This window comes from Mameliella sp. LZ-28 (assembly GCF_012274245.1).
GTDB classification, from domain to species: Bacteria; Pseudomonadota; Alphaproteobacteria; order Rhodobacterales; family Rhodobacteraceae; genus Antarctobacter; species Antarctobacter albus.
Window position 1 is genome coordinate 1 of the sequence record NZ_JAANYX010000006.1, and the last position, 112437, is coordinate 112437.

Below are 112437 nucleotides of genomic sequence, written 5' to 3' on the forward strand. Positions count from 1 at the left end.
TTGAGAAAGAAAAACGGCGGATCGCGGTCCGGGTCCTTGCCCATCTCGCGCGCGTGGGCGGCATAGTTGCGCCCGATGCAGAAGATGCGCCGCACCGGAATACGGTCCCCGCTGCCTGCAACGGCGATCGAAGCCTGCTGCGCGGGAGGGAAAACATAAGTCATTGAGTTTCCTTTCCTAATTTGATCATTTGAGATGTAGAGCCTTTCCGCTCCCGTCCGTGATTGTTTTCGGAGTTGATGATTGACCGCACAAGACCGCGGGTCTGGCCACCGACAACATACAGAGTTCATACCGCATCCCTGCCTGCATCCCTTGCGCCCGAACCGATCTCTGCGGATCTGGATCGTGATGCACAGTCGTCCAACCCACCGGGAGGATGGCCGGGCATCGAGGCGCATTCCCGGAAGATGCGTGCTCTGCAGCCCGCGCACACCGAAGGGTCGAGTGCAGGCACCACTTTGGCGATGGCATCGTGCTTGCTGAGATGGATACGGTCCCGCCCCAGAACTGAAAGAACCTTCATGCGGGCAAGTTTCGCAATCGTGCGAGGTGCCTTGATCTGCAAGTGGAACGTGCCATCTCGACATGTCCGCCGAGCCGCCTCTTCGAGGATCAGATCGGCACCTGGAAGGTCCACCTCCCCTACTCCTTTCAGAATGAAGATCATGTGCTTCTGCTGCGGCCTGTCGACCTCGAACCGGCGAAACTGCCGACGGAGGTACTCGACCGACCCGAAATAGAGCGATCCTTCGAGGCGTGTCACCATGAGTTGCGGGCACTTGGCCAAGTGGTGGCTGGCGGCCAGCCGGAAAGTGCGGCCCGGTGTGCTCGGATCAGGGGCGCCGACACCGAGGAAAGGCCTGGATGTCCCGCGCAGGAACAGCGCGAGCGACAAGAGGACACCGGCAAAGATCGCCATATCGAGATCCACCAGCATCGCCACCACGAAGGTCACCAGCGCGATGGCGGTTTCCGACGAGGAACCCGCCACGATGTGGCGAATCTCGCGCATGTCGATCAGCCGCCATGCAACGAGCAGGATAACCCCGGCCATGCCGGGGACCGGCACATAGGCGAACAGGGGCGCGACGAGCAAAAGTATCAGGAACAGGAAGCACGCCGAGAAGATGGCAGACATCGGTGTGACCGCGCCGCTGTCGAGGTTGACCCCGGACCGGGTGAAAGAGACGGTGGACGGGTAGCACTGGAAGAGCCCGCCAACGACGTTCGACGCCCCCTGCCCCAGGAACTCCCGGTTTGCATCGACCAACTGACCGGAACGGAGCGCCATGGCCCGCGCGACAGAGATGGCCTCAAGCAGACCGACGATGGCAATGGCGGCGGCCGAACCACCGAAATCACGGATAAACCCGAAAGAAAGGGCCGGGGCGGCCAACTGGGGTATCACGCTGTCGATCGCGCCGACCGTGGCGATGCCGGCATCTGCACCGCCCAACAAGATGCTGGCAACGGTCGAGGCGCAAAGCGCGATAAGGTAATTGGGCCAGGAGGCGCGGAAATAGCGAATGACAACGGCCGTCATGATCGCAACAGCGGCGATCACCGCGGACCGGGGGTCCGCCTGTGGGATCGCGCGAAAAAGTTCGGTTGCGAGATCGGCCACGCTGGCAGTCTTGGGGAGATCGACTCCCAGGACATGTTTGGCTTGGCTGAAGGCGATCAGGATGGCAGCCCCTGTCACGAAACCGGTCATGACCGAATGCGAGACGAACTCGACGGCCTCACCGAGGCGCGCCAACCCCATTATCAATTGCAGAATACCGACCATGAAGGCCAGCGCAATGGCCGCCGACACGAACTCCGGGCTGCCGGGCTCGAAGCTGCCCGAGAGCGCGCCAAAGACCAAGACCGAGATCGCCGTCGCAGGCCCGGAAACGGCTTGCCAGCTGGAGCCGACCAGCGCTGCGATCACCGTGGGCACCATCGCGGTGTAAAAGCCCGTTTCCGGCGGCAGACCGGCGATGGCCGCGAAGGCCACGCCTTGCGGCAAGACCAGGGTGGCCCCAGTCAGGCCTGCGATGACGTCCGAGCGAACCGAGCTGGGCGACACTTTGTACCGCCAGTCCGGCGCCAGTGCGGCGATCCATTTTCGGGTGGTCGTCATTCCAAATGCCCCAATCTCCTGTTGCCTTCAGTGGGACATGAAGACAGGGACGGTGGCGGTACCGATCACTTCGGTCGTCACTCCACCAAAGAGATCGTGGCGGAACTTCGAATGCTCGAAGGCCCCCATGACGATCAGCCGGGCGCCGAGTTCCTTCGCCGACATCTCGATCGTCTGGGCAATCGAGGCATGGCCTTTAGCCCGGTGTTCGGAAACCGCTTCGATGCCGTGGCGTTTCAGGTGACGGAGCAAAGCATCGACATGGTCCGGCGCGGTTGGTTTTCGACCGACTGTGAGGATCGTCACCCGGGCCTTCTCGGCAAGAATGTCCACGGCATCGCCAATGGCCCGCGCCGCAGCACGACCGCCATCCCAGGCGACCACGGCATGGTCGGCAAGCGCGGCGGCTTCGTAATCGTCAGGCACGACAAGAACGGGCCGGCCGCTTTGCAGCGCCAAGGTGTCCGGGTGGACGGACAGATGGTCTTCGTCCGGTCGGGCGGAATGCGCGCCGGTCACGACCATATCGAAACAGCGCGCGAACGCGCTCAGAGGCCCGGCACCGTCAGGATCGAGATCGACGAACTCGGCGCGGTCCGGTTTGTATCCTTCGGCGACTGCGGCTTGGAACCGGGCCTGCGCCTCGGCGATGCGCGCATTGTCTGCCTCGCGAAGTATACTGCGGACCGCTTCAGGGATTCTTGCACTCGAACTGCGCTCCAGTGCATGCCTGCCGTGACAAAGAACGCCGGTGAGCCATGCATCGTGATGACGGGCCATGCGGATGGCATGGTCCAGGCCGCTGGCCTGGCCGTCTTCGCCGCTATAGGCGCAGAGAATGTTTCGGATCGTCATCGTGTACTCCTCATGCCAGACCGGTGGGAAATGGCGCCCGGTCCACAGCGTCCATCTCGGCGCGCGCAAGCCGCTCGGTCAGGTGCGCGCGGACACCGGCATGATCGGGGCAGTCCCACAGGTTCACGAACTCACCGGGATCGGCTTCGAGATCGTAGAGTTCGCCCCATTCGACACCGCAAATCAGGCTGAGCCGCCAGCGCTCCGTTCGCAGCGTATGCACGCGGGGGCCAATGCCGATGTTGGGGTTTTCCTTCTGGTGGTCATATTGGACCAACGCGGCGTCGCGCCCACCTTCCAAGAGGGGGCGCCCCTGCATCCCGATGGCACTTTCGATCCTTGCGCGTTCCAGAATGGTCGGACCAATGTCATGTGTCTGCCCGATCTGGTTTGCCCGCGTTCCGGCCTTTCCATCCCCCGGCTCGGACCAGATGAAGGGAACCCGGATCAACTGTTCATAGTGTTCAGCGCCCTTCAGCAGCATGCGATGGTCGCCCAAATGGTCGCCGTGATCCGAGGTGAATATCCCGATCGCCTCCTGCGCCGCCGGAAGAGACCGCACGCGGCCCACCGCCTCGTCGATCATCGAGATCATCCCACAGGTCAGCGCCTGGGCTTCCTGCGCCTCGCGCGGACTGCAGCCAATGGTGCCCATACCTTTCAGCGCGGCTCGCCCGGTCTCACGTTCTTTCATGATGCCGGCCACATGCGGCGGTGGTGTCCAGTCGTTTCTCTGGAATGCCTCGGGGACAGGAAAATTCTCTGGGGCATACATGTCCCAGAACCGGCCAGGCGGGTTGAAGGGATGATGCGGATCGGGGAAGGAGACCATGAGGAAAAAAGGCTGTTCTTGGTCTCCATTTTCCTCAAGCCAGGCCATTGCCCGTTCGGCGATGTAGCTTGTCGAATAGAGTTCCTCGGGGACCGCCGTACGCACGGCTTGCGGACAAACGTAGTCGTGGTCCAACTGGTTGGTAGGGCCAACCAGTGAGGCGGCCTCCGGACAGCGTTCCAGAAGCCAGGCGGTATAGTCGCCGCCGACCTCGTCACCGTGACCGGTCACCAGCTCGACATGATCGAAACCGTAGAATGGCGTTTCCACCCGCGGCTGCGGCCCGGCCCAGAAATCGGGTTCTTCCTGGGAATAGACCGGACTCAAAAGATCGTGGCGCACGGCCTCGGCTAGCGCGCCTGACGCACGGTAAAAACCGGGTCTCGTCTCGCTCCGCGGCAGGATTGCGGGCTTTCCGGTAAAGTTCTGCAGGTGGCTTTTGCCGATCAGGGCTGTCTTATAACCCGCGTCTTTCAGAAGTTCGACGAAGGTTACGTTCTCCTTGGACAGGGGAATGCCGTTTGACCTTACACCGTGGCTCGACGGCATGCGTGCGGTCATGAGGCTGGCACGGTTCGGCATGCAGACCGGGCTCGATACATAGAAGCGGTCAAAGCTGACCCCCTGAGCCGCCATGGCGTCGATGTTCGGCGTCTTCACCAGCGGATGTCCATAACACCCGAGGAAGTCCGCGCGATGCTGGTCGGTGATGAAGAGGATAAAGCTGGGGCGGTCAGACAAGGTCCAACTCCTTCCGTCGTGCGATGAGGAATTCATAGGAGAGCACCGCAAGCCCGGCCGCGAGGGTCAGCCCGCCGCCGGCCCACAGACCGCCCGGGAGGACAAGTCCCGGCACCAGCAGCAAGATGCCGAGAGCCAGGTAGCTGAGACGAAGCGGCGCCGAGAGCGGGTGGTTGAGATACCCGATGATGCAGGCAGAGACGAGCCAGACACCGATGGTCGCGCGGGCGACGGCAAAGACGATCTCGATCACCGAGCCGTCCATGATAAGAGCAGGGTTCACGACAAAGACGAAGGGAATGACATAGGCCGCCCATCCTAACTGAACCGCGGACCAGCCCGTCCGCATCGCGCCGGTCCGCGAAATGGCCGCCGCAGCAAAAGACGCGACCGCGACAGGCGGCGTGATCATCGACATCATGCCGAAGTAGAGAACGAAGAGATGCGCCGAGATCAGGTTGACCCCGAGTTCGACCAGTGGCGCCGCGACCAATGTCGAAAGCAGGGCGTACACTCCCACGGTCGGCATGCCCATTCCCAGAATGATGCAGAGGATCGCAGCGAGGATGAGCAGTAGCGGCAAGCTAGAGTCACCGATGGCGAGGATTGCTCCGGTGATCGCGAAGAGGACGCCGGAGTCGTTCAAGGCCCCGATCACGATCCCTGCCGCTGCGGCGATGAAGATGATGCCAACTGAGGCTTCGGCAGTATCGCGGAACGCCTGCACGATCTGCGCCAGACCGGGCCGCGCGCCCCTGTATCCAAAAACCACGAGGGCGAGGAACATTGCAGCGGTGGACGCCAGTGCCGCGTATTCCGGTCGCCATGCCAGGAAGAAGAGGCCGATGATCAGCACCACGAAGGGCAAGATGAAGACCCAGCCCTGGCGCAGAGCCTCGCTCGCGGATGGCAGGTCCTTCCCTTCAACGCCCTTGATACCATCCCGTCCGGCCATCAGGTCGATCTGGAGGAAGAGTGCGAGATAGTAGAGGAACGCGGGGATCAGCGAGGCAACGACGATGACGGAGTAGTCAGTTTGCGTCGTCACCGCCATAAGAAAGGCGGCGGCGCCCATGACTGGTGGAACCAATTGGCCGCCAGTGGATGCAACGGCCTCGATGGCCCCGGCAACCTGGGCCTTGTAGCCCGCCTTCTTCATCAGCGGGATGGTGACCATTCCCGTGGACACCACGTTGGAGACGGCCGATCCGGAGATTGCTCCGAAGAACCCGGAGGCGGTCACCGCGATCTTTGCAGAGCCACCACGGGATCTGCCCATCAGGGCAGCAGCAAGATCGGAGAAAAACTCACCGCCTCCCGTGGCCTGCAGCATCGACCCCATGAAGATGAAGGCGATCACCACGGCTCCGACGATGGACAGGGGTGCGCCAAGGATGTTGCCGTCCATGTAGGCCATCTTGTAGAGGAAGCTTTCCGGTCGGAACGGGCGGCCGGTCAACGGCGACGGCAGGTATTGCGCAAAGATGGCAATCAACAGCGCGCCGATCACGATGATGGTCAACGCAGGTCCCGCGGTGCGCCGCATCCCTTCGATCAGAACCAGGATGGTGATGGCAGCCAGCGACAGCCCCAGCGTCCCGTAGTCGCGAAAATTGGCCTGGTCGATGAGCTCGGGAAACATGACGATTGTCGTGATCATCGCTCCAGCACCGATCAGAGCCAGCGGAACGTCGATGAAACGAGACAATTTCGGGCGAGACCGGAGGAACGGATGGGTGAAAAAGATCACAACCGTGGCCAGTGCCATCAGAAAATACAGGTACTGGCCGCCAAAGAAGTTGAAGCCAAGCATCCTTTGGACGCTGAGCGCCCAAAGGATCGCTGCCGCAACCATCAAGAAACCCAGGACGTTCACGAGACGAGCCGTCGTCATGTTCGATCCTCCTATTCTCATTTGAGTGCTGCCTGCGCCCCCGCGGGCGGTGACCCGCAGGGTTCCGCCGGGCTTTATTCCCAGACGCCTTGTTCTTCGAAAAAGCGGATGGCGCCGGGGTGGTAGGGGATCGGAAGCTTGGGGTCCGCCATCATGTCGAGAGACATCTTGCCAAACTGCGGATCCGCCTTGGCCAGGTGTTCGGCATTCCTAGCGATACCGGCGACCACCTGATACACGGTCTCGTCATCGACTTCGTCAGTGACGAGAATAACGAAGGGGGCGGTGATCACAGTCGCGTCCTGCCCGGTGCGGGCAGTTGTTCTGCCGATCGAAGCGCCCGGCGCGAGATCGGCCAGGGCAGCCTGTTCAGCTTCGCCGTCGGGGAGGTTTACAAACGTGACACCGACTGAGGCATCCGCCTTGGCGACCGCGCCGGCCGAAATCGAGAAGATTGATGCATCCAGCGATCCGTCGATCAGTTCGTCGATGGCCTGAACGCCGTTCTGGACGGGAATGGGCTGCACGTCGTCGAAGCTCATGCCGGAAACCATGAAGGCTGCGTTCATGAACACGTCCAAATTGCGCTGCGAGGTGTACTCGGAGGCAACGCGTTTGCCTGCGAGGTCTTCGATTTTCTCAATCCCATCGCCTTGCCGGGAAATGATGCCGAGTTCGAGCGGGTAGACGACCGTCGCAATCCGCAGTCCGGGATAGGGCCGCCCCTCGAAGGACCCTACTCCTGCGTAGGCCTGGGCAGCGGCCGTGATATTGGCAAACGAGAAGTCGAACTCCCGGTCGGCCATCGCAGGGATGATGGCGCTGGGTCCGCCCAAAGGAACGACGATGAACGATCGGCCGATGCTCTTGCCAACGATGTTGGCGATTGCCGACCCCGACACATAGGCCAAGGAGCCCTGTGGATTGGTCCCGATAGCGACTGGAGCCTGTGCCGAAACCTGCCCGGCCCAAAGGGCGCCGGACAACGCCGCAATAGCTGCGAAGATACGCATGATGATTCCTCCCTGTTAACGCTGCGGCAATATCGCTTGCGCAGAAAATTGACTCAAAGTTGATTTCGGCCACTTACTTGAGATTTTTGCACGGTATCTGATGCGACATCCTGGAGTTCTGCTGCAAGGGACCGCGCCAACGGCGTCAACCCCGATTCACTACGTGTCGAGATGCCCACGTTTCCCTGCGTGGCTGCCGTGTCCACAGCCAACGCACTGAGTACGCCGGAGCGTAGATCCCCTTCGACGGCTCCCCATGGCGCAATCCACACCGCGTCCGTCTGCAGGCAATAGGCGCGTGCAAACGGCGATGAGACGGTCTCGACCACGTCAGCCACCTTTTTTACACCCGCCGCGATCAGCAGTTGCTCGGCATCCCGGCGGATGATCGTGTCGGCAAGAGGGATGACAAAGGTTTGCTCTGCCAGTGACGCCAGGAACTCTTCGTGCAGTTCGAGAACGAGCAGCGGGTGGCCCGGACGAACCACTGCGGCCAGTTGTTCCTGGTAGAGGATCTGGAAGTCGATGCCGGCCATGTCGTCCGGCGCAGCAAGCCGACCAATCACGAAATCCAGTTCACCGACCCTCAGCGCCTGCATCAGAACAGGATTGGTCCCAGTCACGACGGAGACCGGACAGCCGGGATTTCGCGCCTTGAACCGTGCCACCGCGGTTGGAAGAACGCGTTCAGCGGCATTGGGCAGAACGCCGACGATCACCGATTGGCGCGCATCCTTGCGGGTTCGCGCAATTTGTTCGAGCCCCTGTTTCAGGGCCGTCACGCTGGCAGAAACGTGGCGATAGAACGTCTCACCCGCCGAGGTCAGCACGATGCCCGCCCGGTTTCTCTCCATCAACCGTGCATTGATGATTTCCTCTAGTTCACCCAGCGTTCTGGAGGCGGCCGACTGTGTGATGTTGAGCTGATGGGCCGCTGCGATGATGGACCCACTTCGAACGATCTCCAGGAAGCAGGTGAGATGCCGCTGTTTGATCCGGTTGTCCATCCTTCATCCTTTGCAAAAAGACGCAATCGAAGCGAATACAGGTTTCCGCCACGAGGCCGGACCGCCCCCTGCTTCTCCCCGCGATAGAACGTGAAACCAGTACGATCGGCGACGGATCAGGTGCTCGGCCTTTCCGGTCAAAAGGCGACGTCGCTTTGTCTCGAGGGTCCACGATCAAGGTCGAGGTTTGGCCAAGACGATGATCCCGCCCCCGCTGCGCCGACGACCATTGTTTGGTCCACTACCAACCTCAAGCACGGCGATGGCGAGAGCGAGATCCTTGGGCGATTACTGGGTCTTCAGTTGCATCCTGCGGTGCTTGTGCGCCTGGTAGATACTCAAGGCCACCGTTCCCAGCGCCAGAACAAGGCAGACAAGGCTGACCGGGCTGGTCAGGAAGATGGTATAATCTCCACGCCCCAGCAATAGCGCGCGCCTCAGGTGTTCTTCGGCCATCGGCCCCAACACCATGCCCAGAAGCACCGGAGCGGCCGGCAGGTCCATGCGCCTTGCGCAATAGCCGACAAAGCCGAACCCGATGCAAAGGAGGACGTCGAAGACATTGCGCGACACCGAATAGGCCCCGAAACAAATAAAGAACAGGATGATCTGGTAGAGGATCGTGTAGGGCACCTTCAAAAGGCGGATCCAGAGACCGATCAGCGGCAGGTTCAGGAAGATGAGGATCACGTTGCCCACCCAAAACCCTGCGATTACGCCCCAGAAAAGATCCGGGTTGTTCGAGATCACGCGCGGACCCGGCTGGATCCCGTGGATCATCAACGTTCCGAGGATAAGCGCCATGGTCGCACTTCCGGGGATGCCGAGCGCAAGCGTCGGAATGAACGCCGCCTGCGCAGCAGCGTTGTTGGCAGCCTCGGCCGAGGATATGCCCTCGACCGCGCCCTTGCCAAATTTCGACGGGTTCTTTGAGATCTTTTTTTCCACAGCATAGGCGACGAAGGAGGAGATCGCAGCTCCGGCGCCCGGCAGGATGCCGATGAGCGACCCCAGCCCGGTCCCGCGGCCGATCGGGCGTGCGGCCTCGCGCCAATCCTGACGGGTTGGAATCATCGACCGCCATGAGACGTCGATCGAGGGAGAACGCCGAGTGTCTCCCCCATCGGCGAATTTCCACAGGATCTCTGTCACGCCGAACAATCCCAAGGCAACCACGACCATGCTCACCCCGTCCAGCAGGCTTTCGCTGCCGAATGTAAACCTGGGGTAGCCCGTCTGAACCTCGATGCCCACAAGTCCGATCAACAGTCCGAAAATGATCATGACGAGGCTGCGGGTGATCGAACTCGCAGCGATCGTGCTGGACGCGATCAGAGCTAGCAGGATCAGAGAGAAATACTCGACCGAACTGAACGACAGCGCTACTGAGACCAGCGGCTTGGCGAAGGCCATCACCAACAGGATTGCCGAACAGCCGCCAACGAAGGACGCCAAAGTGGTCAGGGTAAGCGCAACACCGGCCCGCCCTTGTTGCGACATCGGATAACCGTCGAGGCAAACCACCGCTGAGGGCTCGCTGCCGGGCAAGTTCAACAGGATCGCCGCCGTCGATCCGCCATACATCGTTCCGAAATAGATTCCGGACAGCATTACAATGGCGTCGACCGGTGTCTGGGTGAAGGTCAGCGGCAACAGCAGGGACATGCCCGCAAGCGTACCGATCCCGGGCAGCACACCTATAAAGGTTCCCATCAGTGCACCGATGAAACAGGCGAAAAGGGTCGAAACCGTCAGGACGACGTCAAAACCCTGAAGAAGATTGGCCAGCATAGTCGGTTCCCCTCAGTACAGGTCCAGGATCAGGCTGTCGCTCAGCAAGGTCTTCAAGCCAGCGATAAACAGACACAATCCGACAGAGGTGATCAGGACTTTCTTCCAGGAATATTCGCGTTCAGCAAATTCACTGATGCCGATCAGTCCGAAAATCGCGGCGAACATGCCCGAATATTCGACCAGGAAGGCAAATGACGCCATCGCGGCCGAAATGGCGATCAACGGACGCCAAAGAAAGCCGGGCACGCGATCCTCGTACTTCGGCACATCCCAGAAGAAGGCGAGGCCGAGACAGGTCAGCAGAATGCCTAGCCCCATCGGCACAGCGCCGGGTCCGATCCGCCGGAGACTGCCCAGCGGATACCCCGTTGCCTCGGCAATCGCCAGAAGGCCGAGGCCGGTGATCGCGATGCTGCCGATCAGCCGTTGCCCAACGCGGCCCTGTCCGGCCCGCCCCAAAATGTCCTTGATGTCCATAGCCTCCTCCCAAAGCTTGTTTTCAGGCACGTGCCAACGGGAATGGCGCTTCATCAACCGTCGTCATCATCTTTCGTGACAGAAGCTCGAACATTCGGGCACGCAAATCCTGGTAGTCAGGGTCGTCAGCGAGGTTTCGCATCTCCAGCGGGTCCTCTTTCAGATCATACAATTCGACCCAATCCTCTGGATCGTAGATCGAAAGCCGGTATCGGTCACTGATCACCGAGCGTGCACGAATGGGAACCGTCATCCCAAAGGCAGGCGCGTGCCCGTCTTCCTCGATCAGCACGGCCTCATGTGCGGTTTGTCGCTCTCCCCGGATTACTGGCATCAAGCTCTGGCCCTGCATCCCGTAGCTCGGGGCCAAACCCGCCCGATCAAGGATCGTACGAGCGATATCGAGCGATCCGCTCAACGCCTCGGTGCGACGCGGCCCGCCCGCGTGATCCGGTTCTGACCAGATGAACGGCACCCGGACCAACCCCTGGTAATGCAGCGCGGCCTTCAGCATCAGCCCGTGGTCGCCCATGAAGTCACCATGATCCGATGTGAAAATCACCACGGTATTTTCACGCAGACCAAGTGAATCCAGCCGATCAAGAAGCCGGCCAACGGCATCGTCGATCATGGCGATCATGCCGTAGGTCAGGGCAATCGCCTCGCGGGCCTCGCGCTCGTTCACGGTAAAGGCCACGGTGCTCTGTCGATTGACCCCCGACGCCTGGTGCATCTGTCGGACAGGCGGTGTCATCTTGGACTCGTCCAGTTTGAGCAGGCTTTCGGGCACGGGCATGTCATCGGGATCGTAGAGATCCCAGTAGTGGCCCGGCGGTGTGAAGGGGTGATGCGGATCCGGAAAGGAACAATGCAACATGAACGGCTGATCCGACTCTGCGGCCTCGTCCAGCCAAGCCAGACTGCGCTCCTCGATGTAGCGGGTGGGGTAGAGTTCTTCTGGGACCTTCGTCCGATAGGCTTGCGGGATTGTGTATCGGTCATCCGGCAAGGCGTTGGCTGGACCGCGCAAGCTGTCGGGGTCCTCGGTGCGCTCGGCGAGCCAGCGGTGATAGTCGCCGTGCACCATGTCGCCATGCATCGTGCAGAGTTCCACGTGATCAAAGCCGTAGAACGGCAGTTTGATCACATGCGCTGGGTCGTCGCGCCAACGATCCAGGGCCTCCTGATCATAGGGCCCCTCGGACCAGGCCTTGTGCCGTTCTTCGCGCAAGTCGATTGGTGGCGGTGTCCCATCAACGGCCTCGCGCTCCATCTGAGGTGGCAGGTCGGTCATGGTCTGAAGATGCGATTTACCGATCAGCGCGGTGCGGTATCCCCCTGCAGACAACAGATCGCACATGGTCGTCGAGTCGAGCCGGAGCGGAACGCCATTCCGCTTCACGCCGTGCAGGGACGGCATGCGCCCCGTCATGATCGTGGCACGGTTGGGCATGCAGATCGGCGTCGCCACATGGAAACGGTCAAAGCTGACCCCGTTTTCTGCGATCCGGTCAATCGAAGGCGTGCGAAGGACCGGGTTTCCGTAAGAGCCGACATGGTCGGCTCTTTGCTGATCCGTGCTGATCAGAATGAAATTTGGACGATCGATCATGTCGGGTCACTGGCCCAGGTCGAGTGTGGACATGAGTTCGCCAAACCCATCCGCCTGCACTTTCAGCACCTCCAAGAAGTCCGCTCCGGGCAGATAGGCAGGACTGATCGACAGAGTGTCTAAGTATTCCACGAAAGCGACCGATGTGGCGGTCTTTTCACTGACCTCTTGAAGGACTGCGACCACCTCGTCGGGCGTGCCAGCCGGGACGAATACCCCCCACGACGGGATATGATCGACCTCCGGGTAGCCCAGTTCTGTCATCGTCGGCACATCGGGCAGTTTTTCCAGCCGCTCGGGAGCCGTCGTGGCCAGCGCCTTGACCGACCCATCCTGTATGTAGGCCATAATCGAACCGGTCACGACAGGCATCATGTCGACCTCGCCACTGACCAGCGCCAAGATCGCCGGACCGCCACCGCGATAGCCGACATGCAAGAGATCAACGCCACTGGCCTGTTTGAGTTTTTCTCCGGTCAAATGCATCTCGCCCCCCGCGCCGGAAGATGAGAAGCTCAGGTAGCCCGGATCATCCTTGGCCACGGCAAGAAAATCCGCAAGCGTGTCGAAACCGGAGTCACTGCGCACCGAGAACAGGATGGGCTGTGCTGCGATACGCGCCACCGGGATCAGATCTTCGGCGGGATCGTAGGTTGCCGGCGGGGTCGCATGTTCGGCCATCGTGTAGGGCGCCGTAGGAGCAAAAAGCAAGGTGTAGCCATCCGCATCCGACCGGACAACATCCTGCGTCCCGATGAAGCCGGCTGCTCCGCCGATGTTTTCAACAATCACATTCTGCCCGAATGCTTCAGTCAGTTCCTTGGCAAACGCCCGGCCCAGAACGTCCGTACCGCCACCCGCCGCGAACGGCACGACCATTCGGACCACCCGCTCCGGATAGCCTTCTGCCGTGGCCGAACCGGCCAGCGCCACAAGCGCCAGTGATGAATATTTTGCATATTTCAGAAAATAACGAGCCAACACTTCATCGTCCTCCCTTGATGTTCGCGTTCACATGAGGGAAAGTTGCGAAGGGCCCTCTCAAAGTCAAATCACTTACCGTCATGATCCATAACCAAATGGAATAATATGCTCGCTCGGGACCTGAGATATTTCGTGATGCTCAGCCGGACGCGGCATTTTACCCGCGCCGCAGAAGAACTTGGCATCACGCAGCCCGCGCTCAGTAAGGGCATCCGCAGACTGGAGGAAACGATACGCGCCAAGCTGGTCGTGTCGTCCAACCGCAGGTCGGTGGAACTCACCGAGGCCGGTCAGGTCTTTGCGAGTCGCGCCCGCATTATTCTCGGCGACATAGATGCCGCCGTGGCCGAGGCGACGATGCAGAGCGGTCAAGCCCGCGGCAATCTTCGGGTTGGCGCCGGACCGATCTTTGCGGATGAATACCTGCCCACCGCAATCGCAGATCTGGTCGAGCGCTTTCCCGACCTGTCGTTCTCGGTGATCGCAGACCTGAACACCAAACTGCTGGACCGACTGCAAGAGGGCGATCTGGACTTGGTCTTCTGCACGACATTCGAGGTTCCCAAGCTGCCGCAACTGTGCAGCGAAGACCTGGACATCAATGCGATGGTAATCCTGTTCCGAAAGGGCCACCCGCTGGAAGACCGCGAAACACTCCAGCCCAGAGACCTGACAGAGTATGAATGGGTCATGCAGGAATCGAGCTATCTCACTCGAAAATGGCTGGAGAACAAATTCGCCACCCTTGACCTGCCACCACCGCGCATACGCGTCGAAACCGCAGCCCACCGCTTTGCCCAGCACCTGGTCGAGCGCACCGATTTACTGTCATTCCTACCCGCACCGGGCGTTTTGCCGAACCTCTGCCAGCGCTTCGTTCCGGGACTGGAGTGGGAGCGCAGAGTGGGCGCCGTCTATCGGGGCGATGGCGTCCTACCGCCAGCAGCCCGGCTCCTGATCTCGGCGATGAAAAAACTCTAAGCCGAAACGCACAATTCACAATTCAGAAACCCGGCAAACATCGGTCGCGGTTCGACCATTAGCCTTTGCGGCAAATGTCGGCGGCCTCTTCAGTCAGCATCCGCGCGCCCCGTCCCGACCGGGGAGGCCAGCGAAAGCTTCTGGCAATAGCGCATCAGACAGGCAACCTGCGCCGCGTCCGGGCGGACGGCTGCCGGATCCACGCCGACAAGCGTCACCGCAGCCTGCACTTCCTCCTGCCAGTCGAGGATCGGCGCAGCAGCAGCGACCAATCCTGGAATGAACCGGCCATCCACGCTCGCATATCCGGCCTTACGGATCGAGGCGGCAAGCGCCTCGAGACCCTTGTTGCTCGGAACCGCGTCGGGCAGGAAGGCCGGATTTCGGACCGCGCGGCGCAACTCAGTCTCACGCGCCTTCTGGGTCGCAGGCCGGGGCGCGTAAGCCAGAAATATCCGGCCCGTTGCCGACGTCAGAAGGGGCAAAGTCGCCCCAAGGCCGATCGAGGTCACCGTCGGCGACAACCCCCTTTGCCAACGCACGACCGTTGCACCTTCATTTGCCCAAACGGCCAGAAGCACCGTCATGCCAGTCTCGGCGGCCAGGTCCGACAAACCGTCCGCAGCAGTGTTGACAAAGTCGTGCCGGGCCAGGGCCGCGAGGCCAATCCGCATAGCTGCGGCGCCAAGATCGTATCGGCCCGAACGCCCCTCCTGCTTGACCAGCCCGGCCAAAACGAAAGAGGCGAGATAACGATGCGTCTTGCTGAGGGGCATCCCGCAACCGCGGGCAATGTCCGATAGCGTCATGGCGCCATCCTGCCGCGAAAGGAAACCCAGGACACCCAGCGCCGTGTCCAGGGATTTCAAGCCCTGGCCTGCCTCATCCGCCATAATGCCTACTCAACATTTCCCTGAAGTCAGTGGTGTCGCCAGCGACAATACCGTTTTCGCCACGCGTGAAAAGGCAACGAACCTCCGTGCCCTCGAAGGCAAGGTTGTCACCGACGCGCCCGGTATAGCTCAGAGTCAGGGTGCGCCTCGCCCATTCAGAGACATGCCCCTCGACCAAGAGCGTGTCGCCATCCCGAATCGGGCTGCGAAATCTGGCGCCCACTTCGACAAGACCGATGCCAACAATGCCGAGAGCATCGCAAATATACTGATGTCCACCCAGCGGGCGCAGCATGTGGTGGAACGCCCCATCCATCCAGCGAAAAATGTTTGGATAGAAGACAATAGCCGCTGGATCACAATCTCCGAAGACAACTTGGACAGGGTTCGTAGCGCGCATCATAACTTTCCGAATTGTACAATTAATTGCATAATTCAGAATTGTAGCTTATCCCCTTCCGCAGGTCCAGAGACTTTGGGAGGAGCCATGTCTGAGTTGAAAACCATCGAGATCCTGGGCGGAGGGCCGGGAGGGCTGTATACGGCGATACTTGTTCGCCGGCTGCTGCCCGACGTGAAAGTGCGCGTCACTGAGCAAAACCCCGAGGGCGCAACCTTCGGATTCGGAGTCGTTTTTTCGGATCGAGCCCTCGACTTTCTCAAAGCCGACGACCCCGAGACTCACGAATTGATCGTTCCGCACATGGAATGTTGGCGTGACATGACACTGAACCTGCCCAATGGCTCCGTGACGCTCGACGGTGTCGGCTTCACCGCAGTGGGCCGTCTCGAATTGATCGAGATCCTCAAGGGATGTGCCCGTGATCTAGACGTGGAGATTCGGTTCGGCACGGCGGTCCGGACGGTTGAGGAGCTCGGAGCGGATCTGGTGGTCGGCGCCGATGGACTGAACTCCCTTGTCCGGCGCTCCTTCGAAGACCAGTTCAAACCAACCCTTGAATATTTCGACAATCATTTCGCCTGGTTCGGAGCAACGGTCCCCTTCGATACGCTGACCCAGACCTTCATTGAAACCGACAAGGGACCACTGAACGCGCACCACTACCGGTTCGCGCCGGGCCGCTCGACCTTCATCGTCGAGTGCGAGCACGAGACCTACAAAAACTACGGTTTTGACAGGATGCCCGAAGACGAGAGCGCGAAACTCTGCAGCCAATTGTTCGGAGACGTGCTGCAGGGCACCGAGTTGATCACCAACAAGTCCATGTGGCGTCAGTTCCCGCGTCTATGGTGCGAAAACTGGGTCGCCGGACGCAAGGTGCTGCTTGGTGATGCCGTTCACACCGCGCATTTCTCGATCGGGTCCGGAACGCGGTTGGCCATGGAGGACGCGATCGCACTGGTCCATGCCCTCAAAGATCATCCGGACTTGGATGACGCCCTTGCCGCCTATCAGGCGGGTCGCCCCGCCATCGCCCGCAAGATCGTGGATGCGGCCAATACCTCTGCGACATGGTACGAAAGCTTCGGCGTGAAGATGCGTCTACCGCCATTGGCATTTGCCCATGACTACCTGATGCGGTCCGGTCGGATCACTGAAGAACGCCTGCGCAAGATCGCACCCCGCTTTGCAGCCGAATACGCGAACGCCCAGGCGACCGGCGGCTGACAACCGACAAAAACGGCCGCCGCCTTTAGGAAACCCGAAATTTGAACGGACAATTGCGCGCCAGGCGCCCTGTCCAAAACAGCGAACTATTTGTGGCACAAACAATGAGCGACATGACAAAACGGAACATCGGCCTTCAGATTATCGACCATGTCACCGACACGGCCCCCGGATCCAAAGAGATTGGCTTTGTCAAATCAGAACATCGGAATTGCTCTGAAATCCTCTGGCAAAACCTGGAGCGCAACCCGGACAGCGTCGCGGTCATCAGCCCACAGGGCCAGTTGACCTACGCCGAATTGATCGCTGAAGCGTCTCGCTGGGGCAATGCCTTTTCGGCGGCGGGGCTGGAACGCGGCGAACGGATCGTCTTTTTCCTCGACGACACACCGACATTCCCGGCCGCCTTCTTCGGCGCCGTGCGGGCGGGGTTCGTCCCGGTCCTGCTCAACATCCAGACGAAACCCGACGTGCTGAATTATTTTCTGCAGGACAGCGGCGCCCGCTACGCCGTGGTCGATGGAGATCTCTCAACGATCTTCTCCGAAGAGACGCTGAAGGGAACCCAGCTTGAGACCAGCGTGATTGCGAACGGACCTTCCCTGTCCGCAGGCCAGATCAGCGCCATGGAGTTCTTGAAAGACCAGCCGGTCAGCCTGCAAGCCACGGGAACCGGCCCCGACGATATGGCATTCTGGATGTATTCCTCTGGGTCTACGGGACGCCCGAAGGGTATCGTCCACCTGCACCACGATATGGCCTATGCGCAGGCCAGTTTCGGAAAGCATGTCCTCAAGCTGACCCCCGACGACATCTGTTATTCGGTGCCGAAAGCCTATTTCGCCTATGGGTTCGGAAACTCGGTCATCTTTCCCTTCTCCGTCGGCGCAGGCTCGGTCTGGATTCCGGGCCAACCGCGTCCAGAGGTGGTCCTCGATGCAATCGAGACCCACCGACCGACCGTACTGTTCGGTTTGCCGACCCTCTACACCGCGCTGGCGCGGTCTGAAGAGATCAGCGCATGCGATCTGTCATCGCTGCGCCAGTCCATGTCCGCGGCCGAAATCCTGTCAGAGGACATCTACAACGCTTGGAAGAGTTTGACCGGGCATGGCCCGACAGAAGGTTTGGGCTCGACAGAGATGCTGCACGTCTATTTGTCCAACAGGCAGGACGATCATCGCATCGGCGCCGCGGGGGCCCGAGTACCGGGTTACGAGATCCGCCTCGAGACACCCGATGGCGCGCCTGCGGCGCCGGGAGAGGAAGGTGTCATGTACGTTCGGGGACACTCTTCAGCGCCGACGTATTGGAACCGGCCTGACAAGACCGCCGAAACCATGCGCGGCGACTGGATCTATACAGGTGACCGATTTGTCGAACGCGATGGCTACTATTATTTCCAGGGACGCGCGGACGAGTTGATCAAGGTGTCCGGACAATGGGTCTGGCCGCTGGAAGTCGAACGCTGCCTGAACGAACATCCCGACGTCCACGAATGTGCGGTGCTTGCGCATCAGTTGGAAGACAAGCGGATGGCATTGAGGGCTGTCATCAAGCTCGTAGACGGTGTGTCGATGGACGAGGCGCAAACCACAAAATTGCGCACATTCGTGAAAACACAGCTGACTCCGTACAAGTCCCCTCGCCTCATCGAATATGTGGCGGAACTTCCCAAGACCGGCACCGGCAAGATCGATCGAAACGCTCTGCGTCAAAGCAGGCCCGCCGCCGCCTGAACCGCCCCGGGTTTACCGGAGAGTAACAGGCTCGAAAGATAGCCGTGATGAGCAAGAGCCCCCACACCCCGTCCTACCCGGTCGAGCTGCGTGAGCGCGGCGTCCGGCTTTTCAAGGAACGCGGCGCCGAGTATGCCAGTGACAACGCGGCCAATCGGGCGAGTGTGCCGAAGCTCGGCTGCTCGCCGGACAGCCTGCGCGTCTGGTGCCAGCGCGCCGAACGCGATGCCGGCGAACGGCCCGGCCTGACCAGGGCTGAGAGAGATCGGATCAAGGCGTTGGAGCGCGAGGTCCGGGAGTTGCGGACCGCCAACGAGATCCTGAAGAAGGCGCGCGCGTATTTCGCCCAGGCGGAACTCGACCCACCGTTCAGGACATGATCGCATTCATTGAGGAATGCCGGGACGAGTTCAGCGTCGGGTCGATCTGCAGCGTGCTGCTGATCGCGCCATCGTCCTATTACGCGCAGCTGGCCGTCCGACGCGATCCCTGCAGGGCATCGAAACGGGCGCAGCAGGATGAACGCGACAGCCGGGAAATCCGGCGTGCACTCAGCGAAAGCGGCGGCCGTTTCGGGGCGCGCAAGGTTTGGCATGCGCTGCGCCGGGAAGGATACGACATCGCGCGCCGCATCGTGGAAAGACTGATGAAAGTGATGGGATTACAGGGTGTTGTGCGCGGGAAGACGGTGCTGACGACCAATCCGGATACCTCACAGCCCTGTCCGACGACAAGGTGACCCGCGTCTTCGAGGCCCGGACGCCGAACCAGCTCTGGGTCAGCGATTTCACCTATGTCTCGACCTGGCAGGGGATGGTCTATGTCGCCTTCGTGATCGACATCTTCGCCCGCCGGATCGTGGGCTGGCGCGTCTCCATCTCGATGACCACGGGGTTCGTGCTTGATGCCCTGAACCAGGCGATCTGCCAGAGAACGCCGTCAGACGCCGACGCGTTGATCCATCATTCCGGCAGGGGATCCCAATACCTGTCGATCAAGTATACCGAGCGTCTGGCCGAAGCCGGCATCGACACCTCTGGGGGCAACGTTGGCGACAGCTACGACAACGCTCTCGCCGAAAGCACCATCGGCCTGTTCAAGACCGAGGTCATCGACTTCCTTGGCCCGTGGAAATCCATGACGCAGGTCGAATGGGAAACCCTGAAATGGGTCGACTGGTACAACAACCGGCGCCTGCACAGCGCCATCGGATCCCTCACCCCGCGAAAAGCAGAGGAGGCATTCTACGAAAGCTTGAACGCTCCCGAAAAAGCTGCCTAGTCATTGAACCAGAAAATCTAAGGTAAACCCGGGGCGGTTCAGCTTTCGGGCCTTGGCGAGAACCTGTGCCGCTTCGTAACGAACCTTGGCCAGGTTCATATCGCCCTTGAGCAGGGCCTCCCACTGTGGGCCAGCAGTTGATCCCATACCTCTTCGGCCTTGTGCCGCGCGACACCGAGGCTGTCCGTCTTGAGAGACATCTTGATGAAAGTGCGTCGTTCGACTTTCGCATAGCGAGTCGGGACGCGCCGCTTGAGATGATAGGTCGCCCCCCCGGAGATAGCCGGGCATGCTTGGTCTCCTTTTGGAAGGAGATGCCACGAAAAGACATGGCGGGCTATGCCGCCTGCCAGTGGTGCAAAACGTAGTGCAAAATCAGCACCGCTAGGCGCCAGGGCCGACACGCTTCCGGCGAAACCACCTTGTTTCCAGTGACTTGCGAGATTTCCATTTTGGGATAAGTGGCAGCCCGTAGGGGAATCGAACCCCTCTTTCCAGGTTGAAAACCTGGCGTCCTAACCGATAGACGAACGGGCCACTCTGGTCTGCTGCGGCGCTGTCTGTGTGACCATCGCTGCGGCGTGAGCCGGGTTCTATGAAAAGCGCGCGGTGCTTGCAAGCACAAAATTCAGAAATTTTCGCGGCCCCGAAACAAAGTCGAAAAGACCCCCCTTTTCAGCCCTGAACAGAGGCCGGCGCAGCGTCGTCGAGGCGCATCTGTACCGTCGACCGTCCCTGCCAGAAATTCACGTCCAGCTTGCCTGCAAGGTGGAATCGGGCCCCCTTGTGGTCCTCCAGCGCAGGCCCCAGCAGTCCGTCGAAGGCCGAGAAGAGAATGGCGTCCAGAGAGGCCCCCAACCCGTCAGAGACCGTCAGCTTCAGGTGTCCCTTCCCGACCCGGCGCACGTAGCGGATCTGCATGTCGGGCAGCACGAATCGCGGACCCGGCACCGCCGCGCCAAAGGGCCCGGCGCGTTCCAGTTGTTCGACCAGCTCCACGCTGGCCGCGCCCGGCATCAGCAGACCGTCAACGCGCAGGTCGGCGGCACCGCCCTGCCCCGCCCCCTGCCGCTCCAGAAGCTCGGAGAGGCGTGCCATCGCCGGTTCCAGCTGGTCGCGCAGCACCGTCAGTCCGGCGGCCATCTTGTGCCCGCCGCCCTTGAGCAGCAGCCCCTCGGCGGCCAGCTTCTGGATTGCCGCGCCAAGATCGACACCGGGCACCGACCGGCCCGACCCCTTGCCCTCGTCCCCTTCGAAACCGATCACGATGGAGGGCCTGTTGGTCTGTTCCTTGAGGCGCGAGGCGACGATGCCCACGACGCCGGGGTGCCAGCCGTCCTCCGCCGCCCAGACCAGCGGCGCCTCCAGCCCGCGCGCCTCGGCCTGTGCCAACGCGGCCTCGCGGACACTGGCCTCGATCTCGCGCCGTTCGGTGTTGAGCTGGTCCAGGCGTTCGGCCATCGCCTGCGCCTCTGACGGGTTGTCACAGGCCAGCAGGCGCGCCCCGAGATCCGCCTTGCCGATCCGCCCGCCCGCGTTCACGCGCGGCCCCATGACATAGCCCAGGTGATAAGCGGCGGGCGCCCGTTCCAGCCGCCCCACGTCCGACAGCGCCACAAGGCCCGGACGGGCCCGGCCCGCCATGACCCTCAGCCCCTGGTGCACGAAGGCCCTGTTGACACCTTTCAGGGGCGCCACGTCGGCCACCGTGGCCAGCGCCACCAGGTCGAGTGCCGCCATGAGATCGGGCCCCTTGGCCCCGGCCTCGCGCAACTGGCGCCCGGCCTCGACCAGCATCAGGAAGACCACTGCCGCCGCGCAGAGATGCGCCAGCGCGCCATCCTCGTCCTGGCGGTTGGGGTTCACCACGGCCACGCAATCGGGCAGCGTCTCTCCCCCCAGGTGGTGGTCCAGTACCACGACATCCGCCGCGCCCTTGGCCGCGGCAATGGGTTCATGCGAAAGCGTGCCGCAATCGACGCAGATGATCAGGTCATGTTCGGCGGCCAACGCCTGCATGGCAGGCACATTGGGGCCATAGCCCTCGTCGATCCGGTCAGGGACATAAAGAGTCGCCTGCCGGCCCATCTGCCGCAGCCAGTCCAGCAGCAGTGCCGCAGAGCTGCCACCGTCCACGTCGTAATCGGCAAAGACAGCGATCCGTTCGCGATCTCGCACAGCTTTCAGGAACCGCTCCGAAGCGCGCTCCATGTCCTTGAGCGATCGCGGATCCGGCAGTAGTTCGCGCAGTTTTGGCGCCAGGTAGGACTCGGCCTCCTCGGCGCCGACGCCCAAGCGGGCCAGCACGGCGCAAAGCGCGTGATTCAACCCGGTGCGCTGCACCAGCGCCTCGGCCTGCCGGGTTTCCTCGGGGCCGGGACCGACCCAGCGCCGCCCGGTCAGACTGCTTTCGACCCCCAGATAAGTCAAACCCTCTCCCGGCTTCTTCTTGGTAAAAATACCCGGGGGAGTCGACCGCAGGGAGACGGGGGCAGCGCCCCCAACCTGCAACCGCTCCCGCCCCGCTCACCCCTTGGGCTTGACCGGGTTGCGATAGCTCATGCGCCGGACAGAGCCGGTCTTGGAGCGCATCAGCAGCGTTTCGGTGGTGATCCAGCCGATCTCGCGCTTGATCCCCGGCAAGAGCGATCCGCCGGTCACGCCGGTGGCGGCAAAGATCACATCGGCGGTCACCATCTCGTCCCGGGCATAGATCTTGTCCAGGTCGGTGATCCCCGCCTTGGCCGCACGGCCCCGTTCGTCGTCGTTGCGGAACAGCAGACGGCCATAGATCTGGCCACCCATGCATTTCAGTGCCGCTGCCGCCAGAACGCCCTCGGGTGCGCCGCCGGACCCCATGTACATGTCGATGCCGGTCATATGCGGTTCGGCGCAATGCATGACACCGGCCACGTCGCCGTCGGTGATCAGGCGGATAGAGGCGCCGGTGGCGCGGACCTCTGCGATCATGTCCTCGTGGCGGGGCCGTTCAAGGATGCAGACGGTGATGTCGCTGGGGCCACAGCCCTTTTCCGTGGCCAGGGCCGACACGCGGGTCGCGGGCGGCATGTCCAGCGTCACGATCCCCTCGGGGTAACCCGGGCCGATGGCCAGCTTGTCCATGTAGACATCCGGCGCGTGAAGCATGCTGCCGCGCGGTCCCATCGCAATCACGGTCAGGGCATTGGGCATGTCCTTGGCAGTCAGCGTGGTGCCTTCGAGCGGGTCAAGCGCGATGTCCACGCCGGGGCCTTCGCCATTGCCGACCTCCTCGCCGATGTACAGCATCGGCGCCTCGTCGCGCTCGCCCTCGCCGATGACGACGACACCCTTGATGTCCAGTTTGTTGAGCTGGTCGCGCATGGCATTGACGGCGGCCTGGTCGGCGGCCTTCTCGTCGCCACGACCGATCCAGTCGGCGCTGGCGATGGCGGCCTGCTCGGCCACGCGGGCCAGGCCCAGGGACAACATTCGGTCATTGAAATCGATCGGGGTGGACATCGCCGGTAATCCTTCGTGAGTGCCGCGTCACCTCGTGAGTACCCCGCCGCAGGCAAGGGCCGCAAGGGGATAGAACCGCCTGCACCGACGGCTGTGCCCATTCGCCGAAAGGGGCGGAGTCATCCGATGATCAGAAGGTCATCCATGGCGAAGAAATTGCCCGATGCCGCAAAGCGCACCTCGTCCACGCTGTCGAAAAGCGCATCGTCGAACTCGACAAAAGTCGTGTCCCCCCTGACCAGCGAAACCGTCTGGGTGCCTAGCAGCGCACCATCGTCATAGGCCGAGACCTCCAGCGTCAAACTGCTGGCGAAAGGCGAGGTGAAATAGGCGCTTTCGAGATCGAAGTTGGTTTCGCGCAGGACCGAGACGTCTCCGGCGTTGTTGTTGGCCACGAACATGCCCGATTGCAGCGCGGGATTGTAGGGATTGTTGGCGCGCCCGTCGCTGAGGTAATCCAGGGCATTGACCGTCCCCCATGACCCTGCGAAGCGCAGCCCGCCCGGCCCGCCCGAGACGCCGTTCTCAAAGGTCTGCAGCAGCGGGTTGATGGCATTTTCGCCGTCGTCGAGCCCGAAGATATTTATCGTGACGGGCTGCGTTGTGCGGCCGCCCTCGCCATCCTCGACCGCGAAGATGAAGATATCGCTCAGCATATCGCCGAGGTTCAGGTCCTGCACTTCGGGATTGGTGTTCTCCAGCCGGTAGGTCCAGCCGCCGAAGAGGTCCACCTCGATGGTGCCGTAGTCGCCGATACCGCCCCCTTCGATGGACCATTCAAGCCGCCCGGTGCCGATGTCCACATCCTCGCCCAGAAGCTTGCCAAAAACAGTCAGGATCGTGTCCTCGGTCACCCTCCCCGTGATGTCGCCGGTGATTTCAGGAGCGTCGTTGAGACCCGTGATCGTCGCGGTGACGGTTTCGGTCGCGAAGCTGCCGTTGCCGTCACTGATGGTCACGTCATAAGTGAAGGTCAGAACGTCAGTCGCGCCGAGATACTGGAATTCATCGTTCTGAACCGAGAAAGTCCAGGTTGCGGTACCCAGAGCCACACCCGCAGTGTCCGAAAGGACCACGCCGAGAAAGCCGAGAGCATCCTCTTCGTTGAATCCCTGAACCGGCCCGTCCATGCCGGTCAGCACCACCTCGACGCTATGGGTGTCCAAAAGATCGACATCCCCGAAGGCGATCTCTCCGGTGTCGGTCAGATAGGGCGTGCTGTCGTCCTCAGTCACCGCCGCGCTGAAATCCGAGGCCGCCAGGTCGATCAAAACCGGGTCGTTGCGCCCCTCTATCACCAGCTCCCTGGTCAGCGTCGTCACGCCGCCCTGACCATCCGACACCTGCACACTCAGCGTTTCAAGCGCGAATTCGTTCACCGCCAGTCCCTGGTAGGAGGTTCCCGGATCGAAGGTCACATCGAAAGAGACGCCGGTGTAATTGCCCACTGTGACCGGGGTCGCGACCGGCACGGACAGGCTGCCGCCGGTCACCGACATGCTGTCCAGCACCACTGTGCCGCCATCCAGGTCGAAAGCGTCGAACGTGATGTCGAGCGGATCGTCCTCGTTCGCGGTCTGGTCGGTCAACCGCACCAGCGGCGGGTTGTTGACCCCGACATGGTAAATGAAATCCGGGAATTCGAGCGTGCCGATATGCTTGAGCGTATCGATGCCCTCGTCGCCATCGTCAGGCCGGGTATCCTCGACGATCGTGGTGTTCCCCTGCCCGTCCGAAAACAGGAAATCCAGCACCGATCCCTGGTAGACCGCCGTATCGTCGCCATCATTGCCCCGGATCAGGTCATTTCCGCCACCGCCTTCGACGGTGTCATCTCCGTCACCGGCGTTGATCTCGTCGTCCTCGTCGGATCCGGTAACCCAGTCGTTGCCATCACCCCCGTTGAATTTCGTCGCTTCGGTCCGGTCCGGCGGTGTCAGGATATCGTCTTCGTCCGTGCCATTGACCGGCTTGCCAAATGTATCCCTGGCCATCGCTTTCCCCCCGGGCCTTGGCGTCAGTCCATGCCTCACGACCATGGGCCCGACGCGGACACGTGCTGTCCGCGTCGGCAAAAAAGGCGCCAGCCAAAAAATCGTGAAGAAAGGTTAACCCAGGAAAGCGTTTCTTCAAAACACTTTGATTACGCAACGTCAATTTGGCAGGCGGGCCGGCCGGTCAGACTTCCTCGATCCGCAGCGCCACGGGTGCGGTGATGACGACGCCTGTCGCCTCCATCGCGGCCAGCGCCTGGTCCAGCGCATTGCGCGTCGTCTTGTGCGTGACGATCAGCACCGGGGCGCTGTCATCGTTGTGGCCATACTGGCGCATGCGATTGATGGAAACGCCCGCCTCGCCCAGCGCGGTGGCCACCTTGGCCAGCGCCCCCGGCTTGTCCGCCAGGGTCATGCGCAGGTAGTAGGGCGCCGGCGTCGAGGCGCGGGCCGGGACGGCCTCGATCAGGCTTGCGGCCGGACGGCCAAAGGTCGACACCCGCAGACCCCGTGCCACGTCCATGACATCGCCCATGACGGCGCTGGCCGTCGGGCCTTCACCGGCGCCGGCGCCGCGCATGACGATCTGGCCCACCTGGTCGCCCTCGATCACCACCATGTTGGTGCCGCCCTGCAACTGCCCCAGCGGAGAGTTCGCCGGCACCAGGCAGGGCGCCATGCTCTGTTCCAGCCCCCGTCCGGTCATCCGCGCGACGCCCAGCAGCTTGATCCGGAATCCCATGTCGGCGGCCTGGCGAATGTCCTCGATGGTGACGCTGCCGATGCCTTCCAGCTCGACCGCGTCGAAATTGACCTGGGTGCCGAAGGCGATGGAGGACAACAGCGACAGCTTGTGCCCGGCGTCGATCCCGCCCACGTCCAATTGCGGATCGGCCTCGAGGAAGCCCAGGGCGTCAGCCTCGGCAAAGGCCTCGTCATAGGTCAGGCCGCCGTCCTCCATCCGGGTCAGGATGTAGTTGCAGGTGCCGTTCATCACCCCCATTACGCGCTCGATGTCATTGCCGGCCAGGCCCTCGGTCAGCGCCTTGATGACGGGAATGCCGCCGGCCACCGCCGCCTCGAAGCGCAGCACCGCGCCATGTGCCTCGGCCAGCGCCGCCAGCGCCTGACCGTGATGCGCCAGCATCGCCTTGTTGGCGGTGACCACGTCCTTGCCCGCCTTCAGCGCGGCCTCGACAGCGGCCTTGGCCGGTCCGTCGCTGCCGCCCATGAGTTCGACAAAGACATCCACGTCCTCGCGCGTGGCCAGTGCCACCGGGTCATCCTCCCAGGCATAGCTGGACAGGTTCACGCCGCGATCCTTGTCGCGGGTGCGGGCGGAGACGGCGCTGATCTCGATGCTGCGGCCCGAGCGTTCGGTCAAGAGCGGTGCCTTTTGGCGCACGATCTTGACGACACCCGTGCCCACGGTCCCCAGACCGGCAATACCTAGACGGAGTGGCTGGGACATGGGCGGGCTCCTTTTTCCCTCGGGGTCAGTTCCGGGTCGGGGTTATCGCCAAGCCTCGCCGGGGACAAGGGCGTCCGGCGTAGCGCGGGCTTTCGACCGTGTCATCCGCCCGAGTGATGCGCAAAGACACCGCAGCCGGGGGCCTACTCGGCGCGCAGCGCCGCCGCCTTCTGCCGCAGCCTTGCCAGGCGGCCATCGACACCGCGCGGCGCGATATCCACCCGTTGCAGCCGGCTGGCCCGTGCCTTCAGCGCCGCCACGCGCCCCTCGACCACGGCGGCCTCGCCGGGGGTGGCCCTCGGCACGGCGCCGTTCAGCAGCGCATCCAGCGGCAAGAGATCGGGATAGGGGGCGTCCGCCACGCCCGGCGTCTGCCGCGCATCCAGTTCCGGGAACTGGGTGCAGCCGGTCAGTGCCGCAATGACAGCAGCGCAAAGCAGGGGATGATGGAACCGAACCGCCATGTGCCAGTCATGCCCCAGCCCGCGCGGGCTGGCAAGCATCCGGGTTGATCTGAACGCCTGTTCAGATATTGATGGCATCATGGCACGCACCCAGGGAAGCCACGCCGGGATCACCGGCCCTCGCATCCGCGAAGCGGCACTGCGCCTCTTTGCCGAACACGGATTTGCCGCCGTCTCGATGCGCCAGATCGCCTCGGCGGTGGGGCTGCAGGCAGGCGCTCTCTACAACTACACGCCCGACAAGCAGGCGCTGCTGTTCTCCCTGATGAAGGAACACATGGACGACCTGCTGGGCGATCTCTCCCGCCTGCCGTCGCAGGACGCGCCGCAGGCCCGTCTTGAATCATTCGTCCGGTTCCACATCGCCTTTCACCTGGACCGTCCGGAACTGGTCTTCATCGCCTACATGGAACTGCGCAACCTCACGCCCGAGAATTTCCGGGTGATCGAAGGCCTGCGCCGCGACTACGAAGACGCGCTGGAACGGATCCTGAGCGACGGCGTCGCCGCGGGCAGTTTCGAGGTCGCCGACACCAAGCTCGCGACGCTGGCCGTGATCGCCATGCTGACCGGCGTCACCACCTGGTATCGCCCGGACGGCCGCCTGAGTGTCCCCGAGGTGCAGGATCTCTACTGGGACATGGTGCGCAAGTCGGTCTCCGCCTGACGGCGCGCCGTCCGCCCCCCCGTCCCGAACCCGGGCTCAGCCTGTTCCTTGGTGACTCCGGAAGCGAAAAACAGGCGCAGCCTGTCCAAAGGGTCGGCGGGCGGGCGCCTTTGCGGCGCAAGCCGCAAACAGTCCCGTTCCGGCGGCCCTCAGCGCTCCGCTTGAATCGATTCCAGGTATTCCGCCAGCGCCACCAGCTTGCGCGGCGTCGGTGTCGGTTTGCCGTCGCCACTGTCATAGGGCACCAGGTCGCCCTCCAACAGCGCACCGAACTCCGGCATCCATGATGCAGACCGGTCCGACCGTGCATAGCCGTCGATGATCGACATCACCTTGGCCCGTGGAAAGACGTTGCCGTGGCGCACCTTGATCAAAGTCAGGTTCTTCGGCGCGACACTCATGGCCCGCGCCATCTGTCCATCGCCCTTGCCATCCGCGCCATGACAAACCGCGCAATTTTCCATGAACAACGACCGTCCATCCGAAGGACCCGGCATCGCGGTTTCCTCGACGCAGCCCGCCAGCGCCAGTGCCGCCACCAGCCCGAGAGTCATTCTGACCATTCCTGCCCCTTTCATGCCTGCTCTCCCCGCTTCCTGCCAAAGCGCCAGCGCCTCGGCAAGCCCGTTCAGCCGTCGGCCTGCAGCCCCTCGACATGAGCCACCACGTCCAGCAGCCCCCTTGGGGTCATGATCACCTCGCCCGACGGCGCGCGCCACTCCACCACGGGGCCACCCAGTTCGGACGCGAACTCGGGCATCGAACCGCGGTGGAACTTGCCCGGGTAGCCGTGGATGGTTTCCATCACTTGTTCGGCGGGAAAGATGCCGCCGTTGGCCAGGGTCAATCCGGTCAGATCCGGCGGGGTCACGGGCAGGTCTGCGCCCAATGCGCCATCGCCAAGCCCCCTTGCCCCGTGGCACCCCGCGCAATTGGCCGCATAGATCCGTGCCCCCGGGTCCACCACGTCGACCCTGTCCTGAGACGGGCTGAACCAGCTCCGGCTCGTTCCCCCCTGTCCCGGCCAGAAAACCGCGCAGCCGGTCAGCGTCATCAGCGCAACCCCGGCCAGTACCCTCATGTGCATGTCCCGCTCCATCTTCCTGTCCGGTTCATGGACTGCAAGTCCGCCCGGCGAACCGCCCCCCCAAGGGCGCGTGACAGTGCCCGCGCCTCCGGTCATAGTCGCGCCGGAAAGACGGGAGGTCCACATGCTCGATCCTGCCACCGCGCAGCACCTGTTGAAAGAGAATTTCGCACCCTGGGTCCAGGCCCTGCAGCCGGAGATCACCGAGATCGGCCCCGATCAGGCGGTGCTGGAAATCCCCGTGCGCCCCGAGATCGCCCGCATGGGCGGCATCGTCTGCGGCCAGGCCCTGGCGACGCTGGCGGATACGGCGATGGTCTTTGCCTGTGCGGGGCGGCTGGGCCGGTTCGAGCCGGTGGCCACCACCAACCTCGAGACGCGTTTCCTCAGCGCGGCCCGCGGCGATGCCGTGCGCTGCACCGCCCGGGTGATCAAGGCCGGGCGGGCGATGATCTTTGCCGAGGCGCTGCTGATCCGGCTGCCGGACGCGGCCACGGTGGCCGCGGCCAGCGCCACCTTCTACCTGCCATCATGAAGGGGTCCGGGATGACACAATACGCGGTGATCATGCTGCTGGCGGGAATCGGCATTCCCACGCTGGCCGCGCTCAATGCGGCGCTGGGGCAGCGGCTCGGGTCTCCGGCGGCAGCGGCTGTGGTCCTGTTCTGCGTTGCGCTGCTGTCGACCGGGGCGGTCTGGGCACTGCTGGGCGCCAAGGGCTTTGGCGGGCTGACCTCGGCGCCCCGGCACCTGCTTCTTGGCGGCTGCCTGGTGGCCTTCTACGTTCTGTCCGTCACCTATATCGCGCCGCATTTCGGTGTCGGCAACGCGGTCTTCTTCGTGCTGATCGGGCAGCTCATCAGCGCGGCGGCGATCGACCATTTCGGGCTGTTCGGCGCGCGGGTCTCTCCCCTGACCCTGACCCGAGCGACGGGTATCGCGGTCATGGCGCTGGGGGTCTGGATCACCCAGCGCGCCTGACCGCAGATCTCAGGCCCCGGCGAGCGACTGCAGCTGGTGCCAGAGGGCATCGGGGACGTCGATTGCCTCCTGCACGGCCCGGCCCGCGCCGGGCATTCTCGCGCCCTCGTCCTGCGTGACCACCCGGCCCAGCTCTGCCAGCCGGTCGTAGAACGCCCCCTGCCCCGGATCGATCAGCAGGAAGTACTGGCCAAGATCATGCGGCGCGCCTTCTGGCGCCTTGAGCGGGGCGACTTCCGAGCTCAGCACTCCGCCGCCCAGACAGGCGGCGAGGATCTCGGCCATCAGGCCAAAGCCCCAGCCCTTGTAGCCTCCGGCACTGGTCAGCGACCCGGTCAGCGCCGCCTCGGGGTCGGTTGTTGGCCGCCCCTCCGAATCGACGGCCCAGCCCTCGGGGATGGGACGGCCCGCCGCCTTGGCCATCGTGATATGGCCCAGCGCCACGGTCGTGGTGCTCTGGTCGAACATCATCGCCACGCCGCCCTGGCCGTCGGGCACGGCAAAGGCGATGGGATTGGTGCCGATCACGCGGGTCTTGCCCCCCGGCGCGGCCACGATGGGCGAGGCATTGGTCAGCCCCAGCCCAAGCGCACCACCCCGAGCGATCTGTTCGGTGAAATAGCCCAGCGCGGTACATGTATGCGCGTGATGCAGGGCAAGGCTGACCACCCCCGTCTCATGCGCTGCCTCCAGCGCCAGCGGCAGGGCCGCGGCAAAGGCGGGTTGGGCAAAGCCATGCGCGGCATCGACACGGATTTCCGAGGCACGCGGACGGCTGATACCCGGCACCGCGCGGCCATCGACCCGCCCCGAAGTCAGCTGCTGGCAATAGCTTTCCAGGTAGTAAAGGCCACAGATACGGTTCCCGCGCGCCTCGGCCCAGGCGATGGCGCGGGCCATTTCCGCGGCGATGGCCGGACCGGCGCCATGCGTGGCCAGGGCGGTTTCTGAAAGGCGCTGGATTTCGGCAACGGAAATTTCGGGCATGAAGGGCTCCTGCGTGTTTGGCAGGACCCTAATCCGCGTTGACCGAAACGAAAAGAGAGGGGTCAGAAGCGGTCAAAGCGCTGTTCATGGCGGCGTCGCGCCAGCTCCAGCCGGGTGATCAGGTGGTTGAGAAGAACCGCGACGATCAGGACCGGCCCCAGGCCCCACCACGACCACAGCAGAACAAAGACCCAAAGCAAGTTGACGAAGATCAAGACCATGTTGGCGGAGGTGTAATCCTCGACCGGTTGCGGGTGACGGTTCTCCATCGCGGTGCCTCCTGCTTGCGGCTGCATGCAGGCAAGAGTTTAGCGCATCCGGCCTGCAAGTCAGGTCAGGATTCCGCGATCCGTTGAATTTCCGGTTAATGCGCGCCGTTTCGCCTAGGCGGAGACGGTTTCTCGCGCAACGGCCAGCGCGGCCGGCAAGGTCTCTTCCAGAACCGCCAGGTCCTCGGACCGACCGGCGCTGATGCGGATACAGCGGTCCTGCGGCGCCACGAAGGGCATGCGGACAAAGACCCCGCGGTCGATCAGTCCAGCCAGCACCGCGCGGGCAAAATCCCCGTCGCGCCCGCAATCCACGGCAACGAAATTCGTGGCCGACGGCAGCGTGGTCAGCCCGTTCGCCTCGGCGATGCGGGCAATCTCGCCCCGCGCGTCCTCGGTCAGGCGCAAGACCTCTTCGAGCCACTCGGTGTCCTGCAGGGCCGCCAGCGCCCCGGCCAGCGCCATCCGGTTCATGCCGAAATGGTTGCGGATCTTGTCAAAGGCACGGATCACCGACGCAGCCGAGATCGCATAGCCGATGCGCGCACCCGCCATGCCATAGGCCTTGGAAAAGGTGCGCAGGCGCACGACCCGGTCGTCTTCGGGGTCGATCCGGGGCGCGGTGCCCTCGGGCGCGAACTCGATATAGGCCTCGTCCAGGGCCAGCACGCAGCCATCGGGAAGCGTATCCAGCGCCGCCTCGATCGCAGCGCCCGAATGCCAGCTGCCCATCGGGTTGTCGGGGTTGGCAAGGTAGATCAGCTTGGCGTCGACCTCCGCCGCCTTCTCGATCAGCCCGCCCAGGTTCTCGTGATCGCCGGCATAGGGAATCTTGTGCAGCACGCCGCCATAGCCGTTCACATGGTAGTTGAAGGTCGGATAAGCCCCGTCGGAGGTCACGACCGCGTCGCCCGGCGCCACCAGCAGCCGGACGAGATAGCCCAGCAGCCCGTCGATCCCCTCGCCAATCAGGATGTTTTCCGGAGCACAGGCCATTTTCGCAGCCAGCGCGCCCTTGAGATCCAGATGCGAGGGATCGGCATATTTCCAGACCTCGGCGGCCTCGTCCTGGATCGCGGCAATGGCAAAGGGGGACGGGCCGAAAACGCTTTCGTTGGCACCAAGGCGGGCCTTGAACAGGGCACCGCGGGCGCGCTCCTGTACCTCGGGCCCAACGAAGGGCACGGTTTCGGGCAGGGCGGCGATCAGGTCAGGGTAACGAGGTCCGGTCATGGCGCATTTATGAACCGCGCGTGGCCCGCGTCAACGCATGAATTTGCGCCGCGCGTCACGGGCGATTTCATAGCGCATCTGCAAGTCCGCGATACGGGCCATGAGGCGCTTCTTCTCGTCAGGATCGGTTGCGGCCTGCCAGTCGGCACGGGCGGCATCCATCTGCGCCTTCAGGCCCACTTCCTCTGGCAAGGCTCCGGCCTCCGCCATGATGCGATAGCCCACCGCCTCACCCGGGTCGATCAGCGCATCGCCGGGGCGATGTGGCAACGGCCTACCCTCGCCTTCGAGGTTCTTCAGCTTGCCTTCCGCCTCGGCCTTGCGGATCTGCGCCTCTGTCAGACGATCAAAGTTTGGCATCGGGCAGCTTCCCCCTTGTCACAAAGCCAGGATAGACCTGCGGCGCCCCGCTCACAAGTGCCGCCACAGCTTGACCCCGGCGGGGCAAAAGGCCAGTTTCCGCCGCGAGCAGGACAAGAAAGATCGCCGATGACGCGCCAGCCGCCGCCCTTCGCCCCTTTCGAATGGATGATCGCCTGGCGCTATCTGCGCGCCAAGCGCGCCGAAGGGGGCGTCTCTGTCATGACCTGGATTTCCCTCATCGGCATCACGCTTGCGGTCTTTGCGCTGATCGCGACACTGGCGGTCCGGTCGGGGTTCCGGGCGGAATTCGTCGACACCATCGTGGGCGCCAACGCCCATGTCACCGTCTACCACATCCAGCGCACCGGCGAGGACGGGCAACCGACCCGCACCCTGCCCGACCACGAGGCCATGGCCGAGCGCGTGCGCGAGGTTCCCGGCGTGACCCGCGTGGCCCCGCTGGTCAAGGGCCAGGTCATGGCCACAGGCAAGGGCCGAAACGCGGGTGTCGAGGTCTTCGGCATCGCAGAGGCCGACCTGATCGAGATCCCACGCATCGCCGACATGGAAACCGGCATCGGCAATATCGTGGATTTCGACACGGGGATCGCCATCGGGTCGGGCGTGGCGCAGATGCTGGGCGTGGGACTGGGCGACACGATCGACCTGATCTCTCCCAACGGGGTCAAGACGCCGTTCGGGGTCAGCCCCAGGGTCAAGAGCTACCAGGTCACCTATATCTTTACCGCCGGGCGCTATGACATCGACCGGACGCGGGTCTACATGCCCTTCGAAGAGGCGCAGCTGTATTTCAACCGCGAGGGCGTGGCAGACGAACTGGAGATCACCGTCGAGGACCCCGAACAGGTCGAAAGGTACACCCGCGCCATCGGCCAGGCGGCGGGCACCGGCGCGCTGGTCTGGACATGGCAGGATGCCTCTGGCGGTTTCCTGCGGGCGTTGGACATCGAAGACAACGTGATGTTCGTGATCCTCTCGGTGCTGGTTCTGATCGCGACGATGAACATCGTTTCGGGCCTGATTATGCTGGTCAAGAACAAAGGCCGCGACATCGGCATCCTGCGCACGATGGGACTGACCGAGGGGTCGGTCATGCGGGTCTTCTTCATTTGCGGCTCCTTCACCGGGCTGATCGGGACGGCGCTGGGGGTGCTTCTGGGCTGCCTCTTCGCCATCTACATCGACCCGATCTTTGCCGCCGTGAACTACCTGTCGGGGGGCGGGGTCTGGGATCCGTCGATCCGGGGCATCTATGCCCTGCCCGCGGAACTGCACCTGAAGGACGTACTGTCTGCCGTAGGCCTGTCGCTGGGGCTGAGTTTCATCGTCACGATCTTTCCGGCCCGACGCGCGGCCCGGATGAACCCGGTGGAGGCGCTGCGCTATGAGTGACACGGTCCTGCGCCTGACGGGCATCGAGAAGAGTTACAACAAGGGGCTGCCTAACGAGGTGCAGGTCCTGCGCGGCATCGACCTGGAAGTCACCCGTGGCGAGGTCGTGGCATTGGTGGCCCCCTCTGGTGCGGGCAAGTCGACGCTTCTTCATATCGCCGGACTGCTGGACACGCCGGACGCCGGCACCGTCGAGATCGGGGGCGAAGAGATGCAGGACCGCAGCGACCGGCGCCGCACGGCGGTCCGGCGCGCGGATGTGGGCTTTGTCTACCAGTTCCACCACCTGCTGCCCGAGTTCACGGCGCTGGAAAACATCGTGCTGCCGCAGCTGGCCAACGGCGTGGCCCGCGGTGCCGCCGAGGAGCGGGCACTGGCCCTCCTGGACAGCGTCGGCGTCAAGGACCGCGCCACCCACCGGCCTGCGGCCTTGTCGGGCGGCGAACAGCAACGGGTGGCCTTTTGCCGGGCGATGGCCAATGCACCGCGCCTGTTGCTGGCAGACGAACCGACGGGCAACCTTGATCCCTCGACCTCGGACCGGGTGTTCGGCGCGCTGATGACGCTGGTGCGCGAAACCGGCCTGTCCTGCCTCATCGCCACCCACAACCTGGACCTGGCGGCCAGGATGGACCGGCAGTTGCGGCTGGACTCCGGCGGGTTGCAGGCGGAGTGATCCGCCTGCCCCGGGAATATCAGGGACAGGTCGCGCTGTTTACTCCGTCACGACCTTGACCGCGGCCTCGACCGCCCCGGCACCGTGCGGGATGTCCAGCGCCGTCAGCCCCGCCTCGACCGTGCCGATCAGGCCGAGGATGCCGTGCGCGTTCACATGCCCCATGTGCCCGAAACGGAAATAGCCCGAGCCGGTGGGATCGTCCGGATCCCCCACCCGTAGCCCGACGCCCAGAACCAGCCCAGCCTCTTCACGGCACCACTCCCGCAAACGGTCGCCCAGAGGAGCGCCCAGTTGTGCCGCCGTCACCGCATGCGAACGGTGCGCCCGATCCGGCACGTTCAACCGGAACGGCCCGTCCTCGGCCCAGGCCTCGCCCGCCGCCCAGATCGCCTGCGCCAGCCGGGCATGACGCGCCCAGACCGCCTCGATCCCCTCTTCGCGGATCATGTCCAGCGCGGCGCGCAGGCCATAGAGGTGATGCGTGGGCGCGGTGCCGCCAAAATACTGGTAGAACATCGCCGGGTCCGCGCGCGGTCCCCAATCCCAATAGCGCGAGACACGCGGCATGGCACGCCGCACCTCTGCCGCACGGGCGTTGAAAAAGACAAAGCCCAGCCCGGGCGGCACCATCAGCCCTTTTTGAGAGCCGGTCACCATCACGTCGGCGCCCCAGGCATCCATGCGAAACTCGTCACAGCCCAGCGAGGCGATACAGTCGACCATCAAGAGCGCCGGGTGTCCGGTCTCGTCCAGTACGGCGCGCAACGCGGCGATGTCCGACCGCACGGAAGACGAGGTGTCGACATGCACCGCCAGCACCGCCTTGATGCGCTGGCCCTTGTCCGCCAGCAGGGCGGCGCGGACCCGCTCCGGGTCAATCGGTGCCGTGCGACCGTGGTCAATGATCTCGACCTCGGCGCCCAGCCCCTGGGCCATCTCGGCCCAACCGTGACCGAAGGCACCGGTGGTGGGCGCAAGCACCGCCTCGCCCGGGGCCACGGTGTTCGACAGGGCCGCCTCCCAGGCGCCGTGGCCGTTGCAGATGTACATCGCCAACTGTCCGTCCGTCTGCGCCACATAGGCGAGGTCCGGCACGATACCGGCGACCATCTGATGCAGCTCCGGCGAATAGATGTCGGGCGCCGGGCGGTGCATCGCCTGCAAGACGCGGTCGGGCATCATCGACGGCCCCGGCAGGGCCATGTGGGGACGGCCGTTGGACAAGGGCATGGGCGACTCCTGTAACTGTGCGGCGCGACGTTAACGGGCGGCGCCCTGCCGTCAATATCTGCCCTTGCTGGACAGGCCGCGGAATGCCGCGTAAACCGCGCGCCTGAACGTCGGGGATCCTATCGCGTATGCTGGCAAAACTCTGGAGCAGACTGGACGCGGCCGAACGCCGCCTGCGCCATTCCTTCGGGCGGGACATTTCGACCCCCTCGGCGCGGCGCTGGTCTTCCCTGCACTACAACCTCTTCGACCATGCCTTCCTGCGGGTGTTCTGGACCAACTTCTTCCAGATCGCGCCGGGGGTCTATCGCTCGAACCAGCCAACGCACCGGCGGTTCGAACGCTATGCCGCGATGGGGATCCGCACGGTGGTCAACCTGCGCGGAGAGGACAAGCACGCACATTACCTCTTTGAAAAGGAAAGCGTCGAAGCCCTTGGCATGACCCTGGTCAATGCCAAGCTCTGGGCGCGCGAAGCGGCCCCCCGCAAGAGGATCATCGGCGTCATCGACGCCCTGCGGGCGGCGGAACGGCCGATGATGTTCCACTGCAAGTCCGGCGCCGACCGGGCCGGGTTCGTGGCCGCCATGTACTTGCTGGTCTTCGAGAACGCCCCCATCGCCGCAGCCAAGAAACAGCTTGGCCTCCGCTACATGCATCTGGATTTCACCAAGACCGGGGTGCAGGACTATGTTCTGCGGGTCTTCGAGGCGCGTCAGGAGCTCGGCGAAATCGGCTTCGAGGACTGGATCAGGACCGAGTACCAGGCCAAGGCGATCCAGTCCGCGTGGGAGGCACGCCGCCCCGAAATTGACTGCGCGCGGGAGTTGATGGGTGGCTAGGCCAAAGGGCGAACCCAACCGAAAGGGCCTGTTTCTCTGGCTCTGGCGGCGCTACCTGAAACGCTATGCCGGGCTGATGGCGCTGGCGATGGTCTTCATGTCCATCGAGGGCAGCATGTTCGGCCTGCTCAGCTACATGATGAAGCCGATGTTCGACGATGTCTTTGTCGGCGGCAATTCGGATGCGCTGGTCTGGGTCGGGCTGGCGGTCATGACGATCTTTTTCGTGCGGGCCTTGACCAGCGTGATGCAGAAGGTGCTGCTGACGCGGGTCTCCCAGATGTCGATGGGCGACATTCGGCAGGACCTGCTGGAACACCTGATGCGGCTGGACCCCGGCTTTCACCAGGACCACGGCCCCGGCTACCTGATCCAGCGGGTCGAAGGCGACGTGAACGCGATTGCCAAGGTCTGGAACACGCTTGTCACCGGCGCCGGGCGTGACGTCGTCGCGCTGATCTCTCTTTTCGGCGTGGCGCTGGCGATCGACTGGCGCTGGACGCTTGTGGCCTTGATCGGCGCGCCGCTGCTGGTCTTTCCCTCGGTGTTGTTGCAGCGTTTCGTGCGCGGCAACGCGCGCGAGGTCCGCGATATCGCCGCGCGCCTGTCGACCCGCCTGAACGAGGTCTTTCACGGCATCACCCCGGTCAAGCTCAACCGGCTGGAAGGCTGGATGGCCGGGAAATACCGCCACCTGACACGGGCCCGCATCCGGGCCGAGACGCGCAGCGCCGCCGGGCAGGCCTCGCTGCCCGGGTTGATCGACCTGATGTCGGGGATCGGCTTTGTCGGCGTGCTCTGGTTCGGCGGCGGAGAGATCCTGGCCGGCGAAAAGACCGTGGGCGATTTCATGGCCTTCTTTACCGCCATCGGGCTGGCCTTTGAACCGCTGCGCCGGCTGGGCGCCGTGTCCGGCGTCTGGCAGGTGGCCGCGGCCTCGATCGAGCGGATCATCGAGATGCTGGAAACGCGGCCCGCCATGCGTGATCCGGACAGCCCCCTGCCCCCGCCCGAGGGCGTCCCCGGGATCAGCCTGCGGGACGTCGACCTCAGCTATGGCGAGGCACAGGTCCTGCGCGGCCTGACGCTTGAAGCGGCACCGGGACAGACCACGGCGCTGGTCGGTGCCTCCGGCGCGGGGAAATCGACGGTCTTCAACCTGCTGACCCGCATGGCCGACCCGCAGGCGGGCACGGTGGACATCGGGGGCGTGCCGGTGTCCGCGCTGCGGCTGGACGATCTGCGCGGCATGATCTCTGTCGTCAGCCAGGAGGCGCTGCTCTTTGACGAAAGCCTGCGCGACAACATCGTGCTGGACCGCGAGGTGCCAGAGGCAGAGCTGCAACAGGCGCTGGACGCAGCCCATGTCTCGGACTTCCTGCCCCGGCTGGAGGCGGGCCTGGACACGCAGGTCGGCACGCGTGGCTCTCGCCTGTCCGGTGGTCAACGGCAGCGTGTCGCCATTGCCCGGGCACTGTTGCGTGACACGCCCGTGCTGCTTCTGGACGAGGCGACCAGCGCGCTGGACGCCCAGTCCGAGGCGGTGGTGCAGGCGGCCCTGGAACGCCTGTCCCAGGGCAGGACGACGCTGGTGATCGCACACCGCCTGTCAACCGTGCGGAATGCCGACCGGATCGTCGTCATGGACGCCGGCAAGGTCGTCGAGACCGGCACCCATGATGAGTTGATCGTCCGGGGCGGGGCCTATGCCGATCTATACCGTTTGCAGTTCGACGAAGCCGAGTGATCCTGGCTGTCTTGACCGAGGGATCCGGCGCTCAGCGCCGGTAGCGGCGGGCCAGGGCGGACACGTCTGCCCCTGCGAAATAGCGCGCCAGCGTGACAAGGTTGCGCGCCCCGCGCCGCAGCCAGCCGTGGCGGCGGTACTTGTCCGCCGAGGTCACGGCGGTCGCCGGCAGGCCGCGCAGGCGGGTTTTCAGACGCCGTGCCAACGCCACGTCCTCCATCAGGGCCAGGTCCGGATAGCCGCCGACATCCTCCAGCACCTCGCGGTGAATCAGCAACCCCTGGTCGCCGTAGGGCAGGTGAAACAGCCGCGACCGCAGGTTGGCCCAGCCCGCCACCCAGAACGGCATCACCCCCCGAGCATCAAAGCGCAACCGGAAGTGCCAGGCGCCTGGTTGGGTCAGGACAGGCAGAACCGCCTGCGTCCATCCCTCGGCCAGGTGGGTATCGGCATGAAGCACAAGCAGCCAGTCGCCCTCTGTCGCGGCGATTCCGCGCCTGACCTGCCCCCCGCGCGAGGGCGGGCCGGTCACGACCCGCGCACCCGCCTGCCCCGCGATCTGCAACGTCGCATCGCGCGAGCCGCCATCGCTGATGACCAGTTCGCGGATCAGCCCCGCCTGCAGCCCCTCTCCGAGGCTGCCCAGACAGGCCGGCAGGCCGCCCTCGGCGTCGAGGGTGGGGATCACAATGGAAATCGGTGCACGCATTGGCCTGTTCGCTTGTTGCCTGGGCGCCTATATGCGACCCAAAGGCAAAAGGAAAAGCGAATGGCAGACGAAAAGCGAAAGGTCCTGCGGGTACGCGGCGCCGAGGCACGCGACTTCCTTCAGGGCTTGGTGACAAATGACGTCTCCGGGCTGGACCGGGGGCTGGTCTATACCGCCCTGCTGACACCGCAGGGCAAGTACCTGGCCGATTTCTTCATGGTGCCCGAGGGCGAGAATGTGCTGCTGGACCTCGACGCGGAACTGGCGCCATCGGTGCTGCAACGGCTGACCATGTACAAGCTGCGCCGCCCGCTGGAGATCGAGGAAACCGACCTCTGCGTCAGCCGGGGCACAGGAGAGCCGCCGGAGGGCGCCTTTGCCGATCCCCGCCACGCCTCTCTGGGTTGGCGCGGCTACGCCGGGCAGACGGGCGAGTCGGCGGACTGGGAGGCCCTGCGCGTGGCCGCCTGTGTCCCGGAAACCGGGGTCGAACTGACGCCCGACACCTTCATCCTCGAGGCCGGGTTCGAACGGCTGCACGGGGTCGATTTCCGCAAGGGCTGTTTCGTGGGCCAGGAAGTGACCGCGCGGATGAAACACAAGACCGAGCTGCGCAAGGGTCTGGTCACGGTCGAGGTCGAGGGCAACGCGCCCGTGGGCACCGAGATCATGGCCGGTGAAAAACCGGCGGGCACGCTCTACACCCAGGCCGAGGGACGCGGCATCGCCTACCTGCGGTTCGACCGGGCCAAGGAGGACATGCGGGCCGGGGATGCCGTGGTGCGCATGGTGTCATGACCTGGCAGGCCCGCATCGCCAAGGCGCTGGGGGCCCCCGTTTCCGACGCCCGCCCCTTGCAGGGCGGCGACCTCTCGCAGGTGTTCCGGGTCGAACTGGCGGATGGCCGCCGGGTTGCGGTCAAGCTGGGCACGCTGGTGGGAACAGAAGCGCGGATGCTGGCCGCCATGCAGGCCAGTGGCGCGGCAGTGCCCAAGGTGATCTGGTCCTGCGACGGTCTGCTATGCCTTGAATGGCTGGACGAAACGCGGCCCTCGCCAGACGGGTGGCAAGCCCTGGGCGAAACGCTGGCCCGGCTGCACGCGGTCCGGGGGCCTCGCTATGGCTGGGACGCGGACCATGCCTTTGGCCGGGTGCGGATCGCAAATGCGCCTTGCGACAGCTGGCCGGATTTCTGGGCCGACCGTCGGCTGATGCCCTTCGTCCCCGATCTGCCCGTCCCGCTGGCGCGACGTATCGAGGCGCTGGCGCTGCGCCTGCCCGAACATCTGCCCGCATCCCCTGCCCCGGCGCTTTTGCATGGCGATCTATGGACCGGCAACGCGCTTTTCTCGGGCGATCAAGCCTACCTGATCGACCCCGCCTGCTATCACGGCCACGACGAGGTCGACCTCGCCATGCTGGAACTTTTCGGCCGGCCCGACGCGGGTTTCTGGGCCGGATACCACGCTTGCGACCCGGGACGCGAGGCACGCCGCCCCGTCTACCAGTTGTGGCCAGCACTGGTTCACCTGTCCCTGTTCGGCGCGGGCTATCGCGGCCTGGTCGAAGGCTTGCTGGATCAGCTTGGCGCCTGAAGCGGCTTTTCGAAGACCTGCACCGCCAACCGCGCCCCGGCACCCTGCATCATCGCGGCACTGGCCTGGTTGAAGGCATGCACGCGGGTCATCCACGAGGTACAGCCCAGCGCCGAACTTTCAGCCTCGAACCGGGCAATCAGGCGACGGGCCAACCCGCGATGCCGCCAGATCGGCGCAACGTAGATATGATCCAGAACGGCCATCTTGCGGGCCTTTTCCAGTGCCGTCGCCGGCTGGTCGATCACCTGCCACAGCAGGTAGGCCCGCGCCACGCCTTCGGTCCGATAGACCAGCGCGCGGGCGCCTTCGGCCATCCTCTCCGCCAGAAAGCCCTGCAGGTCCTCCTGCGGTCCCTCGGTGTGGAATCGCTCCGGCACATCGTCGGCGTGGTGGGCGTTGAGCGAAAACAGCATCTCCGCCAATGCGGGAATGTCGCGATCAGTTGCAGTGTCGATCATGAAAAAGGCCTCCTGGCGTTGCGCCGGAGGCCCTTTCGTCAATGATTTTTCACCCCCGGCAATTACGGGGGTATGTGCGCGCGGGCCCCGAGGTCAGGCGCGCTCGGAATATTCCATCGTTTCGGTGTTCACGACGATGTCCTCGTCCTGCGCCACGAAGGGCGGCACCGTGATGCGCACGCCGTTGTCCAGCACGGCGGGCTTGAAGCTGTTGGCCGCAGTCTGACCTTTGACCACCGGCTCTGTCTCGGCGATCTTGCAGACCACCTTTTGCGGCAGCGTCGCGTTCAGCGCCTCGGTGTCGTAGAATTCCACGACGATGGTCATGCCGTCCTGCAGGAAGGGGCGGCGTTCGCCGAGGATGTCCGCGGGCAGTTCGACCTGGTCGAATGTCTCGGTGTCCATGAAGGTCAGCATGCCGTCGCTCTCGTAGAGGAACTGCATGTCCTTCTGTTCCAGGCGCACGCGTTCGACCTTGTCGGCGCTGCGGAAGCGTTCGTTCAGCTTGGACCCGTTGCGCAGGTTCTTCATCTCGACCTGGGCAAAGGCGCCGCCCTTGCCGGGCTTGACGTGGTCGACCTTGACCGCGACCCAGAGACCGTCGTTGTGTTCCAGCACGTTGCCGGGGCGGATTTCGTTACCGTTGATCTTGGGCATGGTCAGAACCGTGGCAAAAGGTTGATGATAAGTTGACGGTTCCTATATCTGGCCTGTTAGCGTCTGGCAAGGCAACGTATGTCGTGCTGCACACGCAGAAAGCCATGCACCAAGCGCATGGTAGCTATGCTAAATCGGGGTATCCGAATCGGAACGAATGGTCCATAACCCCCGTTACGCCAGAAAACACAAGAGCAATAATCAAAGGTCGAAACATGAAGGATTTCGTTGACAGCACCGCGTTCAACGCTGAGCAAGGCAACCGCGCCCGCAAGCTGTTCGCCGCCGTGGTGCTGGCTGCCCTGGACGATGCAATCGCCGACGACAAGAAGTACGGCAATGGCCCCGAACAGATCGCCCGCTGGGCGCGCTCGCGCGATGGTCGCGAAGTGCTGTCCTGCGCCGGGATCGACCCCAATGAGCGTGTGGTTTCGGGACTGATGGAATTCGTGGGCAAGGGTGTACGCACCTCGGTTGCCCTGTCGCGTGAAGAAAGCGAGCGCCGCCATGCGGCGCAGCAGGCCGAAGCCGCCTGATCCAAGACCATTCGAAGACCTATGAACTGACGCGCCCTTCAAAGGGCGCGTTTTTTCATGGCATCATGGATGACGTGGCGTGAACCTGCGAAAGCGTCAGCGGCCCTTACGTCGGGCTCAGTCGAAGTCCTGGTTCATCATGACGCGGTGAATTTCGCGCCTCACCAGTTTGCGCACGTTGCGGGTGATCCGCTCTCCAAGTGCGCCCTGCAATTCCCGCCGAACGATATCGGCAACCATGCCTTGCAGTGCTTCTTCGCTCAATTCCGCCACGGCGGTGTGTTCCGGCGCCTCGGCCAGCGGATTGTCGGCGCGAGGCGCGTCGGTCTCACTCACAGGCGCTGCCGACGGCTCTTCCGGTTCGTGATCTTCCCAGTCCAGCGTCTCTGCCGTTTCCGCATGGCGGACAAAGGCGGGTTTTGCATGCAGGGCCTCCGGTTCCGGCGTGTCGGACGCCGTCTCTGACGGATCAGCTGATACAAGCCCGTCCTCGGGTTCCGGCTCCTGCGTTTCTCTCTCGATCGTTTCGCCAAGCTGTTCCGTGACGGTCTCCAGCGCGGCGGCAGCCACCAGCTCTTCGATCACATCATCGCTGTCCGGCGACTCTCCCTCGTCGGATCCGGGGGCGAAAATGCCATCCTCGATCGCGACTTCCTCATCAGACGGATCGTCACCGGATGCCGGTGTCCAGTCCTGCGACTGGCGCTGAAGCATCGCTTCCAGCGTGGCGATCTTGGTTTCAAGCGTATCCTCGACGACTTCCGCCTCTTCGCCGGCAAGGACCTCGTCCAGGTCCAGCGGTTCGCCGTCTTCGGTCCAGTCGGCGTAATCGGCGGCAAGGCCGGGTGCCTCCCCTGTCTTGACGGGGTCGTCGTGATCGAGAAGATCGGTCAGGCTGGACCGCAACGCGGCGATCTGTTCGGCCTCTGCCAAGTCTTCGGGCACCGGGTCCTCTGGCAGATCGAGCGGGACTGCCGCGCCCTCATCGTCGGGCAGCAGGTCGCCGTCAGACGCAGGCGCGGTATCGACCGGCTCTGCAATGCGGGTCTCTGTCCAGTCGGCAACTTCCGGCAGGTCCCGGACGGCATCACCCTGCCCAAGGACAAGGGTCGCCACGGGCGCGGGCGGTTCATCCTGGGCTTCAGGCAGATCCGTGACATCCGTCAGCATCATCGGCGCATCTGGCTGATGATCTTCTTCATCCTCCGGCACGCGCAGCGCCGGCGACAAAACCAGCCGCTCTGCCGCCTGCGGCGGGGCGCCCCGGCGCGGGCGCCCTTCTTCGGACACCAAGCGGCGGATCGAGGACAGCACGTCCTCTATTTCGACGTTCGTTACGGAATTCGACATTGTTCCTGCCACTCTTGCCTCGGGCCAGAGTGTACCTGCAAAGCGGGATCGCGCACAACAGATGCGAAAAAAACTACTCTTTTCCCAGAGCCTTCAGGACACGGTCCAGCTCGGCCCCCTGTTTCGACCGATTGCGCGGCGCTTTCTTGACCAGGTTGTAATAAGCCGATGGATCGAACGAAGGCACATCCAGGTGCAGCGCCTCGGCGGTCAGCAGACCCAGAGACGACAGCACCTGGTACGAGGCGATGGCCTCGTCCACCTGTGCGCCGACAAGGCTGGCGCGGGCATCGAGCAATTCCTGTTCGGCGTCCAGCACGTCCAGCGTGGTTCGCGCGCCCAGCTTGGCCTCTTCCCGAACGCCCCGGAAGGCAACGGTGGCCGCACGCACCTGCTCCTCGAACGAGGTCCGGTTGGCACGGGCGACGCGCAGGTTGGCATAGGCCTGACCGACGTTCTGCTCGATTTCCGCCAGCACAACATGCAGCCGCCCCCGCTGTGCATCGCGGTTTGCCACGGCCTGGCGTTCCGAAGAATCAAGCGCACCGCCGGAATAGATCGGACCGCTGGCGCCCAGCGTGATCGACCCACCGCGCGAATAGGCGGAGTTGTCAAAGTTTTCAGTCACCCCGTAGCTGCCTTCAAGGCTCACGGTCGGTTTCTTGGCGCCCTTGGCAATCAGGATGGCCAGTTCCGCCGCAGTGACCGCGTGCTGTTGGGAAATCAGTTCCGGATGCTGGTAAAGCGCCTGCTTCTTCGCCTCTGCCACACTGGCGGGCAGCTTTGGCAGGGAACGCGGGTTCACCAGGTTGCGCGGCTTGACCCCGACGGCTGCGAGGTACTCCTCGCCCGCGACGATCAGGTCACCCTGCGCGGCCGCCAGCGCGGCGCGCGCCTGGGCCAGGCGCGCCTCGGCCAGGGCGACATCGGTCCGCGTCACTTCCCCAACTTCGAACCGGTCGCGCGCGGCGCGCAATTCCTGCTGGATGACCCGCACGTTGTTTTCGCGCAGCGCCGTGGTTTCGGCAAAGCGGCGGATGTTCATGAAGGCAGCGGCAGCACGCAAGAGCACCTGCTGCTCGATCGCGACCAGTTGCGCCCGCGTGGCCAGCACCTGCTCCTTGGCCGCGTCCAGCCCCAGCTTGTTGCGGCCGCCGGCATAAAGCACGATCTCGGCGATCAGGTTGATGCTGGCGGTCTGGTTGACCCGCCCGTTTTCCACGAAGATCCCGAAGGTATTGGTGCCGCCGCTATAACCGTATTCGCGACGGATGTTCCCGGTCCAGCGCAGCACCGGGCGCAGTTCGGCCAGTGCCTGGGCCACATCCTCGTCCGCGGCGCGCAGGGTGGCGCGGTTCTGGTCCAGCAATCCACTGTTCATGTAGGCCGCGGTCAGAGCCTCGGCGAGGGTTTCCGACCAGGAGGGTGCCGCCATTGCCGCGACAAGCGCGATGCCGGCAGCCCCCCGAATGCATGTTCTGCGAATCCTGCCCAGCACCGCTATCCCCACTGTCCCGACTACCCCGGCCTGTTTCATCCGCCCCGAACTAGAGAGCGAATTCGGCCTTTTTCTCAAAACCCTGAATGACCGGCGCCGTGCCGTTGAAAGCAAAGCGCCAGTTGATGTGACCGTCCAGCTTGTGCCCGATCTTCACCGTGCCCAAGGCGTTTTCCATGAAGATGACCGCGATGCGCCCACCATCCTTGAGTTGCGCCTCCAACCCTTCGGGCAGGACTTCGACACCGCCTTCGATCACGATGGCGTCGTAGGGCCCGTGTTCCGCCGCGCCTTCGGTCAGGGCGCCGGCCTGCAGCACGACGTTGTCCGCGTGATGTTCCGTCAGCAGCGCCTGCGCCTCGTCCACCAGGCTTTCATCCTCTTCGACCGCGACCACGGCCTCGGCGATATGGGCGATGACCGCAGAGGAATATCCATAGCCTGCACCGATATCCAGAACGAGGTCCGCGTTGGTCAGGTTCAGCGCATCCAGGATCTTGGCGAAAACCCGCGGATCCAGCAGGACGCGCCCTTCTCCGAGGTCCACATGCTCGCTGGCATAGGCGGCCTCGATGCGGTCACTGGGCACGAAGGCCTCACGCGGAACGCTCAGCATCGCGTCGATGATCGGAAATTCCGTGACGTCCGACGGGCGTACCTGTGTGTCGACCATCATCCGGCGGCGGGTGGCGAAGTCAGTCATGCACTAAACTCTTTCGTTCAGAAGCTTGATACAGGTTGTGCCACAACTGCCCTGAAGCGGCAATGACCCAAGCCACCAAACTTTGCGAATGTGACCGCATGACCCGCCGCACGATAGATCGAGATATCTGCTTGACGGCCACGCGCGTTCCGCCTAATCAGGCGGCCACTCTGGCGAGTTGGCGGAGTGGTGACGCAGCGGATTGCAAATCCGTGTACACCGGTTCGATTCCGGTACTCGCCTCCAAATTCCCTGAAACCTCGGAACACCACGACCTCACCTTGCCGAGTGGGTCGCCTCTTCTGGGCCAGCCCCCCGCCGGGCACCTCGACAATCCCTATCTGCGCCTTGACCCTCGCGCGATTCCCAAACGGCCCGTGTGGCGCGCCCCTCCGCGTTGCTGTAGAAGAGGGTCAATCATCCAGACCTTCGCTGTGGGATCGTGATGCCTGACGCCAAGACCTGCTGCTCTGTGCCCTCCAGCGCCGACCTGCCAGAGGCGGATCGGGTTTTCTTGGAACAAGCTGAGGCAATCCCCCCTGCCCCGCCCGGCATCCGGGCCGAGCTGCGGTCCATCCTCGTGTCCGTCCCGGGCGGCATCTTCGAGATGGGGGCGCGAAAGTCACGCTTTCCCGATGACCGGGACAGCCCCCGCCGCAAGGTGCGGGTCTCGGGCTTTCTGCTGTCGCCCACGACGGTGACAAACGCGGAGTTTGGTCGCTTTGTCGTCGCGACGGGCTATCGCACCGTGGCCGAGCAGGAAGGATGGACATACGTCTTTCACAGCTTACTGGAAGACCCGGCCCGTCATCCCGATCATCCCCCCGGTCTGTCCTGGTGGCGCAAGGTCGATGGTGCTTCCTGGGCGGCCCCAACAGGACCGGGATCGGGCCTCGACGGGCTTGAGGATCACCCGGTCGTGCATATCGCCTGGTATGATGCGCTGGCCTATGCCCACTGGGGCGGGCTGCGCCTGCCGCGTGAGGCGGAATGGGAACGCGCCGCCCGCGGTGGGCTGGCCCGGATGAAATTCCCCTGGGGCAATGCGCTTATTCCTCCAGAGGGGTTTGCCATGAACACATGGCAGGGGCGGTTCCCGGATGAGAACACTGCCGATGACGGATATGTCGCCACGGCCCCCGTCACCGCCTACAGGCCGAACGGCTACGGCCTTTTCAACATGTGCGGAAATGTCTGGGAATGGGTGGCAGACCGGTTCGGCCCCTTGCCTGAACCCGGTAGGCTTCCGGCGCGCGACCCGACCGGGGCTGAAACGGGCCTTGCCCGGGTTCAGCGCGGCGGCTCTTACCTCTGCCACGAAAGCTATTGTGACCGCTACCACGTCCATTCCCGCACGCGGAACGATCCCGACAGCACGACTGGGAATTGCGGGTTCCGCGTGGCGGCGGACCTGTGATGCGCGACTAGCTCTGTTCCAGTCCCAGGAGTTCAGTCAACCGCCGGGCAAGATCCTTTTCGGACATGGTCCCGCCGATCTCCTGGTTGTCCAGGACCCCGATTGCGGCACGCATCTCATCGTCGATGGGTGAGAAAAACCCGTTTTCCGAGGTCGCAAGGACAAAGCGGCGCGCAAAGGAATTGCCCCGGATCTCTCCCAGCATCTGCAATTGGCGCCCGTTGGACTTGTCCGCGAGGACGACGCGGTTGTTGAGACTGACCTTGACGTAGGGCTCTGGCAGCTCGCTTTTCGAGGGTGCCTTGAGATCGTGGATCATCAAGCCCTCGGGCTTTGGCTCTTCACGCCGGCGCGCCTGGTCCTGCTTCATCTTGGTAAAGCCGCCGTTGCTGATCGTATCGGCCAACCGCCGGATGGTGCCGGCGTTGTCCTGCAACAGCTTCCGGGCCTTGACGTCCTCGGGGCGTGGGCCGTCGCGCTTTGAAAAGATGTCCATCCCTGTTCCTCCCTTGAGAATGGGGAACCCGCGACTTGCGGATCCCCCTGTTGCGCTGCCTCAGACCAGGTCGAAGCGATCCGCGTTCATGACCTTGACCCAGGCGGCGATGAAATCGCTGACGAAATGATCTTCGTTGCGGCCACTGGCGTAGTATTCGCTGAGCGCCCGCAACTGCGAGTTCGAGCCAAAGACAAGATCCACCCGCGACCCGGACCATTTCTTCGCGCCGCTTGTCCGGTCGCAGCCTTCGAACAGCCGCTCGGATGCATCCACGGGCAGCCACTCGGTGTTCATGTCCAGGATGTTGCGGAAGAAATCGTTACCCAGAACGCCCGGGCGGTCGGTCAACACGCCGGTGGCCGAGGATTGATAGGTCGCGCCAAGGACGCGCAAGCCGCCGACAAGCACCGTCATTTCCGGCGCGCTCAGGCCCAACAGTTGCGCCTTGTCCACCAGAAGCGCCTCCGCCGGGTAGGTAAAGGCGGTCTTCTCGTAGTTGCGGAACCCGTCCGTGGCCGGTTCCATCGGCTCAAAGGACGCGGCGTCGGTCTGGTCTGCGCTGGCATCTGTGCGCCCCGGGGTAAAGGGCACCCGAACATCGCGGCCGCCGTCACGGGCTGCCTTTTCGATGGCGGCGGACCCGCCCAGCACGATCAGATCGGCGAGCGAAACCCTCTTGCCCCCCGAAGCATCGCGATTGAAGGCGCTGCGAATGCCCTCGAGCACCTCCAGCACCTGGGCCAGCCGCGCCGGCTCGTTTGCCTCCCAATCCTTTTGCGGGGCAAGGCGGATGCGGGCACCATTGGCGCCGCCGCGCTTGTCCGAGCGCCGGAAGGTCGAGGCCGAGGCCCAGGCCGTCCAGACCAGATCGGCCACCGACAGGCCGGACGCCAGGATCTGTTCCTTGAGGCGCGCGGTGTCATCGCAATCGATCAGCGCGTGATCGACCGGCGGCACCGGGTCCTGCCAGATCAGCTCTTCGTCGGGCACCTCCTTGCCCAGGTAGCAGGCCTTCGGCCCCATGTCGCGGTGGGTCAGCTTGAACCAGGCCCGGGCAAAGGCCTCGGCGAATTCATCCGGGTTCTCGTGGAACCGCTTCGAGATCGGGCCATAGATCGGGTCCATGCGCATGGCCATGTCGGCGGTGGTCATCATGACCGGCACCTTGGCGACAGAGGCATCGACCTGCGGAGCGTGATCCTCGTCCGCCAGCCCCTTGGCGTGCCAGATATGGGCACCTGCCGGGCTTTTCGTCAGCTCCCAGTCGTAGCCGAAGAGCACGTCGAAATAGCCATTGTCCCATTGCGTCGGGTTCGCCGTCCAAGGTCCCTCGATGCCCGAGGTCGTGGTGTCCACGCCCTTGCCGCTCTTGTGCGCGTTCTTCCAGCCAAAGCCCATTTCCTGCAGGGCGGCGGCCTCCGGCTCGGCGCCCACAAGTGCCGGATCCCCTGCGCCATGAGCCTTGCCAAACGTATGCCCGCCCGCGACCAGCGCCACGGTTTCCTCGTCGTTCATCGCCATCCGGCCGAATGTCTCGCGGATGTCGCGGCCCGAGGCGAGCGGATCGGGGTTGCCGTTCGGCCCTTCGGGGTTGACGTAGATCAGGCCCATCTGCACGGCGGCCAGCGGGTTGGCCAGGTCGCGGTCGCCGGAATAGCGCCGGTCGCCCAGCCATTCGGTTTCCGTCCCCCAGAAAATGTCCTCTTCGGGCGCCCAGACATCCTCACGCCCGCCGGCGAAGCCGAAGGTGCGGCCGCCCATGCTTTCGATGGCGACGTTTCCGGCCAGGATCATCAGGTCGGCCCAGGAAATGGCGTTGCCGTATTTCTCCTTGATCGGCCACAGCAGGCGGCGCGCCTTATCCAGGTTGCCGTTGTCGGGCCAGGAGTTCAGCGGCGCAAATCGCTGTGTCCCTGTCGAGGCACCGCCGCGCCCGTCCGCGGTGCGATAGGTGCCCGCGCTGTGCCAGGCCATTCGGATGAAGAACGGACCGTAGTGACCGTAGTCAGCGGGCCACCAGTCCTTGCTGTCGGTCATCAGCGCGGTCAGGTCCGCCTTGACCGCGTCCAGATCCAGGGCCTTGAACGCCTCGGCATAGTCAAAGCCATCGGGCGCCGGATCGGCCACGGGCTGATGCTGGTGCAGGATCGCCAGGTTGAGCTGGTTCGGCCACCATTCCCTGTTTCCGGTCCCCGCCACGTTGGTTGCCCCGTGCATCACGGGGCACTGCCCCGCCTGACGCATGTCGTTTCCGTCCATCATTGTCTCCCTCGTTCGGAATTCTGTTGGTTTCTTGCCCCCGCGATCCGGGGGACCTGGGGGCGGCCCACACGCGGCGGGCCGCCGAAAGCGTGATCAGATGTTCTGTCGGCTCATCTCCGCGGCGATGAAATCCGCCTGTCGGATCGCCAGCGCCACGATGGTCAGCGTCGGGTTTTCCGCCGCGCCGGTGGTGAACTGGCTGCCGTCAGAGACAAAGAGATTGGCAATGTCATGCGACTGGCCATGCGCGTTCACGACCCCGTCCTGCGCATTTGCCGACATGCGGTTGGTGCCCAGGTTGTGCGTCGACGGATAGGGCGGCGTCGGGAAGACCCGCGTCGCGCCCACCGCATCATAGATCGCCATGCCCTGCTTGTAGGCATGGTCGCGCATGGCGATGTCGTTGGGGTGGTCGTCGAAATGCACGTTGACCACCGGCAGGCCATGCGCGTCCTTCACATCGCTGTTCAGGGTCACGCGGTTGGTTTCCTGCGGCATGTCCTCGCCCACGATCCACATGCCGGCCATGTTCTCGTAGTGGTCCAGCGCAGTGGTGAACTCGCGTCCCCAGGCGCCCGGATCGAGGAAGGCCGCCATGAAGGGCAGGCCCAGCGCCAGCGTCTCCAGCTCGTACCCGCCGACGAACCCGCGCGAGGGATCGTGCCGGGCCTCATCCTGGATGATCCCCGCCATCGTTGTGCCCCGCCACATGCGCACCGGCTGGTCGAAGACCGCGTAGACCGACCCGGTGGTGTGGCGCATGTAGTTGCGCCCCACCTGGCCCGAGCTGTTGGCCAGCCCGTCCGGGAACATCGAAGAGGCCGAGTTCAGCAGCAGCCGCGGGCTCTCGAAGGAGTTGCCCGCGACGCAGACCACCCGCGCCTTCTGCAGCTGAAGGTTGCCATCCGCGTCGAAATACTCGACCCCGGTCACCTTGCCGTCCGCATCGTGCAGGATGCGCGCGGCGTGGCAATTCTCGCGCACTTCGAGGTATCCGGTCGCCTCGCCGCGCGGGATGTCGGTATAGGCCGCCGACCACTTGGCGCCCCACTTGCAGCCCTGGAAACAGAACCCGGTCTGCTGGCAGGCCATGCGGCCGTCGTTGTCGGCCGAGTTGATCGCCATGCGCCCGGTGTGGACCTCTTCGTAGCCCAGCGCCCGCGCACCCTTTTCGAAGACCTTGAAGTTGTTGTTGCCCGGCAGGCCCGCGCGACCATTGGTGCGGGTCACGCCCAGCTTGTCCTCGGCCTTGGTGTAATAGTCGTCCATCTCGCGCGGGTCGATCGGCCAGTCCAGCAGGTTGGCGCCCGCGACCTCGCCATAGGTGGTTTTTGCCTTCCACTCATGGTCCTGGAACCGCAGGCTGGCCCCCGCCCAATGGGTCGTGGTGCCGCCGACCGCCTTGACGATCCATGCGGGCAAGCCGCTGAAATCCTTGGCCACCCGCCAGTCACCGGAAGTCGTGCGCGGATCGGTCCAGGCCAGCTGGCCAAAGCTGTCCCACTCGTCGTTGATGTAATCGTCCGGCAGATAGCGCCCGCCCGCCTCCAGCGCGACGACGGATACGCCCTTCTGGGCCAGTTCATTGGCCAGGACACCGCCGCCCGCGCCGGTCCCGATGATGACGACGACCCCGTCGTCTGTCAGGTCAAATGGTGCAGTCATTGCTCTTGCCCCCTCAAAGCCAGTTGATGTCGTCGAAACCGCGATACAGGTAACCGCCTTCGGAGTAGCTCTCGCCCTCGTAGCCGAAGATCGGCCAGACGGCCTTCTGGTTATAAAGCCCGGTCACCAGGCCGCCCCGGACCTGCTGGAAAAAGGCGCTGTCCTCGATGCCACGCAGCACCGCGACTCGGTCACGTTCCCAGCCGATATCGAGGTATCCGGCATGCCCGGTTTCGCGCGCCGCCTCGTTCAGCATGGCGACACCGGCCTCGATGGCCGGGGCGGCCTCGGCGGTGTCGTAGCCCTTGACCGCCAAGGCGTAGAACCGATCCGCCACCTGGTCGTGCGGGTAGATGTCCCGCGCCATCTGGATCAGCACCGCCATTGTCCCGGGCGCCAGGTGGTCCACCTCCATCGCCCAGTTCTCGGCCTCTGCCCGACCGGCGACAAAGCCCGCGCCGATGGCAAAGCTGGCGCCGAGCGCCGCGCTTTGCGACAGCAACTGGCGGCGTGTCAGGGTTTTCATTGTGTTGGACATCGTCTCTCCTCCTCCTTGGATGCGGGTCACTGGAAACGGCCGCCGCGCTGAAGCACTTCGATCTGGTAGCCGTCCGGATCGGCCACGAAAAAGAAGCGGGCGAAGGGCTTGCCGTCGTAATCGAAGCTGACCAGCTTGCGCGGCGAGAGACCGGCAGCCGTGAACCGTGCGTGCTCGGCATCGACGTCCTCGACGCTGAAAGCCAGGTGGCCATAGCCATTGCCCAGGTCATAGGGGTCGGTTGCGCCCGCGTTGACGGTCAGTTCCAGTTCGAAACCGGACTCGTCGTTGGACAGGTAGATCAGCGAGAACCCCTCGAAATCGACGCGCTGTGCCACCTCCAGCCCGAATGCCTCGCGGTAAAAGGCGATAGAGCGGTCCGCGTCCAGCACGCGGATCATGGAATGAATTGCCTTGGCCATGTCTGTCCTCGGTATTTGGGTATAAGGGGCCCTGCGGCGTGGCCGTGGGGAGGACGCCGCAGGGCAGGACCGCCCCACCCCGCGCCTTACGGCGCCGGGAAAGGCGGTCGGGGAGTAACCTCAGGGAACGATCACACCGCGCCCGGTAAAGCGGCGGTTCTTGAAGTCGTCGATGGCCTGGTTGATGTTCGCCAGCTTGTATTCGGTCTGGTGCATCATCACCTTGCCGTCGGCGTTCAACTCCATCAGTTCGACCAGCTCGATATAGTCACCCACCAGGCTGCCGCCGATCTTGATTTCGTTGGCTACCAGATCCAGCGTCGGGATCTCGATCTTGCCGCCATAACCGACCATGATCAGCTCGCCGCCCTGGCGGAGCAGCTTCCAGCAGATGTTCTCGACGCCCAGCTCGCCGACAAAGTCGATCACCACATGGGCGCCGCCGCCGGTGATGTCCTTGACCTGTTCGATCAGGTCGGGACCGCCGTCCAGCACCACATCGGCGCCCAGGTCCTTGGCCAGTTTCTGAGCCGCCGGTTCCCGGTCCACCGCGATCACACGACCGCCGCTGATGTGCTTGAGGCATTGCAGCGCGATATGGCCCAGTCCGCCGATGCCCAGCAGCACTGTCCATGATCCGGGATAGGACAGGCGCGCGGCCTTTTTCGCCGCCCGATAGGCGGTAATGCCCGCATCGGCCATAGGCGCCACCGACAGTGGCGTGATGCCGGTGTTCAGCTTGATCAGAGAGCTTTCCGAGGTCTTGAAATACTCGGCGAACCCACCGTCGATCCCCAGCCCCGGAAAGGTGCCGTGATCGCAGTACATGTCATGACCGTATCGACAGTTCAGGCAGATGCCGCAGCTCTGGAAGGGGTGGCAGATCACCGCGTCGCCCGGTTTGACCGAGGTCACGGCGCTGCCCACGTCCTCGACCCAGCCGGCGTTTTCGTGGCCCATGACATAGGGCAACAGGCTGCCCTGGGTGTCCATGATGTCCTTCCAGACACCTTCGATGATATGGAGGTCGGTCCGGCAGAGACCCGCCGCACCGACCTTGACGACCACCTCGTTGGGGGCTGTGATTGTGGGGGGAGGAACGTCTTCAATCTTCAGCTCCACGTTCATCGCGGGGTCGTATTCGTACAGTCTTGCAGCCTTCATGGTCTTGTCTCCTGATCTGAGGGATGAGGCGGCGCGGCGGGTCCGGCCCGACGCGCCGCGTGACGGGGTTAGGGACGGCCCAGCAGTTCGGCACCGCCGCCCAGGGCCGGGCCCTCGGTCGGGTCGGCCTCGCCTTCGTCCAGATCGCCCACCAGGGTCTCGGTGGTCAGGATCAGGGTCGCGACGGAGGCGGCGTTAACCAACGCCGAGGCCGGCACGCGCGCAGGGTCGATGATCCCGTCTTCGTACATGTCGCCGAAGGCTCCGGTGGCCGCGTTGTAGCCGTGGCCCTTCGCGCCGCCGGTCACCGTATCGGCCACGGTTTCGGGATCGGCCCCCGCGTTCGCCGCGATGCGCCGAACGGGCTGCGTCAGGACGGATCGGACCAGTTCGATCCCCTTGCCGATGTCCCCGATGGCCGAGAGGTTCTCCAGAACCGGCGCCGCCTGCGCCAGAGCCGTGCCGCCCCCGGCGACAACGCCGTCCTCGGCCGCCGCGCGCACGGCACAGAGCGCGTCCTCGATCAGCTGGATCTTGCGTTTCTGCTCGACCGGGGTGAAGCCGCCCGCGTAGATGATCGCGCTGCCGCCCGAGAGCTTGGCCAGCCGCTCGCGCAGCTTGTCCTGCTCGATGTTGGGCGGGGCCACCTCGTACATGCGCTGCACCTGGTTGCGGCGGGCGACAACGGCGTCGTGATCGCCTTCGCCGCGCAGAACGCTGGTCGACGAGGAGGTCGAGCGCACCATCTCTGCGCCGCCCAGCTGCGCCAGGGTCACGTTCTCCAGCTTCTTGCCCAGGTCGCGCGACAGCACCTCGCCGCCGGTGATGATGGCCAGGTCGTCCATCATGGCGGTGCGCCAGTGGCCGTATTCCGGCGGGTGCACGATCAGGAACTTGCCCGCGCCGCCGTTTTCCAGCAGGCGGATGACCACCTCGGGCGCGATCTCCTCGGCGATGATGGCCAGCGGGCGGCCTTCGCCCTCGGCGATCTCGATTGCCTTGTCCAGCACCGAAGGCTGCAGGATCTTCTGATCCGTCATCAGGATCAGCGGGTTGCGCAGCACCGCCTCCATGTGCTCACGGTCGGTGACCATGTGGTGCGAGATGTAGCCGCGCTCGAAGGACATGCCTTCCATGACTTCCATCGTGGTGTCGATGGTGACGCCGAAATCGGCCGAGATGACACCTTCGCGGCCCACGCGGCGCCAGGCTTCGGCCACCAGGTTGCCAAGCTCGGGATCGGTGGCGGACACGCGCGCCACGGCCTCCAGGTACTCGGGGTGGTCCTCGCAATCGCGCGAGGTCTCGTCGATCTCTGCCACGATGCGGCTGACCGCCATGTCGATGCCCTTGCACAGATCGACCGGCTTGACGCCGTTGTCCGTCAGCGCAACGCCCTTCTGGATCAGCGCGTTGGCCAGCACGATGGCGGTGGTGGTGCCGTCACCGGCAACCTCGTTTGTCTGCATCGAGACCTCGCGCACCACTTGCGCGCCCATGTTCTCGAAACGGTCGGTCAGCTCGATCTCCGACGCGATCGACACGCCGTCACGGGTGATCAGCGGGGTGCCCACGGGGCGATCCACCATCGCGTTCAGGCCCTTGGGTCCCAATGTCGGTTCCACCGCCGCCGCCAACCGTGCGACACCGCGTGCCAGCGCCTTGCGGGCGAATTTTCCGTGTACAAGCAATTTGGCCATGTCTTCCTCCTTCGCCGCACGGGGGTCCGTGGGCGTCTCCCTGATTTCTCTTGGTTCTTCAGTTGGTCAGCGCCGGGTGGCGTGATCCTCTCGCGGCGGTACGCGGCCCGCGATGAAATCCACCAGCGTCGGTCCCTCGGGGCCGATCTCGACCTCCTTGTACCGGGTCGATGCCAGTCCACGGCACAACGCGCCGTTGAATTCCATGTTGATCCGCGTGCCTTTCAGCCGCACCAGATGCGTCGCCAGTTCCTGCGCCTCGATGGCCTGCCCTTCCCAGGTCGGAAAAGCCAGATCCTCCGGGTTTTCCGCCAATCCCTGGTCAAGCAGCAGGTCACGATAACGCGGCTTCTGCCGCTCTTCCTCTTCACCGTGCATGGTGATCCGGTCGAAGCCAGCCAGCGTCAGCGAGACGATCTCCGCCTCGGTCATTCCCTGGGCCTGCAGCGCCAGCAGCATGACTTCCTGCCGCCGGTCAAAGGCCTTGGCGCGGAAAGTGTCGACCACCTCGGCCAGGTTGGCCCCGTCGCAGTATTGCGCAAAGACCTCTTCGAACGGCTTGCCGCTGTTCACGCCTTCGTTGACCTCGTCGCCAAAACAATGGTCGTTCAGCGTGACCTGCACCTCCTGCACCCAGGGCAGCGCGCAGACCTCTGCGCGGATGCCAAAGGCCATGAGGAAGGCAAAGTTGGGCGAGCACCAGTAGGTCGGCAGGCGAAACTCGACCTCGACGCGCTTGGAGCCGATGACCTCGGCACGCTCGACGAAACCCATGTCGGTGATGGGTTCGTCGAGCTCCGGATCGGTCACCGCCTCAAGGCTTTCCCAGAGCTCGCACTCGAGGTCGGCCTTGATGATGTCCGTCAGCATGGTCTCACTCCGCCGCGATCTGCACCGGGGCGCCGGCCAGCTGCCGCTTCTTGGCCTCGACGTCGATGCCGTAAAGCCGCGCCGCGTTCAGACCCAGGATCTTTTCCTTGATCTCGTCGGTCAGCTGCACGCCGCGTTCCTCGGCGATGTCGTCGGGGATCTGGAAGTTCCAGAACTTCTCGACCAGCCACTTGGGCGTCCAGATCGCGTAGTCCGAACCGAACAGGATCTTGTCCTCGCCGACCCAGAACAGCAGTTCCGCCATGACCTCGGCGAAATAGCGCGGGCGGGCATGGATGAAGGGCAGCGCAACGGCAAGGCCGGCGTAGACGTTGGTTTCCTGCACGGCGATCCAGCAGAAATCGTCCAAGCGCGGCAAACCGCAGTGTTCGACGATCCAGTTCAGGTTCTGGAAGTCGGTGGCCGCATAGTCGACGTCATCGACGTTGAACGCGTCCTTGGACAGCGGGATGATGGTCGGGCCCTTGTGGACGTGGATGTTGTTGATGCCCAGCTTCTCGCACAGCTCGAAGCACTTGTAGGCGGACGGATCATTCAGCGCCCAGCCCTTGCTGTCGCCGTTCCATTCTGCCGTGTACATCTTTACGCCCTGGATATCGAAGTTTTCCTTCATCCAGTGGATGTATTCCAGCGCCTTCTCGCCATCGCGCGGGTCGAAGCTGCCGTTGACGATGAACCGTTCGGGGTGACGCTTGGCCATCTCGGTCGAGCGTTCGAGGCAGCCGAAACCGTTCTTGTAGAAGTCCTTCAGCACGGTGGTCTGGATGACCGCCATATCATTCGGCCCGTCAACAAAGAGGTCGCGATAGATGTCGTCCTCGGAGTACTTCTCGAACCGCGACTTTTCCCACAACTCTTCCTGCGGGCTGAGGTTGGTGTGATAGGCGTAGAAACACTCGATGAACTGCTTGCCATGCACGTTGGCCTGGTTCTCGGGGCTGCCGTCCCAGAAATGGGTGTGGCCATCGAGAACGAAGATTTCCTTGCCGTCCGGTGTCTTGTACATGAGATCCTCCCTGGAATTCTGTCGGATTGGCTGGGTGTCAGGGGGCCGGACCGCGCCCGGCCCCCGATCAGGGCAAAGCCCTTAGATGTATTCCATGACCTCGTTCATGTCGCCGAAGAGGATGACGGTGTCGTCATCGACCCGGACCATGCGGCCGTAGTGGGTTGAGGTGTTGACCTCGAAAGTCTCGGCGGTCATCTCGCGGCCCAGAAACTCCGTGATCTCGCTCATCTTGAAGACCAGCTTGCCTTCGCCGTCGATCCGGATGGTCGCCGGGTTGTAGGTGATCGTGACATTGGGATCGTGCTCTTCCATGAACTCGGCGATGGCGCGGGCCTCGACGCTGTCGTTCATGGTGACGCCGCACTGGTGCGAGACCTCGCGCGAGCTCAGGTCGATGTCCTTCATCGACTTGAAGATGTTCTGTTTTGTCGCGTCACGCGCTACGTTTGACATCAGTCTTTTCCTTCTTGTGTTGCGATTAGCGGCTGAGGCCGAGTTCCCCGAGGATCTGGCCAATGCGCTCCTGCGAGACGGCCTTCACATCCTCGAAGGAGACGGGTTTGGAATGCGGCTGCGACCAGATCGGCTGCAGTGCGGCGGCAGCCTTGTCGGCCAGGTCGCCGTGCTTTTTCAGCCAGGACTGGAACAGCGCCTTGTTGTGGGCGGCGTGCTGTTCGTCGTTGACCAGCAGGTAGATCAGGTCGATCGTGTTCGCGAGGTTGCGCTCGTAGTCGGCCTCTGCCGCCGAGATCACCGGGGGCGTGATGAAGTCGTTGTTCGCCGCCGCCGCCTGCATCAGGAAGCCCGAGCGGAACAGCTCGCCCACCAGCGGTTCAAAGACGATGTTGATGGCGAAATACTGTTCGAGGTAGTCCTCGCAGCCCATGATCGTCTCGATCGCCTCGCGGCAAGGCTGCCAGATCGGATCTTCCAGCCAGGCCTGCTTGCCCAGCGTGTCGTCCCAGCCCTCGATGTCCATGCCGATCTCGGCCAGGTACAGGGTGATGTCCTGGGTCAGGCGCATCTTGTAGGACGAGTTGGTCAACGTGGCGTTGTTGATCATCTGGGTGTAGCCGTAGCGCTGCGCCTGCATGAGCGAGGTGCCAAGGCCGAATTCGGCGTGCTTCCATGCGCCCAGGTGCTTTTGCAGGATCTTGGTCCAGACCTTGTCGAAGGCCGCGGGCGCGCCGGCCTTGCGGGCGTTCGAGATGACGCTCTGCACCATCGTCTCGATCTTGGCCTGACGCTGGTAGTGGGTGCGTTCCCATTCCTGGTCGGGCGCGCGGAAGGCGTGCCAGTTCGACGACAGCGCCGCGGTGTTGTCCTTGCGGTAGGCGCCACCGCCCTTGCCGCCTTCGAATTCGATGATCCAGTTCTGGATCAGGTAGCGTTCGGGATCGGGCTGGACGTCGACGGTGACGTCCTCGTAGTGGGTCGCCCGTTTGCCGCGCGGTTCAAAGTAGTTGTACTTGCGGCTTTTCGAGCCGACGAAGACGGCCGCGCCTGCTGCCCCGGATCCCACCGAGCTTGATGTTGCTACCATAGTAGCCTCCCTTGTCTGGTTTTACGTTCGCGTCACTTGCGTTCGGGCCGGTATCAGTGGCCCGAAGAACCGGAAGTGGGCGTGAACTTGTCGTAGAAGATGCGGTCCGTATCGAAGTCGTGCATGAACAGGACCGGCGTCAGCGCGTCGATCATCGGCGGCGGCCCACAGGCGTAGACGTCGCCCTCGCCGTCGATCCCCAGCTCCTTGAGCCGGCGGTCGACGCATTCATGGACAAAGCCGCGCTCACCGGCCCAGCCATTGCCCTCTTCCTCGTGGCTGAGCACGGGGATGAATTCGACACTGGGATGCGCGTCGGTCAGGGCGCCGATCTCATCCAGTTTGAACAGGTCGGATTGCGACCGCGCACCGTAGAAGAAGTAGACCGGGCGGTCCTCGCCGCTGGTCAGGTGATCGTTCAGGATCGACCAGACCGGCGACATGCCGGACCCCGCGCCCACCAGCACTACCGGTCCTTCCCGTTCTTCGCGTCGGAAGCACATCCCGTAGGGTCCCTCGACGGAGACTTCGGCCCCGGCCTTGATTCCTCCGTCGTCGAGTTCGTTGGAGAACCGTCCGTCGGGGTATTTCTTGATGATGAAGGAGAGTTTTTGGGTTTCGCTCGGCGGATTTGCCATGGAGAACGAACGTGTAATCTCCTCCCCCGCTTCGGTCCTGACCGTGATGTCGACATATTGGCCCGCCCAGAATTTCAAAGGCGCATCCAGTTCGATCTGGACGCCACGGATGTCGTGGGTCAGCTTTTCAAAGTCGGTGATCTTGCCGGTGAACGTCTTGACCGGGATGGACTTCGAAAGCACCTCCTCGTCGTAGTTGAGCAGTTCGATCTCGACGTCGCTCCAGGCCAGGGTGCGGCACATCAGGACGTGGCCGCTGTCCTTTTCCATGTCGTTGAGCGCGAAGGTCGAGTATTTCAGCATCTCGGTCTCGCCGTCCAGCTGGACGCATTTGCAGGCCGAACATTGTCCTTCCTTGCAACCGTGCGGCAGGGCAATGCCCTGGCGGAAGGCGGCGTCGAGGATAGTCTCGTTCTCCTCGACCTCGAATTCCACGCCAACCGGTTCCAGTCGGACTGTGTGGACGTCCGTCATCTTTTCTTCTCCCTGATCCTTCTCACGCCCCGTGCGGGCGCCGGGTCTGGTGGGGAAGGCCGCGCACGGCCTTCCCGGTTTTTCTGCGTCAGTTGCAGGGATTGATGGTGAAGCCCGCGCGGTATTCCGCGATGTGGGCCTCACGCTCTGCCGGGCTCATGCCGCGCAGGGCGTTGAGCGGCGAGGCAAGGGTGTGGCCGCGGACGTGCTCCAGCTTCCACATGTCCTTGTCGTCGAACCGCAGGTGCGGCTGCGGCACCAGCGTCTCGCCGTCTTCGCGGACGAAGTTGAGGTCCTTGATGGCGTCGGCCAGGTCCCAGCCGTCGTACATCGACTCCCACTCGCGCTTGCCCGAGAACTTGCCCATCGCCGGGGTCGGCCGGCCCTGGTACTCGTCCGAGAAGGCCTCGACGGCGGTCCAGCGGTCCAGTTCGTGGGCGAAGGTGTGCAGCTGCCCATCGATCTCGTCGACGACCATGTCCTCGCGGATCAGGCAAGGCACCAGGCACGACCAGCAGCGGTGCGGATAGACGTAGCCCACGTCCTCGTTGAATGTGACAATCTTCTCGCCCGGCTTGCTGAGCTTGTCGTACCACTTCCAGAATTCGCCGAACTCGGCGTACCAGCCCGGGTACTTGTGCTCGAACCACTCGAAGTCCTTCTCGGTCTGGGCTTCGATCCGCCAGAAGTTGACGGGCCAGCCGACGGCGAAGAACTGGGCGACCTTGTGAACGTAGTTCTTTTCGGTGATCCGCTTCCAGGCTTCCTGCACATCGTCGTGGTGCACCTTCACGCCGTACTTTTCGAGCGGCAGCATGTAGGTCCGGTAGTAGTCTTCAAAGATCCACCGGTGCCACATCTCCGCGTAGGACTCTTTCTCCTTGTCGCGGTTGGTGGTGCCGTACTCGATGAACGTGCCGATGGCGGCGTCCACGATGGCGTGGTTCTGCCAGAAGGCGTACCGCAGGTCGCGCTCCAGCAGCAGGTGGTTCTCCGGCTCCTTCAGCGCGGCCATCAGCAGAGAGTGGCCGTTGCCGATGTGGCGGCTTTCGTCCGACTGCACCGACAGGAACACCGTGGGCAGCGCGTAGTCGCCGTTACGGGCGGCTTCCGACGGCATGGCCACGAAGAGCGTGTTGGTGAAGGCGGTTTCGGCAACCACGGTCAGGTACATGCAGGCGGCGGTCATGGTGTCGCCGGTGATGAACCCTTCGCCGAACTGGCGACCGATGGTGGTGGCGTAGCACTTGCCAAAGGCTTCTTCTGTGATGTCGAAGCCCGCCGGGTCGATGTAGTTCTCCATGTACCACTTCTTCAGGTTCATCTGAATCGTGGAGTGACGGAATTCATCGACCATCTGCATGGTAAAGCCGGTGCGCAGGTCTTCGCCCGGCGACAGCCGTGCAACCATCGCCATCGAACGCGCGGCCGAAATTTCCGGGAAGGGGATGATGGCTAGGAAGAGCTTCATCCACTCGATCCAGCGCGGTTCCACGTTGCGGAACATGTCGCCGCGCAGGGCGGCGTCGAGCGCGCCGTAAACCCGGTTGTCCTTTTCCTCTTCCATCGGGAAGTAGGAACGCAGGACCTGTTTCATCGGGTCACGCGGGGCCTTGGTGATCTTGTAGTCCGTGGGGAAGGTGTTGGCCTCCTGGACATACGTGGGGTTCCACCCGAGATCCGAGATCTTCTTGGTGGCCTCCCCGACCGAAATGCCACGCTGAGACGTGATTTTGTTCAACGTCAAAGTCATGCCATGAGCCTCCTTTCAAGCTCTGCGGCCGGTAGACCGACCGCTGTTTCAGGCGACAGGCGTCGCCGGTTCATTGGCCGGACGACACAGCGCCCGGCACGGATCACGGCAAAGGTTGGAAAGTCCGGGTCTCCGTCAGCGCCTCCGGCCTGTATCCGGCTGCGAGGAAATGCTGCGGTGCGGCTTCCACTCCTTCGTTCTTGTGCGCCTGCCAACGGGGCGAGGCGTCATGTTGTGCCAATCCAATAGGCAAGCCGCGTTCCAGACCGGATCCAGCAGGCCCAAAAAAGACAAAACATCACTCCAAGGTGCTGCTTTTCCTGTTTTTTATTTTTTGATTTTTTCTTCGGCACCGCAGGTCTGTTTCCTGGGAAACTGCGTCAGCCCGCCGCAGTGTCACGTCGTGTTACACCCGGACGTTACAGTGGACGCTGGACATTACGGACGACCGTACTAGGGCGTTACACTCGCTCCGGCGAGTGACGCGCAAGCTCTTGGGAAGATGGGTGTTTTCAGGCCGATTTACGCCGCAGCGCAGCACGGGCGATACCGCATTCCTGGCGGTATTTCGCGGCCACACGGCGCGAGACGGCGATGCCCTCTTGGCGCAGGTGCTGGGCAAGATCACCGTCGGACAGGGGGCTGGCCGGGTCTTCGGCCTGGACAAGCGCCCGGATTCGGGCCTGGACCTGTGCCTTGCAATGTGCCCCGTCGATCCGGGAAACCGATCCGGGGCAAAGGGTCCGCGCGGGGATCACCCCCTGCGGTGTCTCGATCAGGTAGCCGTTCATCACCCGGCTGACCGTGCTGGTGTGAAAACCGGTCGCCTCGGCCAGGTCGGCCTGTGTCAGGGGGCGCAGAGCCGCGTCGCCCCTGTCCAGAAAGCCGGTCTGGCGGGCGATCAGCGCCTCGACCACTTGCCGCGTCGCGGACTGGCGCAGGTGCAGCGCGAATTTCAGACTGCGCGCCTGTTTCAGCGCCTCGGCCAGATCGGGGTTGTCCCCGGCGCGCGGGATGGCGGCGATCTCGACGGAGGGTTCGGTGTCGCGGTTGAACCGGACCTTCCAGGCCCCGCCCTCGCGCGTCACCCGCGCGTCGGGTTCGCGTGTCAGGGCCGGGTCGGCATCGAACCGGGCGCCAGGTTTCGGGTCCAAGGTGCGGATCCGGGCCAGGCATGCGGCCACGGTCCCGGGAGACAGCCCCACCTTGTCCGCCAGCGCATCCGCACCGCCGGTCTGCAACAGGTCCAGATGCGAAAGGACCGCCTCCATCTCGGGGGAAACCTCGCCCCGTTCCGCCAGCTGCAGGTGCAGGCACTCGCGCAGATCCCGCGCGAACAGCCCGGTGGGCGAAACCCGTTCCTGCACCAGCCTCAGCGTCGCCTCGACCAGTGTTTCACGAATGCCCAGGTCCCGCGCGATCCGTCCGAGGTCCGTATTGATCCATCCGCTGGGTTCGAGGTCTTCCATCAGCCGGGTGATGATCCGCTCCATCAACCCGCCGCGCGATATGAGGTCGGACAGCTCTGTTTGTACATGAGCAATCAGGCTGTACGCGCCGTCTGCCAGTGTTGCCTCCAACGCCTCACTGGCGCCAAGACCGACAAGAAAGCGCCGCCTTGGCCGGCGCACCAGCAGGTGCGGATTGACCTCGGCCGCCTGGGTCAGAAGCTCAGTCACTTCCGCCGCCGTCAAACGCAAGAGCGCCATCGACTGATGCAGGACAAATGTCTGCGCCTGCCGCGTGACATGTCCCAGCGCCGGGGTCATGCCCGCCCCGTCTTTTGCACGGCATCCGTGGTTTTTTCTGGCCGCAAAGCCCTGCCCGCGCCTAGACTGGTCCTAACCGCAACGGCGAAACACCGGACATGAGCCAGAAATTCCCCTTCGGCGACATCGCCACCCTGGGCACGGCCCCGCCCGAGATGTCCTATCCCGGCCTCTCTCCGCAGTTGCTGGCGCGCACGCGCCAGCTGTGGTCGGTGCGCGGACTGGATTTCGACGACGCCTGGCGCCGAGCGATCCGGCAGATGCCGGGGTTCCGCGCCCTGCCCCGCATCGACGACACCGCGACCAGCGCGCAGGTCGACCTGGTCTTTCTGTTCGATCAAGGGCTGATCTGGGTGAAAGCGATCCATGCCGCCGCCCGCCGTGGATACGACCATGGGGTGCCGGGCCTCGATCCCGCGCAATGGCACGGGCTGGCGGCCTTGTCCGCGCGGCTGACCGAACAGATGACAGCGCTCAGGATGCTGGCGCTGACCGATCTGCCGCTGCCCGCGATGCAGATCGCGCGCTCTGTCTCGGAAGACGTGGACATGTTGCTGGTGCTGCTGGTGCGGCGCAAGCTGGCGGCGCGTTTCATCGCCTGTCGCACCGTCGAGGAGGCCAGCAGCTTCTGGCGCCGCCACATCGCGGGTGGCCGGGCCTTTCGCGCGCTGACCGAGAAACTTTATGAAATCGGGCTGGATTACTCGCCCGACACGGATTACGGGCGCTGGCGCAAGGACGTGCTGGCCAATCTCGGGGCTGCCGTTCACAGCAATGCGCTGGCCATGCCCGGAACGGACCGCCAGCCCGGCGTCCATCTGGGAAATGACAACAGCCTGCATTTCGCGACCTTCCGGATCCATGAACTCTGTGCCTATGCCCAATTGATCAAGCCGGACCTGGTCGAGGCTCTGACACGCGCCGCGACAGAGCCGCCCGAGAGCGACCCGCAGGCCGGCCTCGCCGCTCCGCTGAGCGCGATCGTCGTCAACCAGATACAAAGCCTGTCACAACCCGGCCCCGCCCCTTCGGCCGGTGGCGCGACCCGCCACTAGGGCGGGTCCGCGCGGCTGCCGGGTCAGCCGCCATGACGACGGGTGCGGCAGCCACGGCCCCGCCCCCACGGGCGCGAGGCCAAGCCCCGATCGGGGCCGCATGCGTCAGTGCATGCTTTCCTCGGACTTGCCGAGCTTGCCCTCGGCAATCCAGCGGGCCGCCAGGACAAAGGCGCCCATCGCGAAGTCCTTGCCATGCTCGTCCATCATTTCCTCGGCCATCTTGGCGATCTCCGAGAAATAACGGTCCTTGCTCTGCTCTTCCTTGGACAGTTCGAGTTTCATGATTTCCTCCCGTTTTCGTTTTGTGTCAGTTACTTGAACATGACCTTGGGAAAGGTCAGGATGGCCGCGCGGCCATCGGCAAAGCCCAGCGCAAGGTGCTGGCCGTCGGCGGACCACTCCATCGCCGTGACCGAGGCGCCCTTGCCCTCGACCAGCATCAGCTCATCCGGCTGGCCTAGCGGGCAAAGCGTCACCAACCCGTTGGCATACCCCACGGCACAGCTGTCCCGCGTCGGGTTGGGGGCGACACGGTCCACCAGGGTCAGACCCGGCTTTCCGGTGTGGATCGGGTCGCCTTCGTACTTGCCGAAGGGCAAGTCTGGACAGCGCCAGCCGACCACGCGGAAGGCGCCAGAGGCCACCAGCACGTTGGCCTTGTCGCTGAAAGCGGCAGAGCCGACCGGCGCCGGGAACCCCTCGATCACGTCCGCTTCGCCGCGCAGGACATTGACGACCACCAGCGATGTTTCCCGGCATCCGGCGACGATCCACTTGCGGTCCGGCGACCAGGCGAGGCTGTCCAGCGTGCCTTTCGCGGGGATGTCGGCTCGCGTCTCCAGCGTTTCGGCCTTGAGCACGACAATCCGCTCGCCGCATCGCGCAGCGATCAGGACACCGTCGCCGGAGGCGGCCAGTTGCGTGACCGGCTCCCCCAGGTCGCAGTCCGCCAAGGGCGCAAGATCCTCTGCCCGCAAGAGCGCCAGCGCGCCGCCCCGGGCCACGCAGATCGCCTCTTGCCTCGGGACCGCGCACAGGGCCGTGACCGGCCCGGCGCCAGCCTGTGCCAGCTTGACCACCTGTCCCCGCGCCGTCACCCGCGTCAGGGCGCCGGCCTGATCGACGACGGCAAACCCCTGTTCGCCCAGCGCGCAAAACCCCGGCGCCTCTGACAGCGACACCTCGGCCCCGACGGGCGGAGCCACCGGATTTTCACGCGGGCGGATGGTTGTCCGCCCGGTGTCGAATTCCATCCGGATCCGCTTTTCGGGATGTTCCGCATCGGCCATCGGCAATAGCGCCAGCCCGCCGCCTTCCATACGGCAGGCCACGGCAGAGCCGCTGGCGTTGAACCCGACCTGTTGCACAGGGGCGGACAGCGTCCATTCCCGGCCGATCAGGTCGAACAGGCTGAGCGCCTGGGGTGGTTTCGTCTCGATCATGTCTCTCCTCCTTCGACCTTGGCCTCGAGTTCTTCGTCCAGCTCGGCCAGACGCCGCTCGAGCGCGTCGATCTTTTCCTCACAGGTTTCCAGCGCGCCCTCGGTGCGCCCCATCTCGCGGGCAACGCCCGGGTTCTCGTCGTCTTCGGCCATGTCCAGAACCTGCATCCCGCTCTGTTTCTGGGTCAGCCGAAGGTGCTCTGCCGTGATCTCGGAGATCCCCTGGATCGTCTCCAGACGCTCCATCAGGATGTCTTGGACGGTTCGCCGTTGATCGCTCATGCCTGCCCCCTATAGTGCCCGCCCAGCCGGAACAGAGAGGTCGCCTCCGAATGCTCAGCCCCTTCGACACACGTTTCTTCGCCACCCTCGCAGAGGTCGCGGCCCAGGTGCTGGACCCGCAGGACAGCACCATCGAGATCGCCCGCAAGGCCGCCCGGACCGGCGCCCCGGACGACCTGCGCGCGGCCCGTCAGGCGCTGAACGACCTGCCCGCGGACAAGCGTGACAGGCTGATGGCAGAGACGCACAGGCGCCTGGCCACGGACCTTTCGGCGATCTGGGACCAGATGCCCGGCGCCCCCTCGGGCGGGCGCATGAATTGACCTGGGACACCCGCGTCGCCGAGGTCTCTCAGAGCGGGTCAAGCAGGTTCCGGTGCCGGGCAAATGCGGCGTGCCGGTCAGGGTCGGGCGGTGTTGGGCGAGACGTGTCATGGTCGCGACATGCTACCTTTCGCGACTTCCGACGCAACGAAAACCTTTGAAAATTCAAGTTATTAGGCCACAAGTGGACGAGTGGACAAAAAGTCGTAAAGCTTCGTTACACTGTCCGGGACGTATCGTAAAAATCTGTTTCGACTCCGCTTCGACCGATCCGCGACCAGGGGCGAATCTGCCGCGATGCGGCGAATCGTTGCACCTGAGATGGCCGCTTCTGCGCCGGTTTCCCGCAGTCGCCCGGCGGCGTTTCCCGACCTGTCGGCAATCCCATGCCGGACAGCCTCAACGCCGGACCGGCAACGGCTATCCATGACCCGTTCCCTCTCTGACCGGCACGGCGCGAACGGCCCTCGCGCGCGATGGGCAAGGCCTTTGACATGAACCACTTGCAAGAGGGCACGCCCGGTCCGCCCCACACCCCGATACAGAAGATACCGACCATCCGGGGACTTGACGCAACGGCAGCAATTCAGTGTCACTTAGCCCCCACGAGCCGGGCGCCATTCCGGGGCCTCCGGGCGGCGCTATGCAAAATGTTTATGACATGATAATCTTTTGGGCGGGGAGACGTGGAAATGGACATCTTTACGACGGGCGCCAGTCGGCGCCCTTATCAACATGACGCCAAAGGAGCCATGTTCGACGATGCCATCGCCAGCCCGGTTCGCGCCCGGCCCGCAGGGGCGCCGCTTGCCTGACCGACAAACCTTCACCGCCGCCGCAGACCCGCGCGCGGCCCTGACAGAGTGACCGATGGGGCGACCTAGATATTTCAAGGCCACGCAAGGTGGCAACGACGATGCCGGCCTCTTCCCCGAGTACTCGGAAGGAGAAACCCGGCGCGCCTGGGAAAACTATGTCACCGGCCAGCCCGAGACTGGCGAGGTGCGCAGCGAGATCGTCCAGTCCTGGCAACGCAGCATGAACCTGGGTGTCGATGCGACGCGGTTGCAGTCGCGCAAGATCGAACGCGACGAGGAACTGCGAAAGCTGCGCCGCCGCAACGCCAGCCTGCGACAGGCCGCCCGCGCCGCCTTTGCCCGGCTTGAACCGCACCTGGCCGGGGCGCAGGTGATCCTGATCCTGACCGACAACAACGGCGTGATCATCGACGCCATCGGCGATCACGATGTGCTGGACGCCGGGCAGAACATCCACCTGGAAATCGGCGGCGTCTGGAACGAAGACGTGATCGGCACTAACGGCATCGGCACCGCGCTGAAGACCGGCAAGCCGACATATGTCCACGCGGCCGAACATTTCTGCCAGGGCGTGCAGGCCTGGACCTGCGCCGGTGTCCCGATCTTTGACCCGTTCGACCGTTCGGTGATCGGGGTGGTGGACCTGTCCGGCCCGCCCGACATCTTTCGCCGCCACAACATCGCGCTGGTGGTCGCTGCCGCCCGCGAAATCGAGATCGCCCTGGCCGAACAGCAGCGCGAGGAACGGACCCGCCTGCTGGAAACCTTCCTGAACTCCGATGCCAGCCGCCCGGACACCAGCGTCCTGTTGCTGGACAAGGTCGGCCGCATCATGTTCCGCCGCGGGCTGGACGACAGGCTGCACCTGCCACGCCCGGATTTCGCGGTCGGCCACCAGTTGCTGCCGCTGAGCGCCAACATGACAGAGGGCGACATCCGCGCCGCCCTGCCCCGAGACATCGAAACAGACGGCATCACCCGGCTGGAATTCGACGGCAGCCTGCGCGGTGCGGCCCTGTCGCTGAAACGCTCTACCGCCATCCGGCCGCAGGACACGGTTGCCGTGCGCATCAAGCCGCGCGCCAATGTCGACGAGGACGAGATCGTGATCGTAGGCAACGCGCCCAAGATGCTGGAAGCCATCGAACTGGCCGAACGCGCCGCCTCTGCCGGGGTGACGGTGCTGATCCAGGGTGAAACCGGCGTCGGCAAGGAACTTTTTGCGCGGCTGGTCCACAACCGGATCGACCGCAAGAACGCACCCTATGTCACGGTCAACTGCGCCGCGATCTCCAAGGAACTGATCGGGGCCGAGCTGTTCGGCCATGTCGAAGGGGCCTTTACCGGCGCCCTGCGCGGCGGCAAGCCGGGCAAGTTCGAACAGGCGGACGGCGGAGTGCTTTGCCTGGACGAGATCGGCGACATGCCGGTGGAATTGCAGCCCTACCTGCTGCGGGCACTGGAACAGCGCGCGGTCTACCGGATCGGCGACGACCAGCGCCGCCCGGTCAATGTCCAGCTTGTGGCGATGACCAACCGCAACCTGCGCAGCGACGTCGAACAGGGGCGGTTCCGCCGCGACCTCTTCTACCGGATCGGCATCGTCGCGATCGACGTGCCGCCCCTGCGCCAGCGCAGCGGTGACGTTGCCCTGCTGATCGACCATTTCAACAGCGTCTTTTCAGACCGGTTCTCTCGCCCCCGGCTGGTCTTTGCCCCGGCGGTGATGGACCGGCTGAAAGAATACCGCTGGCCCGGCAACGTGCGCGAGTTGCGCAACCTAGTGGAACGGCTCTACCTGCTGAAATCCGGCCCCGAGGTCGGCCTGAACGATCTGCCGCCAGAGATCATCGAACCGGCGGACGGGCTGGGGTTCAGCCATTACGTCGACGTCGAAGAGGCCCCCATAAACCTCGAAAACATGGAGGCGATGACCATCCGGCGCGCCATCCAGGCGGAAAAGGGCAACCTGACCCGCGTGGCCGAGCAACTAGGCATCTCACGACCGACGCTTTACCGCAAGATCAAGCAATATGGCATTCCGCGCGACTGATCGGGCGGCCTGCGGCCAGGGGTGACGGGCGGTGACGGTTCATGACTTCCCGGTGCGACTGGTGTCAGAGGAGTTCTGCCTCAGACCGATGTCCGAGGGCGACCTCCCCGAGGTTGTTCGGCAGCTATCGGACGAGCGTGTCGCGCCCTGGCTTGCAGCCGTCGCCCAGCCATTCGGCCCCACCGAGGCACAGGCGCTGCTGGAACACGGTCAGCACCCCGGCGAGCACCTGCGCATCATCGAGATCCAGGGGGCTGCCGCAGGCTGTATCTGCCTTGGCGCGGGCCTGTGGTACTGGCTGGACCCTGCCTTTCAGGGTCGCGGGGTCATGAGCACGGCCTTGCACCTGGCCCTTGCCGAGTGGTTCTCTCGTCCGGCGCCGCCCCTGCTGGCCGCCTGCCGCACGGACAATGCGGCCTCTTTGTCGCTGCTGGCGCGCCTTGGCTTTGCCCGCTGCCCGGGATCGCGGCGCATGTTCTTTCAGGCAAGCGGTCAGTCCCATCCCTGCCACGACTTCCTGATGGCGCCGGAACAATGGCACCTGCTCAACCCGCCTCGCTATGACCTGGACGGACTGAGCCTGCGTCCGGCGCGCCAGAAGGACGTGCCGACGCTTGCGCTGATGCTGCCAGGCGCCACGCCGCCCTGGCCAACGGCGGAGGCCCTGCCCGGCTTTGTCGAACGGCACCGCTTTCGCGGCGCCGCTTCGGGCCTGTTCGTGATCGAAGACAAGCTTGATCGGAGCATCGGCATGGCGCTGATGGTCGCGGGCGATCCACCAGCGCTGGCCTTCCTGTCCAGCGATGAGGCCAACGCCCACGCCGACTTGGTCGAGCAGGCGCTTGCCAAGGGGCTGCCCGCCCCTGCCCGCTAACAGCTCCACGGGACCCAAGTTTCGGGGTCGATGTCCCATGCCTTGATCGCCGCGCGCAGGGTCTCTGGCGGCAGGTCGCCGTCACGCACCAACGCCTCGATCGCCGCAAGCGCGATATTCTGCCGGTCGACCTCGAAGAACCGGCGCAACGCCTGGCGATTGGCGGAACGTCCAAAGCCATCGGTTCCCAGCAGGGTCATCGGGGCACGCAGATAGGGCGCGATCTGGCCGGGAAAGGCCCGGACGTAGTCGCTGGCCGCCACGACGGGCACCTCTCCTCCCAGCAGGGTTTCGACGTGACTGGTCTCTCGCAGATCGGGCGCCTTGAAGCGGTTGCGCCGCGCGACCTCCATCGCCTCGCGGGCAAGTTCGGTATAGGAGGTGGCCGAGAAAACCTCTGCCACGACGCCGAAGTCCTGCAACAGTTCCGCGGCGGCAAGAACCTCGACCAGGATCGTCCCCGATCCCACCAGCCGCACGCGGGGGCCGGTTTCCCCGACGCAGCGCAGCTTGTAGAGGCCCTTCAGGATGGCCGTCTCCGCCCCCTCGGGCATCGAGGGCTGGTCGTAGATCTCGTTCATCACGGTGAAGTAGAAGAACTCGTCACGCTGTTCGTCCAGCATCCGCGCCATGCCGTGATCCATGATAACCGCCAGTTCATAGGCAAAGCAGGGATCCCATGCGCGGCAATTCGGGATCGCCGCCGCCGCCATGTGGCTGGAGCCATCCTGGTGCTGCAACCCCTCCCCCGACAGCGTTGTCCGCCCCGCCGTCGCCCCCAGCAGGAAACCCCGCGTGCGCTGATCGGCCGCCGCCCAGATCAGGTCCCCCACGCGTTGAAAACCGAACATCGAATAGAAGATGTAGACCGGCAACAGCTCGGTATCATGCACGGAATAGGCCGTCCCGGCAGCGGTCCAGGAACTGATCGCGCCGGCCTCGGTGATGCCTTCTTCCAGCAACTGGCTATTCGCCGCCTCCTTGTAGAACATCATCGCGCCCTTGTCCTCGGGATCGTACAACTGCCCGTCGGGGGCGTAGATGCCGATCTGGCGGAACAGGTTGTCCAGCCGTTCCCGCGCGGCCAGTGTCAGCCCGGCGATGGATTCCGGCTCTTCCATCTCGCCGTCGCCAAAGTCGCCCCAGACATGGCGATCCTCGGTCCGGGCCAGGCCACGCGCCTGCAGATAGCGCATGAACCACCGCGCTGAGCGGCCCGATCCCCATCGACCCCGTCGGCACCTGCCAGAAATCCGGCATCAACCAGGGATGCGGGTAGGAACACAGGCCCTTGCCCGGCACCTCTTGCCGGTAGTTGGCGATCTCCTGCTCGGTCAGCCGCCCCTCCAGGAAGGCCCGGGCGTAGACACCCGGCGCCGAATGCGGCTGAAAATAGACGAGGTCGCCGCCGAAATCGCCGTCCCGCACCCGGAAGAAATGGTTGAAACCCACCTCGAAGATCTCGGCTGCCGAGGCGTAAGAGGCGATGTGTCCGCCCAGTTCGCCATAGGCCCGGTTCGCCCGCACGACCATCGCCAGAGCGTTCCTGCGGATGATCGAGGTGATGCTCTCTTCCAGCGCAAGGTCACCAGGATAGTCGGGCTGCCGGGCCAGCGGGATCGTGTTGCGTTAGGCCGAATAGGGCAAGCCACGGGTCGTCACCCCCAGCCGGCGCGCCGGGTCCAGCACCGCGTTCATCACGAAATGCGCCCGTTCAGGGCCATCATGGTGGGTGAGACTTTCCAGCGCCTCGATCCACTCAGCGGTTTCTGCGGGATCCGGATCCTGGGGGATACGGTCAAAACGGGTCTGGTGCCGGGTCATCATTCACTCCTGCCTTTGGCCAGACCCAGACAGGCGCGCGGGGCAATTGGCGTCAAACCCATCACTGGTTAGGTTGATCTTTGGAGGAATCCGTCAATAATTTCGCAATACCTTGCAAGATTCACCATGAGCGCCGACAGCCTCGATTCCATCGACCACGCCATCCTGCGCGAGGTCCAGCGTGATGCCCGCCTGACCCTGCAAGAGCTGAGCGGGCGGGTGAACCTGTCGCCGTCGCCCTGCGCCCGGCGGGTTCGCATCCTTGAAGAGCGTGGATACATCAGCGGCTATCACGCGCATCTGGACGAGGCCAAACTGGGCTATCCCTTCAGCGTCTTTGTCTCGGTCAAGCTGGCTCACCAGGTCGACGACCGGCTGCAAGCCTTCGAACAGGCAGTCAACGCCTATCCCGAGGTGATCGACTGCTGGCTGATGACCGGGATTACCTGCTGCGTGTCGCGGTCGCCGACCTGGTCGAGTTCGAAGGCTTCCTGACCCGCCGGCTGACCAAGGTGCCGGGCGTGGCCTCTATCGAGTCCTCGATCCCCATCCGGCGCATCAAGAAGGGGTTTTCACGGCTGGATTGACCGGCACCGTCAGTCGCCGTCCAGCGGATGAAAACAGGCCGCCTGTACGCGGTCGCCTTCCAGCCGGGGCACCTCCTTGCGGCAGCGGTCGCTGGCGCGCGGGCAGCGCGCGGCAAAGGCGCAGCCGGGCGGCGGGTTCAACGGGTCTGGCAGCTCGGTCTCCTTCGATTCCGGCGCCGTCAACGGCCGCCCGACCACCGGCGCACTGTCGGCCAGCAGCTTGGTGTAGGGGTGACGCGGGGCACGGAAAATCTCTTCGGCCGGGCCAAGTTCGACCACGGACCCAAAGTAAAGCACCGCGATCCGGTCGCTGACCGCCTCGACCACCGCAAGGTCATGGCTGATGAACAGGTAGGTGAGGCTGAATTCCTTTTTCAGATCCGCCAGCAGGTTCAGCACCTGCGCCTGCACAGAGACATCCAGCGCCGACACCGGCTCATCCAGGATCAGGATGCGCGCATTGGCGGCCAGCGCCCGGGCGATCCCGATCCGCTGCGCCTGCCCGCCCGAAAATTCATGCGGATAGCGCTCCAGGAACTCCTCGCGCAGGTTCACGCTGGCGAATATCTCGGAAATCCGCAGATCGCGCTGCGAACGGTCCATGCCGTAGAGGCGTTTCAGCGGGGCCTCCATGATCTGCCGGATCGTCTTGCGCGGGTTGAGCGAGGAAATCGGATCCTGAAAAACATACTGGATGCGCTTGCCAAAAACCGCCGGGTCGGCGTTGTCCAGCGCCGCACCGTCGATCTCGATGGTGCCGGTCGTCGGTTCCAGCAGGCCCACCAGCATCCGGGCCAGCGTGGACTTGCCACAGCCGGATTCCCCAACGATGCCAAGCGTCTCTCCCTGTTCCACGCTCAGGGAAATCGGATGCACCGCCTTGACCGTCCCCCTGGACGCCGCAAGGAAGCCACCTCCCACCGGGAAACTCTTGGACAGCTCTGTCAGTTTCAGCGCCTCTGTCATTCTGCGGCCTCCTTCAGCGGGGTCACGGGATGGATACAGCGCACGGCGCGCGCGCCTTCACGCTCGAGGTCGATCTCGCCCTGTCGGCAGTCCGCCTGCACCCGGTCGCAACGGTCGGCAAAGGCACAACCTGCGGGCAGCTTGTCCACCACCGGTGGCAGGCCCGGGATCGCCTCCAGCCGCCGCTTGCCCTCGCCCAGTTCCGGAACACAGGCCATCAGCCGGGCGGTATAGGGATGCGTCGGCGTTTCCAGCACCGACTGCGTCGGCCCTTCTTCGACGATGCGGCCCGCGTACATTACGGCCACCCGGTCACACAGCTGCCCCACCACGCCGAAATCATGGGTGATGAACACGATGGCCAGCCCGCGCGAGCGGCGCAGGTCATCCAGCAGCGACAGGATCTGCGCCTGAACGGTCACGTCCAGCGCCGTTGTCGGCTCATCCGCGATGATGATGTCGGGATCATTGGCCAGCGCCATCGCGATCCCCACGCGCTGGCGCATCCCGCCCGACATCTCGTGCGGATAGTCGGTGATGCGCTTTTCGGCGTTGGGAATACGCACCGCCTTCAGCAGTTCGATGGCCCGCGCCTGCCCCTCGCTCTTGCTGATGGGCCGATGCGCGCGGATCGCCTCGATCAACTGGTCACCCACCTTGTAGAGCGGGTGCAACGTGGCCAGCGGATCCTGGAAGATATAGGCGACGTTGCGGCCCCGCATCTCGCGCAGCTTGCGATACGGCGCGCCGATCAGGTCCTCGCCATCATAGCGCACCGCGCCCCCGGTGATGACCCCGGGCGGCGAGGCCACCAGCCCCATGACCGACAGCGCGGTGACGGATTTGCCCGACCCGCTTTCACCGATCACGCCCAGGCACTCCCCCGGCTTGACATGCAGGGACACGCCGCCCACCGCCCGATAGACGCGATCCTTGACGTGGAACTGGGTCTGCAACTCCTGCACTTCCAGCAGGCCCTTGCCCTCGGCTTGGGGCACCGGGTCCTTGCGGCGGACCATCGTGGAGGCCATCGGGCGCGACAGGGCGCCGGATTTCAGGCGCGGGTCCAGCGCGTCGCGCACGCCGTCGCCCAAGAGGTTGATCGACATGACGATGATGAGGATCATGACGCCCGGCACGACCGAGGTATGCGGGTTGGTGATCAGCGCCGAGCGCGCTTCGCCCAGCATCGAGCCCAGGTCCGCCTGCGGCGGCTGCGAGCCGAGGCCGAGGAAGGAGAGCCCGGCGGTTTCCAGGATCATCCAGCCGATGGTGGTGGACATGGCGATGACGATCACCGGGATCACGTTGGGCAGGATTTCCGTCAGGATGATGCGGCTGTTCGACAAGCCCGCCAGACGCGCCGCATCGACGAATTCCTTGTGCGCGATGCCCACGGTGATGCCCCGGATGTTGCGCGCAAAGAAAGGCACGTTCACGGCGGCCACGGCGATCAGCGCGTTGAACAGGCCCGGCCCAAGGGCGGCGACGATGGCCAGCGCCAGCAGGATGTAGGGAAAGGCCATCAGCATGTCGACGCCGCGCATGATCAGGTTATCGGTTCGCCCGCCGTAGAACCCGGCGACGATGCCGATGGCCGCGCCCAGCGTTGCGGCGACCACGGCTGCGGCAAACCCCACGGCCAGCGACAACCGCGTGCCCCACATCAGCCGCGACAGCAGGTCCCGGCCAAGGTGATCGGTGCCCAGGAGCGCGCCCTCGGTAAAGGGCTTCTGGAACCGCGCGGCGGTATTGGTCACGTTCGGCTCCGCCAAGGGCAGGAGCGGCGTGATCAGCGCCAGCAGAACGACGAAGCTCAGGACAATGCCCCCGGCCAGCGCCAGCCGGTTGCGGGCAAGGAGTTTGAGAAAGGCCATCATGTCTTGATCCTCGGGTCCAGCAGGCTCTGCGCCACGTCCACCACGATGTTGAACAGGACGTAACAGGCGGCGACAAAGACCACGCCCCCCTGTACCAGCAGGATGTCGCGTTTCAGGATCGCGTCGACCAGCATCCGGCCCACGCCGGGCCACTGAAAGACGATCTCGATATAGACCGCGCCCGACAGGACGAACCCGGCCTGGATGCCAAGGACAGGGATGATCGAGACCATCGCCGCCTTCAACGCATGGCGCCAGATCACGCCGCGCTCATTCACGCCCTTGGCCCGCGCGGTACGGATGAAATCCTGTCGCAGCACCTCCAGCATGGCGGAACGCGACAGGCGCGCGATCACGCCGGTGGCGACCACCGCCAGCGCACTGGCCGGCAGGACCAGGTGATTGAGCAGCGCCCAGATATCCCGCGTGCCATAGATCGGCCACATGCCGGAAACCGGGAATATCCTAAGGTTCACCGAGAAGAACAGGATCATCATCATGCCGAGAAAGAAACTCGGGATCGAGATCCCCAGCAGCACGACAAAGGTGATGCCCTTGTCCGCCCAGCCATACTGGTTGGCGGCCGAGATCACGCCGGCCATGATGCCCAGCACCGAACAGATGACAAAGGACGTCCCGGCCAGGATCAGCGTCCCGTTGAACCGCTCCAGAACCTCGTCGATCACAGGCCGGTTGAGCGAGAAACTGGTGCCGAAATCGCCCTGCAGCATGTTGCCGAGCCAGATGAAATACTGCGCCACCAGCGGCTTGTCCAAGCCAAGGTCGCGGTTCAGTTTTTCCACGTTCTCCGGCGTCGCGTAGCTGCCCAGGATCGCCGTCGCCGGATCGCCCGGGATCAGCGCCATGATCAGGAAGACGATCACGGTAATGCCCAGCAGCACCGGAATGGCGGAAATCAGTCGTCCGAGGATATAGCGCCCCATGCGCACCCCCTTTGTCTGGCGGGAAAACGACCCCTGGCTTCTTTGGGCAAGAAATACCTCCGGGGGTGTGCGCCGCAGGCGCACTTCGGGGGCAGAGCCCCCGGCGGGCGGGGCCGGGCTCGATGCCCGGCCCCGCCCGACTCGCGATCAGTTCTTCACCACGTCATCCAGCAGCAGGAAGAAGGACGGTTGCAAGGAAAAGCCCTCGACCCGGTCGCTCGTCACCGCGTTCTGCTTCCAGTTGGCGACAAAGACCCAGGGCGCATCTTCCTGAACGATGGTCTGCATCTCCTTGTAAAGACGCGCGCGCTCGTCCTGGTCGGTGGCGACGCGGGCCGCCTCCAGCAGTTCATCCACCTTCGGGTTCGAATAATAGCCAGAGTTGAACCCGCCCGCCTCGGGCCAGGCATCTGTGCGCAGCGCGAGGAAGGGCAGCGTGTCGGGGTCGTTGGTCATCCAGGCCATCTCGGCCATGTCCGCCTTGCCCGCCAGACCCGGGTTCACCTCGCCCAGGAAGGTGTTCCACTCGTAGGTCTCGATCGTGACGTCAAAGCCGACGGCTTCCAGGTCCGCCTGGATCGCCGTGCCCATCGCGATCGGGTCCAGCATGCCGGACCCGCCCTCGGTCACGAAGAATGTCAGCTCCGCCCCCTCGGCGCCTGCCTCGGCCAGCAACGCGCGGGCCTTGTCGGGATCATAGGGATAGGGCTCGAGATCCTCGTTGTAGGCCCAGGCGAAGGCCGGCGGCGTCGGGCCTGCGGCCACGGCAGCGGTCCCTTCCAGCACGTCGTCCACCAGCGCGGTCTTGTTGACCGCGTAGTTCGCCGCCTGGCGCACCAACTTGTCGGCAAAGGGGCCTTCCTTGGCGTTCAGGATCAGGAACCAGACATGCGGGCCAGCCTGCTCGTGCACCGTGTATTCCGCGCCCTGGAATTCGGACAGGGCCACGGGCGGCACCTCGACCATCAGGTCGATACCCCCGGCCAGCATTTCCGCCGTGCGGGTATTGGCATCGGTGATCGGGCGGAACACCACCGCCTGCAAATCCGGTGCCCCGCCCCAGTAGTCGGGGTTGCCCTCGATCACCACCGCTTCGTTCGACCGCCATTCGGCAAAGGTGAACGGGCCGGTGCCCGAGGGATTGCGCCCGAAATCCGATCCGTGCTGTTCGACCGCGGCGGGCGAAACGATCAGGCCCGTGGGATAGGCAAGGTTCGACAGGAACGGCGCATAGGGCGCGTTCAGGGTGAATTTCACCGTCAGGTCATCCACCACCTCGATGGTTTCCACCGCCGAGAAGAAGAAGGCCAGCGGGAAGGGACCCGTGTCGTGATAGGGGTGGTCCTCGTTCAGCATCCGCTCGAAGTTGAATTTCACCGCCTCGGCGTTGAACGGGCTGCCGTCGTGAAAGCTCACACCCTCGCGCAGGTCAAAGGTGTATTCGGTGCCGTCCTCCGAGATGGTCCAATCGGTCGCCAGCGCCGGCTCGACCTCCAGCGTGCCATCCTTGTAGCGCACCAGCCCGTCGTAGACGTTCATCAGGATGCGGAAGTCGTTGACCGCCGTGACCGCCGCCGGGTCCAGCGCCTTGGGCTCGGCGATCTGGCCGACGATCAGGACGCCCGGAGGCGTCTGCGCCTGGGCCCCGGTCAGTGTGCCGACTGTCAGCGCAAGCGCCGTCCCGGCGGCAAGCAGCCCTCGGCGGGTGAAAGAGAAGAGCGACATTGCGTTACCTCCGCTGTTGTCCTTGGGTCTTTTTCTTCATTTTTTATTTTTCATGATAAATTGCATGAGGCCAAATTTTCATGATAAATTCAAGTCTCATGATGAGGAGGCTCCCGCATGACGATTTCGATCCTTGCATACGATGAAAAAACAGGCCGCTACGGCGGTGCCGCCACCACGGGCAGTCTCTGTGTCGGCGGCTGGGTTCTGCGCGGGGATGCCGAATCGGGGATGTCGGCCTCACAGGGGTCCCTGCCCTCGACCATGTGGGGGACAGAGACGCTCGCCCTGATGAAATCCGGGCTTTCCGCACGGGACGCCGTGGAGCGTGTGACCGGCGCCGACAGCGGCCGCGGCCAGCGGCAGCTGGCGACGCTGGACCCGACAGGCGGCACCGCCAGCTTTACCGGCGCCGACAGCATCCAGGCGGCGGGCGCGCGCAGTGCGGACAAGGTGATCGTCACGGGCAACCTGCTCTCTTCCGAGGAGGTGCTGCAAGCGATGCTGGACGGGTTCCTCGCCGCCGAGGGCGCATTCGATCTGCGCCTGCTGGCCGCGCTGGATGCGGCCGCGGCCGCCGGGGGCGACAGCCGGGGGCTGCTCTCTGCCGCGCTGCTGATCGTCGGGCGGGACATGGCGCCGCTGACCCTGCGCGTGGATCATTCGGCGACACCTCTCGCCGATCTGCGGGCGCTGCACCAGCGCGCCACCAGCGGCGACTATGCCGACTGGGCCATCATGGTGCCGACGCTCGACGACCCCGAGCGCGCCACCCCCTACGGTGCGAAGACCGACCAGCCGGTGTAACCTGCGATCCGTTCGGCCAGCCAGGTGCCCACCTGCGAGTTGCCATAGCCGTCCAGCCCAGGCGACCAGACCGCGATCGAGGCGACGCCCGGCGCCACCAGCAGAATCCCCCCGCCCACCCCGCTCTTGCCCGGCAGGCCGACGCGAAAGGCGAAATTGCCCGAGCCGTCATATTGCCCGCAGGTCATCATCAGCGCATTGATCCGCCGCGCCCGGAGCGGTGAGATCATCGCCGGCACGCCGGGCAGCATCGCCAGCATCCGCCCCGCCCGCGCCAGTTGGCGACAGGTCATCTCGATGGCGCATTGATGGGCATAGGTGCCCATGACCATCTCGGGCGGGTTCAGCAGGTTGTCATGCGATTGCAGGTAGTACAGCAGCGCCATATTGCGGCTGGCCGTGGCCTTTTCCGACTCCGCCACCGCCTTGTCGATATGGATGTCGTCATCCTCGGCCGCGGCACGGACAAGGTGCATGATTTCGGATAGCGCCTGCCGGGGTTCACGCCCGCCCAAAAGCGCGTCCGTTGTCACCAGGGCCCCCGCGTTGATGAAAGGATTGCGTGGGCGGCCGTTCTCATGCTCCAGCAGAAAGATGCTGTCGAAGGCGGTGCCGGAGGGTTCGCGCCCGACCCTGCGCCAAAGGTCATCCCCCAGCCGCCCCAGAACGGCCGCCAGCGAAAACACCTTCGAGATGCTCTGGATCGAAAAGGGCCTGTCCGCCTCCCCTGCCCCGAGCTCCGTCCCGTCGGCCAGACAGAGGGCAACCCCTACCTGCGCCGGATCGACCTTGGCCAGTTCGGGGATGTAATCCGCCGGACGGCCCCAGTCGCCCGCGCCCCGCGCCTCGGCCACGAGGCGTTCCAGCTCTTTCGCCAGTCCGTCCATGCTCATTCCGCCATGAATCGTTTCATGACCACCGCCTCCTGGTCCTCCATCAGGCGGCGTGCCATTTCCATGTGTTCGCGCATGATGGCCCGGGCGGCCTCGGCATCGCCGTTGCGCAGCGCCTCGACCAGGCCCGCCTGGTGGTCGCGTCCCTGCCGCCAGAGTTCGTGGTTCGGCTTGGAATAGAGGCGTTTGTAGACGGTCAGGTCGGCCAGGATCTGCGCCATGAAGCCGATGAAGAACCCCAGCAAGGCATTGTCCGCAAACTCTGCCAGGCGCGCGTGGAACACCAGCGAGGCGACATGCTGTGCGCGTTCGCCCTCGGCATCTTCGGCGGGTTCGGCGTAGGTGGTCATGATCCGCCCAAGCTCTGCCAGTTGTTCCGGCGTCAGCCGCCCGGCCAGCGAGGCCGCCAGCTCCGGTTCCAGCGCGATGCGCACCTGGTAGATGTCGTCGATCGAGATATTGCGGAAGTAGAAGTAATTGCCCAGCAGCGCATGGGCCCGGTCCTTGCCGACCTCGCCCACGAAACTGCCACCGCCCGGACCGGTCTTGGTCACCACCAGGCCCTGCGCCTGCAACAGGCGCATCGCCTCGCGGATCGTGCCCTTGGACATGCCGAATTCGGCGATCAGCTCTGCCTCGCCGGGCAGACGGTCGCCGGGTTGCAACCCGCGTTCGACCACCCAGTCCTTGATGGCCTCGGCCACGCGCACCGGGCGCGACCGGCGCGAGCCATCGCGTGTCAGGGGGCCGGGGCCTTGCAGGCCGGTCATTTGGAACGGGTCCGTGACGACATTGCCAGAGACAAGCAATTCATCATGATAGATTCAAGAGGCATAAGTTCTGGCCACATCGGGACGGGTCACAGATTTTCGGACGTATGAATGTCGAAATCCAGCATGACGTTCTGCGCCCCGGCGTCCGGCCCGGCGCGTTTGGACTTGACCAGCGCGGCCAGGGTTTGACGGGCCAGGGCCTCCATCGGGTGCGATATCGCCATCGTCAGCGTACCGTCGAAAAGCGCCCTGCGCGTGACATCCATCAGTTCATAGCCCACCGCGACAAAGCCGGGACGCCGGGGCGCCTCGCGCAGGGCAGCCAATGACCCGGTGATCCCCCCGCCCGAGATGAAAATCCCGCACATCTCGGGGTGCTGGGCAAACAGGTCTTCGGTCATCTCGCGCGCCACATCTGCCGATTCAAAGGTCGCGCGCGGCTCCAACAGGGTGAAACCGGAGGCGTTCTCGCGGAAATAAGAGCGAAAGCCGCTCTCGTTCAGGTCCTGGTTGCGGTAGCGCGTGTTGCCGACAAGGATGCCTATTTCGCCCCTATGGTGGCAGATCTTGTCAAAGGCCCAGGCAGCGGTGCGCCCCACCTTGAAACTGTCCAGCCCCACGTAGCCGACATTCCCCCGCGCGGTCAGGGGGGTGATCAGCCCCATGACCGGGGTGCCCCGCAGCAGCAGGGAATCGATCGCATCGGTGATGAGAGGATGTTCCGCCGCCACCAGGGCCACCGAATCGCAATTCGCGCCAAGCTGTCTCAGCCGGTCTGCCACGACCTCGGGCGAAAGGTCGTCCAGAAACTCCAGTGTCAGTTCGATCCGGCCATCGGTGTGCTCTTCGGCGGCCTGCCGAAAGGCCGCGCCAAGGTCGCGGTAGAACGGGCGCCGCTCTTGCAAGAGCAACACGCCCGGGCGATGCACCTCCCGGCCGGCATGGACGGAATATTCAATTGCCCCAAGGCCATAGAACCCGATCTCCTGCGCCGCCCGCAGCACCCTTTCCCGGGTCGGCTGGCGCACGCTGTCGGCCTTGTTGATCACCCTGTTGACCGTCGATACCGAGACGCCCGCAGCCTCTGCCAGGTCAGGAATTGTCGGTCGTTTCACCATGTCGGGGTCACTTCATTTCGTTTCATCTTGATTGGCGCGTGAACTGAAATGATATGAAATCACTCTCATCACATCAGCAAGCTTGATTTGATGCAGGTCAATTCGTCAAGAAAACATGCATCGGTCGGCGCAGTTTTCTGCCAGCGCCGATGAGACGCTGGGGAGGGCGCACTCATGGATGATCTGCAGTACGGCACCCGTGACAAACGCGGCAACTGGGCCCCGAACGCGCCTTTGGAAATCGCCCCCTTCTGGCTTGGCAAGTTCAACAAGATGGGTGCTTTCCTGGTCGACTACCTCTGGCCCTGGAACGCCTTTCACATGGCGACGGCCCTGCTCTACTGGGTCTTCGTGATCCCCGATGCCCAGACGCTGGCGACGCTCAGCTGGGGCTGGCCGCTCTACCTGTTGGTCGTGAACATGGCGGGCATCTTCGCGATGTATGGCGCCATCGAGCTGTTCTACTACGTTCGGCGCAGGCAGGGCACGCGGTTCAAGTACAACGCCAAGTTCCCCGCCGAGACGCCCTCTGACGTGTTCTGGTTCAAGAGCCAGAACCTGGACAACTTCCTGCGCAGTTTCCTCATCGGCATCCCGATCTGGACCGCGGTCGAGGTGCTGATGCTCTGGTGCTACGGCAATGGCATCCACGCCTTCGGCTGGGTCGACTGGCAGGACAACTGGCTGTGGCTGGTGGCGCTGACGCTGCTGGTGCCCGCCATCCACGAGATCCACTTTTTCTGCATCCACCGCCTGATCCACACGCCGTTTCTCTACAAGCACATCCATTCGGTGCATCACAACTCGATCAACCCGTCGCCCTGGTCGTCGCTGTCGATGCACTGGATCGAACACACGCTCTATTTCGGCGAGATCGTCTGGCACCTGCTGATCCCGTCGAACCCGATCGTGATGATGTTCAACAGTCATGCCGTCGGCTACGGCGCCATCAACGGGCATATCGGCTTTGACAAGCTGGAGATCACGGACGAGACCGCGCTCGATAGCCACGCCTACGCTCATTACCTGCACCACAAGTATTTCGAGGTGAACTATGGCGCCGACGGGCTGGTCCCGCTCGATAAGTGGCTGGGCTACTGGCACGACGGCACCAAGGAAGCGGACGAACGCATGAAAGAGCGGTTCCGCAAGAAGAAAGAGCGCATGAAGGCCCGGAAGACCGGCGCCACCGCCGCCGAGTGAGCAAGCCGACGCCAGGGAGGACCAAGCGATGGACGATCTGAAACACGGCACCCGCGACAAGCGTGGCAACTGGGCCCCCAGGGACCCCGTCGCCGGGGTGGCCCCCTTCTACGCCCTGCCGCCGAAACCGATGGAGCTGCTGGCCTGGCTCAAGGGCTACCTCTTTCCCTGGAACCTTCTCTTTTTCATCTCGGCACTGGTCTACTGGGCCTGCGTGATCCCGCCGGTGGCGGTCATGCAGACCCTGGCCTGGGGCTGGGTGCTGAAACTCCTTGCGATCAACGCGCTCGGCATCGCCCTGTTCTACGGCGCCTTCGAGCTGCGCCTCTACATGCAGCGGGCACAGCACACCCGGTTCAAGTACAACGCCAAGTTCCCCGCCGACCAGAAATCCGGCGTGTTCTGGTTCAATGACCAGCAGATCGACGGCGCCCTGCGCACCTTTCTGCACGGCGTGCCGATCTGGACCGCGCTAGAGGTCGGCGCGCTCTGGGCCTATGCCAACGGCTATGCGCCCTGGCTGGCCTGGGCCGATCACCCGGTCTGGCTGGCACTGATGGTCTTCCTGGTGCCTTTCATCCAGGAGGCGCATTTCTACTGCATCCACCGGCTGATCCATGTGCCCTTTCTCTACAAGCACGTGCATTCGGTGCACCACAACTCGGTCAACCCCTCGCCCTGGTCGTCGCTGGCCATGCACCCGGTGGAACACCTGCTCTACTTCGGTGTCGGCCTGTGGCACCTGATCCTGCCGTCCAACCCCTTCATCATGTTGTTCCAGATGCACCGCGCGGCATTCGGGGCGATCCCGGGGCACGTCGGCTTTGACAAGATGGAACTGGGCGGCGACCGGGCGATCGATATGCACGCCTACGCCCACTACCTGCACCACAAGTATTTCGAGGTGAACTACGGCGACGGCATCGTGCCCTTCGACGCGCTGTTCGGCACCTGGCACGACGGCACCAAACAGGCAGACGAAAAGATGAAGGCGCGTTTCCGGGACAAGAAGGCCCGCGCAAACGCCCGGAAAGGCGGCATGCCCGCCGAATAAGGAGCGACCCGCCCAGGCGTGCGAGGAGGCACCCGGGCGATCCGCAAAATCCATCACGACTGACCAATGCCGTCCGACCGACGACGGCAAACAGGGGAGGAGACCCTAAATGAAACTGAGCACGTTCCTTGCGACCACCGCCGCCCTCGCCATCGGCGCATCGGCCGCCTACGCCGAAGGCGCGGACATCTTCGTCATCGGCGGCAAGCCCGACGATCCGTTCTGGTCGATCGTCAAGCGCGGCGCCGAAGACGCGGCCCTCGTGGTCGAGGCACAGGGCGGCTCTGTCACCTGGCTGGGCCCGCAGAATTACGACAACCTCGGCGTAGACGCGGCGGAACTGATCCGCCAGGCCATCGACCAGGGCGCCGACGGCGTCGTCGGCCCGAACTGGGTGCCCGAGGCGATGGACCCGGCCTTTCAGGCGGTCGTGGACGCGGGCATCCCGCTGGTCATCTACAACGCCGGCGGCCTCGAGGCCGCCGACCGGCTGGGCGCGCTGAACTACGTCGGCGCGGTCGATTACCTGGCCGGTGTCGCCGGCGGCGAATGGCTGGGCAACAACGGCGGGACCGTCGGGCTCTGCGTCAACTCGCTGCCCGGCGCGGCCAATATCGAGGATTACTGCAACGGCTTCGCCGAGGGCATGGAGAACACCGGCCACATCGCGACCACCCTGCCCCTGCCCGCGACCGCTCAGGGCAACGTCGCCGCCGTGGCCCAGGCCGTGCGCGCGCACCTGCTGCAGAACCCGGACATCAACGCCGTCTTCGCCACCGCGAACCTCGATGCCGTCGGCATCGTCCAGGGCATCCAGCAGGCGGGCAAGGCCGGCCAGGTGCAGATCTGCGGCATCAACTTCGACGAGGCGATCCTGACCAACATCAAGAACGGTCAGCAGGCCTGCGCCATCGACCAGCAGGGGTATCAGCAGGGCTTCTACGCCGTGTCGATCCTGAACGGTCACATCAACTACGGCCTGTCGATCCCGACCCGCGAGATCCTGACCGGCCCCGGCGTCGTCGATGCGTCGAACATCGACGCGACCATGCTGGGCGCAGGCAAGGGCACGCGCTGAGCGCCCCCACGGGCACCGGGCCGCGCCGCCGCGCGGCCCATCCATCACGACAAACGGGAGGCCGGGCGCCTTTGACGCGACCGGAACGGGAGAGACATGTCACCTGACGCGCCAAGAACCAGCGGCCCAGCCGCAAGCATCGGCAACCTGATCCGCCGGCCCGAGTTCGGAACCCTGATCGGGACGATCGTCGTCTACATCTTCTTCGCCAGCCTCGGCGGCAAGGTCTTTCTCGGCGCGCCCGGCTGGTCCGCCTTCCTGACGATGGCGGCCGAGGTCGGCATCATCGCCCTGCCCGTCGGCCTGCTGATGATCGCCGGAGAGCTGGACATTTCCGTGGGCGCCATCGTGCCCGCCGCCGCGCTGACCTGCGCGTTGGTGTCCGGCCACTACGACCTGCCCACCTGGTACGGCGTCCTTGCCGGGCTCGCGGTCGGGCTGATGATCGGTTTCATCAACGGCTACCTGGTGTCGCGCACCGCGATCCCCTCGCTCATCATCACCATCGGCACGATGTTCGGCACGATGGGCCTGACCCTGGGACTGACGGTGCTGATCGCGGGATCGACCGGGGTCTTCATGACGCCCGACCCGGTGGCCAAGCTGATGCTGGGCGAGTCCATCAACTTCATGTTCCGCGTCACCATTTTCTGGTGGCTGGGCTTTGCCCTGGTGATCTACTACCTGCTGCATGTCGCGCCCTGGGGGAACTGGGTCTTTGCCCTGGGCGGCGACCGCGACAGCGCGCGCAATGCCGGCATCCCGATCCGCCGTGTGACCATCAGCCTCTACATGCTCAGCGGTTTTGCGGCGGCCTTTGTCGGCGTCAGCCAGGTGCTGACCTTCGGCAGCGCGCAGGTCGCGGCGGGACAAGCCTTCATCTTCAATTCGATCATGTGCGTGGTCATCGGCGGCGTGCTGCTGACCGGCGGCGCCGGGTCGGTGGTGGGCATCGTGCTGGGCACGCTGACCTTTTCCATCGTCAACCAGGGCATCTTCTTCAGCGGACTCGATCCGAACTACGGCAGCATCATCATCGGGGCGCTCCTGCTGATCGCGGTGATGTCCAACGACACCTTCCGCAAGCTCGCCCTGAGCTACGCGACAAAGAAGTGAGGCCGGGACCATGACAGACCTCTTCGGAACCTTCCTGCGCAAGCCCGCCGCGGGCGCCATCCTCAGCCTGGTCGGCGTGATCGCCTTCTTCGTGATCTTCGGCGGCGTGGACCTGGGCAAACTGGCGGGCGCCGCCAGCTGGGTGAACTTTGCAGCCAACCTCGGGATCGTGGCCATCCCGGTGGGCATGCTTATGATCGCGGGCGAGCTGGACATCTCGATCGGGGCGATGATCCCGGCGGGGTCGATGACCACCGCCATCGTCTCGGGCCATTACGAACTGCCCATCGCCGTCGGCATGATCTGCGCGCTGGGCCTGGGCGTGATCGTGGGCACGATCAACGGCGTGCTGGCCAATCGCACCACGGTCCCCTCGCTGATCATCACGCTGGGCACGCTGGTCGCCATGCAGGGTGTCGTCCTGGCCGCCGCCAAGATCCTGACCGGCAAGGCCAGCGTCGCGCTGACCGCCCCGGGCGGGGCCAAGTTCACCTTTGGCCAGCTGATCGGCGGCAGCCACCAGGTCATCATCCTGTGGTGGATCGCGCTGGCGCTGGTCCTGTGGTTCGTGATGCATGCCACGCGCTACGGCAACTGGATCTTCGCGATGGGCGGCGACAAGGACAGCGCCCGCAACGCCGGCATTCCCGTCCGCCAGATGACCGTCGCGCTCTTCATCCTGTCAGCCACGGCCGCCAGTTTTACCGGCATGTGCCAGGCGATCCTGTTCAATTCGGCCCAGGTCTCGGGCGGCATGAACATCATCTTCAACGTGATCGTCAGCGTCGTCGTCGGCGGCACCCTGCTGACCGGCGGCTTTGGCTCCGTGGCCGGGATCTTCTTTGGCACGCTCACCTTCGCGGTGGTCAACCAGGGCATCTACTTTACCCAGATCGACCGCAACTGGTCGAACCTGATCATCGGGGTGATGCTGCTGGTGGCCGTCGCCATGAACGAAAACTTCCGGACCCTGGCGATGACCGCCGTCCGCAAGAAGAAACCCGCTTGAGAGGGAGGCCCGGACCAATGGCTGACAAGACCCCCGTGATCGAACTTCGCAATGTCGACAAGAGTTTCGGCCCCATCGACGTGTTGCATGAAATCTCGCTCAAGGTGAACGAGGGCGAGGTGCTCTGCCTGCTGGGCGACAATGGCGCCGGCAAGTCGACGCTGATCAAGACACTGGCCGGCGTGCATCAACCCACCCGCGGAGAGATCCTGCTGGACGGCCAGCCGGTGCGCTTTTCCCGGCCCAAGCAGGCACAGGAAATGGGCATTGCCACGGTGCACCAGTTCGGCGGCACCTTTCCCCTGATGTCCATCGGGCGCAGCTTTTTCGCCGGAGTCGAACCGACCCGGGGCTGGGGGCCGTTCAAGGTCTACGACCGCAAGACCGCCAACCGGATCGCCGTCGAGGCGGTGCAGAACTTCGGCATCACCCGCATCGACGACGGCGACCGCCTGGTCGGCGGCCTGTCGGGCGGGGAACGGCAGTCGCTGGCCATCGCCCGCGCGGTGCATTTCGGCGCCCGCGTGCTGATCCTCGACGAGCCGACCGCCGCGCTGGGGGTGAAACAGGCCGCCCATGTCCTGCGCATCGTGAACGAGGCCAAGCGACGCGGGCTGGCGGTGATCTTCATCACCCACCAGGTCATGCACGCGATGGCCGTGGGCGATCATTTCGCCGTCCTGATCCGTGGCGCCATCGCCGCCGACTTCCGCAAGGGAGAGAAGACCCGCGAGGAAATCGCCGACCTGATGGCCGGCGGCGAAAGCATGGCCGACCTGGAATCCAGCATCGAAGGCTACATGGAAAGCCATGACGGCCATGTGCCGCCGCCGGTGCACTGAGGTCTTTCACATCATGCAAACGCCCTCGTGGCGTTTGACGGCAACGTGTTCGCGGGCATCCTTCGCGAACCCAATATCATGACGGAGCACAAGATGAGCATTCGCATCGCCGTGATCGGCGCGGGACTGATGGGGGCCGATCACGCCGCAATCGTGGCAGAGGACCTGCCCGGGGCCACCCTTCAACTGGTCTGCGACATGGACGCCGCCCGCGCGCGCGCGGTGGCTGACAGGCTGGGCGCCACCGATGTCTCGACCGATCCAGAGGCCGCCATCACCCGCGACGATGTCGACGCGGTCATCATTGCCAGCCCCGATTTCACCCATGCGCCGCTCAGCACAGCCTCTATCCGCGCGGGCAAGCGGGTGCTCTGCGAGAAACCCCTGTCGCAATCGCCACAGGAATGCGTCGAGGTCATGCAAGCCGAAGGGGCCGCGGGGGCGAAACACGTCATGCTGGGCTTCATGCGCCGCTACGACCAGTCCTACATCGAGATGAAAGAGGCGCTGACAGGCGGCCAGCTGGGCCGCGCGCTGATGATGCACAACTTTCACCGCAACGTGGAAACCCCGGCGGCCGATTTCACCGGCGCGATGGCGATCACCAATTCCGCACCGCATGAGTTCGACGTGGTCCGCCACGTCCTGACCTGCGACTACACCGCGATCTCTGCCTACCAGCCCCAGCGATCGGATTCCGTGGTGGCCCCGGTCGTCATGGTGCTGGAAACCGATGACGGCCAGCTTGTGACCATCGAGGTCAACAACAACGCCGCCTATGGCTACGACGTGCGCGCGGAACTGGTGGGCGAGCAGGGCAGCATCGCCACGAACAACGTCGCCTACACCCGCACCGACATGAAACTGGCCGCCGCCACCCGCTACGAGGCCGACTGGCGCGGGCGCTACCACGAGGCCTACGTCCGCCAGAACCGCGACTTCCTGCGCTTTGTCGAAACCGGCGCCTTCCCGGCGACGGCTGCGGATTGCTGGGACGGCTACTGCGCCGCGCAGGTCGCGCAGACCGGCGTCACCGCGCTGGAAACAGGTCGGAAATGCGCGGTCGAGATGATCGCCAAACCGGAGTTCTACGCATGAAACTTGGCTTTGTCTCCGACAGTCTCGGCGCCATGTCGCTGGACGACATGCTGGCCCATGCCCGGCGCATGGGTGTATCCGGCATCGAGGTGAACACCTGCGGCTGGACCACCGCACCGCATTTCGACCTGGCCAAGATGCTGGGCAATAGCGCCGCGCAAAAGGCCTATCGACAGAAATTCGCGGATCACGGGCTGGAGATCATCAGCCTGAATGCCAACGGCAACCCGCTGCATCCCACCGACCGGACCCAGGGGGATGCCCTGCTGGACACGATACGCACCGCCGGCGAAATGGGGATCGAGACGGTCTGCACCATGTCCGGCCTGCCCGCGGGCGCACCCGGCGACACCATGCCGAACTGGGTGGTCTCCTCCTGGCCGCCGGAGACGCAGGAGATCCTGCGCTTTCAATGGGACGATGTGCTTTTGCCGTTCTGGGAGGGCGTCACCGCCGTCGCCCGCGAAAGCGGCGTGAAACGGATTGCGCTGGAGCTGCACGGCAACCAATGCGTCTACAACGTGCCCTCGCTGTTCAAGCTGCGCGAGGCCATCGGCCCGGTGATCGGCGCCAACCTGGACCCCAGCCACCTGATGTGGATGGGCGCCGACCCGCTGGTCGCCGCCGAGGCGCTGGGAGAGGCCATCTACCACGTCCACGCCAAGGACACGCTCCTGAACGCGCCGGTGCAGGCAACGACATCGCTGCTGGAAAACGGCTCACTCATGGATATCCCGGCGCGCAGCTGGTCCTACATCACGCTGGGTTTCGGCCACGGCGAGGAATGGTGGCGGCAGTTCTGCTACCGGCTGCGGATGGCGGGTTACGACGGCTGGCTGTCGATCGAACACGAGGACGTCCTGCTGAACGCGCTCGAAGGGTTGGAGAAATCCGTGGCGCTCCTGCAGAACGTGATGCCCTCGGCCCCGGCCGATTTCAAACCGCAGGAGATCTGAGCCAATGCCCCGCGACTACAGCCTGACCGGGCCGGATGCCCGCCGCGCCGTCGATGCGGGGCTGGTGACCGAGGACTGGTACAGAACGCCCATCGACCGCAAGGAGATGAAGGCGCTGATGAAACGTGCCGACCAACCCGCCATCCGTGACACGGTGATCCTGTTCGGGCTGATGGTGGGCCTTGCGGGGATCGCCATCGCGCTGATGCCCTCATGGTGGTCCGTGCCCTTCTGGCTGGCCTATGGCGTGCTTTATGGGTCGGCGATGGACTCGCGCTGGCACGAATGCGGGCACGGTACCGCCTTCAAGACGCGCTGGATGAACCAGCTTGTCTACCAGGTCGCCTGTTTCTGCATGATGCGCGACCCGTGGTGCTGGAAATACAGCCACGCCCGGCACCATTCCGACACGATCATCGTGGGCCGCGATCCGGAAATCGCCATCATGCGGCCGGTCGTGGCGCTCAAGGTCGCCTCGAACCTTCTGGGGCTGATCGATGTGCCCGACGGGCTGCGCCGCATGGTCGTCCATGCCTCTGGCCGGATGCTGCCGGACGAGGAGACCTATGTCGAAGCGGTCTTTTACCCGAAAACCTTCCGCACCGCGCGGATCTGGCTGGCGATCTACGCGCTGACCGTCCTGACCGCCGTCCTGTTCCAGTCCTGGGTCCCGCTGCTGCTGATCGGCCTGCCGCGCCTGTACGGCTGCTGGCACATGGTCCTGACCGGCTGGCTGCAACACGGCGGGCTGGACGACAACGCGCTGGATCATCGGCTCAACAGCCGCACGGTCTACATGAACCCGGTCAGCCGCTTCATCTACTGGAACATGAACTACCACGTCGAACACCACATGTTCCCGCTGGTGCCCTATTACCGCCTGCCGGAGCTGCACCGGGTCTGCGCCTTTGATTTCCCGGCGCCGAACCGGTCGATCCCGCAGGCCTTTGCCGAGATGCTGCCGGTGCTCTGGCGCCAGCGGCACGACCCCGATTTCCACCTGCGCCGTCCCCTGCCCGACAGCGCCCACCCCTACCACGACGGCCCGCGCGCCAGCGCCGGCTGACAGACCAAGGAGACCCCAATGGCAGACTGGATTGACGCCTGTGCCGCAAGCGACATCGACGAAGAGGACGTGATCCGTTTCGATCACGGCAGCCGGACTTTCGTGATAGTGCGCGACCACCAGGACAACTACTATTGCACCGACGGGCTGTGCACCCACGAGGACGTGCACCTTGAAGATGGGCTGGTGGTCGAGGCGACCATCGAATGCCCCAAGCATTCGTCGATCTTCGACTGTTCCACCGGAGAGGTGGAAACGCCGCCCGCCTGCGAGAACCTGCACACCTATCCCACCAAGGTCGAGAACGGCCGCGTCTTCGTCGAACTGTGAGGCGACGACCCCGCCTTGGACCCGACCCGGGGCCGCGGGCCAATCTGACGGTCCGGTCCGTCGGCCCACCCACACGAAAGGAAAGCGCATGACCTTCCAACTCGCCGCCTGCGCGGAAATGCTCTGGCTGGACAAGCCCATCGCCTGGCGCGCCGCGCGCCTGCACGAGATGGGCTTTGGCGTCGGTCTCTGGAACTGGCCCGAATGGGACCTCGATGCACTGGAAAAAACCGGCGCCAGTTTCACCATCATGAACGGCTATCTGCGCGGTCGCCTGTCGGATGCCGAAGGCGCCGACCTGCTGGTGAACTCCGCCCGTGAAACCGCGCAGGTCGGCAAGCGGCTGGGCGTCGCGCGGCTGAACCTGCACGGCACCGGCCTGGGCGACGGCGGCCTGCCGATCCCGCAGCACACGGCCTTTGCCCCCGGCATGTGGCTGCGCGCGCGCGATACGCTGCACCGGATCTGCGACATGGCCGAGGAAGAGGGCGTGACCTTCACCCTCGAAAACCTCAACCTGCGCGAACATCCGGGCTGTCCCTTCAACACGACCGCCGACGTGCTGTCGCTGGTCTCGGCGGTGGACCGGCCGCAGCTGCGCATCAACCTCGATCTGTACCACACTCAGATCGGCGAGGGTGACGTGATCCGCTGGGCCGAGGCCTGCCTGCCCTGGATCGGAGAATACCAGGTCGCCGACAACCCGGGCCGGTTCGAGCCGGGGACCGGAGAGATGAACTATCCCGTCATCGCCCGCGCGCTGACCAAAATGGGCTATGATGGCCCGGTCGCCTTCGAGGGCTATGCCAAGACCGATCCCGAAACCGCGCTGGAGGCCTTCCGCGCGGCCTTCACGGTCTGACGTCAAGGAACGATCCCATGAGCATCTACCACAACCGTCCGCTTGTCTCGGACATCCGCGCCATGAAGAAACGCGGCGAAAAGATCTCGATGCTTTTCGTCACCACCCCCGACGAGGCCGCCGCGGCCGCCGAAGCCGGCATCCACATGCTGTCGATCGAGGGCCGGTTCTTCGACGCTGAAATGCGCGAGGCGGCGGGCGACTGTTTCGTCCAGGTCGGCCTGCCCTACGGCGGCTGGGGCAGTTTCCAGGGCCGTCCTCTGGCCACCGGAGAGGACTACTTGCGCGCCGCCTTCCACTACGCGGCGCTTGGCGGCGACGCGGTCTATTGCGCGGCCTCCTACGACATCCAGAAACTGCTGTGCGACAATCACATCGCGGTGGTGGGCCACATCGGCCTGATCCCGTCCTACATCACCTGGACCGGCTGGCGCGCGGTGGGCAAGACCGCCGACGAGGCGCTGGCCCTGTGGCACCATACGCAGATGCTGGAACGTATCGGCGTCTTCGGCGCCGAGCTGGAAGTCGTGCCGGACCGCGTGGCCAGGTACCTGACCGAGAACTCCTCGCTGGTCATGCTGGGCATGGGGGCGGGTAAATACGCCGATGCGCAGTATCTCTTTACCGAGGATGTCTGTGGCTATGGCAAGACCCACAAGCCGCGCCACGGCAAGACCTACCGCAACTTCGCGCCCGAGCTGGAAAGACTGCAGGCCGAACGCATCGCCGCCTTCAGGGAATACAAGGCCGACGTGGACAGTGGCGGGTATCCGGCGGATCAGCACAGCGTCACGATCCAGGACGCCGAGTTCGACGCCTTCATGACCGCGGCCCGCTCCTGACCCGCACATCGATCGCCAAACACCCGGCCCGGGGGATCAGACCCCGGGCGGGATCAGGACGAACTTGCCGACATGGGTCTTGGCCAGGAAATCCCTCTGCGCCGTCACGATCTGGTGCAGCGGATAGGTCCGGGCCACCAGCGGGCGGATCTCGCCCCGTTCGACATAGCCGATGAGGTCGGGAAAGACCGTCTCATCCCAGGCCGTGGTGCCGATCACCTGCCGGTCGTGCAGGTACAGCTCGCGCATGTCCAGCGGCACCACCGGCCCGGCGATGGCCCCGGAGCTCACCAGCCGCCCGCCCCGCCGCAGCACCGCGAGCCTGCCCGGAAACCCGTCCCCGGCGACATTGTCGACCACCAGGTCGATGCTGCCCGCGCCCAGCACCTTTTCCGGGTCATCCGCCCGTGCGATGCACCGGGATGCCCCCAGCTCGTACAGCAGCTCCATCTTGCCGGGGCTGGTCTGGGCAATGACCTCGGCACCGCGCCGCGCGGCCAGTTGCACCGTGGCCGAGCCCACCCCGCCCGAGGCGCCGCTGACCAGCACACGCTCTCCGGCGCGCAGTCCCGCACGCTGCAGCATGTTCTCGGCCGTGCCGTAGGCGCAGGGCACAGAGGCCAGTTCCGCATCGCTCCAGTCGCAGCCGACGGAAAAGACCTCGGTCGCGGGCACCTTGACGTATTGGGCAAAGGCACCGTCGAAATCCGACGCCATCCACACCGTGTCCATATGATCGAAACCGCGCGTCCGCATGCAGGGCCGCACCAGGACCCGCCGACCGATCAGTTTCTGGTCCGCATCCGGCGCCGCCTGCACGACCCGTCCGCAGCAATCAGTGCCCTGGATCAGCGGAAAGGGCGTGGCCGCGTTCCAGCCCCCATCGGCGCGCTCCTCGGGCGGTCCATCGGAGGTGGCCGCCGTGTCCGTCTTGACCCCGGAGGAATACCAGCCCAGGCGCGTGTTGATCTCGGTGTTGTTCACACCAGCGGCCAGAACTTTCAACAGTACCTCGCCGGGGCCGGGGACGGGCACCGGGACGTCGCGATATTCCAGCCGGTCGTAACCGCCGTTGCCCGTGGTGACGACCGCTTTCATGGTCGCGGGCAAAGGTGTCTCAGACACCTTCAATCCCCTTCAGCGTCAAGTTGGTGACAAGCTGGGCGTATTCCTCGCGGGCATCGCTGCCGGCACCGCCGTTCCACATGTAGTACCAGTTCAACATGCCAAAGACGGACATGGTGACAGAGCGCAGCTTGCGCGCATCCGCCGCCAGCGGATCTGGCGCGATCTCGGCCAGGATGGCCGAGAGATGGTTGACCATGTCGCGCTGGTAGGCGCGCAGCACCTTCTGCTTGTCCTCGGGCAGGGCCTCCAGCGCGGAAATCTGCACCTTGTGGTGGTCGTCGGCGCCCTGGTAGGCCCGCAACACCGCGCGCACGGTGTCCAGCAGACGATCCTGCGGGGTGGCACCCGGCGCGGGATCAACGCAGACACGGGCGTGCAGGGCCGACAGGTAGCTGTCCAGCAGGTCGAACAGCAGCGCGTCCTTGCCCGCGTAGTAGTGGTAGATATTGGCCTTCGAGATGCCGCAGCCCGCCGCAATCCGGTTCATCGAGGCGCGGTCGAATCCTTCGGCGGCAAAGACCTGTGCCGCGCAGTTCAGGATTTGCGCGCGTTTCTCGTCGTGATCCTTGGCGATGGGGCGTGCCACGGTCTCTCCTCGCTCCCTGTCCCGATCCTTTACCGGGGTTTGGCGGGGAAATTAACTGACCGAATGGTCGGTGACAACATCGGACAGGACCCGGCCTCCTCAGGCCGCCGCCGACAGCCTGTCCAGCCCCGGCGCGGGCAGGCGCTGCAACAGCCGCGCCGTCCCGGCCCGACAGGCCGGACCGGCCCAGGCCGCGGGCAGCACGAAATCCGGAAGTTCCGGCACTTTCAGCACGATGCGCCGCCAGCTGTGCACGATCAGCACCCGCAGGGCGGCGGTTTGCAGCGGGTCCGGCGCACCGGCGGCCGCCAGCGCCGCCTCGGCCCGCGTCAGCCGGGCCGCCAGGTCAGCCGACAGCGCCACGGTCATGGCATCGCAGGTCTTGTCGCGCATCCAGCGCGGCAAGGGCCTGTCGGGGTCGATCGGCGTGGCAAAGGCCTCTGCCCCGGCGGGCGGATGCGCGGTCAACACCGCGTGCGGCGTGACCCAGACATCGTTGCGCGTCCATTCCAGCGGAGAGGCCGGATCGGTCAGCACCAGAAAGGCCGCCTCGGCGGGTGGATCGGTGGCATAGATGCGCGGGCTGGCGGCCACGGTCTGCGCCCGGCCCTCGGGCGTCAGGCGGTAAAGACTGGACCGGCCCGCGCGCTCGCTTTCGATCCAGCCGTCCTTGCGCAGGCGGTGCAGGGCCACGCGCATGGCTTCGGGTTTTATCCCGACACGGCTCATGATCTCGCCCAGGACAGTGCCCGGCAGGGCCGAGCCATCCTGCGCAAGATCACCGAAGACGGTGACAAGCAGCGACCAGACGCGCGGGGGGATCTCCCCCCGCAGGTCGCTGACCGCTGCTTCGAAGGCCGTGCTGTCCATCGTCTCCTGTCTGCGCTCAGGCGCTGTAGGCGTTCATCGTCAGCAGCTCGTATTCCGCCACCGACTCGCCATCCTGGTTGGTCAGCGTCACGTGCCAGCGCACCTCGCCATAGTCATCCGTCCGGCGCGTCTTCTGCTTGACGGTCAGGCGCACGTTCAGCGCATCCCCGGCCACCACCGGCTTCATGAAGCGTAGCCCGTCCAGCCCGGTATTGGCCAGCACAGGGCCTTCGTTCGGCTCGACGAACATGCCCGCCGCAAAACTCAACAGCAGGTAGCCATGCGCGACACGCCCCGGGAAGAAGGGATTCCGCGCGGCGGCCTCCTCGTCCATGTGGGCATAGAAGGTGTCGCCGGTGAATTCCGCGAAATGCTCGATGTCGGCAAGCGTGATCTCACGCGGGCCCGCATGCAGCGTCTCGCCAATCGCCAGGTCGTCGAAACCGCGGGTAAAGGGATGCGCCGGGGCCTCGACTTCTGCCGCGCCGGGCACCCAGCGGTTGCCGATGGCGCTCAGCATGTCCGGGCTGCCCTGGATCGAGGTCCGCTGCATGTAGTGCATCACGCCGCGCACGCCGCCCATTTCCTCGCCGCCGCCCGCGCGACCGGGGCCGCCGTGGACAAGATGCGGCATCGGCGAACCATGCCCGGTGCTTTCCTTCATGCTGTTGCGGTCGTTGAAGTACAGCCGCCCGTGGAAGGCGCCCGCGCCCAGCGCAACCTCGCGCGCGACCGCCGGATCATGGGTGATGACAGAGGCCACCAGCGACCCGCCGCCGCGATTGGCGATCTGCACCGCGTGCCCCAGGTCGCGATAGCCCATGACGGTGGACACAGGGCCAAAGGCCTCGGTGTCGTGGATGCGCTCCGCCTTGTCCGGGTCGGCGCAGTGGAACAGCATCGGCGGCAGGAAGGCACCCTTGGCCCCATCCGCGCCATGCACCTCGAAGGCGTCGGGATCGCCAAAGACCCGCTCTGCCTCGGCGCCGATCACCTTTGCCTTTTCCAGCACATCGCGTTTCTGGCCGTTGGAGACCAGCGCCCCCATGCGCGTGGCCTCTGCCCGGGGATCGCCGATCGGCGTCTTGGCCAGCCGCGCGCTCAGCGCCTCGATCACCGCCGGAACATGTGCCTCGGGCGCGATGATGCGGCGGATCGCGGTGCATTTCTGCCCGGCCTTCACGGTCATCTCGCGGTGCACTTCCTTGACGAAGAGATCGAACTCGGGCGTGCCGGGTTCCGCGTCCGGCCCCAGGATCGAGGCGTTCAGGCTGTCCTGTTCGGCCACGAAGCGCACCGATTCACGCAACAGGTGCGGGTTCGACCGCAGTTTGAGCGCCGTGTCCGCCGAGCCGGTGAAACTCACCGCGTCCTGGCAGGTCAGCCGGTCCAGCATGTCGCCCAGGCCGCCCGCCACGAATTGCAGCGCGCCCTCGGGCAGCAGACCGCTTTCCAGCATCAGCCGCACCGCCAGTTCGGTGACGTAGCAAGTGGCGGTGGCCGGCTTCACGATGGCAGGCACCCCCGCCAGCAGGGTCGGCCCCAGCTTTTCCAGCATCCCCCAGACCGGGAAGTTGAAGGCGTTGATATGCACCGCGACACCCTGCAGCGGCGTGCAGATGTGATGGCCAAGGAACTGCCCCGAGCGCGACATCTGTTCGACATCGCCGTCGAGATAGACATGCCCGTCCGGCATCTCGCGCCGCCCCTTCGAGGCAAAGACGAAGAGCGTGGCAATGCCGCCGTCGATGTCCAGCCCGTGATCGCGCGCCGTCGCCCCGGTGTTGAACGACAGGTCATATAGCTCCTGTTTGTGCTGCGACAGGTGCTGCGCCAGCGCCTTGAGCATCTTGGCCCGCTGGTGGAAGGTCATCGCGCGCAGCGCCGGGCCGCCTTTGTCGCGGGCGAAGGCCAACATCGCCTCCACGTCCAGCGCGTCGTTGCCCGCGTGGCCCAGCACCTCGCCGGTGACCGCGTTTTCAAAGCTGCGTGCGCCGGTGCCCGGTGCAACCCATTGGCCCGCCGCATAGCTCTTGATCTCAAGAAGGCTCATCCTTCCCCCCTGTCCTGCCGGTCGCGCCCGGCGGTTCATTGAATCTCTGTCTCAGGCCCGTTTGTTCAGGCCGTCTCTGTCAGGCCCAGCCGGGTCAGCGCGGCATCCAGCCGCTTTTCCCATTCGGCCCGCATCTCGGGCGCGCTGGCATGGCGCAGGCCCCAGGCCTTCAGTTGCGCCATGCGCGTCTCTGACGGGTCGCCAAAGACCGCCGCCACGCGCGGGCGCCAGTAGGCCAGGCTCTTGGCAATCGCCGCCCCCTGCCCCTCGGCCCCCAGCCGCTCCAGCCCTTCTTCGGCCAGTTCGGTGTGGCGCCGTTCCACGGGCAGGACCTCGCGCAGCGCCTCGGCCAGCGGCTGGTAGGTGACGCGCGCCATGTCCTCCAGCTGCACGGAGACCGCATGGCCCATGCAGAGGTTCATCACCACCGCGTCGGCCCAGCCGTCCAGCGGGTAGTTGAAGACCGACAGGCGCATGTCATGGGTGGACCGTGTCGATCCCGGCGCCGTGTCGCGCGGCAGGCGGTCGGTCCAGGGGTGGTGGCCGACGTAGCGGTCGGTATTGGCCCCGAATTCGCCCATCAGGCGCAACACCCTGTCCGCGTGATCGGTCTTTTCCAGCACGATCCGCGCGGCGGCGATGCGTTCCTTGATCCCCGGCCCGTCGTTGATCACATCGGCAAAGCCCGCCGCCCCCGCCAACTCGCTGTCGACGAAGATACTCATCAGCTTCATCAACTCGGCGCGGTAACGGGGCGGCACATTGGCCGGATTGGTCAGCCGCCCACCCTGGGCCAGGTAGTCGGCAATGTTCATCTCGTCCGTCATGGCATCCCCCTTACTGGTCGTAGTCCACGACCACGCGGTCGGTGAGCGGGTAGGACTGGCAGGACAGGACGTAGCCACGTTCGACCTCGTAATCCTCCAGCGCGTGATTGGCGATCATCTCGACCTCGCCCTCGATCACCCGGCACTTGCAGGTGGAGCAGACCCCGGCCTTGCAGGCATAGGGCGCGTCCAGCGCGTTTTCCAAAGCCGCGTCGAGAACCGAAAGGTCCTTGTCCATCTCAAAGCTGCGCGTGGTGCCGTCCAGCGTGACGGTCGCCTGCGTACGCGCCGCCTGTGTGCCCGCCTCGGTACTGGTGGCCTTGCGCGCCAGCCGTCCGGGCTGGGCGCTTGCAAACAGCTCGAACTTGATCTGCTCCTCGGTCAGGCCGTGATCCTTCAGCGCCTTGGCAATGCCCAGCATCATCGGCTCCGGCCCGCAGATGAACGCCGTGTCGACGTTTTCGACGTCGATCCAGTGTTCGAACAGGGCATCACACTTCTCGGCATCGACGCGGCCCTGGAACAGGTCGATGTCCATCGCGTCCGATTCCAGGACGTGGATGATGTTGAGCCGCCCCATGTAGAGGTTTTTCAGATCTTCCAGTTCCTCGCGGAACATGATCGAGTTCACGCCCCGGTTGGCATAGACCAGCGTGAAATCCGACCGCGGCTCCGTCGACAGGACGGTCTTGAGGATCGACAACACCGGGGTGATCCCCGACCCGCCGGCAAAGCCCAGGTAGCTGCGGCTGACCGCCGGGTCGAGCGGGGTGTGAAAGCTGCCCATCGGCTCCATCGCTTCCAGCACCATGCCCGGTTGCAGGTCCTCGTTGGCCCAGGTCGAAAAGGCGCCGCCGTCGACCTTCTTGATCCCCACCTGCAACAGGCCCTCTCCCCGGCCGGCACAGATGGAATAGGAACGGCGCACCTCTGTGCCGTCGAAATCGCGGCGGAAGGTCAGGTACTGCCCCTGGATGAAGTCGAAGCTTTCGCCGTTCGCCGGTTCCAGCGTCACGACAACCGCATCGCGGATGGTCTTTTTCACGTCACGGACGGTCAGTTCATGAAAGCGCGGCATCGGCCACCCTCCTCAGATGCACTTGAAATAGTCGAAAGGCTCCAGGCAGTCGGTACACCGCCAATGCGCCTTGCAGGGAGTCGAGCCGAACTGGCTCACACGGGTGACGTTCCTGGACGCGCAATGCGGGCACTTTTCCGGCCCGCCCGCAGGTTGCGGAGGGGCGATCCCGTAGTCCTCCAGCCGGGACCGCCCCTTCTCGCTCAGCCAGTCCGTCGTCCAGGGCGGAGCGATCCGCGTCTCGATCTTCACGTCCTTGATGCCCCGGTCGCGCAGCGCTGTCTCGATATCCATCGAGATCACGCTGGTCGCCGGACAGCCCGAATAGGTCGGCGTCACCGCCACCTTGACGGTCTCGCCCTCCAGCATCACCTCGCGCACGATGCCCAGGTCGACGACAGAGATCACGGGGATCTCGGGGTCCGGCACCTCGTCCAGCCAGCCCCAGATCTGATCCACACTCACGGTCATGGCGGTTTACCAGCGCGCGCCCGGATAGGCCCGTTGCAGCCACTGCATCTGCGTCAGCATGTGTCCCAGGTGTTCGGAATGCCGGAACCCGGTCTTGCCGCCCGCATGGGCAAAATCGCTGTCGGGGATGACCAGCGTGGCCTCGCTCATGGTCTCCTGCACCGCCGCGTCCCAGGCCGCGCGCAAGGACGACGGTTCCGGCGCGATGCCTTCACCCGCCATGATCCCGCTGACCTCGTCATCGGTGAACATCTCGCCCGCGTAGGGCCAGAGCAGGTCCAGCGCCGCCTGCATCCGCCGGTGGCTCTCGCTGGTGCCGTCGCCCAGGCCGATCACCGTGTCGCGCGAGCGTTCGACGTGATAGGCCACTTCCTTGACCGCCTTCGCCGCGATCCCCGCCACCCTCTCGTCCGAGGACTGGGCCAGCTTTTGCAGCAGCAGAACATGCGCCTGGTCAAAGAGATACTGCCGCATCATCGTCTGGCCGAAATCGCCGTTCGGCTGTTCCGCCAGCAGCACGTTGCGGAAATCCCAGGCGTCGCGCAGCATCGCCAGATCGTCGGCGGACCGGCCCTCGCCCTCGACCTCTCCGGCAAGGCCCAGCCACATCTGCGTCTGCCCGATCAGGTCCAGCGCGGTGTTGGCCAGCGCGATATCCTCTTCCAGCACCGGCGCATGTCCGCACCATTCGCTGACCCTGTGACCAAGCACGAGGGTATTGTCCCCCATCCGGCAGAGGAATTCGAAAAACGCCATGTCGCGAGTCATTACATCGCCCCCACTTCTTCGGGGATGTCGAAGAAGGTCGGGTGACGATAGACCTTGGACTCCGACGGCTCGTAGAGCGGCCCCTTGTCCGAAGGCGAGGAGGCCGCGATATGCCGCGCCTCGACCACCCAGATGCTGACACCCTCGTTGCGGCGGGTATAGACGTCGCGGGCGTTCTTGACGGCCATGTCCGCGTCCGGCGCGTGCAGCGACCCGACGTGGCGGTGGCTCATGCCGTGCTGGCCACGGATGAAGACCTCCCAGAGCGGCCATTCGTGGCGCTTGGGTTTCGTGGCTTGATCCGGCGTGTCCGGATAGGCTGCGTTCGGGGAACTCATCTCAACTTCCTCCCAATCTCGATACCGGGCGCACCCGGGGGGCCATCACTCGGCCGCGACCTTGCGCGCGGCCTTCTTCTCGGCATGGGCCAGCAGCCCGTCGCGCACCCATTTGCCATCGTCCCAGGCCTTGTTCCGCGCCGCCAGGCGTTCGCGGTTGCACGGCCCGTTGCCCTTGAGCACGTCAAAGAACTCGGACCAGTCGGGCTGCGAGAAATCGTAGTGCCCGGTCTCCTCGTTCCATTTCAGGTTCTCGTCCGGAACGGTCAGCCCAAGGTATTCGGCCTGCGGCACGGTCTGGTCGACGAACTTCTGACGCAGCTCGTCATTGGTGTTCATCTTGATCTTCCAGGCCATGGACTGCTCGGAATGCACGGATTCCTTGTCCGACGGTCCGAACATCATCAGGGACGGGTACCAGAAGCGGTTCAGCGCATCCTGCGCCATCTTCTTCTGCGCCGGCGTGCCAGAGGCCATCTTCATCATGATGTCGTAGCCCTGCCGCTGGTGGAAGGACTCCTCCTTGCAGATCCGGATCATCGCGCGGCTGTAGGGGCCAAAAGATGTCCGCTGCAGCGGCACCTGGTTCATGATCGCCGCGCCATCCACCAGCCAGCCGACCGCGCCCATGTCGGCCCAGGTCAGCGTGGGATAGTTGAAGATGGACGAATATTTCATCCGCCCGTCGAGTAGCATCTCGGTGATCTCGTCGCGGGTCACACCCAGCGTCTCGGCGGCGCAATACAGGTACAGCCCGTGCCCCGCCTCGTCCTGCACCTTGGCCAGCAGGATCGCCTTGCGCTCCAGCGTCGGCGCGCGGGTGATCCAGTTGCCCTCGGGCAGCTGGCCGACGATTTCCGAATGCGCGTGCTGGCCGATCTGGCGGATCAGCGTCTTGCGATAGCCCAGCGGCATCCAGTCCTTGGGCTCGATCTTCTCACCCGCGTCGATGCGGGCCTGGAAGGCGGCAAGCTTCTCGGGGTCTTCCTGCGTCGCCTCCGACTTGATCATCTGTGCATACATGGCAGAACCTCCCTGCTGATCGACTTCAAACCCGTTCGAGGACGATGGCCGCCCCCTGCCCCACGCCGACACACATGGTGCAGAGCGCGTAACGTCCCCCATTGCGCCGCAACTGGTGGGCCGCGGTCAAGACAAGACGTGCGCCCGACATGCCCAGCGGGTGCCCCAACGCGATGGCGCCACCCTGCGCGTTCACGCGCGGATCGTCATCCGCCACGCCAAGCTCGCGCAGCGTCGCCAGGCCTTGGCTGGCAAAGGCCTCGTTCAATTCTATCACATCCATCTGGTCGATGCTCAGCCCGCAGCGATCCAGCACCTTGCGGCTGGCGGGCACGGGGCCGATGCCCATGACGCGCGGCGCCACACCGGCCGATGCCATGCCCAGCACGCGGGCGATGGGTGTCAGCCCCTGCGCCTTGACCGCCGCTTCACCGGCCAGCAGCAGCGCCGCCGCCCCGTCGTTCACGCCACTGGCATTGCCGGCGGTGACGCTCAGGTCCGGCCCGTTCACGCCCTTCAGCTTGCCCAGTTTCTCTGCCGTCGTGCCGGGGCGCGGATGTTCGTCCGTATCGACGATGACCGGATCGCCCTTGCGCTGCGGCACCTCGACGGGAACGATCTCATCCGCGAACAGCCCCGCCGCCTGCGCCGCTTCCCAGCGGGCCTGCGACCGCGCCGCAAAAGCATCCTGGTCCGCGCGGCTCACGCCATAATCGGCGGCCACGTTGTCAGCGGTCTCGGGCATCGAGTCGGTGCCATACATCGCCTTCATCTTCGGGTTCACAAAGCGCCAGCCGATGGTGGTGTCGTAGACGGCGTTGGCGCGGGTAAAGGCACTGGTCGCCTTGGGCATCACGAAAGGCGCGCGGCTCATGCTTTCGACCCCGCCGGCGATGCACAGGTCGTAGTCCCCCGCCTTGATCCCGCGCGCGGCAAACCCCACCGCATCCATGCCAGAGGCACAAAGCCGGTTCACGGTCGTCCCCGGCACGCCCTCGGGCAGCCCGGCCAGCAGGGCCGCCATGCGTGCCACGTTGCGGTTGTCCTCGCCCGCCTGGTTGGCCGAGCCATAGATGACTTCGTCCACGGCGCTCCAGTCCACCGAAGGGTTGCGCGCCATCAGCGCGCTGATCGGCAGCGCCGCCAGGTCATCCGCCCTGACCGAGGACAGCGCCCCGCCATAACGTCCGATCGGCGTCCGTACCCCGTCACAGATGAAAGCGTCCATGACCGACACTCCTCCCATTAATCGACCACGCGGTCGGAATACGTCAGCTCAGAGATTCGCGCAAGAAAAAGTTACACTATTCTCACTACTGGCCATTTTGGTAACGTTTCATCCCCAACGCATCCCACCCGCATCGGACCCGCGCTCAGCCTGTTCCCCGGAGCCCTCCCTCGCTTGATGCCGATGAGAGCCGGGCGGCGCCGAAGCGCAAGGGGGCGCAGCCCCGCCGGCAGGCGGCTTGCCCTTGCGCTACGGTGACGGCGGGCTCAGGCAGCAAAAAAGCGAGGGCGGGCGCAGGAGAACAGGCGATGCTTGTTCCCTGGTGACTCCGAAAGCGAAGAACAGGCGCAGCCTGTGCAAAGGGGTTGGCGGGCGGGCGTCTTTGCGGCGCAGCCGCAAACAGTCCCGTCCCGGCGACCGCAAAACGAAAAAGGGCGCCCCGGTCTCCCGGAGCGCCCCTTCATCTCATCCAACCCGCCGTGATCAGGCGTCGATACGGTCGGCGTTCATCACCTTGGTCCAGGCCGCGACAAAGTCCTTCACGAACTTCTCGGCGCCATCGTCCTGGGCGTAGACCTCGGCATAGGCCCGCAGGATCGAGTTCGAGCCGAACACCAGGTCCACGCGCGTCGCGGTGAACTTGACCTCGCCCGTCTTGCGGTCCTGGATCTCGTAGGTGCCGTCCCCACCGGGCACCCACTTGAAGCCCATGTCCGTCAGGTTGACGAAGAAGTCGGTGGTCAGCGCCCCCGCGCGGTCGGTAAAGACGCCATGCGCCGTGCCGCCGTGGTTGGTGCCCATGACACGCATGCCACCCAGCAGGCAGGTCATTTCCGGCCCGGTCAGCCCCAACAGCTGCGCCCGGTCCAGAAGCAGTTCCTCGGCGCTGACGATGTAGTCCTTCTTCTGCCAGTTGCGGAACCCGTCCGCGACCGGCTCGAGCACGTCAAAGCTATCGGCGTCGGTCATCTCGGCACTGGCATCGCCACGGCCCGGCGTGAACGGCACCTCGATGTCGAAACCCGCCGCCTTCGCGGCCTGTTCCACACCGACGTTGCCCGCCAGCACGATGACGTCGGCAACCGAGGCGCCGGTCTCGGCCGCGATAGGCTCCAGCGCCTTCAGCACTTTCGCCAGGCGGGCCGGCTCGTTGCCCTCCCAGTCCTTTTGCGGGGCAAGCCGGATGCGCGCACCGTTGGCACCGCCGCGCAGGTCGGACTGGCGGAAGGTCCGCGCGCTGTCCCATGCGGTGGCGACCATCTCGGCGGTCGACAGGCCGCTTGCCGCGATCTTGGCCTTGACGGCGGCCACATCGTAGCCGGTCGAACCGGCGGGGATCGGATCCTGCCAGATCAGCTCCTCGGCCGGGGCGTCGGGGCCGATGTAGCGATCACGGTTGCCCATGTCGCGGTGGGTCAGCTTGAACCATGCGCGGGCAAAGCAGTCCTCGAAATACGCCTGGTCCGCCATGAACTTCTGGCAGATTTCGTTGTAGATCGGGTCCATCTTCATCGCCATGTCGGCGTCGGTCATCATCGGCATGACACGCTTGGACGAATCCGTGGGATCGACCGGCATGTCCTCTTCCTTGATGTCGATCGGGCGCCACTGGTTCGCGCCTGCGGGCGACTTGGTCAGTTCCCACTCGTAGCCGAACAGCAGCTTGAAATAGCCCATGTCCCACTTGGTGGGGTTGGTGGTCCAGGCGCCCTCGATGCCGGAGGTCACGGCATTGGTCGCCTTGCCGTCCAGGTTGGGGTTGATCCAGCCAAAACCCTGGGTCTCGACGTCCGCGCCCTCGGGCTCGGCACCCAGCGCGCCGGCGTCACCGTTGCCATGTGCCTTGCCGACGGTGTGGCCGCCACAGGTCAGGGCCGCGGTTTCCTCGTCGTTCATCGCCATGCGGGCAAAGGTCTCGCGGACCTGCGCGCCGGTCTTGATCGGGTCGGGCTGGCCGTTCACGCCTTCCGGGTTCACGTAGATCAGGCCCATCTGGACCGCTGCCAGCGGGTTCTCCATCGTGTCCGGCTTGGCCACGTCGTCATACCGGTTGTCGGACGGCGCCAGCCACTCGCGCTCTGCACCCCAGTAGGTGTCTTTCTCCGGGTGCCAGATGTCCTCGCGGCCAAAGGAAAAGCCATAGGTCTTCAGGCCCATCGACTCATAGGCCATGTTGCCGGCCAGCAGGATCAGGTCGGCCCAGCTCAGCTTGTTGCCATACTTCTTCTTGACCGGCCACAGCAGGCGGCGCGCCTTGTCGAGGTTGCCGTTGTCCGGCCAGCTGTTCAGCGGCGCGAAACGGATGTTGCCGTGACCGCCGCCACCGCGACCGTCCGCCAGGCGATAGGACCCCGCCGAGTGCCATGCCAGACGGATCATCAAGCCGCCGTAATGGCCATAGTCCGCCGGCCACCAGTCCTGGCTCTCGGTCATCAGCGCCTTGACGTCTGCCTTGACTGCCTCGAAGTCGAGGCTCTTGACCTCTTCACGGTAGTCGAAATCCGCGCCCAGCGGGTTCGACTTGCTGTCATGCTGGTGCAGGATGTCCAGGTTCAGCGTCTTCGGCCACCAGTCCGTGACCGATGTGCCGGTCTCGGTGATCGCACCGTGCATGACCGGGCATTTGCCCGCCATATCATTGCCGTCCATGATGTTCTCCCTTGGTCATAAACGTCGGTCCGGGCCTTTGCGGCCCGACCTGTTCCTTGTCTCTCTCTGGGGAGGACGCGCGCCGCGCGGGGCCCTCGCCGGCCGGCAGGGCGACTCGCTCCCTCATACCCTAGAATGTTTCTAACAAGGGATGATCATATGTTTAAGTTGTATTTTCTCATCATCGACATAACTTTCTCCTATGAAGAACCTAACGCTCCGCCAACTCCGCTATTTCGAGGCGCTGGCCCGGCATGGCCATTTCGGGCGCGCCGCCGCAGCCTGTTCGATCTCGCAGCCCGCCCTGTCGGTGCAGATCCGGGATCTGGAGGCTGACCTTGGCGCGCCGCTTTTCGAACGCGGCGCGCGGCAGGTGCGGCTGACCGCCCTGGGCGAGGCTTGTCTCAGCCGGGCGGTCGACATCCTGCGCGCCGTGGACGAGTTCGACGACCTCGCCCGCGCCGCCCAAGGCGATCTGGTCGGCCGGTTGCGCCTGGGTGTGATCCCGACCGTCGCGCCCTACCTGCTGCCCGCCCTCTTTGCCGAGCTGAACCGCAACAACGCCGGGCTTGACCTGCATGTGCGCGAAACGCTGACGCCCCGCCTGCTGGTGGAATTGCACGAGGGCAAGATCGACGCCGCCATCCTGGCCCTGCCGGTCGGGGAAACCGGGCTGCACGAGGTGGCGCTCTTCGACGAGAGCTTTGTCTTCGTCCGGCCAGAGGCCGATGCGGACGCCCCCGTGCCCGACGGGGAGGCCCTGAAAAAAATGCGCCTTCTGCTGCTGGAAGAGGGGCATTGCTTTCGCGACCAGGCGCTGAGTTTCTGCAAGCTGAGTTCCGCCACCCCGCGCGACGGGCTGGACGGGTCATCGCTGACGACACTGGTGCAGATGGTCGGGGCCGGGCTGGGCGTGACCCTGATCCCGGAAATGGCGGTGCCCGTCGAGACGCCCGCCGCCCGTGTCTCCATCGCCCGGTTCGCCGAGCCGCAACCGACACGCACGATCGGCATGGTCTGGCGCAATTCCAGCCCCCTGTCCGAGCAGTTCCGCCATTTCTCGGAAACCGTCCGCACCGCGGCGATGGTCGAGCGGCTGTCACCGAATTGATGCAGAGACCCCGGGAAACCGTGGCTTCCCGGGGTGTTATGGTCAGATCTTCTGTTTGGCGGGGAGCAACCTGACCACCATTTCAACAGGCGATGGTCATGAGGCCAGGCGGAAATCGCCGCGCGGCTGAACCGCCACGCCCTCGTCCATCAGCTTGCCGATCTCGCCCTCCGGCAGTTTCGCCACATCGGCCAGGACCTCCTCTGTGTGCTGGCCCAGTTGCGGCGCGGGACGGGGCGCCTCACGCGCGATCCCGGCGAAACTGAACGGCGAACCGGGCACACGGTAGCGACCGATCCCCGGCTGCTCGATTTCCGAGAACATCGGGTTCTCGGTCGACAGGTCCGGGTCCTCGCGCAGCGCCTGGGCAAAGCTGCGGAACTGCGACCAGGTCACGCCACCCTTGTCGAAATCCGATGAAAACTCGCTCACCTTGCGCCGTGAGAACCAGGGGGCTAGCACTTTTGTGATCTCGGCCCGATAAGTCCAGCGGACCCCCTCCTGCATCAGGTCGACGCCCAGTCGCGCCGCAAGATATCCCATGTCCTGCTCGGTGCCGGTGACCTTCATCAGGTTCTTCCACTGGCGCGGGGTCAGGGCAATCACCATGACACGCCGACCGTCGGCACAGACGAAGTCCTGCCCGTAGGCACCGTAGAGCGAATTGCCCGCCTTGGCCCGGTCGGTCCCGTTGACCGCGACCTCGCCGATGATGCCCAGGTTGCCCAGCATCGCCGCCGCCGCATCCTTCAGAGTCAGATCAACAAACTGCCCCAACCCTTTGCGAAGGCGTGCTCTTTCCGCCGCCAGGAGACCGGACACCACCATATTCCCGGCGATGCAGTCCCAGGCCGGCAGGACATGGGCGACCGGGTCGGACGACCCTTCCGGTCCCGTCGCCATCGGAAACCCTAGAGAGGGGTTCACGGTGTAATCCACCGCCGGTTTCCCGTGCCGGTCGCCACGCAGGGAGACCATGCACAGGTCCTCGCGGCGGGCCTTCAGTGTCTCGTAGTCGGTCCAGCCCTTAGCCGCGAGGTTGGTGATGAACAGCCCCGCATCTTCGCCCGGGGCACAGATGATTTCCTGCGCGATCTCCCGCCCGCGCGGGCACTTCACATCCAGCGCGACAGAGCGTTTCCCCTTGTTCATCCCCGCCCAGAAAAGGCTTTCTCCGGAGGTGGTTACAGGCCAACGCTTATAGTCCATACCGCCCTGCGGCAGGTCGAACCGGATCACGTCCGCGCCCATCTGCGCCAGGGTCATGCCCGCCAGGGGCACCGCCACGAAGGCCGAGCTTTCGACCACGCGCATGCCGTCCAGAATGCCGCTCATGTCGTCCACTCCATTCTTGCCTGCAGGCCCAGGTAGTCCTCGAAGGTGGCCGTCCCGACCTCGATGGCCCCGCCCGCCGGATCAAGAGCGCCCACAAGGCGCAGGTCGGCGTCGTGGAACATCGGATGCACCACTCGGTAGGTGAAGCGCGCGGGCGCCTTGCCCGTGTGCCGCTCGGCGGCCTCGATTGCCATTGTCGCTTGCATGGGGCCATGCACGACAAGCGCCGGGTATTTCTCCACCTGTTGCGCGTACGGCAGGTCATAGTGGATGCGGTGTGCGTTGTAAGTCGCTGCAGAATAACGGAAAAGCCGAACCTCGTTCATCGGCACACGCTCATCGTAGGCCATGCGTTCGGGCACCGGCACCTGGCGCGGCGGACGAAAGACCGGCGGGATGTCGAGGTAGACGATGTTCTGTTCTTCTTCGATCACGCCGCCCTGATCGCCGGTGGTCACGTGGTCCACGGTGACAAAGGCCATCGGCCCTGTCTTGCCTTCCTTCTGCGTCACCGCCCGGATGGTCGAGACCTTGGTCAGCCGCTCTCCGACGTGGAATACACCGGCGAACCGCACATCGCCTCCCGCCCACATGCGGCGCCGGAACGGCAAGGGCGGCAGGAAGCCGCCCAGCGCCGGATGCCCGTCCTCGCCCAGGTCGCTCATCGGGACGAATTCCGGGAAAGCGACCCAATGCCAAAGGCTTGGCAGTTCCATCCCCGGGCGCACATCGCGCTCCGGGGACAGGTCGTGGCTGACGGCGGCGTTCAGCATCCCCGCGAGGTTGGGCGTGACGCCCCCCTCGCGGGTCTCTGTCCGCCCGATCCAGTCGGTATAGTCCGGCTCCATGAGGGACGCGGCGCTCATGCTGCAGCCTTCATGCCCAGGACCTCGGCCATCGTCCGCCCCATCGCCGAAGGGTTCGGCGCGACGGTGATCCCGGCAGAGGAGAGGATCTCGACCTTTTCCTGCGCGCTTTCGCCAAAGGCGCTGATGATCGCGCCCGCATGGCCCATCTGCCGCCCCTTGGGCGCGGCCAGGCCCGCGATATAGGCGGCCACCGGCTTGGTCATGTGATCGCGGACATAGGCGGCGGCCTCTGCCTCTTGCGGGCCACCGATCTCGCCGATCATCATGATCGCATCGGTTTCCGGATCGTTTTCAAAGAGTTCCAGGATGTCCTTGAAGCTGGATCCGTTGATCGGATCGCCGCCGATACCGATGGAAGAGGAAATGCCGATGCCCAGCGATTTCATCTGGCTGGCGGCCTCGTACCCCAATGTGCCCGAGCGTCCGACGATGCCCACGCGGCCCGGCATGTAGATATGCGGCGGCATGATGCCCATGAAACCCTTGCCGGGGCTGATGATGCCCGCGCAGTTCGGCCCGATCAGGCGCATCTTGCGCTCCCGCGGGTAGCGACGGAGAAAGCGTTTCACCCGCATCATGTCCTGCGCCGGGATGCCGTCGGTCACGCAAACCGCCGTCTTGATGCCCGCATCGGCGGCTTCCATCATCGCATCGGCGGCAAAGGCCGGCGGCACGAAAAGCAGGGAGGCCTCGGCGCCGGTCGCCTCCACCGCCTCGCGGACGGTGTTGAAGACCGGGCGGTTGAGCACCGTGGTGCCACCCTTGCCGGGGGTGACGCCGGCGACGACCTTGGTGCCGTATTCGATCATCTCCTGGGCGTGGAACTGGCCGATCCGGCCCGAGAGGCCCTGGACGACGACCTTAGTGTTTTCATCAATCAGGATAGCCATATCGCGTACTCCTCAGGCTGCGGCGGATTGCGGGCGGGCGGCGACGGCCTTCTCGGCCGCTTCCTCCAGCGTGTCGGCAGAGATGATCGGCAGACCGCTTTCGCGAATGATCTTCTGCCCTTCCTCGACGTTGGTGCCGCTCAGGCGCACCACCACGGGCAGGTCGATACCGACCTCCTTGTAGGCCTGGATCACCCCCTTCGCGATCCAGTCGCAACGGTTGATGCCAGCAAAGATGTTCACGAGGATCACCGAGACATTCTGGTCCGACAAAACCGTGCGGAAGGCCTGGCAGACCCGTTCGGGCGAAGCGCCGCCGCCGATGTCGAGAAAGTTCGCCGGCTGCCCTCCTGCCAGCTGGATCATGTCCATCGAGGCCATCGCCAGCCCGGCGCCGTTGATGATGCAGCCGATGTCGCCATCAAGGCCGACATAGGCCAGACCGTTGTCATAGGCGGTCGCCTCGCGCGGGTCTTCCTGCGACGGGTCGCGCAGCGAGGCGATGGCAGGATGCTTGTACAGTGCGTTGCTGTCAAAGGACATTTTCGCATCCAGCGCCACCAGATCGCCCGACCCGGTGATGACCAGCGGGTTGATCTCGACCATCATGGCGTCAAGATCGCGGTAGGCGCGATAGCAAGCCCGCAGGAAGGTCGAGAACTGGTCGACCTGCTTGGGCTCAAGCCCCAGCCGGAAGCCCAGCTCGCGCGCCTGGTACAGGGCCAGCCCCACCGCCGGATCGACCACCGACCGCACCAGGCTGTCGGGATCTTCCTCGGCGAGGTCCTCGATCTCCATCCCGCCGTGGCCGGAGGCGACGATCATGATGCGCTCGGTCTTCCGGTCCAGGACAAAGCCCAGGTAGAGTTCCTGCGCGATGTCAGAAGCTTCCTCGACCCAGAGCCGGAACACGCCCTTGCCGTTGGCGTCGGTCTGCTTGGTGACAAGCTGCCGGCCAAGCAGGCCACGGGCGAAGTCGGCCACTTCCTGCTCGGACTTGCAGACCTTGACGCCGCCCACTTCGCCGCGCCCGCCGGAATGGATCTGCGCCTTGACGACCCAGGCGTTCCCGCCCAGTTCACGGGCGCGGTAGGCCGCCTGTTCCGGCGAATAGGCCAGCCCGCCGCGCGGCACCGGGACGCCAAAGCTCTTCAGGATTTCCTTGGCCTGGTGTTCATGAATGTCCATTTCTCATCCTCCCTCTGCGCGGGTTATTCTGCGGCGATGCCGGTTTCCTTGGCGGCAATCGCCTGCGCCATGTCGATCACGTTGCGGGCCATCTTTTCGCTGGCCGCGTCGATCATCTTGCCGTCGAGGCTGGCCGCCCCCTTGCCCGCGGCCTCTGCGGC

At 64.5% G+C, this 112437-nt stretch carries 107 protein-coding genes, 2 tRNA genes, 3 pseudogenes and 1 other annotated feature (1 of these 113 only partly in view); of the genes and pseudogenes, 36 read left to right on the forward strand and 76 right to left on the reverse strand.

Going from position 1 to position 112437, the window contains the following annotated elements; genetic code table 11:
* From G9Q80_RS28065 to G9Q80_RS03970, 11 genes and pseudogenes are all read right to left on the reverse strand, one after another.
* A pseudogene (locus G9Q80_RS28065) lies at positions 1 to 164 on the reverse strand (fumarylacetoacetate hydrolase family protein); the annotation flags it as partial.
* A gap of 125 nt (positions 165 to 289) precedes the next feature.
* A complete protein-coding gene (locus G9Q80_RS03925; protein WP_088716603.1) occupies positions 290 to 2128 on the reverse strand; it encodes a SulP family inorganic anion transporter in 1839 nt (612 codons plus the stop codon).
* 27 nt (positions 2129 to 2155) lie between these two features.
* Entirely contained in the window at positions 2156 to 2983 is an 828-nt protein-coding gene (locus G9Q80_RS28070) for a universal stress protein (RefSeq protein ID WP_088716602.1), read from the reverse strand.
* 10 nt (positions 2984 to 2993) lie between these two features.
* A complete protein-coding gene (locus G9Q80_RS03935; RefSeq protein ID WP_168246421.1) occupies positions 2994 to 4556 on the reverse strand; it encodes a sulfatase family protein in 1563 nt (520 codons plus the stop codon).
* Positions 4549 to 6450: a TRAP transporter permease gene (locus tag G9Q80_RS03940; RefSeq protein WP_157903881.1), complete on the reverse strand. Its 1902-nt coding sequence runs from the start codon at positions 6448 to 6450 to the stop codon at positions 4549 to 4551. The genes G9Q80_RS03935 and G9Q80_RS03940 overlap by 8 nt, the downstream gene beginning before the upstream one ends.
* 74 nt (positions 6451 to 6524) lie before the next feature.
* On the reverse strand, positions 6525 to 7463 hold the full coding sequence (locus G9Q80_RS03945; RefSeq protein ID WP_088716599.1) for a TAXI family TRAP transporter solute-binding subunit: 939 nt from the start codon (positions 7461 to 7463) through the stop codon (positions 6525 to 6527).
* A gap of 53 nt (positions 7464 to 7516) precedes the next feature.
* Positions 7517 to 8470, reverse strand: coding sequence for a pca operon transcription factor PcaQ (gene pcaQ / locus G9Q80_RS03950; RefSeq protein WP_088716598.1), 954 nt, complete (start codon positions 8468 to 8470; stop codon positions 7517 to 7519).
* Between the two features lie 288 nt (positions 8471 to 8758).
* On the reverse strand, positions 8759 to 10261 hold the full coding sequence (locus G9Q80_RS03955) for a tripartite tricarboxylate transporter permease (protein WP_043147164.1): 1503 nt from the start codon (positions 10259 to 10261) through the stop codon (positions 8759 to 8761).
* Positions 10262 to 10273: 12 nt separating this feature from the next.
* Entirely contained in the window at positions 10274 to 10741 is a 468-nt protein-coding gene (locus G9Q80_RS03960; RefSeq protein WP_043147165.1) for a tripartite tricarboxylate transporter TctB family protein, read from the reverse strand.
* A 22-nt stretch (positions 10742 to 10763) separates the two neighbouring features.
* Complete coding sequence (locus G9Q80_RS03965) at positions 10764 to 12353, reverse strand: sulfatase family protein (RefSeq protein WP_043147167.1); 1590 nt, start codon at positions 12351 to 12353, stop codon at positions 10764 to 10766.
* Positions 12354 to 12359: 6 nt separating this feature from the next.
* Positions 12360 to 13334, reverse strand: coding sequence for a Bug family tripartite tricarboxylate transporter substrate binding protein (locus tag G9Q80_RS03970; protein ID WP_133065750.1), 975 nt, complete (start codon positions 13332 to 13334; stop codon positions 12360 to 12362).
* Positions 13335 to 13442: 108 nt separating this feature from the next.
* On the opposite strand from G9Q80_RS03970, the gene G9Q80_RS03975 reads away from it, so the two are divergent.
* Positions 13443 to 14318: a LysR family transcriptional regulator gene (locus tag G9Q80_RS03975; RefSeq protein ID WP_043147169.1), complete on the forward strand. Its 876-nt coding sequence runs from the start codon at positions 13443 to 13445 to the stop codon at positions 14316 to 14318.
* A gap of 89 nt (positions 14319 to 14407) precedes the next feature.
* On the opposite strand, the gene G9Q80_RS03980 is transcribed toward G9Q80_RS03975, so the two are convergent.
* Both G9Q80_RS03980 and G9Q80_RS03985 read right to left on the reverse strand, forming a co-directional pair.
* Entirely contained in the window at positions 14408 to 15211 is an 804-nt protein-coding gene (locus G9Q80_RS03980) for an IclR family transcriptional regulator (RefSeq protein ID WP_088716597.1), read from the reverse strand.
* A complete protein-coding gene (locus G9Q80_RS03985; RefSeq protein ID WP_088671043.1) occupies positions 15201 to 15614 on the reverse strand; it encodes an acyl-CoA thioesterase in 414 nt (137 codons plus the stop codon). The genes G9Q80_RS03980 and G9Q80_RS03985 overlap by 11 nt, the downstream gene beginning before the upstream one ends.
* Positions 15615 to 15698: 84 nt before the next feature.
* Between G9Q80_RS03985 and G9Q80_RS03990 the strand changes: the two genes are divergently transcribed.
* From G9Q80_RS03990 to G9Q80_RS04000, 3 genes and pseudogenes are all read left to right on the forward strand, one after another.
* The gene (locus G9Q80_RS03990; protein ID WP_088716596.1) at positions 15699 to 16841 is read left to right on the forward strand and encodes an FAD-dependent monooxygenase; all 1143 of its coding nucleotides are present in this window, start codon (positions 15699 to 15701) and stop codon (positions 16839 to 16841) included.
* A 113-nt stretch (positions 16842 to 16954) separates the two neighbouring features.
* The gene (locus tag G9Q80_RS03995) at positions 16955 to 18580 is read left to right on the forward strand and encodes a benzoate-CoA ligase family protein (protein ID WP_184757212.1); all 1626 of its coding nucleotides are present in this window, start codon (positions 16955 to 16957) and stop codon (positions 18578 to 18580) included.
* A gap of 47 nt (positions 18581 to 18627) precedes the next feature.
* Positions 18628 to 19861: pseudogene (locus G9Q80_RS04000) on the forward strand (IS3 family transposase).
* Positions 18915 to 19031: a sequence feature (AL1L pseudoknot), on the forward strand. Its footprint overlaps the pseudogene before it by 117 nt.
* Before the next feature lie 95 nt (positions 19862 to 19956).
* Here G9Q80_RS04000 and G9Q80_RS28700 read toward each other — a convergent pair.
* The 7 genes from G9Q80_RS28700 to G9Q80_RS04030 form a co-directional block, all read right to left on the reverse strand.
* Positions 19957 to 20265 carry a DUF6538 domain-containing protein gene (locus G9Q80_RS28700; protein WP_416045633.1) on the reverse strand — a complete coding sequence of 103 codons (309 nt, stop codon included), beginning with the start codon at positions 20263 to 20265 and terminating at the stop codon, positions 19957 to 19959.
* A 58-nt stretch (positions 20266 to 20323) separates the two neighbouring features.
* Positions 20324 to 20398, reverse strand: a tRNA-Glu gene (locus G9Q80_RS04005).
* A gap of 138 nt (positions 20399 to 20536) precedes the next feature.
* Positions 20537 to 22291: a single-stranded-DNA-specific exonuclease RecJ gene (gene recJ, locus G9Q80_RS04010; protein WP_088716594.1), complete on the reverse strand. Its 1755-nt coding sequence runs from the start codon at positions 22289 to 22291 to the stop codon at positions 20537 to 20539.
* Positions 22292 to 22387: 96 nt separating this feature from the next.
* Complete coding sequence (gene glpX, locus G9Q80_RS04015) at positions 22388 to 23362, reverse strand: class II fructose-bisphosphatase (RefSeq protein ID WP_043146319.1); 975 nt, start codon at positions 23360 to 23362, stop codon at positions 22388 to 22390.
* A gap of 119 nt (positions 23363 to 23481) precedes the next feature.
* On the reverse strand, positions 23482 to 25356 hold the full coding sequence (locus tag G9Q80_RS04020; protein WP_168246422.1) for a VCBS domain-containing protein: 1875 nt from the start codon (positions 25354 to 25356) through the stop codon (positions 23482 to 23484).
* 184 nt (positions 25357 to 25540) lie between these two features.
* The gene (locus G9Q80_RS04025; RefSeq protein ID WP_088671026.1) at positions 25541 to 26827 is read right to left on the reverse strand and encodes a homoserine dehydrogenase; all 1287 of its coding nucleotides are present in this window, start codon (positions 26825 to 26827) and stop codon (positions 25541 to 25543) included.
* A gap of 143 nt (positions 26828 to 26970) precedes the next feature.
* Entirely contained in the window at positions 26971 to 27291 is a 321-nt protein-coding gene (locus tag G9Q80_RS04030; protein WP_052244849.1) for a hypothetical protein, read from the reverse strand.
* A gap of 79 nt (positions 27292 to 27370) precedes the next feature.
* Between G9Q80_RS04030 and G9Q80_RS04035 the strand changes: the two genes are divergently transcribed.
* Complete coding sequence (locus tag G9Q80_RS04035) at positions 27371 to 27958, forward strand: TetR/AcrR family transcriptional regulator (RefSeq protein ID WP_043146343.1); 588 nt, start codon at positions 27371 to 27373, stop codon at positions 27956 to 27958.
* Positions 27959 to 28107: 149 nt separating this feature from the next.
* Here G9Q80_RS04035 and G9Q80_RS04040 read toward each other — a convergent pair whose 3' ends face one another.
* Positions 28108 to 28512, reverse strand: coding sequence for a c-type cytochrome (locus G9Q80_RS04040; protein WP_308421262.1), 405 nt, complete (start codon positions 28510 to 28512; stop codon positions 28108 to 28110).
* 74 nt (positions 28513 to 28586) lie between these two features.
* On the reverse strand, positions 28587 to 29045 hold the full coding sequence (locus G9Q80_RS04045) for a c-type cytochrome (protein WP_157903880.1): 459 nt from the start codon (positions 29043 to 29045) through the stop codon (positions 28587 to 28589).
* 124 nt (positions 29046 to 29169) lie between these two features.
* On the opposite strand from G9Q80_RS04045, the gene G9Q80_RS04050 reads away from it, so the two are divergent.
* Both G9Q80_RS04050 and G9Q80_RS04055 read left to right on the forward strand, forming a co-directional pair.
* On the forward strand, positions 29170 to 29580 hold the full coding sequence (locus G9Q80_RS04050) for a PaaI family thioesterase (RefSeq protein WP_043146309.1): 411 nt from the start codon (positions 29170 to 29172) through the stop codon (positions 29578 to 29580).
* 11 nt (positions 29581 to 29591) lie between these two features.
* Positions 29592 to 30026, forward strand: coding sequence for a DMT family transporter (locus G9Q80_RS04055; protein WP_088716591.1), 435 nt, complete (start codon positions 29592 to 29594; stop codon positions 30024 to 30026).
* A 9-nt stretch (positions 30027 to 30035) separates the two neighbouring features.
* Here G9Q80_RS04055 and G9Q80_RS04060 read toward each other — a convergent pair whose 3' ends face one another.
* The 4 genes from G9Q80_RS04060 to G9Q80_RS04075 all read right to left on the reverse strand — a co-directional run bounded on the left by G9Q80_RS04060 (position 30036) and on the right by G9Q80_RS04075 (position 32875).
* Positions 30036 to 31013 carry an Ldh family oxidoreductase gene (locus G9Q80_RS04060; protein ID WP_088716590.1) on the reverse strand — a complete coding sequence of 326 codons (978 nt, stop codon included), beginning with the start codon at positions 31011 to 31013 and terminating at the stop codon, positions 30036 to 30038.
* A gap of 62 nt (positions 31014 to 31075) precedes the next feature.
* A complete protein-coding gene (locus G9Q80_RS04065) occupies positions 31076 to 31282 on the reverse strand; it encodes a hypothetical protein (RefSeq protein ID WP_043146299.1) in 207 nt (68 codons plus the stop codon).
* Positions 31283 to 31396: 114 nt separating this feature from the next.
* Positions 31397 to 32515 carry a pyridoxal phosphate-dependent aminotransferase gene (locus G9Q80_RS04070; RefSeq protein WP_088716589.1) on the reverse strand — a complete coding sequence of 373 codons (1119 nt, stop codon included), beginning with the start codon at positions 32513 to 32515 and terminating at the stop codon, positions 31397 to 31399.
* 30 nt (positions 32516 to 32545) lie between these two features.
* On the reverse strand, positions 32546 to 32875 hold the full coding sequence (locus G9Q80_RS04075) for a DnaJ family domain-containing protein (RefSeq protein WP_043146295.1): 330 nt from the start codon (positions 32873 to 32875) through the stop codon (positions 32546 to 32548).
* Between the two features lie 129 nt (positions 32876 to 33004).
* Between G9Q80_RS04075 and G9Q80_RS04080 the strand changes: the two genes are divergently transcribed.
* Both G9Q80_RS04080 and G9Q80_RS04085 read left to right on the forward strand, forming a co-directional pair.
* Positions 33005 to 34291 (forward strand): lipoprotein-releasing ABC transporter permease subunit, encoded by a 1287-nt coding sequence (locus G9Q80_RS04080; RefSeq protein ID WP_043146293.1) that lies wholly within the window; start codon positions 33005 to 33007, stop codon positions 34289 to 34291.
* A complete protein-coding gene (locus tag G9Q80_RS04085) occupies positions 34284 to 34967 on the forward strand; it encodes an ABC transporter ATP-binding protein (protein ID WP_043146292.1) in 684 nt (227 codons plus the stop codon). Before G9Q80_RS04080 ends, G9Q80_RS04085 begins: the two co-directional genes overlap by 8 nt.
* 39 nt (positions 34968 to 35006) lie before the next feature.
* Here G9Q80_RS04085 and G9Q80_RS04090 read toward each other — a convergent pair whose 3' ends face one another.
* Positions 35007 to 36200: a pyridoxal-phosphate-dependent aminotransferase family protein gene (locus tag G9Q80_RS04090; RefSeq protein WP_088716588.1), complete on the reverse strand. Its 1194-nt coding sequence runs from the start codon at positions 36198 to 36200 to the stop codon at positions 35007 to 35009.
* Between the two features lie 128 nt (positions 36201 to 36328).
* Here G9Q80_RS04090 and G9Q80_RS04095 point away from each other — a divergent pair, with 128 nt between their 5' ends.
* Positions 36329 to 37042 (forward strand): phosphatase domain-containing protein, encoded by a 714-nt coding sequence (locus G9Q80_RS04095; protein ID WP_069210128.1) that lies wholly within the window; start codon positions 36329 to 36331, stop codon positions 37040 to 37042.
* A 76-nt stretch (positions 37043 to 37118) separates the two neighbouring features.
* Positions 37119 to 38789, forward strand: coding sequence for an ABC transporter ATP-binding protein (locus G9Q80_RS04100; protein WP_088716607.1), 1671 nt, complete (start codon positions 37119 to 37121; stop codon positions 38787 to 38789).
* Positions 38790 to 38820: 31 nt separating this feature from the next.
* Here the strand turns inward: G9Q80_RS04100 and G9Q80_RS04105 are convergent, their stop codons facing one another.
* The gene (locus G9Q80_RS04105; RefSeq protein WP_088716587.1) at positions 38821 to 39498 is read right to left on the reverse strand and encodes a TIGR04283 family arsenosugar biosynthesis glycosyltransferase; all 678 of its coding nucleotides are present in this window, start codon (positions 39496 to 39498) and stop codon (positions 38821 to 38823) included.
* A gap of 60 nt (positions 39499 to 39558) precedes the next feature.
* Here G9Q80_RS04105 and ygfZ point away from each other — a divergent pair, with 60 nt between their 5' ends.
* Together ygfZ and G9Q80_RS04115 are read left to right on the forward strand one after the other, a co-directional pair.
* Positions 39559 to 40296: a CAF17-like 4Fe-4S cluster assembly/insertion protein YgfZ gene (gene ygfZ, locus G9Q80_RS04110; RefSeq protein ID WP_088716586.1), complete on the forward strand. Its 738-nt coding sequence runs from the start codon at positions 39559 to 39561 to the stop codon at positions 40294 to 40296.
* A complete protein-coding gene (locus G9Q80_RS04115) occupies positions 40293 to 41093 on the forward strand; it encodes a fructosamine kinase family protein (protein ID WP_088716585.1) in 801 nt (266 codons plus the stop codon). Before ygfZ ends, G9Q80_RS04115 begins: the two co-directional genes overlap by 4 nt.
* Here the strand turns inward: G9Q80_RS04115 and G9Q80_RS04120 are convergent.
* A complete protein-coding gene (locus G9Q80_RS04120; RefSeq protein ID WP_088716584.1) occupies positions 41078 to 41554 on the reverse strand; it encodes a GNAT family N-acetyltransferase in 477 nt (158 codons plus the stop codon). The two genes, G9Q80_RS04115 and G9Q80_RS04120, sit on opposite strands and share 16 nt — an antisense overlap.
* A 93-nt stretch (positions 41555 to 41647) precedes the next feature.
* Positions 41648 to 42211, reverse strand: a complete 564-nt coding sequence (gene efp, locus G9Q80_RS04125) for an elongation factor P (RefSeq protein ID WP_043146278.1) — start codon at positions 42209 to 42211, stop codon at positions 41648 to 41650.
* 215 nt (positions 42212 to 42426) lie between these two features.
* On the opposite strand from efp, the gene G9Q80_RS04130 reads away from it, so the two are divergent.
* The gene (locus G9Q80_RS04130; protein ID WP_043146277.1) at positions 42427 to 42747 is read left to right on the forward strand and encodes a DUF6280 family protein; all 321 of its coding nucleotides are present in this window, start codon (positions 42427 to 42429) and stop codon (positions 42745 to 42747) included.
* A gap of 117 nt (positions 42748 to 42864) precedes the next feature.
* On the opposite strand, the gene G9Q80_RS04135 is transcribed toward G9Q80_RS04130, so the two are convergent.
* The 3 genes from G9Q80_RS04135 to G9Q80_RS04145 all read right to left on the reverse strand — a co-directional run bounded on the left by G9Q80_RS04135 (position 42865) and on the right by G9Q80_RS04145 (position 46298).
* Positions 42865 to 44097, reverse strand: a complete 1233-nt coding sequence (locus G9Q80_RS04135) for a prolipoprotein diacylglyceryl transferase (protein ID WP_088716583.1) — start codon at positions 44095 to 44097, stop codon at positions 42865 to 42867.
* A 73-nt stretch (positions 44098 to 44170) separates the two neighbouring features.
* A complete protein-coding gene (locus G9Q80_RS04140; RefSeq protein ID WP_232788307.1) occupies positions 44171 to 45532 on the reverse strand; it encodes a TolC family outer membrane protein in 1362 nt (453 codons plus the stop codon).
* Positions 45533 to 45644: 112 nt separating this feature from the next.
* A complete protein-coding gene (locus tag G9Q80_RS04145; protein ID WP_043146272.1) occupies positions 45645 to 46298 on the reverse strand; it encodes a protein-L-isoaspartate O-methyltransferase family protein in 654 nt (217 codons plus the stop codon).
* Between the two features lie 172 nt (positions 46299 to 46470).
* On the opposite strand from G9Q80_RS04145, the gene G9Q80_RS04150 reads away from it, so the two are divergent.
* Both G9Q80_RS04150 and G9Q80_RS04155 read left to right on the forward strand, forming a co-directional pair.
* Positions 46471 to 46544, forward strand: a tRNA-Cys gene (locus G9Q80_RS04150).
* A 199-nt stretch (positions 46545 to 46743) separates the two neighbouring features.
* Positions 46744 to 47715 (forward strand): formylglycine-generating enzyme family protein, encoded by a 972-nt coding sequence (locus tag G9Q80_RS04155; RefSeq protein ID WP_088716581.1) that lies wholly within the window; start codon positions 46744 to 46746, stop codon positions 47713 to 47715.
* 7 nt (positions 47716 to 47722) lie between these two features.
* Here G9Q80_RS04155 and G9Q80_RS04160 read toward each other — a convergent pair whose 3' ends face one another.
* The 14 genes from G9Q80_RS04160 to G9Q80_RS04225 form a co-directional block, all read right to left on the reverse strand.
* Positions 47723 to 48211 (reverse strand): hypothetical protein, encoded by a 489-nt coding sequence (locus tag G9Q80_RS04160; RefSeq protein WP_088716580.1) that lies wholly within the window; start codon positions 48209 to 48211, stop codon positions 47723 to 47725.
* A 60-nt stretch (positions 48212 to 48271) separates the two neighbouring features.
* Positions 48272 to 50473 carry a catalase/peroxidase HPI gene (gene katG / locus G9Q80_RS04165; protein WP_088716606.1) on the reverse strand — a complete coding sequence of 734 codons (2202 nt, stop codon included), beginning with the start codon at positions 50471 to 50473 and terminating at the stop codon, positions 48272 to 48274.
* A gap of 96 nt (positions 50474 to 50569) precedes the next feature.
* Positions 50570 to 52141: a GMC family oxidoreductase gene (locus G9Q80_RS04170; RefSeq protein ID WP_088716579.1), complete on the reverse strand. Its 1572-nt coding sequence runs from the start codon at positions 52139 to 52141 to the stop codon at positions 50570 to 50572.
* 13 nt (positions 52142 to 52154) lie between these two features.
* A complete protein-coding gene (locus G9Q80_RS04175; RefSeq protein ID WP_069210250.1) occupies positions 52155 to 52679 on the reverse strand; it encodes a twin-arginine translocation signal domain-containing protein in 525 nt (174 codons plus the stop codon).
* A gap of 26 nt (positions 52680 to 52705) precedes the next feature.
* A complete protein-coding gene (locus G9Q80_RS04180; protein ID WP_074622925.1) occupies positions 52706 to 53101 on the reverse strand; it encodes a VOC family protein in 396 nt (131 codons plus the stop codon).
* 120 nt (positions 53102 to 53221) lie between these two features.
* Complete coding sequence (locus G9Q80_RS04185) at positions 53222 to 54265, reverse strand: NAD(P)-dependent alcohol dehydrogenase (RefSeq protein WP_043145819.1); 1044 nt, start codon at positions 54263 to 54265, stop codon at positions 53222 to 53224.
* Between the two features lie 68 nt (positions 54266 to 54333).
* The gene (locus G9Q80_RS04190; RefSeq protein WP_043145820.1) at positions 54334 to 55965 is read right to left on the reverse strand and encodes a molecular chaperone GroEL; all 1632 of its coding nucleotides are present in this window, start codon (positions 55963 to 55965) and stop codon (positions 54334 to 54336) included.
* A 66-nt stretch (positions 55966 to 56031) separates the two neighbouring features.
* Positions 56032 to 56835, reverse strand: a complete 804-nt coding sequence (locus G9Q80_RS04195) for an iron-sulfur cluster assembly protein (protein WP_052244809.1) — start codon at positions 56833 to 56835, stop codon at positions 56032 to 56034.
* Positions 56836 to 56839: 4 nt separating this feature from the next.
* Positions 56840 to 57862: an amidohydrolase family protein gene (locus G9Q80_RS04200; protein WP_088716578.1), complete on the reverse strand. Its 1023-nt coding sequence runs from the start codon at positions 57860 to 57862 to the stop codon at positions 56840 to 56842.
* Between the two features lie 81 nt (positions 57863 to 57943).
* Entirely contained in the window at positions 57944 to 58318 is a 375-nt protein-coding gene (locus tag G9Q80_RS04205) for an MmoB/DmpM family protein (RefSeq protein ID WP_043145824.1), read from the reverse strand.
* Between the two features lie 25 nt (positions 58319 to 58343).
* Positions 58344 to 59408, reverse strand: coding sequence for an aromatic/alkene monooxygenase hydroxylase subunit beta (locus tag G9Q80_RS04210; protein ID WP_043145825.1), 1065 nt, complete (start codon positions 59406 to 59408; stop codon positions 58344 to 58346).
* A 53-nt stretch (positions 59409 to 59461) separates the two neighbouring features.
* Complete coding sequence (locus G9Q80_RS04215) at positions 59462 to 60520, reverse strand: NADH:ubiquinone reductase (Na(+)-transporting) subunit F (RefSeq protein ID WP_043145827.1); 1059 nt, start codon at positions 60518 to 60520, stop codon at positions 59462 to 59464.
* Positions 60521 to 60608: 88 nt separating this feature from the next.
* Positions 60609 to 62273 carry an aromatic/alkene/methane monooxygenase hydroxylase/oxygenase subunit alpha gene (locus tag G9Q80_RS04220; RefSeq protein WP_069210252.1) on the reverse strand — a complete coding sequence of 555 codons (1665 nt, stop codon included), beginning with the start codon at positions 62271 to 62273 and terminating at the stop codon, positions 60609 to 60611.
* 512 nt (positions 62274 to 62785) lie between these two features.
* Entirely contained in the window at positions 62786 to 64042 is a 1257-nt protein-coding gene (locus G9Q80_RS04225) for an RNA polymerase factor sigma-54 (protein ID WP_088716577.1), read from the reverse strand.
* 98 nt (positions 64043 to 64140) lie between these two features.
* Between G9Q80_RS04225 and G9Q80_RS04230 the strand changes: the two genes are divergently transcribed.
* A complete protein-coding gene (locus G9Q80_RS04230) occupies positions 64141 to 65097 on the forward strand; it encodes a hypothetical protein (protein WP_088716576.1) in 957 nt (318 codons plus the stop codon).
* A gap of 105 nt (positions 65098 to 65202) precedes the next feature.
* On the opposite strand, the gene G9Q80_RS04235 is transcribed toward G9Q80_RS04230, so the two are convergent.
* From G9Q80_RS04235 to G9Q80_RS04245, 3 genes are read right to left on the reverse strand one after another with little or no spacing between them, the layout of a single operon-like run.
* Positions 65203 to 65382: a hypothetical protein gene (locus G9Q80_RS04235; protein ID WP_043145837.1), complete on the reverse strand. Its 180-nt coding sequence runs from the start codon at positions 65380 to 65382 to the stop codon at positions 65203 to 65205.
* A 29-nt stretch (positions 65383 to 65411) separates the two neighbouring features.
* A complete protein-coding gene (locus G9Q80_RS04240) occupies positions 65412 to 66542 on the reverse strand; it encodes a WD40 repeat domain-containing protein (protein WP_088716575.1) in 1131 nt (376 codons plus the stop codon).
* Positions 66539 to 66823 (reverse strand): hypothetical protein, encoded by a 285-nt coding sequence (locus G9Q80_RS04245; RefSeq protein WP_133065726.1) that lies wholly within the window; start codon positions 66821 to 66823, stop codon positions 66539 to 66541. Before G9Q80_RS04245 ends, G9Q80_RS04240 begins: the two co-directional genes overlap by 4 nt.
* 50 nt (positions 66824 to 66873) lie before the next feature.
* Here G9Q80_RS04245 and G9Q80_RS04250 point away from each other — a divergent pair, with 50 nt between their 5' ends.
* The 4 genes from G9Q80_RS04250 (at position 66874) to G9Q80_RS04260 (ending at position 70891) form a co-directional block, all read left to right on the forward strand.
* Positions 66874 to 67146, forward strand: coding sequence for a hypothetical protein (locus tag G9Q80_RS04250; protein ID WP_088716574.1), 273 nt, complete (start codon positions 66874 to 66876; stop codon positions 67144 to 67146).
* A 692-nt stretch (positions 67147 to 67838) separates the two neighbouring features.
* On the forward strand, positions 67839 to 67961 hold the full coding sequence (locus G9Q80_RS28385) for a hypothetical protein (protein ID WP_261394907.1): 123 nt from the start codon (positions 67839 to 67841) through the stop codon (positions 67959 to 67961).
* A gap of 55 nt (positions 67962 to 68016) precedes the next feature.
* Positions 68017 to 70017 carry a sigma-54-dependent Fis family transcriptional regulator gene (locus G9Q80_RS04255; protein ID WP_069210255.1) on the forward strand — a complete coding sequence of 667 codons (2001 nt, stop codon included), beginning with the start codon at positions 68017 to 68019 and terminating at the stop codon, positions 70015 to 70017.
* Between the two features lie 31 nt (positions 70018 to 70048).
* Complete coding sequence (locus G9Q80_RS04260; RefSeq protein WP_133066454.1) at positions 70049 to 70891, forward strand: GNAT family N-acetyltransferase; 843 nt, start codon at positions 70049 to 70051, stop codon at positions 70889 to 70891.
* Here G9Q80_RS04260 and G9Q80_RS04265 read toward each other — a convergent pair.
* Together G9Q80_RS04265 and G9Q80_RS28705 are read right to left on the reverse strand one after the other, a co-directional pair.
* Positions 70888 to 72087, reverse strand: a complete 1200-nt coding sequence (locus tag G9Q80_RS04265; protein ID WP_416045632.1) for a transketolase-like TK C-terminal-containing protein — start codon at positions 72085 to 72087, stop codon at positions 70888 to 70890. The genes G9Q80_RS04260 and G9Q80_RS04265 overlap by 4 nt on opposite strands.
* A gap of 433 nt (positions 72088 to 72520) precedes the next feature.
* Entirely contained in the window at positions 72521 to 72718 is a 198-nt protein-coding gene (locus G9Q80_RS28705; RefSeq protein ID WP_416045631.1) for a pyruvate dehydrogenase E1 component-related protein, read from the reverse strand.
* 123 nt (positions 72719 to 72841) lie between these two features.
* Here G9Q80_RS28705 and G9Q80_RS04270 point away from each other — a divergent pair.
* Positions 72842 to 73302: pseudogene (locus tag G9Q80_RS04270) on the forward strand (Lrp/AsnC family transcriptional regulator).
* A 9-nt stretch (positions 73303 to 73311) separates the two neighbouring features.
* Here the strand turns inward: G9Q80_RS04270 and G9Q80_RS04275 are convergent.
* The 4 genes from G9Q80_RS04275 to G9Q80_RS04290 all read right to left on the reverse strand — a co-directional run bounded on the left by G9Q80_RS04275 (position 73312) and on the right by G9Q80_RS04290 (position 78817).
* Complete coding sequence (locus G9Q80_RS04275) at positions 73312 to 74268, reverse strand: ABC transporter ATP-binding protein (RefSeq protein WP_088716572.1); 957 nt, start codon at positions 74266 to 74268, stop codon at positions 73312 to 73314.
* On the reverse strand, positions 74265 to 76145 hold the full coding sequence (locus G9Q80_RS04280; protein WP_088716605.1) for a dipeptide/oligopeptide/nickel ABC transporter permease/ATP-binding protein: 1881 nt from the start codon (positions 76143 to 76145) through the stop codon (positions 74265 to 74267). The genes G9Q80_RS04275 and G9Q80_RS04280 overlap by 4 nt, the downstream gene beginning before the upstream one ends.
* Entirely contained in the window at positions 76145 to 77092 is a 948-nt protein-coding gene (locus tag G9Q80_RS04285) for an ABC transporter permease (RefSeq protein WP_069210292.1), read from the reverse strand. Before G9Q80_RS04285 ends, G9Q80_RS04280 begins: the two co-directional genes overlap by 1 nt.
* A gap of 147 nt (positions 77093 to 77239) precedes the next feature.
* The gene (locus G9Q80_RS04290) at positions 77240 to 78817 is read right to left on the reverse strand and encodes an ABC transporter substrate-binding protein (RefSeq protein WP_088716571.1); all 1578 of its coding nucleotides are present in this window, start codon (positions 78815 to 78817) and stop codon (positions 77240 to 77242) included.
* Positions 78818 to 78934: 117 nt separating this feature from the next.
* Between G9Q80_RS04290 and G9Q80_RS04295 the strand changes: the two genes are divergently transcribed.
* Complete coding sequence (locus G9Q80_RS04295; protein ID WP_088716570.1) at positions 78935 to 79624, forward strand: DUF1028 domain-containing protein; 690 nt, start codon at positions 78935 to 78937, stop codon at positions 79622 to 79624.
* On the opposite strand, the gene G9Q80_RS04300 is transcribed toward G9Q80_RS04295, so the two are convergent.
* The 3 genes from G9Q80_RS04300 to G9Q80_RS04310 all read right to left on the reverse strand — a co-directional run bounded on the left by G9Q80_RS04300 (position 79594) and on the right by G9Q80_RS04310 (position 82408).
* Entirely contained in the window at positions 79594 to 80511 is a 918-nt protein-coding gene (locus G9Q80_RS04300; RefSeq protein WP_074622967.1) for a glutaminase, read from the reverse strand. The two genes, G9Q80_RS04295 and G9Q80_RS04300, sit on opposite strands and share 31 nt — an antisense overlap.
* Before the next feature lie 2 nt (positions 80512 to 80513).
* A complete protein-coding gene (locus tag G9Q80_RS04305) occupies positions 80514 to 81287 on the reverse strand; it encodes a FadR/GntR family transcriptional regulator (RefSeq protein ID WP_088716569.1) in 774 nt (257 codons plus the stop codon).
* Positions 81288 to 81376: 89 nt separating this feature from the next.
* Positions 81377 to 82408: a LacI family DNA-binding transcriptional regulator gene (locus G9Q80_RS04310; RefSeq protein ID WP_088716568.1), complete on the reverse strand. Its 1032-nt coding sequence runs from the start codon at positions 82406 to 82408 to the stop codon at positions 81377 to 81379.
* A gap of 174 nt (positions 82409 to 82582) precedes the next feature.
* Here G9Q80_RS04310 and G9Q80_RS04315 point away from each other — a divergent pair, with 174 nt between their 5' ends.
* The 12 genes from G9Q80_RS04315 to G9Q80_RS04370 all read left to right on the forward strand — a co-directional run bounded on the left by G9Q80_RS04315 (position 82583) and on the right by G9Q80_RS04370 (position 93864).
* On the forward strand, positions 82583 to 83611 hold the full coding sequence (locus G9Q80_RS04315; protein ID WP_088716567.1) for a sterol desaturase family protein: 1029 nt from the start codon (positions 82583 to 82585) through the stop codon (positions 83609 to 83611).
* A 28-nt stretch (positions 83612 to 83639) separates the two neighbouring features.
* A complete protein-coding gene (locus tag G9Q80_RS04320; RefSeq protein ID WP_088716566.1) occupies positions 83640 to 84665 on the forward strand; it encodes a sterol desaturase family protein in 1026 nt (341 codons plus the stop codon).
* A 109-nt stretch (positions 84666 to 84774) separates the two neighbouring features.
* Complete coding sequence (locus G9Q80_RS04325) at positions 84775 to 85743, forward strand: substrate-binding domain-containing protein (protein ID WP_088716565.1); 969 nt, start codon at positions 84775 to 84777, stop codon at positions 85741 to 85743.
* A gap of 96 nt (positions 85744 to 85839) precedes the next feature.
* On the forward strand, positions 85840 to 86859 hold the full coding sequence (locus G9Q80_RS04330) for an ABC transporter permease (RefSeq protein ID WP_088716564.1): 1020 nt from the start codon (positions 85840 to 85842) through the stop codon (positions 86857 to 86859).
* Positions 86860 to 86869: 10 nt separating this feature from the next.
* Positions 86870 to 87868: an ABC transporter permease gene (locus G9Q80_RS04335; RefSeq protein ID WP_088716563.1), complete on the forward strand. Its 999-nt coding sequence runs from the start codon at positions 86870 to 86872 to the stop codon at positions 87866 to 87868.
* Positions 87869 to 87885: 17 nt separating this feature from the next.
* Entirely contained in the window at positions 87886 to 88710 is an 825-nt protein-coding gene (locus G9Q80_RS04340; RefSeq protein WP_043145866.1) for an ATP-binding cassette domain-containing protein, read from the forward strand.
* Between the two features lie 93 nt (positions 88711 to 88803).
* Complete coding sequence (locus G9Q80_RS04345) at positions 88804 to 89808, forward strand: Gfo/Idh/MocA family oxidoreductase (RefSeq protein ID WP_088716604.1); 1005 nt, start codon at positions 88804 to 88806, stop codon at positions 89806 to 89808.
* The gene (locus G9Q80_RS04350) at positions 89805 to 90764 is read left to right on the forward strand and encodes a sugar phosphate isomerase/epimerase family protein (RefSeq protein WP_088716562.1); all 960 of its coding nucleotides are present in this window, start codon (positions 89805 to 89807) and stop codon (positions 90762 to 90764) included. The genes G9Q80_RS04345 and G9Q80_RS04350 overlap by 4 nt, the downstream gene beginning before the upstream one ends.
* A 4-nt stretch (positions 90765 to 90768) precedes the next feature.
* Positions 90769 to 91830 carry a fatty acid desaturase gene (locus G9Q80_RS04355; protein ID WP_088716561.1) on the forward strand — a complete coding sequence of 354 codons (1062 nt, stop codon included), beginning with the start codon at positions 90769 to 90771 and terminating at the stop codon, positions 91828 to 91830.
* A gap of 18 nt (positions 91831 to 91848) precedes the next feature.
* Positions 91849 to 92160: a MocE family 2Fe-2S type ferredoxin gene (locus G9Q80_RS04360; RefSeq protein ID WP_043145873.1), complete on the forward strand. Its 312-nt coding sequence runs from the start codon at positions 91849 to 91851 to the stop codon at positions 92158 to 92160.
* A gap of 88 nt (positions 92161 to 92248) precedes the next feature.
* Positions 92249 to 93022, forward strand: coding sequence for a TIM barrel protein (locus tag G9Q80_RS04365; RefSeq protein ID WP_088716560.1), 774 nt, complete (start codon positions 92249 to 92251; stop codon positions 93020 to 93022).
* A gap of 17 nt (positions 93023 to 93039) precedes the next feature.
* Positions 93040 to 93864 carry a 3-methyl-2-oxobutanoate hydroxymethyltransferase gene (locus tag G9Q80_RS04370; RefSeq protein ID WP_088716559.1) on the forward strand — a complete coding sequence of 275 codons (825 nt, stop codon included), beginning with the start codon at positions 93040 to 93042 and terminating at the stop codon, positions 93862 to 93864.
* A gap of 36 nt (positions 93865 to 93900) precedes the next feature.
* Here the strand turns inward: G9Q80_RS04370 and G9Q80_RS04375 are convergent, their stop codons facing one another.
* From G9Q80_RS04375 to katG (G9Q80_RS04430), 12 genes are all read right to left on the reverse strand, one after another.
* Entirely contained in the window at positions 93901 to 94989 is a 1089-nt protein-coding gene (locus tag G9Q80_RS04375; RefSeq protein ID WP_332835999.1) for an alcohol dehydrogenase family protein, read from the reverse strand.
* Positions 94982 to 95578: a TetR/AcrR family transcriptional regulator gene (locus G9Q80_RS04380; RefSeq protein WP_043145878.1), complete on the reverse strand. Its 597-nt coding sequence runs from the start codon at positions 95576 to 95578 to the stop codon at positions 94982 to 94984. The genes G9Q80_RS04375 and G9Q80_RS04380 overlap by 8 nt, the downstream gene beginning before the upstream one ends.
* Before the next feature lie 99 nt (positions 95579 to 95677).
* Positions 95678 to 96448, reverse strand: coding sequence for a PaaX family transcriptional regulator C-terminal domain-containing protein (locus G9Q80_RS04385; protein ID WP_088716557.1), 771 nt, complete (start codon positions 96446 to 96448; stop codon positions 95678 to 95680).
* 16 nt (positions 96449 to 96464) lie between these two features.
* Positions 96465 to 98501, reverse strand: a complete 2037-nt coding sequence (paaZ, locus tag G9Q80_RS04390) for a phenylacetic acid degradation bifunctional protein PaaZ (protein ID WP_088716556.1) — start codon at positions 98499 to 98501, stop codon at positions 96465 to 96467.
* A 65-nt stretch (positions 98502 to 98566) separates the two neighbouring features.
* On the reverse strand, positions 98567 to 99328 hold the full coding sequence (locus G9Q80_RS04395) for a Phenylacetic acid catabolic protein (RefSeq protein ID WP_088716555.1): 762 nt from the start codon (positions 99326 to 99328) through the stop codon (positions 98567 to 98569).
* 10 nt (positions 99329 to 99338) lie between these two features.
* A complete protein-coding gene (paaE, locus tag G9Q80_RS04400; RefSeq protein ID WP_088716554.1) occupies positions 99339 to 100406 on the reverse strand; it encodes a 1,2-phenylacetyl-CoA epoxidase subunit PaaE in 1068 nt (355 codons plus the stop codon).
* A gap of 12 nt (positions 100407 to 100418) precedes the next feature.
* The gene (gene paaD / locus G9Q80_RS04405; protein ID WP_088716553.1) at positions 100419 to 100877 is read right to left on the reverse strand and encodes a 1,2-phenylacetyl-CoA epoxidase subunit PaaD; all 459 of its coding nucleotides are present in this window, start codon (positions 100875 to 100877) and stop codon (positions 100419 to 100421) included.
* Positions 100878 to 100883: 6 nt separating this feature from the next.
* On the reverse strand, positions 100884 to 101645 hold the full coding sequence (gene paaC, locus G9Q80_RS04410; RefSeq protein WP_088716552.1) for a 1,2-phenylacetyl-CoA epoxidase subunit PaaC: 762 nt from the start codon (positions 101643 to 101645) through the stop codon (positions 100884 to 100886).
* The gene (gene paaB / locus G9Q80_RS04415) at positions 101645 to 101983 is read right to left on the reverse strand and encodes a 1,2-phenylacetyl-CoA epoxidase subunit PaaB (protein ID WP_074622948.1); all 339 of its coding nucleotides are present in this window, start codon (positions 101981 to 101983) and stop codon (positions 101645 to 101647) included. The genes paaC and paaB overlap by 1 nt, the downstream gene beginning before the upstream one ends.
* A gap of 45 nt (positions 101984 to 102028) precedes the next feature.
* Positions 102029 to 103006 (reverse strand): 1,2-phenylacetyl-CoA epoxidase subunit PaaA, encoded by a 978-nt coding sequence (gene paaA / locus G9Q80_RS04420; protein WP_069210274.1) that lies wholly within the window; start codon positions 103004 to 103006, stop codon positions 102029 to 102031.
* A gap of 25 nt (positions 103007 to 103031) precedes the next feature.
* Positions 103032 to 104234, reverse strand: a complete 1203-nt coding sequence (gene pcaF / locus G9Q80_RS04425; protein ID WP_043145890.1) for a 3-oxoadipyl-CoA thiolase — start codon at positions 104232 to 104234, stop codon at positions 103032 to 103034.
* Positions 104235 to 104717: 483 nt separating this feature from the next.
* Positions 104718 to 106883, reverse strand: coding sequence for a catalase/peroxidase HPI (gene katG, locus G9Q80_RS04430; RefSeq protein ID WP_088716551.1), 2166 nt, complete (start codon positions 106881 to 106883; stop codon positions 104718 to 104720).
* 202 nt (positions 106884 to 107085) lie between these two features.
* On the opposite strand from katG (G9Q80_RS04430), the gene G9Q80_RS04435 reads away from it, so the two are divergent.
* Entirely contained in the window at positions 107086 to 107994 is a 909-nt protein-coding gene (locus G9Q80_RS04435) for a hydrogen peroxide-inducible genes activator (RefSeq protein ID WP_088716550.1), read from the forward strand.
* 96 nt (positions 107995 to 108090) lie between these two features.
* On the opposite strand, the gene G9Q80_RS04440 is transcribed toward G9Q80_RS04435, so the two are convergent.
* The 5 genes in view from G9Q80_RS04440 to G9Q80_RS04460 are tightly spaced (at most 23 nt apart) and all read right to left on the reverse strand, a layout consistent with a single transcriptional unit that may run on beyond the window.
* On the reverse strand, positions 108091 to 109329 hold the full coding sequence (locus G9Q80_RS04440) for a CoA transferase (protein WP_043145896.1): 1239 nt from the start codon (positions 109327 to 109329) through the stop codon (positions 108091 to 108093).
* A complete protein-coding gene (locus G9Q80_RS04445) occupies positions 109326 to 110195 on the reverse strand; it encodes an HTD2 family dehydratase (protein WP_232786380.1) in 870 nt (289 codons plus the stop codon). Before G9Q80_RS04445 ends, G9Q80_RS04440 begins: the two co-directional genes overlap by 4 nt.
* Positions 110192 to 111088, reverse strand: a complete 897-nt coding sequence (gene sucD, locus G9Q80_RS04450; protein ID WP_043145900.1) for a succinate--CoA ligase subunit alpha — start codon at positions 111086 to 111088, stop codon at positions 110192 to 110194. The genes G9Q80_RS04445 and sucD overlap by 4 nt, the downstream gene beginning before the upstream one ends.
* A 12-nt stretch (positions 111089 to 111100) precedes the next feature.
* Positions 111101 to 112276 (reverse strand): malate--CoA ligase subunit beta, encoded by a 1176-nt coding sequence (locus G9Q80_RS04455; RefSeq protein WP_043145901.1) that lies wholly within the window; start codon positions 112274 to 112276, stop codon positions 111101 to 111103.
* A 23-nt stretch (positions 112277 to 112299) separates the two neighbouring features.
* Positions 112300 to 112437 carry the 3' portion of an HpcH/HpaI aldolase/citrate lyase family protein gene (locus G9Q80_RS04460; protein ID WP_043145902.1) on the reverse strand. 822 nt of this gene lie beyond the right edge of the window, so 138 of the gene's 960 nt are visible here — the last part of the coding sequence; the start codon falls outside the window, past its right edge; it ends in the stop codon at positions 112300 to 112302.

Bases quoted from the DNA above. Each gene is read 5' to 3' on its own strand.
- G9Q80_RS03925 (WP_088716603.1), bottom strand. From the start codon at position 2,128: ATGACGACCACCCGAAAATGGATCGCCGCACTGGCGCCGGACTGGCGG.
- G9Q80_RS28070 (WP_088716602.1), bottom strand. From the start codon at position 2,983: ATGACGATCCGAAACATTCTCTGCGCCTATAGCGGCGAAGACGGCCAG.
- G9Q80_RS03940 (WP_157903881.1), bottom strand. From the start codon at position 6,450: ATGACGACGGCTCGTCTCGTGAACGTCCTGGGTTTCTTGATGGTTGCG.
- G9Q80_RS03945 (WP_088716599.1), bottom strand. From the start codon at position 7,463: ATGCGTATCTTCGCAGCTATTGCGGCGTTGTCCGGCGCCCTTTGGGCC.
- pcaQ (WP_088716598.1), bottom strand. From the start codon at position 8,470: ATGGACAACCGGATCAAACAGCGGCATCTCACCTGCTTCCTGGAGATC.
- G9Q80_RS03955 (WP_043147164.1), bottom strand. From the start codon at position 10,261: ATGCTGGCCAATCTTCTTCAGGGTTTTGACGTCGTCCTGACGGTTTCG.
- G9Q80_RS03960 (WP_043147165.1), bottom strand. From the start codon at position 10,741: ATGGACATCAAGGACATTTTGGGGCGGGCCGGACAGGGCCGCGTTGGG.
- G9Q80_RS03965 (WP_043147167.1), bottom strand. From the start codon at position 12,353: ATGATCGATCGTCCAAATTTCATTCTGATCAGCACGGATCAGCAAAGA.
- G9Q80_RS03975 (WP_043147169.1), top strand. From the start codon at position 13,443: ATGCTCGCTCGGGACCTGAGATATTTCGTGATGCTCAGCCGGACGCGG.
- G9Q80_RS03980 (WP_088716597.1), bottom strand. From the start codon at position 15,211: ATGGCGGATGAGGCAGGCCAGGGCTTGAAATCCCTGGACACGGCGCTG.
- G9Q80_RS03985 (WP_088671043.1), bottom strand. From the start codon at position 15,614: ATGATGCGCGCTACGAACCCTGTCCAAGTTGTCTTCGGAGATTGTGAT.
- G9Q80_RS03990 (WP_088716596.1), top strand. From the start codon at position 15,699: ATGTCTGAGTTGAAAACCATCGAGATCCTGGGCGGAGGGCCGGGAGGG.
- G9Q80_RS03995 (WP_184757212.1), top strand. From the start codon at position 16,955: ATGACAAAACGGAACATCGGCCTTCAGATTATCGACCATGTCACCGAC.
- glpX (WP_043146319.1), bottom strand. From the start codon at position 23,362: ATGTCCACCCCGATCGATTTCAATGACCGAATGTTGTCCCTGGGCCTG.
- G9Q80_RS04020 (WP_168246422.1), bottom strand. From the start codon at position 25,356: ATGGCCAGGGATACATTTGGCAAGCCGGTCAATGGCACGGACGAAGAC.
- G9Q80_RS04025 (WP_088671026.1), bottom strand. From the start codon at position 26,827: ATGTCCCAGCCACTCCGTCTAGGTATTGCCGGTCTGGGGACCGTGGGC.
- G9Q80_RS04030 (WP_052244849.1), bottom strand. From the start codon at position 27,291: ATGGCGGTTCGGTTCCATCATCCCCTGCTTTGCGCTGCTGTCATTGCG.
- G9Q80_RS04035 (WP_043146343.1), top strand. From the start codon at position 27,371: ATGGCACGCACCCAGGGAAGCCACGCCGGGATCACCGGCCCTCGCATC.
- G9Q80_RS04040 (WP_308421262.1), bottom strand. From the start codon at position 28,512: ATGACTCTCGGGCTGGTGGCGGCACTGGCGCTGGCGGGCTGCGTCGAG.
- G9Q80_RS04045 (WP_157903880.1), bottom strand. From the start codon at position 29,045: ATGCACATGAGGGTACTGGCCGGGGTTGCGCTGATGACGCTGACCGGC.
- G9Q80_RS04050 (WP_043146309.1), top strand. From the start codon at position 29,170: ATGCTCGATCCTGCCACCGCGCAGCACCTGTTGAAAGAGAATTTCGCA.
- G9Q80_RS04055 (WP_088716591.1), top strand. From the start codon at position 29,592: ATGACACAATACGCGGTGATCATGCTGCTGGCGGGAATCGGCATTCCC.
- G9Q80_RS04060 (WP_088716590.1), bottom strand. From the start codon at position 31,013: ATGCCCGAAATTTCCGTTGCCGAAATCCAGCGCCTTTCAGAAACCGCC.
- G9Q80_RS04065 (WP_043146299.1), bottom strand. From the start codon at position 31,282: ATGGAGAACCGTCACCCGCAACCGGTCGAGGATTACACCTCCGCCAAC.
- G9Q80_RS04070 (WP_088716589.1), bottom strand. From the start codon at position 32,515: ATGACCGGACCTCGTTACCCTGACCTGATCGCCGCCCTGCCCGAAACC.
- G9Q80_RS04075 (WP_043146295.1), bottom strand. From the start codon at position 32,875: ATGCCAAACTTTGATCGTCTGACAGAGGCGCAGATCCGCAAGGCCGAG.
- G9Q80_RS04080 (WP_043146293.1), top strand. From the start codon at position 33,005: ATGACGCGCCAGCCGCCGCCCTTCGCCCCTTTCGAATGGATGATCGCC.
- G9Q80_RS04085 (WP_043146292.1), top strand. From the start codon at position 34,284: ATGAGTGACACGGTCCTGCGCCTGACGGGCATCGAGAAGAGTTACAAC.
- G9Q80_RS04090 (WP_088716588.1), bottom strand. From the start codon at position 36,200: ATGCCCTTGTCCAACGGCCGTCCCCACATGGCCCTGCCGGGGCCGTCG.
- G9Q80_RS04095 (WP_069210128.1), top strand. From the start codon at position 36,329: ATGCTGGCAAAACTCTGGAGCAGACTGGACGCGGCCGAACGCCGCCTG.
- G9Q80_RS04100 (WP_088716607.1), top strand. From the start codon at position 37,119: ATGGCGCTGGCGATGGTCTTCATGTCCATCGAGGGCAGCATGTTCGGC.
- G9Q80_RS04105 (WP_088716587.1), bottom strand. From the start codon at position 39,498: ATGCGTGCACCGATTTCCATTGTGATCCCCACCCTCGACGCCGAGGGC.
- ygfZ (WP_088716586.1), top strand. From the start codon at position 39,559: ATGGCAGACGAAAAGCGAAAGGTCCTGCGGGTACGCGGCGCCGAGGCA.
- G9Q80_RS04115 (WP_088716585.1), top strand. From the start codon at position 40,293: ATGACCTGGCAGGCCCGCATCGCCAAGGCGCTGGGGGCCCCCGTTTCC.
- G9Q80_RS04120 (WP_088716584.1), bottom strand. From the start codon at position 41,554: ATGATCGACACTGCAACTGATCGCGACATTCCCGCATTGGCGGAGATG.
- efp (WP_043146278.1), bottom strand. From the start codon at position 42,211: ATGCCCAAGATCAACGGTAACGAAATCCGCCCCGGCAACGTGCTGGAA.
- G9Q80_RS04130 (WP_043146277.1), top strand. From the start codon at position 42,427: ATGAAGGATTTCGTTGACAGCACCGCGTTCAACGCTGAGCAAGGCAAC.
- G9Q80_RS04135 (WP_088716583.1), bottom strand. From the start codon at position 44,097: ATGTCGAATTCCGTAACGAACGTCGAAATAGAGGACGTGCTGTCCTCG.
- G9Q80_RS04140 (WP_232788307.1), bottom strand. From the start codon at position 45,532: ATGGCGGCACCCTCCTGGTCGGAAACCCTCGCCGAGGCTCTGACCGCG.
- G9Q80_RS04145 (WP_043146272.1), bottom strand. From the start codon at position 46,298: ATGACTGACTTCGCCACCCGCCGCCGGATGATGGTCGACACACAGGTA.
- G9Q80_RS04155 (WP_088716581.1), top strand. From the start codon at position 46,744: ATGCCTGACGCCAAGACCTGCTGCTCTGTGCCCTCCAGCGCCGACCTG.
- G9Q80_RS04160 (WP_088716580.1), bottom strand. From the start codon at position 48,211: ATGGACATCTTTTCAAAGCGCGACGGCCCACGCCCCGAGGACGTCAAG.
- katG (WP_088716606.1), bottom strand. From the start codon at position 50,473: ATGGACGGAAACGACATGCGTCAGGCGGGGCAGTGCCCCGTGATGCAC.
- G9Q80_RS04170 (WP_088716579.1), bottom strand. From the start codon at position 52,141: ATGACTGCACCATTTGACCTGACAGACGACGGGGTCGTCGTCATCATC.
- G9Q80_RS04175 (WP_069210250.1), bottom strand. From the start codon at position 52,679: ATGTCCAACACAATGAAAACCCTGACACGCCGCCAGTTGCTGTCGCAA.
- G9Q80_RS04180 (WP_074622925.1), bottom strand. From the start codon at position 53,101: ATGGCCAAGGCAATTCATTCCATGATCCGCGTGCTGGACGCGGACCGC.
- G9Q80_RS04185 (WP_043145819.1), bottom strand. From the start codon at position 54,265: ATGAAGGCTGCAAGACTGTACGAATACGACCCCGCGATGAACGTGGAG.
- G9Q80_RS04190 (WP_043145820.1), bottom strand. From the start codon at position 55,965: ATGGCCAAATTGCTTGTACACGGAAAATTCGCCCGCAAGGCGCTGGCA.
- G9Q80_RS04195 (WP_052244809.1), bottom strand. From the start codon at position 56,835: ATGCTGACGGACATCATCAAGGCCGACCTCGAGTGCGAGCTCTGGGAA.
- G9Q80_RS04200 (WP_088716578.1), bottom strand. From the start codon at position 57,862: ATGTACAAGACACCGGACGGCAAGGAAATCTTCGTTCTCGATGGCCAC.
- G9Q80_RS04205 (WP_043145824.1), bottom strand. From the start codon at position 58,318: ATGTCAAACGTAGCGCGTGACGCGACAAAACAGAACATCTTCAAGTCG.
- G9Q80_RS04210 (WP_043145825.1), bottom strand. From the start codon at position 59,408: ATGGTAGCAACATCAAGCTCGGTGGGATCCGGGGCAGCAGGCGCGGCC.
- G9Q80_RS04215 (WP_043145827.1), bottom strand. From the start codon at position 60,520: ATGACGGACGTCCACACAGTCCGACTGGAACCGGTTGGCGTGGAATTC.
- G9Q80_RS04220 (WP_069210252.1), bottom strand. From the start codon at position 62,273: ATGACTTTGACGTTGAACAAAATCACGTCTCAGCGTGGCATTTCGGTC.
- G9Q80_RS04225 (WP_088716577.1), bottom strand. From the start codon at position 64,042: ATGACCCCGGCGCTGGGACATGTCACGCGGCAGGCGCAGACATTTGTC.
- G9Q80_RS04230 (WP_088716576.1), top strand. From the start codon at position 64,141: ATGAGCCAGAAATTCCCCTTCGGCGACATCGCCACCCTGGGCACGGCC.
- G9Q80_RS04235 (WP_043145837.1), bottom strand. From the start codon at position 65,382: ATGAAACTCGAACTGTCCAAGGAAGAGCAGAGCAAGGACCGTTATTTC.
- G9Q80_RS04240 (WP_088716575.1), bottom strand. From the start codon at position 66,542: ATGATCGAGACGAAACCACCCCAGGCGCTCAGCCTGTTCGACCTGATC.
- G9Q80_RS04245 (WP_133065726.1), bottom strand. From the start codon at position 66,823: ATGAGCGATCAACGGCGAACCGTCCAAGACATCCTGATGGAGCGTCTG.
- G9Q80_RS04250 (WP_088716574.1), top strand. From the start codon at position 66,874: ATGCTCAGCCCCTTCGACACACGTTTCTTCGCCACCCTCGCAGAGGTC.
- G9Q80_RS28385 (WP_261394907.1), top strand. From the start codon at position 67,839: ATGGACATCTTTACGACGGGCGCCAGTCGGCGCCCTTATCAACATGAC.
- G9Q80_RS04255 (WP_069210255.1), top strand. From the start codon at position 68,017: ATGGGGCGACCTAGATATTTCAAGGCCACGCAAGGTGGCAACGACGAT.
- G9Q80_RS04265 (WP_416045632.1), bottom strand. From the start codon at position 72,087: ATGCGCTATCTGCAGGCGCGTGGCCTGGCCCGGACCGAGGATCGCCAT.
- G9Q80_RS28705 (WP_416045631.1), bottom strand. From the start codon at position 72,718: ATGATGACCCGGCACCAGACCCGTTTTGACCGTATCCCCCAGGATCCG.
- G9Q80_RS04275 (WP_088716572.1), bottom strand. From the start codon at position 74,268: ATGACAGAGGCGCTGAAACTGACAGAGCTGTCCAAGAGTTTCCCGGTG.
- G9Q80_RS04280 (WP_088716605.1), bottom strand. From the start codon at position 76,145: ATGGCCTTTCTCAAACTCCTTGCCCGCAACCGGCTGGCGCTGGCCGGG.
- G9Q80_RS04285 (WP_069210292.1), bottom strand. From the start codon at position 77,092: ATGGGGCGCTATATCCTCGGACGACTGATTTCCGCCATTCCGGTGCTG.
- G9Q80_RS04290 (WP_088716571.1), bottom strand. From the start codon at position 78,817: ATGTCGCTCTTCTCTTTCACCCGCCGAGGGCTGCTTGCCGCCGGGACG.
- G9Q80_RS04295 (WP_088716570.1), top strand. From the start codon at position 78,935: ATGACGATTTCGATCCTTGCATACGATGAAAAAACAGGCCGCTACGGC.
- G9Q80_RS04300 (WP_074622967.1), bottom strand. From the start codon at position 80,511: ATGGACGGACTGGCGAAAGAGCTGGAACGCCTCGTGGCCGAGGCGCGG.
- G9Q80_RS04305 (WP_088716569.1), bottom strand. From the start codon at position 81,287: ATGACCGGCCTGCAAGGCCCCGGCCCCCTGACACGCGATGGCTCGCGC.
- G9Q80_RS04310 (WP_088716568.1), bottom strand. From the start codon at position 82,408: ATGGTGAAACGACCGACAATTCCTGACCTGGCAGAGGCTGCGGGCGTC.
- G9Q80_RS04315 (WP_088716567.1), top strand. From the start codon at position 82,583: ATGGATGATCTGCAGTACGGCACCCGTGACAAACGCGGCAACTGGGCC.
- G9Q80_RS04320 (WP_088716566.1), top strand. From the start codon at position 83,640: ATGGACGATCTGAAACACGGCACCCGCGACAAGCGTGGCAACTGGGCC.
- G9Q80_RS04325 (WP_088716565.1), top strand. From the start codon at position 84,775: ATGAAACTGAGCACGTTCCTTGCGACCACCGCCGCCCTCGCCATCGGC.
- G9Q80_RS04330 (WP_088716564.1), top strand. From the start codon at position 85,840: ATGTCACCTGACGCGCCAAGAACCAGCGGCCCAGCCGCAAGCATCGGC.
- G9Q80_RS04335 (WP_088716563.1), top strand. From the start codon at position 86,870: ATGACAGACCTCTTCGGAACCTTCCTGCGCAAGCCCGCCGCGGGCGCC.
- G9Q80_RS04340 (WP_043145866.1), top strand. From the start codon at position 87,886: ATGGCTGACAAGACCCCCGTGATCGAACTTCGCAATGTCGACAAGAGT.
- G9Q80_RS04345 (WP_088716604.1), top strand. From the start codon at position 88,804: ATGAGCATTCGCATCGCCGTGATCGGCGCGGGACTGATGGGGGCCGAT.
- G9Q80_RS04350 (WP_088716562.1), top strand. From the start codon at position 89,805: ATGAAACTTGGCTTTGTCTCCGACAGTCTCGGCGCCATGTCGCTGGAC.
- G9Q80_RS04355 (WP_088716561.1), top strand. From the start codon at position 90,769: ATGCCCCGCGACTACAGCCTGACCGGGCCGGATGCCCGCCGCGCCGTC.
- G9Q80_RS04360 (WP_043145873.1), top strand. From the start codon at position 91,849: ATGGCAGACTGGATTGACGCCTGTGCCGCAAGCGACATCGACGAAGAG.
- G9Q80_RS04365 (WP_088716560.1), top strand. From the start codon at position 92,249: ATGACCTTCCAACTCGCCGCCTGCGCGGAAATGCTCTGGCTGGACAAG.
- G9Q80_RS04370 (WP_088716559.1), top strand. From the start codon at position 93,040: ATGAGCATCTACCACAACCGTCCGCTTGTCTCGGACATCCGCGCCATG.
- G9Q80_RS04385 (WP_088716557.1), bottom strand. From the start codon at position 96,448: ATGGACAGCACGGCCTTCGAAGCAGCGGTCAGCGACCTGCGGGGGGAG.
- paaZ (WP_088716556.1), bottom strand. From the start codon at position 98,501: ATGAGCCTTCTTGAGATCAAGAGCTATGCGGCGGGCCAATGGGTTGCA.
- G9Q80_RS04395 (WP_088716555.1), bottom strand. From the start codon at position 99,328: ATGACGGACGAGATGAACATTGCCGACTACCTGGCCCAGGGTGGGCGG.
- paaE (WP_088716554.1), bottom strand. From the start codon at position 100,406: ATGCCGCGCTTTCATGAACTGACCGTCCGTGACGTGAAAAAGACCATC.
- paaD (WP_088716553.1), bottom strand. From the start codon at position 100,877: ATGACCGTGAGTGTGGATCAGATCTGGGGCTGGCTGGACGAGGTGCCG.
- paaC (WP_088716552.1), bottom strand. From the start codon at position 101,645: ATGACTCGCGACATGGCGTTTTTCGAATTCCTCTGCCGGATGGGGGAC.
- paaB (WP_074622948.1), bottom strand. From the start codon at position 101,983: ATGAGTTCCCCGAACGCAGCCTATCCGGACACGCCGGATCAAGCCACG.
- paaA (WP_069210274.1), bottom strand. From the start codon at position 103,006: ATGTATGCACAGATGATCAAGTCGGAGGCGACGCAGGAAGACCCCGAG.
- pcaF (WP_043145890.1), bottom strand. From the start codon at position 104,234: ATGGACGCTTTCATCTGTGACGGGGTACGGACGCCGATCGGACGTTAT.
- katG (WP_088716551.1), bottom strand. From the start codon at position 106,883: ATGGACGGCAATGATATGGCGGGCAAATGCCCGGTCATGCACGGTGCG.
- G9Q80_RS04435 (WP_088716550.1), top strand. From the start codon at position 107,086: ATGAAGAACCTAACGCTCCGCCAACTCCGCTATTTCGAGGCGCTGGCC.
- G9Q80_RS04440 (WP_043145896.1), bottom strand. From the start codon at position 109,329: ATGAGCGGCATTCTGGACGGCATGCGCGTGGTCGAAAGCTCGGCCTTC.
- G9Q80_RS04445 (WP_232786380.1), bottom strand. From the start codon at position 110,195: ATGAGCGCCGCGTCCCTCATGGAGCCGGACTATACCGACTGGATCGGG.
- sucD (WP_043145900.1), bottom strand. From the start codon at position 111,088: ATGGCTATCCTGATTGATGAAAACACTAAGGTCGTCGTCCAGGGCCTC.
- G9Q80_RS04455 (WP_043145901.1), bottom strand. From the start codon at position 112,276: ATGGACATTCATGAACACCAGGCCAAGGAAATCCTGAAGAGCTTTGGC.